Origin of the sequence: Bacillus sp. FSL M8-0350, assembly GCF_038593345.1 — a bacterium.
Lineage (GTDB): Bacteria > Bacillota > Bacilli > Bacillales > Bacillaceae > Bacillus > Bacillus safensis.
Window position 1 is genome coordinate 1,206,371 of the sequence record NZ_CP151985.1, and the last position, 114,926, is coordinate 1,321,296.

124 protein-coding genes, 2 pseudogenes, 6 riboswitches and 1 other annotated feature (2 of these 133 running past the window's edge) are annotated in these 114,926 nt (G+C 41.2%); of the genes and pseudogenes, 92 read left to right on the forward strand and 34 right to left on the reverse strand.

The features are described from left to right. The 3 genes and pseudogenes from NSS80_RS06100 to NSS80_RS06110 form a co-directional block, all read right to left on the reverse strand. Positions 1-595: the 5' portion of an acetyl-CoA carboxylase carboxyltransferase subunit alpha gene (locus tag NSS80_RS06100; protein ID WP_041117195.1), read on the reverse strand. Its footprint begins 350 nt before the window's first position; only the first 595 of its 945 coding nucleotides appear in the window; the start codon lies at positions 593-595; its stop codon lies off the left edge, out of view. A gap of 32 nt (positions 596-627) precedes the next feature. After that, positions 628-1,074, reverse strand: coding sequence for a MarR family transcriptional regulator (locus NSS80_RS06105; RefSeq protein WP_046310603.1), 447 nt, complete (start codon positions 1,072-1,074; stop codon positions 628-630). Between the two features lie 421 nt (positions 1,075-1,495). Beyond that, positions 1,496-1,914: pseudogene (locus tag NSS80_RS06110) on the reverse strand (stress protein). 51 nt (positions 1,915-1,965) lie between these two features. Between NSS80_RS06110 and NSS80_RS06115 the strand changes: the two are divergent. From NSS80_RS06115 to NSS80_RS06150, 8 genes are all read left to right on the forward strand, one after another. After that, positions 1,966-2,796: a sialate O-acetylesterase gene (locus NSS80_RS06115; protein WP_342498445.1), complete on the forward strand. Its 831-nt coding sequence runs from the start codon at positions 1,966-1,968 to the stop codon at positions 2,794-2,796. Between the two features lie 126 nt (positions 2,797-2,922). Beyond that, positions 2,923-3,582 carry a type A chloramphenicol O-acetyltransferase gene (gene catA, locus NSS80_RS06120; RefSeq protein ID WP_328699725.1) on the forward strand — a complete coding sequence of 220 codons (660 nt, stop codon included), beginning with the start codon at positions 2,923-2,925 and terminating at the stop codon, positions 3,580-3,582. Positions 3,583-3,778: 196 nt separating this feature from the next. Continuing rightward, on the forward strand, positions 3,779-4,891 hold the full coding sequence (locus NSS80_RS06125) for a Rap family tetratricopeptide repeat protein (RefSeq protein ID WP_041117201.1): 1,113 nt from the start codon (positions 3,779-3,781) through the stop codon (positions 4,889-4,891). Then, complete coding sequence (locus tag NSS80_RS06130) at positions 4,881-5,051, forward strand: RapH phosphatase inhibitor (RefSeq protein ID WP_101677288.1); 171 nt, start codon at positions 4,881-4,883, stop codon at positions 5,049-5,051. Before NSS80_RS06125 ends, NSS80_RS06130 begins: the two co-directional genes overlap by 11 nt. A gap of 448 nt (positions 5,052-5,499) precedes the next feature. Continuing rightward, the gene (locus NSS80_RS06135; protein WP_342498480.1) at positions 5,500-7,143 is read left to right on the forward strand and encodes a T7SS effector LXG polymorphic toxin; all 1,644 of its coding nucleotides are present in this window, start codon (positions 5,500-5,502) and stop codon (positions 7,141-7,143) included. A 16-nt stretch (positions 7,144-7,159) separates the two neighbouring features. Then, positions 7,160-7,459: a contact-dependent growth inhibition system immunity protein gene (locus tag NSS80_RS06140; RefSeq protein ID WP_034284276.1), complete on the forward strand. Its 300-nt coding sequence runs from the start codon at positions 7,160-7,162 to the stop codon at positions 7,457-7,459. A gap of 342 nt (positions 7,460-7,801) precedes the next feature. Continuing rightward, on the forward strand, positions 7,802-8,632 hold the full coding sequence (locus tag NSS80_RS06145; RefSeq protein ID WP_252050358.1) for an SMI1/KNR4 family protein: 831 nt from the start codon (positions 7,802-7,804) through the stop codon (positions 8,630-8,632). A 426-nt stretch (positions 8,633-9,058) separates the two neighbouring features. After that, positions 9,059-9,955 carry a macrolide 2'-phosphotransferase gene (locus NSS80_RS06150; protein WP_252050359.1) on the forward strand — a complete coding sequence of 299 codons (897 nt, stop codon included), beginning with the start codon at positions 9,059-9,061 and terminating at the stop codon, positions 9,953-9,955. Positions 9,956-9,998: 43 nt separating this feature from the next. On the opposite strand, the gene NSS80_RS06155 is transcribed toward NSS80_RS06150, so the two are convergent. Continuing rightward, a complete protein-coding gene (locus NSS80_RS06155; RefSeq protein ID WP_326483682.1) occupies positions 9,999-10,874 on the reverse strand; it encodes a LysR family transcriptional regulator in 876 nt (291 codons plus the stop codon). Positions 10,875-10,897: 23 nt separating this feature from the next. After that, positions 10,898-11,596, reverse strand: coding sequence for an amino acid racemase (locus NSS80_RS06160; protein WP_224426345.1), 699 nt, complete (start codon positions 11,594-11,596; stop codon positions 10,898-10,900). Between the two features lie 178 nt (positions 11,597-11,774). On the opposite strand from NSS80_RS06160, the gene NSS80_RS06165 reads away from it, so the two are divergent. Further along, on the forward strand, positions 11,775-12,299 hold the full coding sequence (locus tag NSS80_RS06165) for a DinB family protein (protein WP_171464166.1): 525 nt from the start codon (positions 11,775-11,777) through the stop codon (positions 12,297-12,299). A gap of 4 nt (positions 12,300-12,303) precedes the next feature. Here NSS80_RS06165 and NSS80_RS06170 read toward each other — a convergent pair whose 3' ends face one another. Both NSS80_RS06170 and NSS80_RS06175 read right to left on the reverse strand, forming a co-directional pair. Further along, positions 12,304-12,867, reverse strand: a complete 564-nt coding sequence (locus NSS80_RS06170) for a GNAT family protein (protein ID WP_285707952.1) — start codon at positions 12,865-12,867, stop codon at positions 12,304-12,306. 16 nt (positions 12,868-12,883) lie between these two features. Continuing rightward, positions 12,884-13,774 carry a LysR family transcriptional regulator gene (locus NSS80_RS06175; RefSeq protein ID WP_135031994.1) on the reverse strand — a complete coding sequence of 297 codons (891 nt, stop codon included), beginning with the start codon at positions 13,772-13,774 and terminating at the stop codon, positions 12,884-12,886. A gap of 127 nt (positions 13,775-13,901) precedes the next feature. On the opposite strand from NSS80_RS06175, the gene NSS80_RS06180 reads away from it, so the two are divergent. The 6 genes from NSS80_RS06180 (at position 13,902) to NSS80_RS06205 (ending at position 17,906) form a co-directional block, all read left to right on the forward strand. After that, positions 13,902-15,059 (forward strand): MFS transporter, encoded by a 1,158-nt coding sequence (locus tag NSS80_RS06180; protein ID WP_326483680.1) that lies wholly within the window; start codon positions 13,902-13,904, stop codon positions 15,057-15,059. Between the two features lie 41 nt (positions 15,060-15,100). Beyond that, on the forward strand, positions 15,101-15,520 hold the full coding sequence (locus NSS80_RS06185; protein WP_024424975.1) for a GNAT family N-acetyltransferase: 420 nt from the start codon (positions 15,101-15,103) through the stop codon (positions 15,518-15,520). 129 nt (positions 15,521-15,649) lie between these two features. After that, a complete protein-coding gene (locus NSS80_RS06190; protein WP_224426342.1) occupies positions 15,650-16,783 on the forward strand; it encodes a Rap family tetratricopeptide repeat protein in 1,134 nt (377 codons plus the stop codon). After that, a complete protein-coding gene (locus NSS80_RS06195; RefSeq protein ID WP_095408252.1) occupies positions 16,773-16,910 on the forward strand; it encodes an aspartate phosphatase in 138 nt (45 codons plus the stop codon). Before NSS80_RS06190 ends, NSS80_RS06195 begins: the two co-directional genes overlap by 11 nt. Positions 16,911-16,999: 89 nt before the next feature. Next, the gene (locus NSS80_RS06200) at positions 17,000-17,230 is read left to right on the forward strand and encodes a hypothetical protein (RefSeq protein WP_041116340.1); all 231 of its coding nucleotides are present in this window, start codon (positions 17,000-17,002) and stop codon (positions 17,228-17,230) included. Between the two features lie 226 nt (positions 17,231-17,456). Then, a complete protein-coding gene (locus tag NSS80_RS06205; protein ID WP_041116342.1) occupies positions 17,457-17,906 on the forward strand; it encodes a GyrI-like domain-containing protein in 450 nt (149 codons plus the stop codon). A gap of 46 nt (positions 17,907-17,952) precedes the next feature. On the opposite strand, the gene NSS80_RS06210 is transcribed toward NSS80_RS06205, so the two are convergent. Beyond that, positions 17,953-18,309 (reverse strand): hypothetical protein, encoded by a 357-nt coding sequence (locus tag NSS80_RS06210; RefSeq protein ID WP_117603456.1) that lies wholly within the window; start codon positions 18,307-18,309, stop codon positions 17,953-17,955. A 143-nt stretch (positions 18,310-18,452) separates the two neighbouring features. On the opposite strand from NSS80_RS06210, the gene NSS80_RS06215 reads away from it, so the two are divergent. From NSS80_RS06215 to hag (NSS80_RS06240), 6 genes are all read left to right on the forward strand, one after another. After that, a complete protein-coding gene (locus tag NSS80_RS06215) occupies positions 18,453-19,064 on the forward strand; it encodes a hypothetical protein (RefSeq protein WP_041116346.1) in 612 nt (203 codons plus the stop codon). Between the two features lie 172 nt (positions 19,065-19,236). Beyond that, positions 19,237-20,418, forward strand: coding sequence for an alanine racemase (gene alr / locus NSS80_RS06220; RefSeq protein ID WP_041116348.1), 1,182 nt, complete (start codon positions 19,237-19,239; stop codon positions 20,416-20,418). Between the two features lie 118 nt (positions 20,419-20,536). Further along, complete coding sequence (locus tag NSS80_RS06225) at positions 20,537-22,018, forward strand: kelch repeat-containing protein (RefSeq protein WP_024426767.1); 1,482 nt, start codon at positions 20,537-20,539, stop codon at positions 22,016-22,018. A gap of 232 nt (positions 22,019-22,250) precedes the next feature. Further along, a complete protein-coding gene (gene hag / locus NSS80_RS06230; RefSeq protein ID WP_046310661.1) occupies positions 22,251-23,156 on the forward strand; it encodes a flagellin Hag in 906 nt (301 codons plus the stop codon). 264 nt (positions 23,157-23,420) lie between these two features. After that, positions 23,421-24,332 carry a flagellin Hag gene (gene hag, locus NSS80_RS06235; protein ID WP_041116353.1) on the forward strand — a complete coding sequence of 304 codons (912 nt, stop codon included), beginning with the start codon at positions 23,421-23,423 and terminating at the stop codon, positions 24,330-24,332. A 286-nt stretch (positions 24,333-24,618) separates the two neighbouring features. Continuing rightward, complete coding sequence (hag, locus tag NSS80_RS06240) at positions 24,619-25,440, forward strand: flagellin Hag (protein WP_025093449.1); 822 nt, start codon at positions 24,619-24,621, stop codon at positions 25,438-25,440. A 34-nt stretch (positions 25,441-25,474) separates the two neighbouring features. Here the strand turns inward: hag (NSS80_RS06240) and NSS80_RS06245 are convergent, their stop codons facing one another. Then, positions 25,475-26,947 (reverse strand): FAD-dependent monooxygenase, encoded by a 1,473-nt coding sequence (locus NSS80_RS06245; protein WP_052470336.1) that lies wholly within the window; start codon positions 26,945-26,947, stop codon positions 25,475-25,477. A gap of 217 nt (positions 26,948-27,164) precedes the next feature. On the opposite strand from NSS80_RS06245, the gene NSS80_RS06250 reads away from it, so the two are divergent. After that, positions 27,165-27,989 carry a methyl-accepting chemotaxis protein gene (locus NSS80_RS06250; protein ID WP_034281469.1) on the forward strand — a complete coding sequence of 275 codons (825 nt, stop codon included), beginning with the start codon at positions 27,165-27,167 and terminating at the stop codon, positions 27,987-27,989. A 36-nt stretch (positions 27,990-28,025) separates the two neighbouring features. On the opposite strand, the gene NSS80_RS06255 is transcribed toward NSS80_RS06250, so the two are convergent. Continuing rightward, entirely contained in the window at positions 28,026-28,397 is a 372-nt protein-coding gene (locus NSS80_RS06255) for a DUF5412 domain-containing protein (RefSeq protein ID WP_024426772.1), read from the reverse strand. Positions 28,398-28,639: 242 nt separating this feature from the next. Here NSS80_RS06255 and NSS80_RS06260 point away from each other — a divergent pair, with 242 nt between their 5' ends. After that, positions 28,640-29,263, forward strand: a complete 624-nt coding sequence (locus tag NSS80_RS06260; protein ID WP_024424964.1) for a poly-gamma-glutamate hydrolase family protein — start codon at positions 28,640-28,642, stop codon at positions 29,261-29,263. Positions 29,264-29,289: 26 nt separating this feature from the next. Here the strand turns inward: NSS80_RS06260 and NSS80_RS06265 are convergent, their stop codons facing one another. After that, the gene (locus NSS80_RS06265) at positions 29,290-29,838 is read right to left on the reverse strand and encodes an ImmA/IrrE family metallo-endopeptidase (RefSeq protein WP_024424963.1); all 549 of its coding nucleotides are present in this window, start codon (positions 29,836-29,838) and stop codon (positions 29,290-29,292) included. Between the two features lie 310 nt (positions 29,839-30,148). Between NSS80_RS06265 and NSS80_RS06270 the strand changes: the two genes are divergently transcribed. Continuing rightward, positions 30,149-31,048, forward strand: coding sequence for an N-acetylmuramoyl-L-alanine amidase (locus NSS80_RS06270; RefSeq protein WP_041116355.1), 900 nt, complete (start codon positions 30,149-30,151; stop codon positions 31,046-31,048). Here the strand turns inward: NSS80_RS06270 and NSS80_RS06275 are convergent. The 6 genes from NSS80_RS06275 to NSS80_RS06300 form a co-directional block, all read right to left on the reverse strand. Further along, positions 31,037-31,168, reverse strand: a complete 132-nt coding sequence (locus NSS80_RS06275; RefSeq protein ID WP_120207232.1) for a type II toxin-antitoxin system SpoIISB family antitoxin — start codon at positions 31,166-31,168, stop codon at positions 31,037-31,039. The genes NSS80_RS06270 and NSS80_RS06275 overlap by 12 nt on opposite strands. Positions 31,169-31,266: 98 nt before the next feature. Next, positions 31,267-31,443: a type II toxin-antitoxin system SpoIISB family antitoxin gene (locus NSS80_RS06280; RefSeq protein WP_080652934.1), complete on the reverse strand. Its 177-nt coding sequence runs from the start codon at positions 31,441-31,443 to the stop codon at positions 31,267-31,269. Beyond that, positions 31,412-32,182: a type II toxin-antitoxin system SpoIISA family toxin gene (locus NSS80_RS06285; protein ID WP_024424960.1), complete on the reverse strand. Its 771-nt coding sequence runs from the start codon at positions 32,180-32,182 to the stop codon at positions 31,412-31,414. The genes NSS80_RS06280 and NSS80_RS06285 overlap by 32 nt, the downstream gene beginning before the upstream one ends. Positions 32,183-32,327: 145 nt before the next feature. Then, positions 32,328-33,326 carry an inorganic phosphate transporter gene (locus NSS80_RS06290; protein ID WP_017359158.1) on the reverse strand — a complete coding sequence of 333 codons (999 nt, stop codon included), beginning with the start codon at positions 33,324-33,326 and terminating at the stop codon, positions 32,328-32,330. Between the two features lie 15 nt (positions 33,327-33,341). After that, the gene (locus NSS80_RS06295; protein ID WP_024426775.1) at positions 33,342-33,959 is read right to left on the reverse strand and encodes a DUF47 domain-containing protein; all 618 of its coding nucleotides are present in this window, start codon (positions 33,957-33,959) and stop codon (positions 33,342-33,344) included. A 206-nt stretch (positions 33,960-34,165) separates the two neighbouring features. Continuing rightward, positions 34,166-34,624, reverse strand: a complete 459-nt coding sequence (locus tag NSS80_RS06300; protein WP_024424958.1) for an ASCH domain-containing protein — start codon at positions 34,622-34,624, stop codon at positions 34,166-34,168. Between the two features lie 227 nt (positions 34,625-34,851). Between NSS80_RS06300 and ggt the strand changes: the two genes are divergently transcribed. The 18 genes from ggt (at position 34,852) to NSS80_RS06390 (ending at position 52,197) form a co-directional block, all read left to right on the forward strand. Beyond that, positions 34,852-36,603 carry a gamma-glutamyltransferase gene (gene ggt, locus NSS80_RS06305; RefSeq protein ID WP_317222087.1) on the forward strand — a complete coding sequence of 584 codons (1,752 nt, stop codon included), beginning with the start codon at positions 34,852-34,854 and terminating at the stop codon, positions 36,601-36,603. A 261-nt stretch (positions 36,604-36,864) separates the two neighbouring features. After that, complete coding sequence (locus NSS80_RS06310; protein ID WP_317222086.1) at positions 36,865-37,902, forward strand: sulfate ABC transporter substrate-binding protein; 1,038 nt, start codon at positions 36,865-36,867, stop codon at positions 37,900-37,902. 11 nt (positions 37,903-37,913) lie between these two features. Then, positions 37,914-38,759: a sulfate ABC transporter permease subunit CysT gene (gene cysT / locus NSS80_RS06315; protein ID WP_024424955.1), complete on the forward strand. Its 846-nt coding sequence runs from the start codon at positions 37,914-37,916 to the stop codon at positions 38,757-38,759. Between the two features lie 5 nt (positions 38,760-38,764). Beyond that, the gene (cysW, locus tag NSS80_RS06320) at positions 38,765-39,634 is read left to right on the forward strand and encodes a sulfate ABC transporter permease subunit CysW (RefSeq protein WP_317222085.1); all 870 of its coding nucleotides are present in this window, start codon (positions 38,765-38,767) and stop codon (positions 39,632-39,634) included. Between the two features lie 15 nt (positions 39,635-39,649). Beyond that, positions 39,650-40,381: a sulfate ABC transporter ATP-binding protein gene (gene cysA / locus NSS80_RS06325; RefSeq protein ID WP_024424953.1), complete on the forward strand. Its 732-nt coding sequence runs from the start codon at positions 39,650-39,652 to the stop codon at positions 40,379-40,381. Positions 40,382-40,621: 240 nt separating this feature from the next. After that, complete coding sequence (locus NSS80_RS06330; protein WP_024424952.1) at positions 40,622-41,089, forward strand: PTS sugar transporter subunit IIA; 468 nt, start codon at positions 40,622-40,624, stop codon at positions 41,087-41,089. A gap of 53 nt (positions 41,090-41,142) precedes the next feature. Beyond that, the gene (locus tag NSS80_RS06335; RefSeq protein WP_024426780.1) at positions 41,143-42,516 is read left to right on the forward strand and encodes a PTS transporter subunit IIC; all 1,374 of its coding nucleotides are present in this window, start codon (positions 41,143-41,145) and stop codon (positions 42,514-42,516) included. Between the two features lie 19 nt (positions 42,517-42,535). After that, a complete protein-coding gene (locus NSS80_RS06340; protein WP_003212259.1) occupies positions 42,536-42,814 on the forward strand; it encodes a PTS sugar transporter subunit IIB in 279 nt (92 codons plus the stop codon). Between the two features lie 61 nt (positions 42,815-42,875). Next, a complete protein-coding gene (locus tag NSS80_RS06345) occupies positions 42,876-43,322 on the forward strand; it encodes a hypothetical protein (RefSeq protein WP_034623414.1) in 447 nt (148 codons plus the stop codon). Then, complete coding sequence (locus tag NSS80_RS06350; RefSeq protein WP_317222084.1) at positions 43,319-44,350, forward strand: alcohol dehydrogenase catalytic domain-containing protein; 1,032 nt, start codon at positions 43,319-43,321, stop codon at positions 44,348-44,350. Before NSS80_RS06345 ends, NSS80_RS06350 begins: the two co-directional genes overlap by 4 nt. Before the next feature lie 180 nt (positions 44,351-44,530). Next, on the forward strand, positions 44,531-45,514 hold the full coding sequence (pdhA, locus tag NSS80_RS06355; RefSeq protein ID WP_024424949.1) for a pyruvate dehydrogenase (acetyl-transferring) E1 component subunit alpha: 984 nt from the start codon (positions 44,531-44,533) through the stop codon (positions 45,512-45,514). A gap of 31 nt (positions 45,515-45,545) precedes the next feature. Then, complete coding sequence (locus NSS80_RS06360) at positions 45,546-46,526, forward strand: alpha-ketoacid dehydrogenase subunit beta (protein ID WP_034281944.1); 981 nt, start codon at positions 45,546-45,548, stop codon at positions 46,524-46,526. Positions 46,527-46,543: 17 nt separating this feature from the next. Continuing rightward, positions 46,544-47,869, forward strand: a complete 1,326-nt coding sequence (locus tag NSS80_RS06365) for a dihydrolipoamide acetyltransferase family protein (protein ID WP_149125723.1) — start codon at positions 46,544-46,546, stop codon at positions 47,867-47,869. Between the two features lie 12 nt (positions 47,870-47,881). Further along, complete coding sequence (gene lpdA, locus NSS80_RS06370; protein ID WP_041116367.1) at positions 47,882-49,264, forward strand: dihydrolipoyl dehydrogenase; 1,383 nt, start codon at positions 47,882-47,884, stop codon at positions 49,262-49,264. 25 nt (positions 49,265-49,289) lie between these two features. Then, a complete protein-coding gene (locus NSS80_RS06375; RefSeq protein ID WP_241770676.1) occupies positions 49,290-49,991 on the forward strand; it encodes an SDR family NAD(P)-dependent oxidoreductase in 702 nt (233 codons plus the stop codon). Then, positions 49,969-50,754 (forward strand): SDR family oxidoreductase, encoded by a 786-nt coding sequence (locus tag NSS80_RS06380; RefSeq protein ID WP_041116371.1) that lies wholly within the window; start codon positions 49,969-49,971, stop codon positions 50,752-50,754. Before NSS80_RS06375 ends, NSS80_RS06380 begins: the two co-directional genes overlap by 23 nt. 93 nt (positions 50,755-50,847) lie before the next feature. Continuing rightward, positions 50,848-51,804, forward strand: a complete 957-nt coding sequence (locus tag NSS80_RS06385) for a sugar-binding transcriptional regulator (protein WP_024424944.1) — start codon at positions 50,848-50,850, stop codon at positions 51,802-51,804. A 63-nt stretch (positions 51,805-51,867) separates the two neighbouring features. Next, positions 51,868-52,197 (forward strand): bh protein, encoded by a 330-nt coding sequence (locus tag NSS80_RS06390; RefSeq protein ID WP_034281483.1) that lies wholly within the window; start codon positions 51,868-51,870, stop codon positions 52,195-52,197. Between the two features lie 173 nt (positions 52,198-52,370). On the opposite strand, the gene NSS80_RS06395 is transcribed toward NSS80_RS06390, so the two are convergent. Further along, on the reverse strand, positions 52,371-53,693 hold the full coding sequence (locus tag NSS80_RS06395) for an amino acid permease (protein ID WP_034623410.1): 1,323 nt from the start codon (positions 53,691-53,693) through the stop codon (positions 52,371-52,373). A 329-nt stretch (positions 53,694-54,022) separates the two neighbouring features. Between NSS80_RS06395 and NSS80_RS06400 the strand changes: the two genes are divergently transcribed. Beyond that, positions 54,023-54,979 carry a ring-cleaving dioxygenase gene (locus NSS80_RS06400; RefSeq protein WP_317222083.1) on the forward strand — a complete coding sequence of 319 codons (957 nt, stop codon included), beginning with the start codon at positions 54,023-54,025 and terminating at the stop codon, positions 54,977-54,979. A 34-nt stretch (positions 54,980-55,013) separates the two neighbouring features. Here the strand turns inward: NSS80_RS06400 and NSS80_RS06405 are convergent, their stop codons facing one another. Further along, positions 55,014-56,303 (reverse strand): trypsin-like peptidase domain-containing protein, encoded by a 1,290-nt coding sequence (locus NSS80_RS06405; RefSeq protein WP_317222082.1) that lies wholly within the window; start codon positions 56,301-56,303, stop codon positions 55,014-55,016. Positions 56,304-56,471: 168 nt separating this feature from the next. On the opposite strand from NSS80_RS06405, the gene proG reads away from it, so the two are divergent. From proG to NSS80_RS06455, 10 genes are all read left to right on the forward strand, one after another. Continuing rightward, complete coding sequence (proG, locus tag NSS80_RS06410) at positions 56,472-57,296, forward strand: pyrroline-5-carboxylate reductase ProG (protein WP_317222081.1); 825 nt, start codon at positions 56,472-56,474, stop codon at positions 57,294-57,296. Between the two features lie 189 nt (positions 57,297-57,485). Next, positions 57,486-58,310 (forward strand): M55 family metallopeptidase, encoded by an 825-nt coding sequence (locus NSS80_RS06415; RefSeq protein WP_041116382.1) that lies wholly within the window; start codon positions 57,486-57,488, stop codon positions 58,308-58,310. An 18-nt stretch (positions 58,311-58,328) separates the two neighbouring features. Further along, positions 58,329-59,264, forward strand: a complete 936-nt coding sequence (locus NSS80_RS06420; RefSeq protein WP_041116384.1) for an ABC transporter permease — start codon at positions 58,329-58,331, stop codon at positions 59,262-59,264. Further along, positions 59,261-60,223 carry an ABC transporter permease gene (locus tag NSS80_RS06425; protein ID WP_024424622.1) on the forward strand — a complete coding sequence of 321 codons (963 nt, stop codon included), beginning with the start codon at positions 59,261-59,263 and terminating at the stop codon, positions 60,221-60,223. Before NSS80_RS06420 ends, NSS80_RS06425 begins: the two co-directional genes overlap by 4 nt. Positions 60,224-60,230: 7 nt before the next feature. Further along, positions 60,231-61,241, forward strand: a complete 1,011-nt coding sequence (locus tag NSS80_RS06430) for an ABC transporter ATP-binding protein (protein ID WP_041116386.1) — start codon at positions 60,231-60,233, stop codon at positions 61,239-61,241. Then, positions 61,241-62,863 (forward strand): peptide ABC transporter substrate-binding protein, encoded by a 1,623-nt coding sequence (locus NSS80_RS06435; protein WP_041116388.1) that lies wholly within the window; start codon positions 61,241-61,243, stop codon positions 62,861-62,863. Before NSS80_RS06430 ends, NSS80_RS06435 begins: the two co-directional genes overlap by 1 nt. A gap of 315 nt (positions 62,864-63,178) precedes the next feature. Beyond that, the gene (locus tag NSS80_RS06440; protein WP_041116390.1) at positions 63,179-64,120 is read left to right on the forward strand and encodes an LD-carboxypeptidase; all 942 of its coding nucleotides are present in this window, start codon (positions 63,179-63,181) and stop codon (positions 64,118-64,120) included. Beyond that, entirely contained in the window at positions 64,117-65,196 is a 1,080-nt protein-coding gene (locus tag NSS80_RS06445; protein ID WP_041116392.1) for a dipeptide epimerase, read from the forward strand. Before NSS80_RS06440 ends, NSS80_RS06445 begins: the two co-directional genes overlap by 4 nt. Further along, entirely contained in the window at positions 65,196-66,113 is a 918-nt protein-coding gene (locus NSS80_RS06450; RefSeq protein WP_041116395.1) for a C40 family peptidase, read from the forward strand. The genes NSS80_RS06445 and NSS80_RS06450 overlap by 1 nt, the downstream gene beginning before the upstream one ends. After that, a complete protein-coding gene (locus tag NSS80_RS06455) occupies positions 66,103-67,071 on the forward strand; it encodes an oligopeptide/dipeptide ABC transporter ATP-binding protein (RefSeq protein ID WP_041116397.1) in 969 nt (322 codons plus the stop codon). Before NSS80_RS06450 ends, NSS80_RS06455 begins: the two co-directional genes overlap by 11 nt. A gap of 39 nt (positions 67,072-67,110) precedes the next feature. On the opposite strand, the gene NSS80_RS06460 is transcribed toward NSS80_RS06455, so the two are convergent. Beyond that, positions 67,111-67,992, reverse strand: coding sequence for a dimethylarginine dimethylaminohydrolase family protein (locus NSS80_RS06460; protein ID WP_317222080.1), 882 nt, complete (start codon positions 67,990-67,992; stop codon positions 67,111-67,113). A gap of 179 nt (positions 67,993-68,171) precedes the next feature. Between NSS80_RS06460 and NSS80_RS06465 the strand changes: the two genes are divergently transcribed. The 5 genes from NSS80_RS06465 (at position 68,172) to NSS80_RS06485 (ending at position 71,054) form a co-directional block, all read left to right on the forward strand. Continuing rightward, the gene (locus NSS80_RS06465; protein ID WP_008346212.1) at positions 68,172-68,693 is read left to right on the forward strand and encodes an acyl-CoA thioesterase; all 522 of its coding nucleotides are present in this window, start codon (positions 68,172-68,174) and stop codon (positions 68,691-68,693) included. Positions 68,694-68,807: 114 nt separating this feature from the next. Then, positions 68,808-69,134, forward strand: a complete 327-nt coding sequence (locus NSS80_RS06470) for a PadR family transcriptional regulator (RefSeq protein ID WP_041116401.1) — start codon at positions 68,808-68,810, stop codon at positions 69,132-69,134. 4 nt (positions 69,135-69,138) lie between these two features. Next, on the forward strand, positions 69,139-69,897 hold the full coding sequence (locus NSS80_RS06475; protein ID WP_041116403.1) for an NADH dehydrogenase: 759 nt from the start codon (positions 69,139-69,141) through the stop codon (positions 69,895-69,897). A gap of 105 nt (positions 69,898-70,002) precedes the next feature. Next, the gene (locus NSS80_RS06480) at positions 70,003-70,491 is read left to right on the forward strand and encodes a small multi-drug export protein (protein ID WP_317222079.1); all 489 of its coding nucleotides are present in this window, start codon (positions 70,003-70,005) and stop codon (positions 70,489-70,491) included. Positions 70,492-70,508: 17 nt separating this feature from the next. Next, positions 70,509-71,054, forward strand: a complete 546-nt coding sequence (locus NSS80_RS06485; RefSeq protein ID WP_317222078.1) for a GNAT family N-acetyltransferase — start codon at positions 70,509-70,511, stop codon at positions 71,052-71,054. An 18-nt stretch (positions 71,055-71,072) separates the two neighbouring features. On the opposite strand, the gene NSS80_RS06490 is transcribed toward NSS80_RS06485, so the two are convergent. Together NSS80_RS06490 and NSS80_RS06495 are read right to left on the reverse strand one after the other, a co-directional pair. Next, a complete protein-coding gene (locus NSS80_RS06490) occupies positions 71,073-72,116 on the reverse strand; it encodes a trifunctional transcriptional activator/DNA repair protein Ada/methylated-DNA--[protein]-cysteine S-methyltransferase (RefSeq protein ID WP_317222077.1) in 1,044 nt (347 codons plus the stop codon). A gap of 219 nt (positions 72,117-72,335) precedes the next feature. Then, positions 72,336-72,470, reverse strand: coding sequence for a YrzI family small protein (locus NSS80_RS06495; protein WP_073204910.1), 135 nt, complete (start codon positions 72,468-72,470; stop codon positions 72,336-72,338). 222 nt (positions 72,471-72,692) lie between these two features. Continuing rightward, a riboswitch (guanidine-I (ykkC/yxkD leader) is annotated at positions 72,693-72,802 on the forward strand. A 65-nt stretch (positions 72,803-72,867) separates the two neighbouring features. Between NSS80_RS06495 and NSS80_RS06500 the strand changes: the two genes are divergently transcribed. After that, a complete protein-coding gene (locus NSS80_RS06500; protein WP_024426806.1) occupies positions 72,868-73,197 on the forward strand; it encodes a multidrug efflux SMR transporter in 330 nt (109 codons plus the stop codon). Beyond that, entirely contained in the window at positions 73,194-73,508 is a 315-nt protein-coding gene (locus tag NSS80_RS06505; protein ID WP_024424636.1) for a multidrug efflux SMR transporter, read from the forward strand. Before NSS80_RS06500 ends, NSS80_RS06505 begins: the two co-directional genes overlap by 4 nt. A gap of 136 nt (positions 73,509-73,644) precedes the next feature. Here the strand turns inward: NSS80_RS06505 and NSS80_RS06510 are convergent, their stop codons facing one another. Then, positions 73,645-73,830, reverse strand: coding sequence for a hypothetical protein (locus NSS80_RS06510; RefSeq protein WP_024424637.1), 186 nt, complete (start codon positions 73,828-73,830; stop codon positions 73,645-73,647). Between the two features lie 161 nt (positions 73,831-73,991). On the opposite strand from NSS80_RS06510, the gene purU reads away from it, so the two are divergent. The 6 genes from purU to NSS80_RS06540 all read left to right on the forward strand — a co-directional run bounded on the left by purU (position 73,992) and on the right by NSS80_RS06540 (position 79,554). Beyond that, positions 73,992-74,894: a formyltetrahydrofolate deformylase gene (gene purU / locus NSS80_RS06515; RefSeq protein WP_024424638.1), complete on the forward strand. Its 903-nt coding sequence runs from the start codon at positions 73,992-73,994 to the stop codon at positions 74,892-74,894. 43 nt (positions 74,895-74,937) lie between these two features. Further along, positions 74,938-75,156: a binding site (T-box leader), on the forward strand. 55 nt (positions 75,157-75,211) lie between these two features. Further along, a complete protein-coding gene (proB, locus tag NSS80_RS06520) occupies positions 75,212-76,309 on the forward strand; it encodes a glutamate 5-kinase (protein WP_041085058.1) in 1,098 nt (365 codons plus the stop codon). A 12-nt stretch (positions 76,310-76,321) separates the two neighbouring features. Then, positions 76,322-77,569 carry a glutamate-5-semialdehyde dehydrogenase gene (locus NSS80_RS06525; protein ID WP_317222076.1) on the forward strand — a complete coding sequence of 416 codons (1,248 nt, stop codon included), beginning with the start codon at positions 76,322-76,324 and terminating at the stop codon, positions 77,567-77,569. A gap of 124 nt (positions 77,570-77,693) precedes the next feature. Beyond that, the gene (locus NSS80_RS06530) at positions 77,694-78,830 is read left to right on the forward strand and encodes a Rap family tetratricopeptide repeat protein (protein WP_024426809.1); all 1,137 of its coding nucleotides are present in this window, start codon (positions 77,694-77,696) and stop codon (positions 78,828-78,830) included. Next, positions 78,820-78,954, forward strand: a complete 135-nt coding sequence (locus NSS80_RS06535; protein ID WP_024424642.1) for a hypothetical protein — start codon at positions 78,820-78,822, stop codon at positions 78,952-78,954. Before NSS80_RS06530 ends, NSS80_RS06535 begins: the two co-directional genes overlap by 11 nt. Positions 78,955-79,125: 171 nt before the next feature. Beyond that, complete coding sequence (locus NSS80_RS06540) at positions 79,126-79,554, forward strand: organic hydroperoxide resistance protein (RefSeq protein WP_024424643.1); 429 nt, start codon at positions 79,126-79,128, stop codon at positions 79,552-79,554. A 32-nt stretch (positions 79,555-79,586) separates the two neighbouring features. Here the strand turns inward: NSS80_RS06540 and NSS80_RS06545 are convergent, their stop codons facing one another. Further along, positions 79,587-80,033: a MarR family transcriptional regulator gene (locus NSS80_RS06545; protein WP_024424644.1), complete on the reverse strand. Its 447-nt coding sequence runs from the start codon at positions 80,031-80,033 to the stop codon at positions 79,587-79,589. A gap of 161 nt (positions 80,034-80,194) precedes the next feature. Here NSS80_RS06545 and NSS80_RS06550 point away from each other — a divergent pair, with 161 nt between their 5' ends. Next, positions 80,195-80,611: an organic hydroperoxide resistance protein gene (locus NSS80_RS06550; protein ID WP_024424645.1), complete on the forward strand. Its 417-nt coding sequence runs from the start codon at positions 80,195-80,197 to the stop codon at positions 80,609-80,611. Positions 80,612-80,844: 233 nt separating this feature from the next. On the opposite strand, the gene NSS80_RS06555 is transcribed toward NSS80_RS06550, so the two are convergent. The 3 genes from NSS80_RS06555 to NSS80_RS06565 form a co-directional block, all read right to left on the reverse strand. Then, positions 80,845-81,315: a nucleoside deaminase gene (locus NSS80_RS06555; protein ID WP_024424646.1), complete on the reverse strand. Its 471-nt coding sequence runs from the start codon at positions 81,313-81,315 to the stop codon at positions 80,845-80,847. A 139-nt stretch (positions 81,316-81,454) separates the two neighbouring features. After that, positions 81,455-83,743 (reverse strand): 5-methyltetrahydropteroyltriglutamate--homocysteine S-methyltransferase, encoded by a 2,289-nt coding sequence (gene metE / locus NSS80_RS06560; protein WP_103132213.1) that lies wholly within the window; start codon positions 83,741-83,743, stop codon positions 81,455-81,457. A 149-nt stretch (positions 83,744-83,892) separates the two neighbouring features. Continuing rightward, positions 83,893-84,084: riboswitch (cobalamin riboswitch) on the reverse strand. A gap of 113 nt (positions 84,085-84,197) precedes the next feature. After that, positions 84,198-85,157 carry a S8 family peptidase gene (locus NSS80_RS06565; protein WP_024424648.1) on the reverse strand — a complete coding sequence of 320 codons (960 nt, stop codon included), beginning with the start codon at positions 85,155-85,157 and terminating at the stop codon, positions 84,198-84,200. 443 nt (positions 85,158-85,600) lie between these two features. Here NSS80_RS06565 and NSS80_RS06570 point away from each other — a divergent pair, with 443 nt between their 5' ends. From NSS80_RS06570 to NSS80_RS06600, 7 genes are all read left to right on the forward strand, one after another. Further along, positions 85,601-86,287: a response regulator transcription factor gene (locus tag NSS80_RS06570; RefSeq protein WP_034281512.1), complete on the forward strand. Its 687-nt coding sequence runs from the start codon at positions 85,601-85,603 to the stop codon at positions 86,285-86,287. Positions 86,288-86,290: 3 nt separating this feature from the next. Then, positions 86,291-87,640: an ATP-binding protein gene (locus tag NSS80_RS06575; protein ID WP_034281513.1), complete on the forward strand. Its 1,350-nt coding sequence runs from the start codon at positions 86,291-86,293 to the stop codon at positions 87,638-87,640. A 66-nt stretch (positions 87,641-87,706) separates the two neighbouring features. Next, positions 87,707-88,396 (forward strand): PepSY domain-containing protein, encoded by a 690-nt coding sequence (locus NSS80_RS06580; protein ID WP_034281514.1) that lies wholly within the window; start codon positions 87,707-87,709, stop codon positions 88,394-88,396. Positions 88,397-88,489: 93 nt separating this feature from the next. Beyond that, positions 88,490-89,008, forward strand: coding sequence for a PepSY domain-containing protein (locus tag NSS80_RS06585; RefSeq protein ID WP_041116422.1), 519 nt, complete (start codon positions 88,490-88,492; stop codon positions 89,006-89,008). Between the two features lie 281 nt (positions 89,009-89,289). Then, positions 89,290-89,430: a hypothetical protein gene (locus tag NSS80_RS06590; RefSeq protein ID WP_003212346.1), complete on the forward strand. Its 141-nt coding sequence runs from the start codon at positions 89,290-89,292 to the stop codon at positions 89,428-89,430. Between the two features lie 133 nt (positions 89,431-89,563). After that, positions 89,564-89,728: riboswitch (M-box (ykoK) riboswitch) on the forward strand. A 207-nt stretch (positions 89,729-89,935) separates the two neighbouring features. After that, positions 89,936-91,294: a magnesium transporter gene (gene mgtE / locus NSS80_RS06595; RefSeq protein ID WP_024424654.1), complete on the forward strand. Its 1,359-nt coding sequence runs from the start codon at positions 89,936-89,938 to the stop codon at positions 91,292-91,294. Between the two features lie 308 nt (positions 91,295-91,602). Continuing rightward, positions 91,603-92,001 (forward strand): membrane lipoprotein lipid attachment site-containing protein, encoded by a 399-nt coding sequence (locus tag NSS80_RS06600; RefSeq protein WP_034281516.1) that lies wholly within the window; start codon positions 91,603-91,605, stop codon positions 91,999-92,001. A gap of 34 nt (positions 92,002-92,035) precedes the next feature. On the opposite strand, the gene NSS80_RS06605 is transcribed toward NSS80_RS06600, so the two are convergent. Then, positions 92,036-92,365, reverse strand: coding sequence for a MerR family transcriptional regulator (locus tag NSS80_RS06605; RefSeq protein ID WP_024424656.1), 330 nt, complete (start codon positions 92,363-92,365; stop codon positions 92,036-92,038). Between the two features lie 192 nt (positions 92,366-92,557). On the opposite strand from NSS80_RS06605, the gene NSS80_RS06610 reads away from it, so the two are divergent. From NSS80_RS06610 to NSS80_RS06620, 3 genes are all read left to right on the forward strand, one after another. Next, positions 92,558-92,713, forward strand: coding sequence for a hypothetical protein (locus tag NSS80_RS06610; RefSeq protein WP_087975683.1), 156 nt, complete (start codon positions 92,558-92,560; stop codon positions 92,711-92,713). Between the two features lie 37 nt (positions 92,714-92,750). Continuing rightward, entirely contained in the window at positions 92,751-92,915 is a 165-nt protein-coding gene (locus NSS80_RS06615; RefSeq protein ID WP_034281517.1) for a stress protein, read from the forward strand. A 357-nt stretch (positions 92,916-93,272) separates the two neighbouring features. After that, complete coding sequence (locus tag NSS80_RS06620) at positions 93,273-93,737, forward strand: MarR family transcriptional regulator (protein WP_087975546.1); 465 nt, start codon at positions 93,273-93,275, stop codon at positions 93,735-93,737. Between the two features lie 30 nt (positions 93,738-93,767). Here NSS80_RS06620 and NSS80_RS06625 read toward each other — a convergent pair whose 3' ends face one another. After that, complete coding sequence (locus tag NSS80_RS06625; RefSeq protein WP_317222075.1) at positions 93,768-96,188, reverse strand: EAL domain-containing protein; 2,421 nt, start codon at positions 96,186-96,188, stop codon at positions 93,768-93,770. Between the two features lie 246 nt (positions 96,189-96,434). Between NSS80_RS06625 and NSS80_RS06630 the strand changes: the two genes are divergently transcribed. The 4 genes and pseudogenes from NSS80_RS06630 (at position 96,435) to NSS80_RS06645 (ending at position 100,266) form a co-directional block, all read left to right on the forward strand. Beyond that, positions 96,435-97,049 (forward strand): DedA family protein, encoded by a 615-nt coding sequence (locus NSS80_RS06630; RefSeq protein WP_025092317.1) that lies wholly within the window; start codon positions 96,435-96,437, stop codon positions 97,047-97,049. A 77-nt stretch (positions 97,050-97,126) separates the two neighbouring features. Then, positions 97,127-97,233, forward strand: a riboswitch (yybP-ykoY riboswitch). Then, a pseudogene (locus NSS80_RS06635) lies at positions 97,229-98,120 on the forward strand (TerC family protein). It overlaps the preceding riboswitch by 5 nt. 215 nt (positions 98,121-98,335) lie before the next feature. Beyond that, the gene (gene sigI / locus NSS80_RS06640) at positions 98,336-99,091 is read left to right on the forward strand and encodes an RNA polymerase sigma factor SigI (protein WP_003210952.1); all 756 of its coding nucleotides are present in this window, start codon (positions 98,336-98,338) and stop codon (positions 99,089-99,091) included. Continuing rightward, positions 99,088-100,266, forward strand: a complete 1,179-nt coding sequence (locus tag NSS80_RS06645) for an anti-sigma factor domain-containing protein (protein ID WP_317222074.1) — start codon at positions 99,088-99,090, stop codon at positions 100,264-100,266. Before sigI ends, NSS80_RS06645 begins: the two co-directional genes overlap by 4 nt. Positions 100,267-100,302: 36 nt before the next feature. Here the strand turns inward: NSS80_RS06645 and NSS80_RS06650 are convergent, their stop codons facing one another. After that, on the reverse strand, positions 100,303-100,500 hold the full coding sequence (locus tag NSS80_RS06650; RefSeq protein ID WP_034281522.1) for an alpha/beta-type small acid-soluble spore protein: 198 nt from the start codon (positions 100,498-100,500) through the stop codon (positions 100,303-100,305). 123 nt (positions 100,501-100,623) lie between these two features. Next, positions 100,624-101,340 (reverse strand): DUF1836 domain-containing protein, encoded by a 717-nt coding sequence (locus NSS80_RS06655; protein ID WP_025092320.1) that lies wholly within the window; start codon positions 101,338-101,340, stop codon positions 100,624-100,626. Between the two features lie 278 nt (positions 101,341-101,618). On the opposite strand from NSS80_RS06655, the gene htpX reads away from it, so the two are divergent. The 5 genes from htpX (at position 101,619) to NSS80_RS06680 (ending at position 105,159) form a co-directional block, all read left to right on the forward strand. Then, positions 101,619-102,518, forward strand: coding sequence for a protease HtpX (gene htpX, locus NSS80_RS06660; RefSeq protein WP_041116432.1), 900 nt, complete (start codon positions 101,619-101,621; stop codon positions 102,516-102,518). A 144-nt stretch (positions 102,519-102,662) separates the two neighbouring features. Beyond that, positions 102,663-104,009 carry a TrkH family potassium uptake protein gene (locus tag NSS80_RS06665; protein ID WP_317222073.1) on the forward strand — a complete coding sequence of 449 codons (1,347 nt, stop codon included), beginning with the start codon at positions 102,663-102,665 and terminating at the stop codon, positions 104,007-104,009. Between the two features lie 294 nt (positions 104,010-104,303). Then, positions 104,304-104,822 (forward strand): YetF domain-containing protein, encoded by a 519-nt coding sequence (locus NSS80_RS06670; protein WP_024424666.1) that lies wholly within the window; start codon positions 104,304-104,306, stop codon positions 104,820-104,822. Between the two features lie 6 nt (positions 104,823-104,828). Further along, on the forward strand, positions 104,829-104,993 hold the full coding sequence (locus NSS80_RS06675; RefSeq protein ID WP_087975542.1) for a hypothetical protein: 165 nt from the start codon (positions 104,829-104,831) through the stop codon (positions 104,991-104,993). Continuing rightward, complete coding sequence (locus NSS80_RS06680) at positions 104,986-105,159, forward strand: hypothetical protein (RefSeq protein ID WP_170825835.1); 174 nt, start codon at positions 104,986-104,988, stop codon at positions 105,157-105,159. Before NSS80_RS06675 ends, NSS80_RS06680 begins: the two co-directional genes overlap by 8 nt. Positions 105,160-105,186: 27 nt before the next feature. On the opposite strand, the gene NSS80_RS06685 is transcribed toward NSS80_RS06680, so the two are convergent. Then, positions 105,187-106,206: an acyltransferase family protein gene (locus NSS80_RS06685; protein WP_041116436.1), complete on the reverse strand. Its 1,020-nt coding sequence runs from the start codon at positions 106,204-106,206 to the stop codon at positions 105,187-105,189. Positions 106,207-106,499: 293 nt separating this feature from the next. Between NSS80_RS06685 and NSS80_RS06690 the strand changes: the two genes are divergently transcribed. From NSS80_RS06690 to NSS80_RS06700, 3 genes are all read left to right on the forward strand, one after another. Further along, positions 106,500-108,710: a PAS domain-containing sensor histidine kinase gene (locus tag NSS80_RS06690; protein WP_034281528.1), complete on the forward strand. Its 2,211-nt coding sequence runs from the start codon at positions 106,500-106,502 to the stop codon at positions 108,708-108,710. A gap of 1 nt (position 108,711) precedes the next feature. Next, positions 108,712-109,203, forward strand: coding sequence for a methylated-DNA--[protein]-cysteine S-methyltransferase (locus NSS80_RS06695; protein WP_317222072.1), 492 nt, complete (start codon positions 108,712-108,714; stop codon positions 109,201-109,203). Positions 109,204-109,292: 89 nt separating this feature from the next. Then, positions 109,293-109,430, forward strand: a complete 138-nt coding sequence (locus NSS80_RS06700; RefSeq protein WP_162860203.1) for a hypothetical protein — start codon at positions 109,293-109,295, stop codon at positions 109,428-109,430. 24 nt (positions 109,431-109,454) lie between these two features. On the opposite strand, the gene mtnA is transcribed toward NSS80_RS06700, so the two are convergent. After that, positions 109,455-110,516, reverse strand: a complete 1,062-nt coding sequence (gene mtnA, locus NSS80_RS06705) for an S-methyl-5-thioribose-1-phosphate isomerase (protein WP_317222071.1) — start codon at positions 110,514-110,516, stop codon at positions 109,455-109,457. Positions 110,517-110,522: 6 nt separating this feature from the next. Next, the gene (mtnK, locus tag NSS80_RS06710) at positions 110,523-111,716 is read right to left on the reverse strand and encodes an S-methyl-5-thioribose kinase (protein WP_041116443.1); all 1,194 of its coding nucleotides are present in this window, start codon (positions 111,714-111,716) and stop codon (positions 110,523-110,525) included. A gap of 79 nt (positions 111,717-111,795) precedes the next feature. Beyond that, a riboswitch (SAM riboswitch) is annotated at positions 111,796-111,955 on the reverse strand. Positions 111,956-112,118: 163 nt separating this feature from the next. On the opposite strand from mtnK, the gene NSS80_RS06715 reads away from it, so the two are divergent. From NSS80_RS06715 to NSS80_RS06725, 3 genes are all read left to right on the forward strand, one after another. Continuing rightward, entirely contained in the window at positions 112,119-113,309 is a 1,191-nt protein-coding gene (locus NSS80_RS06715; RefSeq protein ID WP_317222070.1) for a pyridoxal phosphate-dependent aminotransferase, read from the forward strand. A 44-nt stretch (positions 113,310-113,353) separates the two neighbouring features. Continuing rightward, positions 113,354-113,455, forward strand: a riboswitch (SAM riboswitch). 72 nt (positions 113,456-113,527) lie between these two features. Continuing rightward, positions 113,528-114,778 carry a 2,3-diketo-5-methylthiopentyl-1-phosphate enolase gene (gene mtnW / locus NSS80_RS06720; protein WP_284383085.1) on the forward strand — a complete coding sequence of 417 codons (1,251 nt, stop codon included), beginning with the start codon at positions 113,528-113,530 and terminating at the stop codon, positions 114,776-114,778. Further along, positions 114,778-114,926, forward strand: partial view of a 2-hydroxy-3-keto-5-methylthiopentenyl-1-phosphate phosphatase gene (locus tag NSS80_RS06725; RefSeq protein WP_317222069.1) — the beginning only. Its footprint extends 547 nt past the window's final position; 149 of the gene's 696 nt are visible here — the first part of the coding sequence; its start codon is at positions 114,778-114,780; the stop codon falls past the right edge of the window. Before mtnW ends, NSS80_RS06725 begins: the two co-directional genes overlap by 1 nt.

Below are 114,926 nucleotides of genomic sequence, written 5' to 3' on the forward strand. Positions count from 1 at the left end.
TTGATGCCTCTCCAATTACAATACAAACAATTGGCACTTTAAGTGTAGTCATTTCCAATAGATTTCGAGCTATCGCTTCAGAAATTCCACGTTCTTCAGACCCTTTCCCTGGATAGGCGCCTATTGTATCAATAAATGTAATAATAGGGCGATTAAATTTATCAGCTTGTTTCATAAGTCTTAGCGCTTTTCTATATCCTTCTGGATGTGACATTCCAAAATTTCTTTCTATATTTTCCTTTGTACTTCTACCTCTTTGATGACCAATAACCGTAACGGGCATTCCTTTAAATTTTGCAATACCACCTATCATTGCTTTATCATCACCATATAATCGATCACCATGAAGTTCGAAAAAGTTTGTAAACAATAAAGGTATATAATCCAATGTCGTGGGCCGGTTACGTAGCCTTGCAATTTGAACTCGTTGAAAAGGTGTAAGATTAGAATAAATTTCATCTTGCATTTTATTTAAACGTTTTTCTAATAAATGAATTTCTGACGATAAATCTACATTATTTTCTTTCATTATTTTCTTTAATTCATCAAATTTCTCTTTTAGTTCAATAATAGGACGTTCAAAATCCAAGCTCATTTTATCCTCCAAAGGTTATGATTTACCTCACTCTAATCAAAAGACTTAGAAATAGAATCAATAAATAATTCAAAACCATCCACAACTATTTTTTGTTCTGATTCTGATAAATTATTGAGGATACGTTGATAAAATGTAAGGGATTGTTCTCTTAAGCGATTAACAGTAATGTGTCCTTTTTCTGTGAGGTGCAGAAAAAGTTCTCTTCTATTTTTTTCATTTACTTCACGATAAACAAGCCCCTTTTTTACTAACTTATCTACTAATCTACTTACAGTTGAAGTCTCTAATCTAAGTTTATTGGATAGTTGCCAAACAGTTAATTTTTCCGCCTCTAGTTCCTCTAACGCCATCATTTGAGAAGTTGGTAGAGGTTTTTCAAATGGTCCATTGGGCAAATTTTGAGATTCAAAAACCCCAGTTATTATAATCATTTTCTTAATATCTGTTCTTAGTTTTAAGGCATCTTCTCTTTTCACAAAGGTCACCCTCCTACTATTAATGTATAATACATCAATTGTATTGTACATGAATATGATTTTTTCACAAGCTTAACGTAAGCCAATATTCAGGAATGCACAGTATTGCAGCTGATCGAAACACAACTTCTCAAAACGTATAGGCAAAATTAAAACAGACCCTGCATGGTCTGTTTTTTTATGGGGGCGGATTGGGGACGAACCCTTTCAGTTTTCTTCAAAAATGCACATTTTTTATCGGAAAGGCTCATCATAGAACCTTATTAAATCAGTCTTTTTCAGGGAAGGTCTGTTTGCTCAGGATAAGGTCATTCACCTTAACTGGGTAGAGGTGACGGTTCGATCCAACAGAATTAGAGACCATCGTAAAGAACCCTTCTCTGTTAAAGATTAAAGAAGCAATAAGTAAAAAAATATGAAACTATTTTATTTCCTCATCCATCACTTTCTTATATTTCTCAAACTCAGAATCCTTCATTTCTCCGTTCATTTGTAACAGGAAATTCCCTTTTGAATATGTGTGAGAGAAGAACATAGATCCAGCATTTCCTAACTCATCATAATAAGATTTGGCCTGGTTAAGGTCAGTTTCATTTCCAAATTTAAAAATCCTTCCACCAGCATTTTCACCTAAAGAAGGAATGAGAATCCTTTTTCCTTCTTCTCTTATATTTCCAAACTCTTTTTGTTCAAGATCAGTTGGTTTTTCTGCTTCAAGCCCAGCACTTTTGAAAGCTTCAATCACGTTGTCTGTGGTGGCTGTTTTTTAGTAGATGCTGCACTGCTACAAGCTGTTAACAATAATAAACATGTAAAAAATAATACAAAATATTTCTTCAACCTTCAGGTGAATACACATTTGATAAAATAATTAGCGAGGGGGAGAAAGATATGAAGTCATTTTTACTAATTGGACAATCAAATATGGCGGGGCGCGGCTTCAAACATGAAGTTCCTCCGATTTATAATGAAAGGATCATGATGCTGCGAAATGGTAGATGGCAAATGATGACTGAACCCATTCATTTTGATAGGCCGGTAGCTGGCGTAGGACTGGGGGCTTCCTTTGCGGCGGCTTGGTGTAAGGATCATGAAGTAGAGAAGATTGGCCTTATTCCTTGTGCAGAGGGTGGCAGTTCCATTGATGAGTGGTCGCCGGATGAAGCATTATTTCGTCATGCAATAAGTGAAGCTAAATTTGCAAAGGAAAGTAGCGAATTGGCAGGGATATTATGGCATCAAGGAGAAAGTGACAGCCAAGATGGGAAATACAAAGAATACTATGAAAAAATACTAAGATTATTTCATGAACTAAGAACTGAATTATCCGTACCTAACATTGAGCTTGTAATAGGAGGTTTGGGTGATTTCTTGGGAAAGGCGGCATTTGGCGCAGGATGTGTGGAATTTTCACTGATTAATGAGGAACTTCAAAAATATGCACATCATCATGAAAATTGTTATTATGTTACTGCGAAAGGTCTTATACCTAACCCAGACGGAATTCACATCAATGCGATGTCCCAGAGAATATTTGGTATAAGATATTATGAAGCATTTCGAAAAAAAGAACATATACATGAGCCAATAACAAATGAACATGAGTTAGTGAATGAATGTCATAATAGAATGAATACCTCAGCAGAGAAAACATATATAGCACTAGAACAGTTCACGTTAGGGAAGATGACTTACAAAGAGTTGCTGCAGGCTTTATCGTAGGTAAAACTCATGGTAGACTTTGAATGGACAGAAACACATATCTCTTGAAAGGATGATTGTGGTGGTGAAAACAGATAAAGTCTCCTCCTGAATACAGTAAATCACACATTCAGGAGGAGATAAAAAATGTTTAAACAAATAGATGAAAATTATCCGAGAAAAGAGCACTTTCATCATTATATGACGTTAACTCGATGCTCATATAGTCTGGTGGTTGATCTAGACATCACGACATTGCATTCAATATTAAAAGAAAAAAAGCTAAAAGTATATCCTGTGCAAATTTATTTGTTAGCAAGGGCTGTGCAAAAAATACCGGAGTTTCGGATGGATCTAGTGAACGATGAACTTGGTCACTGGGACCTTCTCCATCCTAGTTATACGATTCTAAATAAAGAAACAAAGACATTTTCAAGTATTTGGACGCCTTATGACGAAAACTTTGCTCAGTTTTATAAAAGCTGTGTGGCCGACATTGAAACATTTAGCAAAAGCAGCAACCTATTTCCGAAACCTCATATGCCAGAAAACATATTCAATATTTCAAGTCTACCGTGGATTGATTTTACTTCTTTTAACCTTAATGTATCTACAGATGAAACTTATTTACTGCCGATATTTACGTTAGGCAAATTTAATGTGAAAGAAGGAAAAATCATCTTGCCAGTCGCCATTCAAGTACATCATGCTGTTTGTGACGGCTATCACGTCGGTCAATATGTGGAATATTTGAGATGGCTTATAGAACATTGTGAAGAGTGGTTAAATGATTCATTGTATACTTAATTTTCAAAAGGTGTAGTCATTTGATTTTTAGAAAAAAGCAGACTTTTGCAGAGTCTGCTTTTTCTGTTGTGAGAAGAAATATGTAAAATCACGGTTACTCAATTGTTCTTTTTGCGGTTTCTTTTCGGTGCCTTGAAAACTTAAACATGTGATAATAAATGTAATATAAGGGAAATTAGTGGAAGGGGAATAAGGGATGGAGAAAGTTCTTTCTTCACATGTAGGTGTGAAAATAAATGAATGGTATAAAATGATTCGGCAATTCAGTGTTCCAGATGCAGAAATTTTGAAAGCGGAAGTTGAATGGGAAATAGATAGGATGGAAGAAGATCAGGATCTTCTTATCTATTATCAATTAATGTGTTTTCGACATCAACTTATGCTTGATTATATAAAACCTTCATTCGATCAATCAATTTCCGCGCTAGTCGATAAAATAGAGAATTCTAACCATCAACTGTCTGGAATGTTGCAATACTATAATGCCTTTTTTAGAGGCATGCATGAATTCAGTAAGAAAGAGTATGTACAAGCCATTCAATATTATAAGATTGCTGAGAGGCAGCTGGCGCTTGTTGTAGATGAAATTGAACAAGCAGAATTCCATTTTAAAGTTGCTGAAGCATATTACATCATGAAACAAACTCATGTTTCTATGCACCATATTATAAAAGCCCTAGAGATTTATGATCGTTATGATCTTTATAAGGTGAGAAAAATTCAAAGTCTATTTGTGATCGCAGGAAATTATGATGATTTTAAACGATATGAGAAGTCGCTCCCCCACTTACATAAAGCACTAGATCTTGCTGAAGAAATAAATGATCAAAGATTAATCGCTAAAACTTATTTGAATCTTGGAAATACGTATGACAGGCAACAGGATTATATTAAAGCTGCTTCCTTCTATAAAAAAGGGTTGGATAAGATGACTGAAAACAATGAAGATATTAAACCAAGATTATTTTTTAGTTTAAGTTGGACTTTGTTTAAAAGTGATAAAACAAAAGAAGCACTTGAATATATCGCTAAAGGAATAAAAAGTGCAACAGCAGAAAACAATCTGTTTTATAAAACATTGCTCAATTCATTAAAGACAATTTATGTAGATGAAGGTATTGAAAATGTACGAAAAATGTTTAAAGGGTTAGAGGAAAAGAAGTTGTATCCTTATATTGAAGAGTTTGCTTTAAGCCTTGCAAATCTTTATGAAAAAAGGAATGATTCGGAGAGGGTAGCAGATTATTATAGAACTGCCATAGAAGCTCAAACCGAAATCCAAAAAGGGGAGTGTTTATATGAATATTAAAATGAAGATATTGATTAGCGCCACTTTATTGGTAGGTGCTGCTTGCCTAGGTTCTTTTAATTACTCACAAGAATCAACTGATCGAAATACCACTGTATTTCCTCAAAAAACCGATCGAAACACGACGATGATCGATCCAAATTCAACATTTGAAAACTAATAGGCAAAACTAAACAGACCTTGAGGGTCTGTTTTTTTTAAATGGGGACAGATTGGGGACGAACCCTTTCAGTTTTTTATCAGAAATGCACTTGCACATTATAGAACCTTATTAAATCAGTCTTTTTCAGAAAACGTCCGTTTGCTTCGGATGAGGTCATTCACCTTGATAGGGTAGAGGTTGGAATCATCTTTGAAACTCTTGCGTAGCAGGTTTTTTTTGTTTTTCTGTCAACGAATGTTCTGTTTCTTTTTATTGTCGACAAACTTTTATCTACTAAAATTGTTTTGAGTGTTTTTAGGAAGAGATAGATATCACTTATTAAAAAACAAGTAACCATAAACACTAGAAAGTACTCTAGGTCTTGTTTTTGTGTCTTTAATCCTATTTCATGACAAACCCTGTGTTGGTAAAATTGACCTTGTCAATGAATAGGAAGGAGTGAATTCTGCTGGGCAAGATACTTGATGCAAAAGCACTAACAAGTGCCATGGACACAAGGGCAAAACACTATCAGGAACTCCGCGAACAAATGATAGATTTAAAAAAGGCATTACAAGGTGTTGCCAACCTCGGTGATGATTTCACTGGGAAAGGTGCAGATAACATTAAAAGTTTCTATAAAGAGCTCGCTGGAAATGTAGACATGTTTATCAGCTTCATTGATAAGCAAAAAGCCTTTCATGAAGGTGTTTCTGGGACACTGGATGATACGAGCTTTGGCGGCGATACCTTTGTAGAAGAACACTTTTTAGACAACGCAGTACATATGGGCATCAAGAATGCCAAAAGCATTGTGAAGGATCAAAAAAAGGCACTCAAAACGATTTTTCAAGACATTGATGACCTCATTTCCCTAGAGGTATTTGATAGCCAAACCTTTGATGAAAAAATAGAAGATGCGGAAGATGAACGAAAAAAGACGGTCAAAGAACTAAGAGAGCTTGATCAAAATTTAAAAGATGAATATGCTTTGTCAGAGACGGAACAGCAAGCTACAATGGCATTGTACGCTGAAATGATGAATGCGACAAATGACGGAAAAGCGATTTCGCCTATGAATTTTGACAAGAAAGCGTATCAAAATAGCGACATCTACAAGGCAAAGAGCGATATTGAGAAGCAAACTGCTGAATATCTGAAAATCAAAAAAGAACAAGAAGAAGCCCGCAAGATCGCAAAGGAACAAGAAGCCCTCGCCAACCGCCCTTGGTATGAAAAAGCCCTCGATTATGGTGGAAACATCGTGAATGAACTGACTGGCGTGAACGATGCAAAACGTGCCGCAACGGGCGTTGATCCAATCACAGGCGAGGAACTCACCGCAGGCCAGCGTGTCGCGGCAGGAGGCATGGCAGCGGCCGGCTACATCCCTATCGTTGGCTGGGCAGGCCGCATTTTCAAAGGCGGAAAAGCTGTCTATAAAACGACCCAAGCCACATCAGCCGCAGTCAGGGCGGTCGATATTTACAAGACATCACAAAAATCCTTTGACGCCCTAAAGACAACCCAAAAAGGTTTATATGGCCTCACCGCCACCAACGGCTTCAGCGAAGCGATCACAGGCCGAGACATGTTTGGAAACAAGATCTCGAAAGAACAGCAGGAAGCGAGTATGAATGCGGCGCTGGGGATGCTTTTACCGTTTGGTGCAAAAGGGTTTCATGGTAAGATGGGAATCAAGAAAGGTGAGAAAAATCCTTTATCTCCAGGTAATGGGTTAGCTACACATGAATCCAGAGGTGGGCACTTAATAGAGAGACATGTTGGGAAAACAGATGAAGAACTATTAGAAAGGCTGAAAAGTAATCCTAAAATCACGGGTTCTTCTACTTTTAACGATAGAATGACTGCAGAAAGAGTTGCTGATTCAGTTTTGGGTGATCCGAAGAGTGTTGATAAAATACAAAAGTGGTTATCCGACCCCAACAGTAGACCTACATTACCATTAAAATATAAGGGTGATGGAGAGGTAATTGGAAGAAGTGTTTCGAGAAATTCAGAAGTAGTTGAGAATGTTACAAATGCAAAAATTATACTGAAAAAAGATGAGAATGGCGGTTTTATTTTAACAGGATACCCTGTTAAATAGAAAGAAGGATGATAAAATGAATGAGAGTTACAGTTATTTAGAGGAGTTAGAAGATTTTTTAGGTGGGACATTTCATCAGGATATCGATTCACCAGAAGAAGCGTTAGAGGAGTTTATTCATGAAGCTACTAAAGAATGTCTGCTGTCTACTATAAAGGATTGTCAGGATTTTTTGAATGGTACTTTAACAATAGAAGAAAAAGAAAGCTTTATCGAAAATAATGCAGAAATCTATTTTCCGGCGATCTCATTAAATCCTATACAGTGGTTTAATAAAATAGTAGAGGAAATGAAAGAAGCAGTGAAAATGAAGTAACAAAATGATCCTTGATCGGCTAATGCCTTTCAAGGTTTTTTGTGTCAATTGGTCATCAAATCAAGAAAAAGGGGATCTTTTTTCTATGCGGATCATCGTATGATATAGATAAACAAATCGAACGTGAATATTTTGTCCAGAAGGAATAACCTGAGGATGCTGGCATTGAGCACTTTAAGTGCCTGGTACTTGGCCACTCCAGCCAGATCTTTTTTATATCTACTGATAAATTCTTTATTGGATGAAGGAATTGAACGGGTTTGTAATTTGAGGTTTTAAAAAGGTAAATGAGTAGTTGGTCAATGATATACTGATCTCATTAGAAACTAGGAGGTCCCCACTTTGAAACCATTTTGGGAGAAAGAAGAAGAGAGCCCTTTCACGTTAGAAAAGATAGATGAGGAAAAAATTCGTGAAGCAGAGGGAAGACTTGGTGTCGCTTTACCTGATACATATAAAAAGCTCATCTTAGAATGGAATGGTGGCTTTACAGTTCGTAATGCTTTTCCAACGGAACAACTGAATTCATGGGCAGATGATCATGTTCAATTTGACCATCTAAGAGGAATCGCCAAAGATGATGGCATCATGAATAGTTCCCAGTTAAGTGATGAATTGGAGCTGCCGGAGGGACTTGTGATCATCAGCGGAGAGGAAGATACATGGATCGCAATGGATTATCGAAAAACGAAGGAACACCCGCCTATCCACTATTTTGATTTAGAAATGGGAGTCGATTTTAAGCTTGCAGATACTTTCGATGAATTTATTGAGCAGTTATATACAGCTGAAGACGCCATGGTCGAGGTAGTAGAAATTGATGAGGAATGCTCGGATTTGTATATCAGTAAAGAGGAGCTTGAACAAATTTTTGAGAGACAAGACCTTTGTCAGCAAAATTTCTTTAAAATGGCACATTATCCGATGGAAGAAATTAAAGAGATTGAATGGTTTTTCGATCGTATGAAACAATGCATCAAACAGATAAAAGATCAACATGTTTTGTATGAAGCAGCGACAACGATTCACTCCATCCTTCTGTTAAACCCGGATATGCAAAGAAATGACCTTATCAATCAAGAGCTGAAAGAAATAGCGGAGTTTCTAGAAAATAGTGGTGAGCCTGATACCGCTTTTTTGGGAGAGGACATTCACCCAGTGAAAAAACGATAGTGAAAGAAGAAAAGCCCCTGAAAAGGGCTTTTTTTGTAATCTTATTGAAAGTCATATTTAAATGAAGTATAGTAGTTTTAAATTATGAAGAGGAGGATGGTTAAAAATGATGCATGCAGGAAGATTAAGCCAGAAAACTTTGAACAATCAATAATTTCATATGTTCAAAGGCTCTGTTTTCATCAAACAGAGTAAACGGGGGAGTCTGCACATTTTTAATCATTTTCAGCGGTCAAGTATGTAACTTTACTTGAAGACAGACAGATATCATTTCTGTCTTTTTTTGTAATTTTTTATTGATATAAAGAGAGAGATGAGTCTAGCCGTGTTTACTCTAGCCACAGATAGCAGCCTATTTGTGGTTTTTTTGATGATTTTCTTAACGCCTGTTGATCATGAATAAATGAGCAATTGGAGGAAAAGAATATGAATAGACTAGAATTAAAGCAATTAGCCAAACATCACGGATTAGAAATTTTAGAGAATACCATCAAAATAAATGAATCAGGTGTGGATTTTCGTGTCGCACATGTCGAAGATTTACATGGTGATCAATGGATATTAAGAGTGCCTCGCAGACCTGAATCAAAGAAACATACTTTACAAGAAAAAAAGACATTAGATCATATGGGTAAGCAGGTTCACTTTCAGGTCCCTCAGTGGTCTATCTTTACAGAAAGTCTGATTGCTTATAAACAATTAGAGGGGGTACCGGCGGCTAGTATTGATGTGGAGAAGCAATCATATGTGTGGAGTTTTGATCAAACGAAAGTACCGCAAGCTTATTATGAATCATTAGGAAGAGTTCTAGCGAATGTACATTCCTTAGATCAACAGCCTTTTAAAACGATCGGTGTGGAGATGCTCAGTGCTCATGAATTAAGAGGATCAATGAAACAGCGAATGGAACGTGTCAAATCGCAATACACCATTAACAGCGGTTTATGGGAGCGCTGGCAAGAATGGCTAGCTAAAGATTCTTTATGGCCGCCTTTCGTGGGAGTGAAGCATGGAGATTTGCATCCCGGCCACATTCTGATTGATGAAAATCAATGTGTGACGGGTGTGATTGATTGGTCTGAAGTGGGGGTTGGTGATGTATCTGCAGACTTTTTGTCGCATCAACTTCTCTTTGGGAAAGAAGGGTTAACAAAACTTATCCATGCGTATGAAAAAGCAGGCGGGAGAACTTGGCCAGGAATGGATGAACATATAATAGAACTTCTGACGACAAGTGCGATCACTGTGGCCGAGTACGCACAGAGATCAGGATTGAAAGATATGCATGAAACTGCAGCATACATGTTGGCAAACGAAAGCTAATCAATCATAACGAATCCAAAAAAAGCCCTAAAAAGGGCTTTTTTTAATCTAATTCATGAAAAAACTGTTTGAGTTGATCAATGAAAACGGATTTGGATTTTCCTTTTTTATAAATGAACTCGATATTGATGTTGAAATCAATGGATGGGTCTATTGAAATTTGTTTTAATGTTCCTTGTTCTAGCTCATTTCTAACACAATGATGAGGTAGAAATGATAGTCCCATTCCTTGCAGCACTAAATTTTTTGCGGTTTCCATATGATCAACCTCAATGGAAATGTTCGGTGTGATGTTGTTTTTTTGAAATAATCGGTGAAGCATCAACCAATCAAATGACCCGTAGTCAAAGAAAATAAAAGGCTGTTCTTCTAGTTCTTTCATATTGATATTGTCAAGGCTGGCAAGCGGATGATGAGTTGGGACGAACAACCCAATCGGATCGCTGAAAATAGGAATCGATTCAATTTGAGGATGTGTTTCAGTTCTGACAATGCCAAAGTCTACTTGATTGTTAATTACTTTTTGGACAATATCCTTTGAATGCCCTGTTACAATTTTTACTTTCAGGTTTTCGTATTTTTCTTTTAGGGCGGGCAATATGTTAGGCAATAGATTATTGGAAATAGAGGATGCGCATCCAATTGTCAATTCATAAGGGATCATCGTTTGTTTGAGACTATGCTTTGCTTCTTGATAAGAATGGAGAATCTTTTTGGCATGCGGGTAAAACTGTTCACCTTTTTCCGTCAGAGATAGTTTATTTCTCTGTCTATCAAATAATTTCAGGTCTAATTCCTTTTCTAACGATTGAATACGTGCCGAAACAGAAGGCTGGGTTAAATACAGTGCTTCCGCAGCTTTATTGATACTGCCTAGCTGGCATACATAAATAAACGCTTCTATATTCTCAATATTCATGTTATCCCCTTATATGACGTTCTTTAAATGTTGAGCTTTTCAAGCTCATACACTAATTTTACAGCTTCTTTCGCCAAAATGACAGTAGGGTCAATCACTTTCACAGCATTGGTTGACCTTAGAACTAAAGGGATTTCTGTGCAGCCGGCAATGATGGCTTCTGCCCCTTGATTGATTAAAATTTCTGCAGCTAACGCCAATTCACTTTCGCCTTTACTCAATTTCCCAGCTTTCACTGCATATATCCCATTCATGACGTTTTTCTGAAGCTCTTCACTTGGGGTCATGACGTCAATCTTGTGATGAGCACAAGCCTTTTGGTAGAGCTTAGTTTTTAATGTGCCATCAGTACATAGTAAGCCCACAGACGTATAGTGATGTTTGTTCAGGTGCTTTGCGGTTTCTAGTGGCATATTCATAATAGGGATATGAGTGGATTGTTGTACATTTTCTAAAAAGAAGTGAGCGGTATTGCATGCAATCAGAATAAAGTCCGCTCCTGCGCGTTCTAATCTTTTAGCTGATGCAATCATATATTCTGTAGGATCTTCGCCTTTCCCAAATATGGCGTTGGTTCTATCAGGAATTTGCGGATAATTATCAGCAATCACATGGAGATGATCCTGATCTTTTATCGCTGGAGTATGAGAAATGATTTTTTTCATCAGATCAATCGTTGCTAAAGGGCCCATCCCGCCCATAATTCCGATCGTTGTAGACATATACACCACCACATTTCTTTTTTTTCTATTATAAAAAAAGAAAGCATGGTGATCGTTATAGAAAAGTTCTATTTGTATATAGAAGGTTGATCAAAAGCGCCTTTATTTGTCTTGAAGTATAAGTTACAATCTATCCAAAATCCATTAGAATAAAGAAAATGGATAAAGGAGCAACCATATGAATTTCAATTTAAATGAAGCTTTAGATATGTTGAGTCGAACTCCTCACACGTTAGAAAGTCTTTTGTCGGGTTTATCGAAGGATTGGCTTCACAGCCGTGAAGGGGAGGGGACGTGGAATCCGATTGAAGTCATTGAGCATTTGATTGAAGCAGAAAAATTCAATTGGATTCCTCGATTAAATGTGATTCTTGCTGATGGAGAGAATACACCATTTCCTGCGTTTGACCGATACTCTCATTTGAACCAATCTGAAAGACAGATAGAGCAAGCACTATCTGAGTTTCAGCATGTGCGGATGGAGAATGTGGCATACATTCAACGCATGACACAATCAGGCCTTGATTTAGAGAAAAAGGGCGTCCATCCGGAGTTTGGGGTCGTGCAAGTGAGCGAATTACTTTCTGCGTGGGTTGTCCATGACTTCACACATATGTCCCAGATTGTTCGGGTCATGGCGGAACGATATCGAGCCGATGTGGGTCCATGGAGCGCTTATTTAGGAATTTTGAATAAAAAATAATTGTTTAATGGTGCTTAGCGGCCCACTCAGATTGAAGCATGGCATATTGATATTCATCAACCCAATGTCCCTTAGACATATAATTTTGCAGCAAATGTCCTTCGCGTCTCATTTCTAAACGTTCCAGCACTCGAATGGATTTTTCGTTGCGCACATCTGTAAAGGCAATGATTTTATGTTTGTTCAGTGTCATAAAAATATATTCGAAGATTGAACTGAGAGCTTCATGAATATAGCCCATTCCTTGGTATTCAGGTGCGAGGGTAAATCCTATTTCAACGATTCTAGGTTCGCTGTCAAGTGTATGAATGGCGCAATCTCCTATCAGCTGATTGGACTCAGATAAGGCAATAGCGTATTGAAACCACGTCCCCGGTTGATTAGGTTTTTGTGTCATTTGATGTTGAACAAATGATTCAGCATCTTCGTATGTGTAGTTTTCCCAGGATTGAAATTTTGCTATAGAAGGATTTGCTCGATATTGATAAAATGCTTCAATATCCTGTCTGTCAAATTGGCGAATAACAACCCGGTTTGTTCTTGTAAATATGCTGTTTGCATTCTTCATGTGTTTACCTCACTTTTTAGTTTGTTCTTGATTTGAAAAAGTCTATCAGCCATTCAGATAGCTGCTGTTGTGCTTTGCTGACAAATCGATCTGCATAATAAATTAATTCCAAGTGCCGGACAGGTGCTGGCTCAGCAATAGGAATTGAAACAATATTTGGCCACGTCGAATGTTGTTTTAGTAATCCTCTTGGCTGAATGGTTGCGCCGATTCCCGCTTCAACCAGCTGCAATAGCGAAGATGCGGACCCAACCTCCATGGCAGTGTCCAGTTCAACACCCTGTTCTTTACATACGTCATCTACTAAATCCCTTCCTAGATATCCCTTCGGATACATGACCAACGCATGTTGAGTCAGCTCTTCTAAAGTCACTTCACTCTTTTGGGCCAAATCACTTTCTGAATGAACAAATAATTCGTAGGGTTCACTACCAAGTGGAATTTGAACGAGACGCTTATCCGCAGGCCCTCGCAGTCCGATGCCGAGGTCTACTTTATGTGAAAGGACTTCTTCACGAACGAAGATATTTGAATATGCCTTCAGATTGGTTTCGGGATAAAGGGTTTTAAATTCTACAAAAAGTGGAACCAGCTGAAAATCAAGATCGGATGGGAGTACTGCGAGACGAACGGTTCCTCGTTTTTCTGATAATAGTTCTTTCATCGCATTTTTTGCATCTCTCTCAGCTTGAAGCATTTTCATGCCATATTGATAAAGCAGCGAACCAGCTTCGGTGGCCACGACTTTTTTGCCGATTCGATCAAAGAGCGGCATCCCAACTTCTGCTTCAAGCAGTCGAATTTGCTGGCTAAGTGTAGGCTGTGATATGCCTAGCTGCTCAGCAGCTTTTGTAAAATGCAAATGATTGAATACAGCCATAAAATAGGTAATATGCCGGGTATCCATATGTCTTCCTTTCGTAAATGATAGTTTTCTCCTATCATCATAATACGAATTATTGTATTGATCAATGAATGCAGCAGATTTATACTCAAAGTAACCTTAACAAGATGAGAGAGAAAGAAGGGTATTGATGAAAAAAATATATTATTTAGCCGCTTTATTTTTAGCGGCATTAAACTTACGCCCGATCATTACTTCCGTGGCTTCCATGATGAGCATGATCCAATCAGAGCTTGGCGTAAACGCACTGACAGCAAGTCTTTTGACCACTTTGCCTGTTCTTTGTATGGGAATATTTGCTCCTGTTGCGACGATACTCAGCCGGCGGTTTGGTTTAGAGAGAACGCTGTTTTTCTCGATTCTTCTTATCACGATTGCCACCGCACTGCGTGGTACAAGCCAATCGGTTGCTATCCTGCTCATGACTGCGTTTGCAGGAGGTGTTGGGATTAGCTTCGCGGGTCCTTTATTGTCTAGCTTTATTAAAAAATATTTCCCGAGAAATCCTGGTATCGTCAGTGTGTATTCAATTTCAATGACGATAGGTGCAGCGCTCGCTTCCGGCTTCACCATTCCGATTTATCTGCGCAGCCAGCATCATCTTCCATTTGCGTTGTCCTGCTGGGCGATTCTAGGGGTGATTGCCCTTATTCTATGGATAGGTTTAGTTCGCAAAAATGAGCAGAGTGATCATGTAACCTTGCCGTTAAAATTGCCGTTGAGAAACAAAAAGGCCATACAATTCACCTTGTTCTTTGGCTTTATGTCCAGTATGTTTTATTCTTTGACGGCATGGATTTCACCGATTGCTCTTAGTTTCGGAAACAGTCCGCAATATGCTGCCATGCTCTTGACCATATTTACACTCATTCAGATTCCGGTGGCACTACTCGTTCCAGCGGTCGTTACTCGATTAGGAAAACCGAAATTATTTCTCATCTTATGCAGTTTGTCTGAACTCATTGGTCTTATCTTTCTTCTTCTGCCAATGCCGATCTTGCCAGCCGTCATTTTCCTAGGTATGGGTGCAGGTGGATTATTTCCTTTAGCGCTTATGCTTCCGATTATGGAGACGAGCACTCCGGAGGAAGCCGGAACATGGTCCGCGATGTCGCAGATGGGCGGGTACATCGTGGGTGGATTCGGTCCGTTTTTCATTGGCTTGGTTTTCGATCTAAGCGGACATTTTTATGCTTCCATTGTGGCAATGCTTGTCATCGTCTCGTTAATGATTGGCGTTCAGTTATCAATGAAACTTGGTAGAAAAGCAGGAGAAGTGTCGAGTTAAATAATGCTGCTTCACATTTCAATAAAAACGGGGGAATTCTATTGCTCATTCGAGAAGCAAAAACGATCGATTATCCACAATTAAGGCAAATTTATTTAGAATCACGGCGCCAGAGCTTTCACTGGCTCAATCCAGAAGAACTCAATCTGCAAGATTTTGATCAAGATACGCAGGAAGAGCAAATTTTCTTAGCTGAGGAGAACAATAAAATCCTTGGATTCATTTCTCTATATGTACCAGATCGTTTTATTCATCTCTTGTTTGTACATCCTGAAGCTGCTGGTCAAGGGGCTGGCGATCTGCTGCTCAAACAAGCGATAAAAGTTTTGGGAACACCGGTCACCCTCAAATGTGTCTCCGAAAATCACAAAGCTTTATCTTTTTATCAAAAAAGAGGCTGGAAGGCTGTTGTAGAAGAAGGAGAACCTGGGGCGGAATACTGGGTGCTTATTTATGAATAGAAGTCTTTTTATCTTATCATTCACAGGGCCCTTTATAGGGCTTTTTTGCGGTTTCTTTTCGGTGTCGAATGGTTCATAAAATGATAATATATGTCATTATAGGGAAAATAGAGGAAGGGGTAGGGGCTGATGGAGAAAGTGCTTTCTTCTCACGTCGGTTTGAAAATCAATGAATGGTATTATCATATTCAAAGATTTAACGTACCGGACGCCGAAGCATATAAAGAGGAAATCAAATCAATGCTTGATCATATGGAAGAAAATCAAGATTTATTATTGTATTTCTCACTCATGGAGTTCAGACATAAATTAATGCTTGATTACTTGAATCCTTTAGAAAATGGGAAAGAGCGGGCCAACTTCAAGGAGCTCGCAATGAAGATCAAAAGGGACCAAGAGAAATTAACAGGATTACTCGAGTATTACTTCAATTTTTTCTACGGCATGTATGAATTTGAAAACTATGAATACCTAAATGCGATTACCTTCTATAAACGGGCAGAAAAAAAGCTGTCTCTTGTCAGTGACGATATTGAACGGGCCGAGTTCAATTACAAGATGGCTGAAATCTATTACCACATGAAACAAACCCACATGTCTATGCACCATATCGCACAGGCGATACAATGTTATCGAGAAAAAGATACATACACTGTAAGAGAAATACAATGTTCTTTTGTGATCGGATTAAACTATATAGATATGGGCTGCCCCGAAAAAGCAATACCCCATTTTCAACACGCACTAGAAAAAGCCGCCGACAATTCAACAAAACGATTAAAAGGATCAGCACTCTATAATTTAGGGTTGAGTTATTTTCATAATAAAGAAATAGCACAAGCAATTATTCATTTTAATGACTCAATTCGAGCATTTAGAGAACAGGGATACGAACATTTAAATAGAATCTTAGACCCGCTCATTATGTTGTCAAAAGCCTATTTCAAAAAGAAAGAACAGGATTTAGGTATATATGCTTTAAATAACGGAATAGAACTATCTGAAAAGCTGAAAGACCATGTGCTGTTATTGATATTCAAATTTTTAAGGTCACTATACGTTGACAACAACTTTGAACAATTGGAAAAGATAATGGAATTGCTAGAAATAAAGTCAATGTATCCTGATCTTGAAGATTTAGCCAAAGATGCTGCAAAATATTATAATGAGATGGGAGATAAAGACAATGCGATGCTTTTTTACGAGAAAATTCTTTATTTCCAAACTCAAGTGAAACGGGGGGACTGTCAGTATGAAATTTAAAACGTTATCAGTCGTATTCGTGATGATCAGTGTCATCAGTATTGTTGGTTATTTTACATCTGAAGTGACAGCAAGTCATGATGAAGCTAGGAGAGGTCATACTGCAAGTATCGGTTATACTGCTTAAATAAAAAGCCCTTAAAGGGCTTTTTATGGAGCATATGCTATGAATAAAGAATATTTTTTCCATAGAAAAGATATTGAGGAGGAAGTAAAATGACAATGTTAAAATCAACATTATTTCGAAGGATTTTCATTATATCTTTTGCTTTAACCTTTATGATTAGCCTGTTCAATATGGCTGTGTTTCCAGGGACGCCAGCGTCTTATTATGTTGGCCTGGTTTGTAAGATGTTGTTTATCAGTTTGTTAAATGGTTTGTTTTTTGGAACAATCATCTATTTGATTGGCGTCTTTCTCGCTAAATCTTCAAAGGAAAATCAATAACAAGTGAGCGGCTAAAGTCCGTTCTTTTTTATTTGAAAAATTTGATATCTTATGAAAGAGAAAATGAGATTACTTCATGTATGAGCTAGATCGCAAGTCCTGCATATGTATTTTCCATCATACATTACATTATTTTTAATATCCTACTGCATTATATTTTAAAGGATGTTACCGTTGGTTGTAAGGAATGATTGGCCAGTCTTCCAATAAAAATTGGAGGGAAATCATGAATTACAAAATTGAAATGTTAATGAATATGAAAATGGTGTATATGAGAAATATCGGATCATATGGCAGCAAAGAGAACTTTGAGATGATGAAGAGATTTAAGAAATGGATCAAACAACATCATTTAAATGATGAATTAAAGGAATATGGTATATATGGTGTTCCTCAAGATGATCCTGGAAAAATTCCATTAGAAAGATGCAGATACGACCTCATGCTTATGACAAATAGAGATTTTTCAAAAGATCAAATGGTTCAGACTAGTCATTTTGAAGGAGGAAAATATGCTGTGTTTACTGTGACACATACAACTGAAAAAGTGAATTTGTTTTGTAGCCAATTGCCTCAAATGATCCAAAACAATCAATTGAACATGCGGCAGGTACCTATTATAGAGCGATATAGAAAAGAAGAAGGAGTGTGTGAGTTCTTACTACCTATCTTTTAAACACTTTATTGAACTTCAATGAAAACAGACCTCTTATGGTCTGTTTTCATGAATATGATATGTGTAAAAATTCTAGGACTCGCTCCTTTAAATAACGATACTGATCCTCATTCGTATCTTGAAATGCTTCTTCTCGATTAGAAGGTACATCCATATAAACGATTTCATCAGAGAATTGTGAAGAAGTAAAGTCGATTCTTGTTCCATTCACTACGTTGTAAAAGTGCCATCCATTGGGTAATGCAGTTTTGTTTATTTTTCCGCCTAAAAGATCATGTACGACTAAAGAAGTGACGCCACATTGTCCGTTTGCCGGGTTGTCTTTACTCCATTTTGAGCTAGATTGAGAAGACCATGCTTTAAAAAGAGCATCAATGATTTCGTCTGTCGTGTAGAGGTTCATCATAAAAATCCTTTCTATTTAAAAAGTGAAATGAATGTAGTATCTGTTTAGTCTATAGTAGATTTTTTTTCAATCAAAATCCAGATGCTATACTATGGCTAAACCAATATAACAATGAAGATTCATGACAGGAGGAGCTTGGTGTGGTATTCATCATAGGTATTGTAATCGCTTATATTGTTGCTATTTTAGGCTTTACTGTTTTCGTAGATGTAGGGAATGGGTTGGGGACGGCTCTTAGCATCATCGGGGGAATGGTTATTTTATTCATAGCTGGTAGACTACAAAGACAAAAAGAAAAGAATGATCCAAACATATTATTAGATAAAATGATGATGCTTTTTCAAGAAGACGGTTTTCAGGCATCAACATACATCTTTTCACAAAATGTTGATAAAGGCTTTGCGATTGATGATGAGCGAAAAGTAATGCGCTTTATTACACACCAACCTGGCGGCTCATCTCGAAAATTCAGGTTTGAAGTCACTGAGCTTTCCTTGAAAGAGTTGAAACAAGTTGACATGTTAGAAGATGGTGTACCGATTGAACAATCTACTGAGAGTGATAATAATGAAGAGATCTCGACACTTGAATTAAGATTAACTATGAATGATCAGGAATCATCAACGATCACGATCACCTTCCTGCAATTTGATGTGCCAGTTCGTAAGAGCGACGCCGAATATTCGACTGAACGACAAAATCTGGAAGAGATTTATCGTGAAATTGATTCAATGATGAAATCTGCGGATTAATGAAATGACTGTTCATAAAGAAGAAATCACCATTTGAGGTGGTTTCTTTTTTTATGTCCATCAAGACAAAGCTGGTTCAGTCATTGCGGTTGAATGTTTTCCTCAAAAATGAATAAAGATAGACTAGACACGAAAACGAACATTGATATCGAAATGACTGGAGGAAACATACATGCAAAAGCTTTGCAGGGAAGTCTGGATCGAGGTCAATCTTGACGCGATTAAAAGAAATATCGAAGCCATTCAAGCGCATATTCCAAGGAAAAGTAAGATCATGGCTGTCGTGAAGGCGAATGCTTATGGACACGGTTCAGTGGAGGTAGCGCGGCAGGCACTAGAAAGCGGTGCGACAGAGCTTGCGGTTGCCAGCTTGGAAGAAGGCATTGTATTGCGGAGAGCAAAAATTGAAGCACCGATTCTGGTCCTTGGATTTACCCCTCTCGACTGTGTGAAAAGGGCTGCAGCCTGGAGAATTGACCTCTCCGGCCTTCGAGAAGACTGGATTGTTCAAGCAAATGAGATCTTAGCGGAAGAAGAAAGTCAGCATCGCCTAGGGATTCATGTCAATGTCGATACGGGAATGGGGCGATTAGGTGTACGGACAAAGGAAGAGCTGTTAGCAGTGGTGGAGGCGCTTGAAGAGAGTGAAAACCTGAGGTGGGATGGAATATTTACGCATTTCTCGACTGCGGATGAGCCTGACCCTGATTTCACACTGCTGCAGCACAGCATTTTTATTGATTTTCTTCGTTTCTTAAAAAAACAAGGCATTACACTGCCGACAGTACATATGAACAATACAGCGGCTGCCATCGCATTTCCTGAATTTAGCGCAGATATGATTCGGCTCGGCATCGGATTATATGGACTGTACCCCTCGCAATACATTGAGAGTTTAGACGCTGTTAAGCTGGAGCCCGCTCTCAGTTTAAAAGCAAGAATTGCGTTCGTGAAAGAAATGGTCACAAAGCCAAGAACCGTCAGTTATGGAGCAACCTATGTAGCAAAACCTAATGAAGTTATTGCGACCATACCAATTGGTTATGCAGATGGGTACTCACGAGCCTTATCAAATCGAGGATTTATGCTTTTCCGCGGACAACGAATGCCGATTGCTGGCCGCGTCACAATGGATATGACCATGATCAGCTTGGGAGAAATGAAAGCAAAGCAAGGCGAGGAAGTCGTTATTTACGGCCGTCAAAAGGGCGGAGAAATTTCTGTCGATGAAATCGCCGAAATGCTCAATACAATCAACTACGAAGTCATCGCCACCTTAAGCCGCCGCGTCCCAAGATTTTACCGTCGAGGCGGGAAGATTATTAAAATATCGACACCGGTGATGTATGTGTGAGGGTAAATAACAGGTGCAATTTGAGGATATGTGTTCTGGTGTACAATGATAAAAATTAAATTTTATTACAAATATGTCGATAAAAGGAGGGATATTTAAGATATGGAGGAAAGAAACGATGAAAAAAGGTTTATTTTTAGTGCTTTTGACTATTTTTATGATGGTCACAATTCATCCGTTAAAAGCTCATGCAGCTGAGACAAATGGGTGGACGAAGCGGGCGGACTTACCGGAAGAGCGTATCGGAGCAAGTGTAGGAGTAGTTGATGGAAAAATATATGTATTTGGTGGAGCAAGTCAGCAATCAAAATTCAACGATGCAACATATATGTATGATCCTAAAACTGATTTGTGGACAGAAAAAGCAAGTATGCCTAGAGAAAGAACGGGCGCTGCTTACGCGACAGTAGGTAAAAAAATCTATGTTATTGGCGGTCTTACTGATACAACTAAAACAGTTCACAAAACCATCGATGTTTATGATACGGAACTAGATCAATGGACAGAAGAACCAATTAAGATGCCTGAGAAATTTATATATACATCTTATATAACTGGTTCCTTAAGAGCAGTTACAGTTGGAGAAAAAATTTATATAGTAGCATCTTTATCAAGCTCTCAAGTAAATTTTTATTCCTATGATACGGTAAGTGGAGAGTGGGAAAGCTTAGATAATTCTCAATTAGCTCCTCGTCAGGGTAGAAGCATTTCAGAGATAAATGGAAAGTTATATATTGCTGGTGGTGAGGCTAATGTTAGCCGAGCGAAAGATAAAGACATTTTAGAATATGATATGACGTTTGGTAAGTGGCAACGCTTAAAGGATATTCAATTAAATTCTTTTGCATATGAAGCTGCATATGCGACCGCCAATCATAAATTATTTATGATTGGCGGTCAGCAAATTGGAGATAGATCGAGTAAATTATTAAAACAAGTTCAGATATTTGATCCACAAACTAGTCAAGTTCAAGATTCTTTATATGAAATTCCTGAAGGTAGAGTTGGATCTGTAGCAGTTATTGCTGATGATCAATTATATGTTATTGGTGGAAGAGATTATGCTGAATCAATTGGTAGTCATTCTGTCAAAAACAATTTTAAATCTGTTATTTCTATTCCATTAAAAGATCTGCAAAAAGTGTCAAAGGATCAGGATGAAACAAAACCAGGTGATGGAACAAGCGAAGAACCAAAAGATCAGGACGGAACAAAGCCAGATGATGGCACAACCGAAGAACCGAAAGATCAAGACGGAACAAAGCCAGATGATGGCACAACCGAAGAACCGAAAGATCAGGACGGAACAAAACCTGGTGATGGTTCAACTGAAGAACCAAAGGATCAAGACGGAACAAAACCTGGTGAAGAAGCAGCAAAAGGCATACTTTCAATTACGATGATAAACGGGCTGCAAAAGGATTATCTGCTTTCAATGAAAGAAATCAACGATTTTCTTAACTGGTACAAAGAAAGAAGCTTTGGTATTGGTATGAACTTCTATGAAATCAATGATGAACACAATAAAGGTCCTTTCACAAGTAAGAAGGATTATGTCGTATACCAAAATATCTTAATGTTTGATATCAAGCAATACTGAAATTCATAAATGATAAAGCTGCTGATAAGAGATCAGCAGCTTTTATTTTGATAAATTTGTTAAAATTAGGATTAACGTCATGAAAAAATGTGATATCTTTTAAAAAATCTGCTAAACATCCTATAACCACATCCGATAATAGAATTGTCAGGGTTGATAAGCCCTAGAATAAAGGACTTTTTTCAGACAAGGACGTCTGTCAGGTCCCACATACACATGGAGGTAATAGGAAATGAGAATTAACCACAATATCGCAGCACTTAACACATTAAACCGTTTGTCTGCAAACAACGGTGCGAGCCAAAAGAACATGGAGAAACTTTCTTCTGGTCTTAAAATCAACCGTGCAGGAGATGACGCTGCAGGTCTAGCAATCTCTGAAAAAATGCGTGGGCAAATCCGCGGATTAGAAATGGCGTCTAAAAACGCACAAGACGGTATCTCTCTTATCCAAACAGCTGAAGGTGCATTGACTGAAACTCATTCAATCCTTCAACGTGTTCGTGAACTAGTTGTACAAGCTGGAAACACTGGTACACAAGATAAAGGTACTGACCTTCAATCTATCCAAGATGAGATTAAAGCTCTACAAGAAGAAGTAGACGGTATCTCAAACCGTACAGAGTTTAACGGTAAAAAATTGTTAGATGGTACGTTTAAAGATACTGGTGATCCTGCAACTACAAAAAGTTTGACTTTCCAAATTGGTGCTAATGCAACTCAACAAATTGATGTTAATATCGAAGATATGGGTGCGGATGCAATTGGTGCAAAAAATGCTGGAGTAATTGTTGCTGGTCAAAGTGTTAAAGACATTGATGTGACTAAATTTGCAGATGTAGCTGCTGCTGCTGCAGGCGGTTTTGATGAGCAATTAAATATTGTTGATTCTGCAATCAACCAAGTATCTGCTCAACGTGCTAAGCTTGGAGCAGTTCAAAACCGTCTAGAGCACACAATCAACAACCTTGGTGCTTCTGGTGAAAACTTAACAGCTGCTGAGTCTCGTATCCGTGACGTTGACATGGCGAAAGAAATGAGTGAGTTCACGAAGAACAACATTCTTTCTCAAGCTTCTCAAGCAATGCTTGCACAAGCGAACCAACAGCCACAAAACGTACTTCAATTACTACGTTAATAACGGGCCCCTTTATGGGGCTTTTTTGTATTTATTAATTAAAAAATATGGATGATATTTAATTTTTTAATAAAATTTAGGAGTGGGGTATTAAGCGTAATTGTGAATTTAGACAGATAAATTCATAAATTAATCTTGAATCAAGCTAAACATCCTTTAAAATAAACCGATATTTTAATTGTTAGGGTTGTTAAGCCCTAGAATAAAGGACTTTTTTCAGACAAGGACGTCTGTCAGGTCCCATATACATGGAGGTAATAGGAAATGAGAATTAACCACAATATCGCAGCACTTAACACATTAAACCGTTTATCTGCAAACAACGGTGCGAGCCAAAAGAACATGGAGAAACTTTCTTCTGGTCTTAAAATCAACCGTGCAGGAGATGACGCAGCAGGTCTTGCAATCTCTGAAAAAATGCGTGGGCAAATCCGCGGATTAGAAATGGCTTCTAAAAACGCACAAGACGGTATCTCTCTTATCCAAACAGCTGAAGGTGCTTTAACTGAAACTCATTCAATCCTTCAACGTGTACGTGAACTAGTCGTACAAGCTGGAAATACTGGTACACAGCAAGGTGAGGATTTAACTGCAATTAAAGACGAAATGGATGCTTTAATTGAAGAGATTGATGGTATTTCTGATCGTACAGAATTCAATGGTAAAAAACTTTTAAATGGTGATTTTAAAGCTTCTACCCCACCAGTAAATACTGACCCATCTTTAGTTTTCCAAATCGGAGCTAATGCAACTCAACAAATCAAAGTGAACATCCAAGATATGGGTGCAGATGCTTTAGGTGTCGATAATGGAACTGGTGGTATCGTTGCAAACCAATCCATTAAAGATTTAGATGTAACAGCCTTTGCAACTAATGCAGCAGATGCTACAGATGTTGGTTTTGACACACAACTAAAAATTGTTGATTCAGCTATCAACCAAGTTTCATCTCAGCGTGCTAAACTTGGTGCAGTTCAAAACCGTCTAGAGCACACAATCAACAACCTTGGTGCTTCTTCTGAAAACTTAACAGCTGCTGAGTCTCGTATCCGTGACGTTGACATGGCGAAAGAAATGAGTGAGTTCACGAAGAACAACATTCTTTCTCAAGCGTCTCAAGCAATGCTTGCACAAGCGAACCAACAGCCACAAAACGTACTTCAATTACTACGTTAATGACAGGCCCCTTTATGGGGCTTTTTTTTATGTTTTTTTCTTCGCGTTTTCTCCAGTCTTATGATTCTTAAACCCCTGTTATAAATCATGAAAAATGACCTTTAAATTTGGAATACTCTAGCGAAACGACCATAGTGAATGAGACTTTATCCTTATTTATTCCTTTTTTGTTAAACATATTCCATAAATGTTCGATAAATGGATTGTAAGGCTTACAAAAAAATTCTAATTTAGAACTTTTGGATAAGGACGTCCAATTGGTTCAAACACATGGAGGTCATTTAACATGAGAATTAACCACAATATCGCAGCACTTAACACACTGAACCGTTTGTCTGCCAACAATGGTGCAGGGCAAAAGAACATGGAGAAGCTTTCTTCTGGACTTCGTATCAACCGTGCAGGAGATGACGCAGCAGGTCTTGCGATCTCTGAAAAAATGCGTGGACAAATCCGCGGATTAGAAATGGCGTCTAAAAACGCACAAGATGGCATTTCGCTTATTCAAACAGCTGAAGGTGCATTAACTGAAACACATGCGATTCTTCAACGTATGCGTGAATTAACAGTTCAAGCAGGTAACGTTGGGACTCAACAAACAGAAGATTTAACAGCTATTCAAGAAGAACTTACTGCTTTGGTTGATGAAATTGATGGTATTTCTCAGCGTACAGCATTTAACGGAAAGAATCTGTTGGATGGTAGCGTTGAAGAAGGATTCCAATTTCAAATTGGCGCAAACATTGAGCAAAATATCAACGTACAGATTGGCAAAATGGATGCAGAAACTTTAACTGTAAAAGATATTGTAGTTAATGAAGAAGGCTTTAACTTTGACACCGAAGTAGCAAAAATCGACGCAGCAATCGGCGCTGTTTCTAAACAGCGTTCAGCTCTTGGTGCAGTCCAAAACCGTCTAGAGCACACAATCAACAACCTTGGTGCTTCTGCTGAAAACTTAACAGCAGCTGAGTCTCGTATTCGTGACGTTGACATGGCAAAAGAAATGAGTGAGTTCACAAAGAACAACATTCTTTCTCAAGCATCTCAAGCAATGTTAGCGCAAGCAAACCAGCAGCCACAAAACGTACTTCAATTATTACGTTAATGAAAAAGCCCCTTTGAGAGGGGCTTTTTTTATTTCATTCAAATGACAGAAAGTGCTCTAGACGAAAGTCAGGAACCGCTTCATGGAAAAAAGCTAGGTTGCCTTCATCGTTCTTTTGATCCCATTGCTTCCACCATTCAGCGGTTTCTCCAGAGGTGTCAGCTTGAATCATGTTGTGCAGCTGTTCTAAGTTGATGATTTCTCTTGGTTCTAATAAAAAAGAATGCATCCGGTGATACGACTCAAGACATTCAGGCTGTTTTGTCACAATGGCGAATTGTACGTAGCGATTTAAAAATTCCTGTACGAACGTCAAGTGGGGGATGGTTGCTTCTCCTTTTAACTCGACACCGTCCCACGCCATATCAGCAATCGCACAAAGCCACCAGCCAAGTTCACTCGCTTGCTGCATTTGTTGTAATGTGTCCTTTTCAAAAGACAGCCGCTCATTTTTTTGTGCTAGTTTGAGCATACGGTCAAGTGTTTGTGCTTCGAGGGCTGCCTTTGTCATGCCCTGTCCATGAATGGGATCTAACGTACACAAGGCATCGCCCATCACCAATAATCCACTTGGCCAATCCTGCATGTGTTCATAGTGATGTCTCACGCAGGAAGGAACTCTAAATCCTTTTGGTTTTGTAAAGGGCGTTAAATGGGTGATGGCTTCTGCTATCGCGGGGTGGGTCAGTGCAGCGGTTTCTGAATCAAATTGATCAGCATCCGTTGTTGGATAATGTGAACCGCCAGCTGCAGAAAGAAGAACAGCCACTAAATCATGATCTACCCGTTCAAACAGTCCTGTTGGAATTTGCTTGTCTGGCTGGCCAACTACGACCATTGATTGCAGGGGTGGGGCCCCTGATGGTATGTGATAATATCTTGTGCTGTAGCCTAGAAACACATGTAACTCATCAGTCTTTGGTAAGGTCCATCCAGCGTCTTTCAGCCATTTTGGCAATTTGGACATTCTTCCAGACGTATCGATCACTAAGTCTGCTTTCATTTCATGAATGCTTCCAGGTTTTACTTGCCGGTTCTTCACGATGAGCCCCATGACCTGATTTGTTCCCTCTTTAAAATGAAGAGAGATGGCTTCATGTTTTTCTAAAAACTGCACACGTTCCTCTTTTACTATTCTTTGCATCAGCACCCACTCTAGCATTGCACGTCTTGTGACGGCGGTTTCTTCTGTATCAGTGAGCGTTAACTCGCCATCTTTTGTGATAAATCGAGAGGTTTGATGCATGGTATTAAATCCGTCCATTGCCAGTAACTCTTTTGTATAACCAGGGAATAGACGTTCAACGATTTGCTTGCCAAGTGGCAGCATTCTATGTGGATGAAAGGCTTGAGGAGTGCCAAGACGATTCTCAGGAGAGTCCGGCAGTTCATCCTTTTCAATCATCAATACTTGATGATAAAACGTTGATAAAACTTTTGCAGCGAGCATCCCGGTGATACCTCCGCCAATGACGATTGCCCGCTCATATTTCATGGGTTGTGTCACAACATGCGCCTCCAATGAATATACAAAATGGTTACATGACCATTTCATCATATGTCGATTCATTAATTATAGCAAATTTACGTTTGAATATAGAAAGGAAAAGTACTTCTTTTTACTCGTAAATATGAAGAATTTCTTCTAATCATTATCATTATTTTAAAAAGTAACTGTTAATTTAAGAAGAACGACCGATAAACTATATAAGGGGGTAGAGAAATTGGATATACTACAGAGTATTGTGACAGCAGCACCTTATATGATGCAGATTTTAAAAAACGAAGTGACGATGGGTGTCATTGATCGAGAGAAATTCTTGCTGTATTTGCCATCGAAAGATGTTGATTTTCAAATTCGAGCAGGAGAACTCATTAAGCCAGATGATTTAAATATGAAAAAAGCGCTCAGAGGTGAGACATCAAGTATGTTTGTGCCTGAATCGGTTTACGGAATACCGTTAAATGCAATGGGTCTGCCAATTTTTGATGAAAATCAACAAGTTATCGGCGCACTCGCTTTAGGTTTTCCACTTAAAAATCAATTAGAGCTTGAAGCATATATGGAGTCATTAAATGACATCATTCAAAGTATTCAAGAAAAGGTGCATGTGGTGGCGGCACATTCAGAAGAGCTTTCTGCGACAAGTGAGGAAATGACCTTACAAACGCAGCAAACACTTGAAAGCTCGAAAAAAACATCTGATATTACAAAAATGATTAAGGGCATTTCGAAACAAACAAGTTTGCTGGGATTGAATGCGTCAATCGAAGCAGCCAGGGCAGGAAAAGAGGGGGCTGGATTTAGTGTTGTAGCCAGTGAGGTTCAAAAGCTTTCAAGTGAAACTTCACGTGCAACAGAAAATATTGAAAGTTCACTGCAAGGGATTTCCTCTAATATACATACATTACTTGAGAGTATGGACCATATGAAAGGTTCATCATCAGAGCAGGCTTTACTTGTGACAGAGTTTAGTGAAATTGTGGAACGGCTGACGAGCGTAAGTAAAGAAATGAAAGAATTCATGCAGCATGTGATGTCAACGTAAAAAACGAATCCAAGAGGGATTCGTTTTTTTGATACGCTATTTTCTTTTGTTCCGGTCAAAGCGATAATCGTATGTTTCTCCCTTTACCACATTTAAAAATTCATGCCCAATTTGAACAAGCTGTCCATTTTTCCATTTGATGAGAGGGTCTTTATCAGGGTATTTCCAGTAAATCGTTTTCTTTCGGTGGGTGAGTTTGTTTTCAATTTCTGCTCTAACTGCGTTCTCCTTTAGTTTCCCTCCGCTATGTCGATAGGTGTTGATGATATATGTTCCGTCAGGTGATGTCATCGAGCGGATAAAGGTTCCGTGAGATACGCCTTGAAGAGAAAAGCATTTCCAGTAAATGATGCCAGCGAAGCTGAGGATTAAGATGACAAAGGTGATGGTGGTTTTCTTTTTTAACATGAATTCCTCCAGATGTAGATCACAATATTTCTAATTTATGAGAGAGAATGCAAAAAGATTCATATAGTCCAAAAGTTCTATTCATTTCAATTATCGGTCATTTTTTCTCAAAATTCAACAGATAGCCGAAAAGATAAGGAAAATTTAAGGATGTATTAAGTCGATAGGTCATGTGAAATCCCTTTACAAAAGAATTTAAGATCAGTAGACTTATGCTCATATAGAGAAATGGGGAAGATGGAATGACGCAAATCATTGATACATATCAAAGTTATGAAGAGCTTTCCGCTCATGAAAGAGAGGGAATCGACTATCAAATTCTTCACGAGCGGAAAGGAGACCAGCTTTTGGTTTTGTCCCCTCATGCTGGGGGAATTGAATCTGGCGTGAGTGAGCTCATTCATGAGATCGCAAGTGATGATTCTATGTATTTATTTGAAGGCCTTAAAGTGAAAGGCAATCATGTGCTTCACATTACAAGCACACGTTTCAATGAGCCGGTCTGCCTTTCTCTAGTGCATGCCCATCATTACACGTTTGCGCTCCATGGCTACGGGGAAACAGAGGTGCTTCAAACATTAGTGGGCGGGACAGACAGAGAAAAAGCGGCAGAAACAGTGAAACGTTTAACGCTTAATGGATTCCCTGCAGTGCTGCTATCTGAATCTGATCGTTATTCTGGAACTCATCCTCACAATATTAATAATCAATGTCTGACCGGAAAAAGTGTACAACTTGAAATCAGTCAGGCGCAAAGAAGAGCATTCTTTCAAGACTTCAGACGGCGCTATCGCCGTGAAACGCAAAATGAGCAATTTTATCGGTACACAAATGTACTCAAGCAAGTATTAAATCTTTATGGATAAACCCTGTCGCCCTATGCAGAAGAGGCTTACGTTTGATAAACAGCTTCTTTTTCCGCGACCTTCTCGGCTTTCATTAGATAAGATGTAAACTCCTGTTGGAAGCGAATACCTGCTTTCCGCTGTTCGAACAAGGCGAGCCGCTTTTCAGCGAAAGCCCAGGTGACGTGAAATGTTTGCGCAATGTGCAAAATGGCTTGCTGCCGAAGGTTTGGAAGCTTCATTTGCATCAGCATAAAGGTCGGCACACAAAAGTGATACATGAATTGTTTAGCCTGAAACTCTTGCAGTTCTCGAAAGAGTTTGTGCATCTTGAAATGATTGCCTGCATGCTTCAGCACATGACAAAGCTCGTGGGCAAAATCCTGCCATTGTTCCTCTGACGATAGAGATCTGTTTAATATAATACTGTAAAGACCTTGATGTTTGATCATCATGCTGCCAGTATCCTCATAGTGGACCCATACATGAAATTCAGAAGCGATCCTTTGCATGTCTCTATAAGCAGGACCGCTTATTTGTAATTTGGCATATAACCGCTTAATCTCTTCTTCTAAATGGGTTAAAAAACCAGTCATTTAAAAACCTCCATGCAAACGTATGTTCTATTTTTGGCGTAAAAGAAAAGTCCATATAGGACTAAATAGCTAATGAAGCTATTACTTACTTTTAATATCGGCTTATTTTTAACAATTTTAACATAAAATCAAGGAAAAATGGAATTAATTCCTGTTTTTTTCTTCATTTTTGCGTTTTCCATTACTAAAAAGAGTGGTTTGAATTCAAATTTTACCATAGTCTTATCACTAAAACAAACCCAAGTTGTCTTACGAACGCCACCAATTGATGAGAAAGATCAATTCAATTTAGCAAAAGGGAGTGCAGAACATGGTGGAAATTTATCAAGATTTTATTCCAGTTGGAAACGGGAACCGCCCAGGATACGCCATGACACCGATGTATGTGACGGTTCATAACACAGCAAACACGTCAAAAGGGGCGGATGCGAAAAGTCATGCGGCATATGTGAAACGCCCAACGACAGCGGAAAGCTGGCACTTTACAGTGGATGATCATGAAATCTTTCAGCATCTGCCGTTAAATGAAAATGGCTGGCATGCAGGGGACGGACATGGAAATGGGAACAGAAAGTCGATCGGCATTGAAATTTGTGAAAATGAAGATGGAAATTTCCAGCAAGCGGTCAAACATGCGCAATGGCTCATCCAAAAGCTGCTGAAAGAGCATAATATTCCACTAGCGAATGTGGTCACACATCAGCACTGGTCTGGAAAAACATGTCCGCGTCTGCTTCTCGCTACATGGGATGAATTTAAAAAAGGAATTGAAACGGCAGGAGATCCTGAGACGGTCATCACGTATGTCGTCAAAAGCGGGGATACGTTAACGAGTATTGCCAAAGCTCATGACGTCACAGTTCAAGATCTTCAGAAGTGGAATAACATTAGCGACCCGAATAAGATTCAAATTGGACAGGTTCTCAAAATTTATCGAAATGATGGAAAAATGATGTATGAGCTGCCAGATGGGATTTTAAAGGTGACTTCGCCTCTAACGAAGGGAGAGCACGTACGCCTCGTCCAAAAAGCGCTTGCTGCTGTTTATTTTTATCCTGATAAATCGGCTGCAGATAAAGGCATCGATGGTGTTTACGGAGAAAAAACGGCGAATGCCGTAGCGCGCTTTCAGCTGGTGAACGGTTTGACAAGTGATGGAATATACGGTCCTAAAACGAAGGAGAAGCTGCTTAAACTGTTAAATCAGTGAGTGTTTCTGTTTGTATGATTGGATGGCTGTTTCACTCTTTTCAATTAAACGCTTAGTATATGGGGACGGCTGATATTCGGCAAACTGAACATATCTCAGTTGTTTGATTTTCTTTTTCATTTTGGCACCTCAATCGTTGCAGCGTATAGTGTATTGTATGCAAGTCTATGTGAAAATGGAAGCAGGACGCGGATTTCGTTCCGCGTCCTTTAGTGTAATCAAGCCTTTTTATTTTTATACTCATCCAGAAGCTGTTCATTCTTTTTAAAAATTCGCTCAGTATGGGGGCTTACCTTATAATCGGCCATACTGATATGGCGTTTTTTCTTTAAAATCTTAAAAGGGTTTTTCTTAGGATTGTTGTTATCCCCTTGAAGTGCGTGGTCCATCTTCATCACCTTCCTCTTCGTCAGGCAAGATTAGGTCATAAATTGTTGTAAGTGATGTCATTAATAAATAGTCGAACTCCGTGACAATCTCATCGGAGGTGAGCTTAATGACAAAATGAGCATCTGCTACAGAAAATGGGATGAGCACCAAATGACCGAAATCATCGTAATATACTTCCTGCCTGTCAAGCTTCGCCTGAATAAGAGCCCGCTGGTCAAGTGTCCGAAGCAGGTCGTCTTTTTGTTCCTGCATATCGTATGGACAAAGCACCGCTTGAATATTCATCTTGTCGGCAAAAGAATAAATAAGCCGCTCAATTCCCTCTATATATGCCTCTACACTTCCATAATATACATGGATCGGTTCATTTTTCAATAGGTATTGGTACGTTTTTAGTTTATTGAGGTAAGAATGAAGCAGATCGTTATTTTGTTCAAGGAGTTGATGGGTGTCGGTTTCCAGCTCATGATTTCCGAGTTTTTTAATATAGGAGCTAAGAAAGATGAAAGCATCAGTTAATGCGAAAAATACGGCAATGATCAAGTAGTGCATCCAATCGGTGAAGATCGAAGAAGGGTCATTTGTCCAGTACACAACAGCACCCGCTACATAAATCCAATACCACGTTTTACGAATGGCAAACATCTTTTCTTTTACTTTTTGTTCAAAGCGCCAAACCGCAAATACATACACAGCAAGAGCACCTAGCAATAACCATACAGTCAATTGAAAAAATAATAGCATGTTCTTCTCTCCCATAGACAGATGAATACTTGTTTATTTCTATGGATATGATTGGAAACCCTGCTTCATGAAAAAATGTCCTGCAGGAAAAGGGTTTTAAGTGTGCGGGCAAATAAAAAAAGACCTGTTAGACAGGTCTTTGAAATTAGAGAATCGCATTTAACACAAAGTATATAAGAGCTCCTAGAGTTCCTGAAATCGGTAATGTAATCACCCAAGTGACAAGCATACGTTTTGCCGTACCCCAGTTAACCCCTTTGACTCTGTGTGCAGAACCTACACCTAGAATAGAAGACGAGATAACGTGAGTCGTACTAACAGGTAAGTGAATAAACGTCGCACCGAAGATAATAGCTGCACCCGTTAAGTCGGCAGATACTCCGTTTACTGGACGAATTTTCATAATTTTACCGCCGACTGTTTTGATAATCTTCCAGCCGCCGATAGAAGTACCGAGTCCCATTGCGAGCGCACAAGAGAATTGTACCCAGAAAGGAATGTCGTCTGTTGTATGCAAATTACCTGCAATTAAAGCCATCGTAATAATTCCCATCGCTTTTTGCGCATCGTTTGTCCCATGGGTATACGATTGCAGTGCAGCCGTTAAAATTTGAACACGTCGGAATTGTTTATTTGTTTTTGCGAGATTGTTGTTTCTAAATATAATTTTGATAATGGTATACACGATATATCCCAATACGAAAGCTAGGATAGGTGAAAGCAAAAGTGCTTGAATGATTTTAATGAATCCCGAATAGTTTAAAGCGCCAAAACCGGCAGAAGCAATAACCGCACCTGCAATTGATCCGATTAATGCATGTGAAGAACTACTCGGAATCCCGTAATACCAAGTAAGCAAGTTCCATGTGATGGCGGCAATTAAAGCAGCCAAGATCACAACAGAGCCGTTTTGAAGCGTAAATGGATCTGCGATATCTTTTGTAATGGATTTTGCCACACCTGTAAATGTCATTGCTCCTAAGAAGTTCATGAACGCTGCCATGATGATCGCATGTCTAGGCTTTAATGCCTTCGTTGAAACTGAAGTCGCAATGGCATTTGCTGTATCGTGGAACCCGTTAATGAAATCAAAAGCAAGTGCACAAATGACAATAAGTATGGTAAGGATGAGTAATGTGTCCATGTTTAACTAACCCCGTTACGCATTCTTCATAATGATTGTTTCTAGATTGTTGGCAACACTTTGACAGGAATCAGCGATTTCTTCAAGTGTTTCGTAAATTTCTTTGTATTGAATCACTTTAATTGGATCTGTTTCTTTTCCAAACAAGTTCTTTAATGATTTACGATGAAGATTGTCACAATTATGTTCAATCTCTTTGATCTTGATTGCGTGCGGATGAATATCTTTCAAGCGATTTTCAGCTAGTAGATCAATTGTGATTAAAATTTCTTTTGCACACTCTCTGATGTAGTGGCTGAATTTGTCGATATGTTCGTCAGAGCTTGTAATTGAGTAAATTTCTAATGTTGCGGAAAAATGCTCAATTCCATCTAAAACATCATCGAGGCTATTCGTCAATTGAAGAATGTCTTCACGTTCAATCGGTGTAATAAAGGCTTTGTTCAGCTCTTTAATCATGGTATGAACATGATTATCACCTTTTGTCTCATATTCCTTCAATGTGTCAGAAAATTCTTTCAGAGTGGTTTGATTTGTTACTTTATAGCTAACAAAATACTCAGCAGTTTCATCTAAATTTTTAGCAATTTCCGTTAACAAGACGGAAAACTTGTCTTTTTTCCTTTTTAACATGTAAAAACCCTCCATTGTATAAATGAGACAATGCACACATCAAATAATTATATATTCTTTTGTCGAAAAAAAACAGGTGTAGTCGAAAATTTCTTCACTTTTTCTATTTGATCTTATTCTGACCTAAAGATGTGATCTCAACACACCTTTTTCTAAAAGGGGAAAAGCAACGAAAAAAGCGGGCCATATTTGGCGCCGCTTAAAGGCTAAGAAGCTGAATGAATCAGCTTAAACCGTTCACAAACAAGAAGCATATCTTCTTTGAATTCTAAACCGTATGATTGGAGTGCTTCTGTGAAAAATTCTTTATGTTCTCTGTACCAATAGTCATAAGATAAGTCGCCTTCACCCTCTGCTTGTGCAAATGATACGGGGACTTCATTCATTGGCATGACATCAACATGTGTAATTTCAATGATGGCTTTTGGTTCTTCTTGGCTGTCCAAAATGACCGCATATTGTCCGGGTTGTGGAAGTGGCTCCTGTTCCTTTTCATAAAAAAGGTGTCCAGAACAAGTGGCTGTTTTTTTTCCTTGCTTTACAAGATCAAGCAAATGATCAGGATCTGAGCCGAATGCCCACGCCGAAACAAACGCGTCAGCAGGTGCTTTTTCTGATTTCTCTTTCCAATAGTCTTCCCAAAATAATCTGCATTTGTTGTTCAATGTTTTTCCCCCTCTTTGTTGTGTTTATTATACCTTGAAGCTGAATCGTTGGAAATGGTGTGTCTTTATTCCTAATGAGTGAGTGCGTCATATGTTTTGAAAAACAATGTTTGATTTGGGAAATGTAGGATGATAGGATGAAAATTTTTGAAATTTTAGAATAATCTATTGTATTCTGGTCAAGAAGTCGGTAAGGTCAAAGTAAGAATATGGAAGGGGTGTTGTTCATGAAACGCATTTCTCTAACTGTTTTGTCCATATGTCTGTTTGTTTTCTCGTTTTTTCTGCCTGTCAGCCAAGTCAATGCGAACGAATCTCATGGGAGTAAAGTAGCTGTTGGTAAAGATGGCATGGTGGCTACTGCTCACCCGCTGGCATCAGAAGTAGGTGCTGATGTATTGAAGAAAGGTGGAAACGCAGTGGATGCTGCTGTTGCCATCCAGTACGCACTGAATGTGACAGAGCCAATGATGTCTGGAATTGGCGGCGGTGGTTTTATGATGGTTTATGATGGAAAGACAAAAGAAACATCCATCATCAATAGTAGAGAACGAGCACCACAGGGCGCAACACCTGACATGTTTTTAACGGATGAGGGAAAAGTCATCCCATTTGCTGAGCGATCCACACACGGTAATGCGGTTGGTGTTCCAGGGACAGTAAAAGGTCTCGAAGCAGCATTAGATAAGTGGGGAACCCGTTCGATGAAGGAATTGATTGAGCCTTCCATTCAGCTTGCAGAGGATGGATTTGAAATCGATTCTGTTCTGGCAAAAGCCATTGAAGATCATCAAGAAAAGCTGAAAAAAACGGCCGCAGCGCCAATCTTTCTTCCAGATGATCAGCCGCTCAAAGAAGGCGATCTGCTTGTACAGCCAGGTCTTGCGAAAACATTTAAGCTCATTGCGAAAAAAGGAAGCAAAGCATTTTATGAAGGAAAAGTAGCAAAAGCACTTGCAAAGACAGTCCAAGATTTTGGCGGAACGATGACAACTGATGACCTTGGTCGTTATGAGGTCAAGACTGACAAGCCTATCTGGGGGGACTATAAAGGATACCAGCTTGCAAGTATGCCTCCACCAAGCTCAGGCGGTGTGTTTATGCTGCAAATACTCAAAATACTAGATCACTTCAATCTATCACAATATGACCCCAAATCATTCGAAAAATATCAGCTGCTAGCTGAAACAATGCATCTCTCCTATGCTGACCGTGCTGCATATGCAGGCGACCCCGAATTCGTAGATGTTCCACTAAAAGGACTACTAGACGATGATTACATTTCAAAAAGAGCTTCTCTCATTCAATTAGATCAAATGAACAAAAACCCGAAAGAAGGAGATCCATGGGCGTATGAGGAGGAAAAAAATCCATCCCCAATTATCCCGCAGCCAGAAGATAAAACCATTGGCGAGACCACTCATTTTACTGTTGCCGATCAGTGGGGAAATGTCGTGTCATTCACAACAACCATTGAACAGTTATTTGGTACAGGGATCCTTGTTCCGGAATATGGCTTTTTCTTAAACAATGAACTAACAGATTTTGACGCAAGACCAGGCGGAGCAAATGAAGTCCAGCCGAATAAGCGTCCATTATCCAGTATGACCCCGACCATCATATTTAAAGATAACGAGCCGGTCATGACTGTGGGCTCACCTGGTGGATCGACTATTATTGCTTCTGTTTCACAAACCATATTAAACTTGCTTGAATACGACATGGATCTGCAAGATGCGGTGGAAGAGCCGCGGATTTATACAAACAGTACAACTTCTTACCGTTACGAAGTAGGTGTTCCCCTTGATGTAAGAACGAAGCTAAATGATATGGGTCATCGTTTTGGCAGTTCACCTATTGATATAGGAAATGTGCAAGCCTTACTCATTGATCGGAAAGCAGGGACATTTACAGGAGTAGCTGACTCCTCGAGAAATGGAACCGCTGTTGGTGTCAATTTAAAGCTTTCTGCCGATTAAAAACCATTTCCCGGGAAAAGAAGCGCCTCTTCAAGATGGCGTTTCTTTTTTTGTTTAAATGAAAAAACAGAGTTGACACCTGTGAATAGTTTGAATAATATATAGACTAACATCAATCATACATAGCTGATCGGACAACCGAAGGCTCTTGGCAATTTGAAGTACAGGACTGTGATGTATTTCAGGTGGCTAAGGGTCTTTTTTGCGTATGAAACGGCAAGGTTGGTGTCACTATTTTTGATAACGGGGGAGCGGGATAACATGAAAAAGTGGAAATGGGTCTGGGTCGTGACCATTATATTCGTCTTGGCTGTGACGAGTACTGCATGCTCAAACGCAAACGAAGCCTCGAGCCAAAAGGGAAAGGTTGAGCTGTTAAATGTTTCGTATGATCCTACACGTGAATTGTATCAGGAATACAATCAAGCCTTTCAGACGTATTGGAAAGACAAAACAGGTGAGGATGTCACGATTAAGCAGTCTCATGGTGGGTCAGGAAAGCAGGGAAGATCGATTATTGATGGACTCGAGGCAGATGTGGCAACATTGGCTTTAGGGTATGACATTGATGCGATTGCAGATCGCGGACTGCTTTCAAAAGATTGGCAAAAAGAATTTCCAAATCAGTCAACACCGTATACATCGACCATTGTGTTTCTTGTGAAGAAAGGGAATCCCAAAAATATTAAAGATTGGGACGACTTGATTCGGCCAGGTGTGTCCATCATTACGCCAAATCCGAAAACGTCCGGCGGTGCGAGATGGAATTACTTAGCTGCATGGGCCTACGCCGATAAAACATTTCATGGGAATGAAGAAAAAACAAAGGATTTTGTCAAAAAGCTATATGAACATGTCGAAGTCCTTGATTCAGGTGCACGCGGAGCCACAACGACCTTTGTTGAACGCGGACTTGGGGATGTGTTAATTGCATGGGAGAATGAAGCCTATTTAACGCAGCACGAACTAGGCAAAGACAAATTTGAAATTGTCACCCCATCAATTAGTATTCTAGCGGAGCCGCCTGTTGCGGTTGTTGATCAAAATGTGAAACGTAAAGGAACAGAGCAAGTGGCGAAGGCTTATTTAGATTATTTATATTCTAAAAAGGGGCAGGAAATTGCGGCGAAAAACTATTATCGCCCTAGAAATCAAGAAGTCTTAAACAAATATAAAGACCAGTTTAAAAAGATTGATATGGTGACGATTGATCAAGCGTTTGGCGGGTGGAGAAAGGCGCAGAAAAGATTTTTTGATGATGGCGGATTATTTGATCAAATATACAGCGGACAAAAATAGGGGGCGATGTGATGAAGAAAGCACATGCAGCCGCCAATAAAAGAAAACGTATATTGCCTGGATTTGGGCTGAGCCTTGGGGTGACGCTCGTTTATGTGAGTGCGATTGTCGTCATTCCTTTATCCATGGTATTTATTTGGACGGCTTCATTAGGAGCAGAGGGGATTTGGAAGGTGTTTACCGATGCAAGAGTATTGAAGTCTCTTCAGCTGACCGTGACGACTTCCTTTGCAGCTGCTCTCATCAATGCAGGGTTTGGTGTACTGATTGCCTGGGTTCTCGCCAGGTACACATTCCATGGAAAGAAAATCTTAGATGCTCTTATTGATTTGCCTTTTGCTCTCCCAACAGCTGTTGCGGGTATTGCCCTGACCACCCTCTATTCTCCTAATGGATGGATTGGTCAATTTCTGCATATAAAGGTGGCGTACACACCGATTGGGATTATTTTGGCACTGATTTTTATTGGCATTCCATTCGTTATCCGAACCGTTCAGCCTGTGATAGAAGGGCTTCAGCAGGAAGTCGAAGAGGCTGCGGCGATTCTTGGTGCGACAAGGAGACAGACCTTTTTTCACGTACTGCTGCCGGCCCTGTTTCCTGCGGTGATGACTGGATTTTCACTTGCGTTTGCAAGAGCGCTAGGTGAATATGGCTCTGTTGTGTTTATTGCTGGAAATATTCCGTTTAAAACAGAAATTACACCGCTGATGATCATGTCCAAGCTTGAACAGTATGATTATCATGGTGCAGCAGCGATTGCATGCTTGATGCTGCTTCTTTCGTTTTTCATCCTGTTATTGATTCACGGCATTCAGTGGTATGTTGAGCGGAAAAAACAAGTATACGTGAGGTGAAACCATTGGAGAGAGAGCTTAGTCATCAGCACCATGTTCAGTATAAAAGTCCTGTAACCGAATCTAAAGCAGTGAAAATCCTATTGATTACGGTCGTGTATGCTTTTTTGATTTTATTTTTACTCATACCGCTGATCGCCGTTTTTTCAAAGGCATTTGAGAAAGGATGGAGTTCATACCTTCTGGCCATCTCACATCCAGATACACTCGCGGCGATCAAATTGACTGTTTTCATTGTCGTCGTCACCTTGCCGCTTCAAATGATCTTTGGGGTGAGTGCTGCATGGCTTATCACAAAATTTAATTTCCGCGGAAAACGTTTGTTAACGACTGTGATTGATCTCCCGTTTGCCGTTTCGCCTGTGATTGCTGGACTTGTATTTGTGCTTTTATTTGGTTCAAACGGGCTTTTAGGACCTTGGCTTATGGCGAATGGATGGAAAGTCATTTATTCTGTACCAGGCATGATCCTAGCCACCATATTCGTTACATTTCCGTTTATTGCCAGAGAATTAATCCCGTTTATGCAGCATGAAGGCATTCATGAGGAGGAAGCATCGCTCACACTTGGTGCAAACGGATGGAAGACTTTTTTCTTTGTGACACTGCCGAATATCAAATGGGCTCTTTTTTACGGTGTCATTTTAGCCGGGGCAAGAGCGATTGGTGAATTTGGTGCCGTGTCGGTTGTATCAGGTCATATTCGAGGCATGACCAATACGATGCCGCTTCATATCGAAATTTTATACAATGAGTACCAATTTCAAGCCGCTTTTGCTGTGGCGTCTCTCATGGCGTTTGTGGCAGTCATTACTTTAATCATTAAGCAAATCATTCAGCAGAGGGAACACCGGCTCGGCAAGCGCTCAACATAAATGGAGGGATCGGCCTTGGGGATTACAGCAAAACAAATATCAAAACAATTTGGTCAGACAAAGGTTTTGCAAAACGTGGATTTATCAATAAGAAATGGTGAATTGATCTCTTTACTAGGACCATCTGGCTCTGGGAAAACGACTTTATTAAGAATCATTGCAGGTCTTGATTATGCCAATAACGGACAGATTTTATTTGGAGATCAGGATTACACACACATTCCAGTACGAAAACGGCAGATCGGTTTTGTATTTCAGCAATATGCGCTTTTTCGAAATATGACGGTTTTTGATAATGTGGCATATGGGCTGAAAATGAAACCTAGAGGAGAAAGACTGCCTAAAAAAGACATCAAAGAGCGGGTACATGAGCTTTTAGAGGTTGTTCAGCTTACGCAGTTTGAGCAGCGGTATCCAGATCAGCTGTCAGGCGGGCAAAAGCAGCGTGTGGCACTGGCGCGCGCACTTGCCGTTCAGCCGAAGGCACTCCTCTTAGATGAACCCTTTGGTGCACTTGATACAAAGGTGAGGAAAGAATTAAGGCATTGGCTGAAAAAAGTTCATCGTGACTTTCAAATGACCACCATTTTTGTGACACATGATCAAGAAGAAGCATTCGATATTGCTGATCGTGTTGTGGTGATGAATGAAGGAAGAATCGAAAAAATTGGCACAAAGGAAGAAATGGCAGTGCAGACAGACAATCTATTTGTATCTGAATTTTTAGATATAGGAAGCCACATTTAACAAGCAGTATAGAAGATTAGAAGGAAGAGACGCGGTGATGACTGCGTCTTTTTTTTATTTAAATTTCCCTAGGGACATTGACTTATAATTTTGAATATTATAATATCTTTACAAAGGTAACAGCATTGAACATTTTTCAGAACTCATAATTGTAAGCGCTTTATAAAAGGTTCTATTCTAAAAATGTTCTTTCTTTTGTTACATGTGTTCATATTTATACCAAATGAAAGGGGTGGTTGTTTGAACAGCTTGTTTGAGTTAGATGAACAACTGATTAAGCTGCAGTTCGAAGCATCTTCGAGAGAGGAGGTGACCACATATTTAGCAGGGCGGTTAGAAGCTGGAGGGTACATTAAATCGAGCTTTTTACCAGCAGTGCTTGAAAGAGAAAAAACATATCCTACAGGCCTTCCACTGGCAGCCTTTGGGGTAGCGATTCCGCATACAGATCCTGAGCATGTGAACAAACCAGCGATTAGTGTAGCTACTTTAAAGGAACCTGTCATTTTTCATAAGATGGGAAGCCCTGATGAAACAGTGCAAGCCAAAATTGTGTTTGTCCTAGCAATCTCTGAGCCTAGCAAACAGCTTGTGATGCTGGAGAAGCTGATGACACTTTTTAGAAAAGAAGAGGTGATGACAAAGCTTTCACACATGACATCTTATGAAGAAGCAGTTGACGTGCTTCAGCAAGAATTAAACCAATAGCCATTCACGAAAATATGTAAGCGCTTTATCTGAAAAATTCAGGAGGTGGATGTATGATCAAGCAAGCCGTCGATTTTATATTAGACCTTGGACCAACTATTATGCTCCCGATTATTATGACGCTTTTCGGTATGATTTTAAGGCAGGGCTTTAAGAAATCCTTCAGGGCCGGTATTACGATCGGAATTGGATTTGTCGGTGTCAATCTTGTCATTAATTTGCTCGTGAGCGGACTTGGGCCAGCAGCAAAAGCCATGGTTAATTCCCTTGGGCTAAAGCTCGATATTTTGGATGTTGGATGGCCGATTGGAGCTGCCATATCCTTTGGTACACCCGTTGCCCCGCTCATGATTCCTCTTGTGCTTTTATTAAATGTCATCTTATTGTCCGTAAACTTTACGAAAACGCTGAATGTGGATATTTGGAACTTCTGGCATTTGATTTTCGCAGCCTCTGTTACTTACTACGCTTATCATAATATGTTCTTGGCTCTTGCTGTTGGCTTGATCGTCTCTGCGATCACGCTAAAATTAGCCGATTGGACGGCGCCGACAATCGAACACCATTTCGGATTAAAAGGCGTATCGATGGCTCATGCTGAAACGGTCAACTTTGCCCCGCTCATGTATGCGTCAAACCGCATCATTGATAAGATCCCTGGTTTAAACAAAATTCATGCTGATCCAGAAACATTGAAGAAACGCTTTGGCATTTTTGGTGAACCGCTTGTGATGGGTCTCATACTTGGTATCATTATTGGTCTTCTCGGCGGCTATGATGCAAAAGGTGTGATGACGCTCGGTATTCAAATGGCAGCAGTTCTTGTCTTAATGCCAAGAATGGTTGCGCTATTAATGGAAGGGCTCATTCCAATCTCTGAGGGCGCTCGTTCTTATATTCAAAAGCGTTTCCCAGGGAAAAATGTCTATATTGGTTTAGATACAGCGATTGTGATTGGTCATCCAGCAAATATGGCGGTAGCCCTTTTAATGGTGCCGATTACGATTTTGCTCGCAGTTGTCCTGCCTTACAATGGCATGCTCCCGTTTGCTGACTTATCGGTTCTGCCATTTACAGTTGTCTGGGCAGTAGCAGCCGCTCGTGGAAATATTATTCGCGGTCTTATTAACAGTATTTTTACATTAATGATTGTCTTCTTTATCGCAACGAACCTTGCACCGCTTGCGACAACAATGGGGAAAGCAGTCGGCTTTGATTTCCCAGAAGGGGCAAACATGATTTCAGGTATTGACCTTGGTTCTCACGTTATTCCTTGGATCATGGTGAGACTTCTTGATCCGAGCAACCCTTACTTTATTGCAGCGATTATCTGTGCTTTGGCTTATGCGCTTCTATGGTACTGGGTGCGAAATGATATTAAAAAGCAGTATGCAAAAGAAATGGGCTTAGATCAAAAAGAACAATAAATGAGCTGGAGGGATTCTAATGGCGAAGAAAATATTAGTATCATGCGGAACGGCAGTTGCAACATCAACGGTTGTGGCTAAAAAGGTAGAAGAAACGTTAAAGGAAAAAGGATATGATGTCGTCGTAGAACAGTGTAAGGCATCTGAAGTCCCGCAAAAAGCGGAGGGTGCAGATTTAATTGTGACAACAACACCTGTGAGTGATACAAAAGGGACACCTGTGATTCAAACATTATCCTTTTTAACTGGATTTGGTATTGAAGATGATATCGAGAAAATCATCGATCATATCAAGTAGAGAGTTATTGCATGGAGGAGCTTTTGTGGCTCCTTCTAGTGATCTGAAAGGAGGAAGTCTCATGCAGCATCATGCTTATAGCCGAACGTCTGCAATGTTGTCTATTTTTCTCCCGGCTGTGCTCATCTGTCTGTTTTTTCTCTGGTCTCTTTATACATTATGGTCAGCAGGACCTGACCCGTTAGCTGTGTTAGGCGTTTATACGCTGCCTATTCTCATACTTTCTAGTATCACGGGACTGAACCAGCCGACAAACGTCATCATTAGTGAAGATCAACTGAAGATAGGCGCTTTTGGCAGATGGCACACATATGCAGTTTCTGATATTAAAGGAAAGCTTTTTTTAAAGCCTTATCCTCATATCGGGAAAGTCTATGTCAGGGTGGGGCCAGCTCGTATATTTGGAGGGCGCTACTGGATATCCAGCGAGATGAGTGAGTACAAGCAGCTTGTTCAAACACTACAGGATTTTGCGAAGGGTGATGAAAAGGAGGATGCTGCTACATGAAATCAGCTGTCTTTTATTCTTCAGAGGACATTCGGTATGAGGAGCGGAGCCGGCCAGTCATCGGTGATGATGAAGTTTTGTTAAAGCTGCGAGCCTGCGGCTTATGCGGAACGGATATTTACAAAGCAACGCATGAGACAGTACCTCCTGGGACGGTGTTAGGGCATGAAATCGCTGGTGATATTGTCGAGACCGGCAAGGGTGTGACAAATGTCCAGACGGGAGACAGGGTTTATGTGGCGCATCATGTGCCTTGTTTCACCTGTGACTTTTGTCAAAAGGGGTTTTATACGATGTGTCCGCAGTTTACAGCCACAAATGTAGAGCCGGGCGGGTTTTCAGAATATATCCGTGTACCTGCTTTGCATGTCAAGCACACGATGGGCAAGCTTCCAAAAGACGTATCGTATGAGCAAGGGGCGATGGTAGAACCGGTTGCCTGCTGTCTGCATGGGTTTGAACGAGCTCCTGTTCATCCAGGAGATTCCGTATTGATCCTTGGAGCGGGGCAAATTGGCTGTATTCAATTGCAGCTCGCCAAATATTATTTGGCTGGGAAAGTGATGATAACAGATGTGAATGAGAACAGGCTGCTGCAAGCGAGGAGTTTAGGTGCAGATATCGCTTTCCATCCAGCAGCTGAGCCGGTTGAAAACCGGGTGATGAAGGAAACAGATGGAAAGGGAGCAGACCTCGTCATTATTTCTGTTGGGAGCAGCGCGCTTTTAAAAGAGGCGTTTCAGGCTGTAGCGCGAGGCGGGACGATTTTGGTGTTTGCTCATTTTCCAAAGGGCGATGTGCCCATTCCTGCTGAACGATTTTTCAATGATGAAGTGAAGGTAGTAGGAGCCTATTCCTCGCATCCATATCACTATCGTGAAGCCCTTGAGCTTCTGAAAGCAAAAGTGGTCAACACTGAAAAGATGGTGACGCATCGTTATCCGTTAAGCCAGCTGCTTCAGGCGATAGAATGTGCGAGGCATTCTGAGGGTGAGAGCGTCAAAATCATGATGTATCCAGATGAATGAGTGTATGAGATTAAAAGAGAAAGAGAAGTTCTTTGGAAAAGGGCTTTGCCTTTCTCTTTTTTTCTGACAAAAGATGAAAACGCTTAAAAATGAGAGAGAAATGCTTGACTTCGATGACACTTAAACGTATGATAATTACAAATGTAACACATAAGAACAAATGTAAAGGGGAGAGAAGAAATGCAAAAACAAATCACTTTGCCTGAACAGATTAGTCATGAGAAATTAGCAGATTTATATAAACAAATGTGGTTAGTGAGATATTTTGATGAAAAGGTCGATCAATTTTTTGCAAAAGGACTTATCCATGGCACCACTCATTTATGTGTTGGACAGGAAGCGTCAGCTGTTGGATCGATTGCCGTATTAGAAGATAAAGATAAGATTGTCAGCACACACAGGGGACACGGTCACTGTATTGCAAAAGGGGCCGAGGTTAATAAAATGATGGCTGAATTGTTTGGACGTGAAACCGGCTATTGTAAAGGAAAAGGCGGCTCCATGCATATCGCGGACTTAGAAAAAGGAAATCTTGGGGCAAATGGAATCGTTGGCGGCGGTATCCCGCTGGCAACAGGTGCAGCGCTCACATCTAAAATGAAACAGGAAGGCTTTGTTGTTCTTTGTTTCTTCGGAGATGGTGCCACAAATGAAGGCAGCTTCCATGAAGCTTTAAACCTTGCGTCCATTTGGGATTTACCGGTTGTGTTTATTTGTGAAAACAACCAGTACGGCATGTCTGGCCCTGTGAAAGAAATGATCAACATTGAAGACATTTCAACAAGAGCAGAAAGCTACGGAATGCCAGGTAAAACGGTTGATGGAAATGACATGGTCGAAATTATGAACACAGTAGATGAAGCAGTCAGCCGTGCGAGAGCGGGAGAAGGCCCATCACTCATTGAAATGAAAACATACCGCTGGAAGGGTCACTCTAAGAGTGATGCGAAAAAATACCGTACACGTGAAGAAGAGACAGAGTGGAGACAAAAAGACGGAATCAAACGCTTTAAGTCTCTCTTGATTGAACTGAATGTTTTGACAGAAGAGCAGGCAGCAAGCTTACAGGAAGAAGCGAAGCAGGAAATTGAAGCGTCTGTAGAATTCGCCAAAAACAGTAAAGAACCGTCAATTGACACACTATTAGAGGATGTATACGCCTAATTAGGAGGGAAATCACGTGACAAAAACAACAGTGAGAGAGATTTCATATTTAGAAGCCGTTCGAGAGGCTATGAGTCAGGAAATGAGAGAAAACCAAGATGTCTTCATTTTAGGTGAAGATATCGGCGTATATGGAGGTGCTTTTGGGGTCACGCGCGGCATGATTGAAGAATTCGGTCCAGAGCGCGTTCGCAATACACCTATCTCAGAGGCTGCCATCGCAGGTGGGGCAGTCGGAGCGGCTTTAACTGGTATGCGTCCGATTTTAGAACTTCAATTCTCTGACTTTATTACAATCGCAATGGATCAGCTTGTGAACCAAGCGGCTAAAACACGATACATGTTTGGCGGAAAAGGAAAGGTGCCGCTCGTCGTGAGAACACCAGCAGGATCAGGAACGGGTGCAGCGGCGCAGCACTCACAAAGCTTAGAAGCGTGGATGGCCCATATTCCAGGACTCAAAGTGGTTCAGCCTTCAACAGCCTATGACGCAAAAGGACTTTTAAAAGCGGCGATGGATGATGACAACCCTGTCATTTTCTACGAGCACAAGCTTCTATATAAAACAATCGGTGAAGTGCCTGAAGAGCAATATTCAATTCCTCTAGGGAAAGCAGATGTGAAAAGAAGCGGGAAAGACGTCACGATTGTAGCAACAGCGATTATGGTACACAAAGCGTTAGAAGCGGCAAAGGAACTAGAAGCAGAGGGAATCGATGTTGAAATCATTGACCCAAGAACACTTGTCCCATTAGATGAAGAAACGATTATCGAATCTGTGAAGAAAACAGGTAAATGTATCGTGGTTCATGAAGCGGTAAAACGAGGCGGCTATGGCGGAGAGATTGCAAGTATGATAGCGGAAAGTGAAGCCTTTGACTACTTAGATGCTCCAATTAAACGACTTGGCGGTCTTGCGGTCCCAATACCATACAACCCGACGCTGGAAAAAGCGGTTATTCCACAAGTGCCAGATATTATTGAAGCAGCAAAAGAGCTTGTGCGCTCTTAAGTAAAGGGGAGAAGATCATGCCAAAAGAGATATTTATGCCGAAGCTGAGCAGTACGATGGAAGTCGGCACCTTGCTTCAATGGTTTAAAGAAGAAGGAGATTCGGTTGAAATCGGTGAGCCTCTTTTTGAAATTATGACAGACAAGATCAATATTGAGGTGGAAGCCTATGACGATGGTATTTTTCTAAAGAAATATTATGAAGCCGATGATCAAATTCCAGTTAATGCTGTCATTGGATACATCGGAGAGGCAAATGAACAGGTGCCAAGCGAACCGCCAGCACAATCAGATGAAGAATCACCAGACAGCAGCGAATCGTCTTCATCAGAAGCGGCTTCATCCAGTTCTACTGAAGCCCCAAAAACACCTAATGAAAAAGTACGTGCCACACCTGCGGCGAGAAAAACGGCAAAGGATCATCATGTAGCGATTCATGAGGTATCTGGCACAGGACCTAAAGGCAGAGTTCAAAAGCGTGACGTCGAGGCGGCCGTCCACTCTAGTGAGAAAGATCAGCGCGTGTCACCGCTTGCAGAAAAAGTGGCTGCTCGTGAAGGAATCAATTTAGCGAATGTTGCTGGATCTGGTGCACACGGAAAAATTATGAAGAGTGATGTAACGGCAGCAGCTGCACAAACAGCAGAGTCTTCTCAAGCGAAAACACAAAAACTAGCTGGCATGAGAAAAGTGATCGCTGATAGGATGTCACAAAGTGCCTTTACAGCACCGCACGTGACATTAACAAGTGAAATCGATATGACAAAAGCGAAAGAAGTACGCAAACAGCTATTGCCAGCGATTGAAAAAGAGACAGGCTACAGACTGTCGTTCACAGAAATTATCATTCATGCGGTCAGCAACGTACTCACACGCCACCCGCATATCAATATGACGTTTGAACAAAATGAGCTCCATTTCCATGATGATGTGCACATTGGTCTCGCTGTCGCTGTAAAAGATGGCTTAATGGTTCCAGTCATTTCTCATGCAAACCAAAAAGGATTAAAACAGCTGACAAAAGAGGCGAAAGAAATCGGCCGAAACGCACGTGACCAAAAACTGCTGCCAGACCAGCTGAAAGGGTCCACTTTTACCATTAGTAACTTAGGGATGTATGCCATTGATACCTTTACCCCGATTATTAATCAGCCGGAAGTGGCGATCTTAGGGGTTGGGCGCATTCAAGAAAAACCTGTTGTAGTAGATGGAGAAATTCAGGTGCGGCCGATGATGGGTGTTAGTTTATCGTTTGATCACCGAGTGGTAGATGGCGCACCAGCGGCTGCCTTTTTAACAGACCTTAAAAAAGTGCTTGAACAACCATTTGAATTGCTAATGTAGGAGATGAATCGGATGACGAAAACGTATGATCTGACAGTCATTGGCGGAGGGCCTGGCGGGTATACTGCCGCCCTTCAAGCAGCTGAGCGTGGACGGAAGGTCGCATTGATTGAAGAGGATTTTCTAGGCGGTACTTGTTTAAATCGGGGCTGTATTCCTTCCAAGACACTGCTCAAACATGCAGAAGTCATTGAATCAATTGAGAAGGCGAAAAGCTGGGGAATTGAAACAGGTGATTTGGTCCTTTCCTTCGATAAAATGAGAAAGCGCAAAGATGACGTCATTGAAAAGCTCAGAGGTGGAATTGCCTTTTTATTAAAGCAAGGAAAGATTGATGTATATAAAGGCAGAGGTACAGCTGTTACAAAGCACCGGATTGAGATTGAAAAGCAAGATGGTTCAGAATCGATTGAAACGAAAGAGCTCATCATTGCCACTGGATCTTCACCTGCCATTCCGCCAATACCGGGCCTTAAAGACATTCAATTTGACACAAGTGATACGATCTTTGACATCCCAGATATTCCGGCTTCTGTCGTCATCATTGGCGGCGGTGTCATTGGACTTGAGCTGGCTTGTATCTTCCAGAGTCTTCAATCAAAAGTCACGATTATTGAAGCGGCTCCGTCTATTATTCCACAAGAGGATGAGGAAGCATCTAAGCTGCTAGAAAGAGAATTAAAGAAAAAAGGCATCCATATCGCGAAAAAAACCACTGTGACAGAGGTGACGGAAAGCGAAGGAGTCAAAGCGGTTCATGCATCAGACGATAAAGGAGAGACGCATATCTTTACGGCTGAAAGACTGCTTGTTTGTGTAGGAAGAAGACCTAGCGTTTCTGCTGTCAGCCAGCTTGACCTTCAGCTGGATGGTCCTTTTATCAAGGTGAACGACAAGATGCAGACAAGCGTGGAAGGTGTCTATGCAGTTGGGGATGTCGCTGGCGGCTATCAGCTTGCTCACGCAGCGATGGCGGAGGCCGCTGTTGCGGTCAGTAATATTTGCGGTGTGTCTGAAAAAATGAATGCTGATATCATGCCTAGATGTATTTATACATTACCAGAGGTAGCGAGTGTTGGTCTGACTGAGAAAGAGGCAAAAGCCAAAGGACTTAACGTGCGGGCAGAACGATTTGATTTAGCGGCAAGCGGTAAAGCACTAGCGGCAGGTGATCAAACAGGCTTTATTAAATTGGTATACGATACAGCCTATGGTGAAGTGATTGGCGCGACGATGGTTGGCCCGCACGTCACAGAGATGATTTCAGAAGCTTCCTCCTTTATGTATTTAGAAGGAACAGCAGAAGAGATGGCGAAAATGATTCATCCGCATCCGACCATCTCAGAAGGTTTTTATGAAGCAGCACTTGATATCGTGAGTAAGCTGAGAAAATAATGGCCAAACAAGGGATAGGGAGGAGATGCATGTGCACGTCCAGCTTCATCAGAAAGCGGCACTTGTGACAGGTAGCACAGATGGATTTGGAGAAGCCATCTGCCTGGCTTTAGCCCGGGCAGGTGCACATGTTTTTTTACACACGTTTCATGATGAATCAAAGGCTAAAACCATTCGTGAAGACATTCAAAAAATGGGCGGTCAAGCGAGTATCATTCAGAACCCGCTGGAAACACCGCGTGATGCCGCGCGAATGCTGAGGCAAGTGATTGATACATGCGGTAAACTGGATATTTTGGTCAATCAAGCAGAGCAAGGAGCGGACGCGAAGTTTGATGACGTGGGCCCTGATGAGTGGGTGGATGAAGTGGAATCGGCTGTGAATACCGTCTTTCTTTCCAGTCAGGCTGCTGTATGGCATATGGTTGATCAGAGACAAGGCTGCATCATTAATATATCGTCATCAGGCAGTATTACAGGTGATGGCGGGATCTCGCATGCTACTTCGAATTCTATGCTGAATGCCATGACAAAAGGGTTAGCGAGAGAATTTAAAGACAAAGGCATCCGGGTGCTTGCGCTGCTGCCGCCTCCTCTCCATTTGGTTCCTGATACAGAGCAAATCAAGGAGACTGTGGCCCATATGACGGTGTTTCTCAGTACATCCTATGGTGCATTTACAGATGGCGTGGCGATTATGCTTGATGGGGGTGAGAGTGCTGGCTAATGTTCAAAAACCAGTTCTCATCGTTGGCGGAGCCCAAGGGATCGGAAAAGAAATAGCTGAACGATTTTTAAAAGAAGGGCACCAAGTCGCCGTGTCAGATATAGACGAAAAGGGACTTTCGCTCTTAAAGACACAGTATCCTCAGCTGCTGATATTTCAAGCTGACGTTTCATCGTGGGAAAGTGTTCAGCAAATGATATCAGCAGCTGAAAGGGAGCTGGGCGGTATTGCTCACCTTGTGTATTCAGCAGGAATGACTAAATCACTGCCTTTTTTAGAAGTCGATTTTTCACTTTGGAAAAAGACACTGGCTGTGAACTTATATGGTCTTTACTATTGCATCAAAGCGTTGGCACCCTATATGTGTGAGCGGCAGGAAGGCAGTGTTGTCATTATTGGATCGGGATCTGCAATCACCGGCTCAGGCGGCGGTATTCAATATTATGCATCAAAAGCAGGTGCTTTTGGATTGATGCGTTCGCTCGTAAAGGAACTAGGCTCGCATCAAATACGCATCAATGTGATTGCCCCCCGCGTCATTGAATCTCAAATGCTTGATACGCTCTATCCTACTGTAGAGGAGAAACGGCAGCTGCAATCACTCATTCCCATCGGAAGATTAGGAAAGCCTGAGGATATCGCAGGGCTCACTTTATTTCTCACACGTCGCGAGGGGAGCTATTTGCACGGACAAATGATCCTGTTAGACGGAGGGAGAACGTATCAGCCCAAATATACTGAGGGGAAAAGAGCGGAGAGTTAATCGCTCTTTTTGTCATTTTCATAACAATTGTTCCAATTGAAAACGAATGTTTGGTATACTGGTAATCATAGTATATTAAAAGGATGATGTCACATGCTGAATTGGGAAGAAAGACGACAGCTCGTCAAAGTTGCTCATCTTTATTATACAGACGGGTGGACGCAGCAGGAAATTGCAAAAAAGCTCAATGTCTCAAGACCAGTCATTTCAAAGCTCTTACAAAAAGCAAAAGATGTGGGAATTGTGGAAGTGTACATTAAAGACGAAAGCATTCATACGGTGGAACTTGAAAAGCAGCTAGAAACAACCTTTCAATTAACAGATGCGGTCGTTGTTCCAAGTGTCGGGACAATGTCTGAGATGGTGAAGCGGGCAGTCGGTCAAGCAGGCGCCTATTATTTGTCTAAAAACATGAAAAATGCGGAGAAAATCGGCATTTCATGGGGCACGACGCTTGCTGAGCTTGTCAAAGAATATCCTTTTGAACGAAGAAATGATGTGAAGGTCATTCCTTTAGAAGGCGGAATGGGCAGGCAGGCGGTCGACATTCATGCCAATCAGCTGGCATATGAGCTGGCAAAGAAAATGAACGGCACGTGTTCCTATTTATATGCCCCTGCGATTTTAGAAACAGAAGAATTAAAAGAACGGCTTATGGCGATGCAGGACATAGAAGCTGTGCTTGAAGAAGGCAGAAATGTGGATATTGCCCTCATCGGTATTGGCAACCCGCATAAAGGGTCAACTTTAAAAACAGTCGGTTATTTAAAAGAAGAGGACTTATCTGGTTTAAGGCAATCAGGGGCTGTCGGTGATATTGGCTTTCGTTTCTTTGATGGAGAAGGAAAACCTGTTCAAGATGAACTGAATCAAAAGGTCATTGGCTTATCGCTGGAACAATTAAAGAGCGTCAAAACGGTCATCGCTGTTGTAGAAGGAACCCATAAAGCTGAGAGCATTTTAGGGGCTTTAAATGGCGGCTTCATCCAAGTACTGGTGACAGACGAACTAACGGCGGCAGCTATTTTAAAGGAAGCATCCGTTCAATAAAAGACTGGCAGCGTTCGAATAGTATAACAAGAGCAACATCAAACGAGAAAGGAGCTGTGTATCTTGAAGCAAACCGAAATGGAAGCAAACCTACACTGTACTCGGTGCCAAGAAGAGACCCTCCACAGCATCGTTTATGTGAATGATCAGATGAAAAGCGTTGAGTGTACAGAGTGTCATCAAAAGATCAGTGTGCAAGTCGACATCATGAAGGAATTTTACAAGGAAGTATACGAGAAAATAGCAACAAAGCCAAAGCGGATCACGCAGGAATATAAGTCGAACCTGAATGGATTTATCTCAAGACTCCCAATCCGCGTGCTTAGTAAGCCATACCGGCTCATGAGATATTTAAACGAATCATACAAAGTGATCAAACAATATAAAAAATGAAGCAGAGACCATTTAGCGCTCTGCTTCAGCGTGTAGGCAAACCCTCGCATTTTTTGTCAGTCCTCTGTTCCTGTGCTCACGAATGTCACATTCTCTCCGCTCCGGTACTCGTCTTTCCTAGACTGCAAAGGTTTTCTATTACGCTGAGAAGAAGGAAAAAAGCAGAGCACTGATTAGTGCTCTGCTTTTTGTGCTTTTTTCATATAATAATAAATAGGCAGTCCGGCCATCCCGATCAGCATGGAGATCAGGCAGCTTTTCCAATCGGTGATCATGGTGCTGATTAAAACGAATAATGAACCGATAATCGCAATGATCGGTGTCAGCGGGTAAAGTGGTACACTGTACGCACGCTTCATTCCGCTGTTTTGTTTTCTCAGCTTAAAGACGGCGAAAAAGGCCATGACATAAAAGATGTAGATCATGAAAATCGACACCTCAGACAGCTTCTCTGGATTACTGACGATCATAAACACAATGGCGATCAAAATTTGCACAAATACAGCGATCCAAGGTGTTTTAAACGTTGGGTGAATCCGCGAAATCGCGTTGGCGAAAGGAATCTGCTTTCGCTCTGCCATCGCAAAAATCACACGTGGGAATGAAAGAACCTTTCCGTTCAAACAGCCAAAGATACTGATGATGATCCCAATACTAATGATTTTCCCGCCAATTGGTCCAAAGAGCATGGTAGCAGCAGTGCTTGTCGCATTTTCACCTAACTGGACAATTTGATCAGCTGGCAGTACGTGCAAAAGTGCGACATTAATAAAGAGATAACAAGCCGTCACGATTAAAATTCCGCCTGCCATCGCGCGAGGAAGCAGTTTCTCAGGGTTTTTCATTTCACCACCAAGCGCAGCAAGTAAAATCCAGCCATCATAGGCAAACAGCGTAGCCAAAATCGCTGCACCGAAGTTCATTTGAGCGATACTATCGTTGACGGCCATGAAGATGTTTTCGTTACCTTTCCATATGCCAAACACAATAATCGCAGCAATTGGGACAAGCTTTCCGATAGTGGTCAGCCCCTGAACAAATCCGCCGTATTTTGTTCCCATGATGTTAATAATACATAAAAATAAAACGGTGATAATGCCGATCGTTGTAGACCATAAAGTCGAAAGAGAAAATAAATTGGCTAATAATGAACCAAAATAAAGACCAAGTGCACCAATGATGGCAGGTCCGTAAATAATAATCTGCACCCAGCCGCATAAGTAGCCCCAAAATTCACCATACACTTCTTCAAGATAGGCGTACAAACCGCCGGTTCTCGGGATTTGTGTACCAATTTCAGCGACAGTCAGTCCGCCTGCAAGGGTTAAGATCCCACCTAACAGCCAAGCGAATAATGCGATGTCTGAGCTTCCTGAATAGGAAAGGACGTTGCCTGGCTTCATAAAGACGCCTGACCCGATAATGGTCCCGATGACAAGAGATAGGGCGAAAAATAAGCCGATGTCTTGTTTTAACGCTGGTTGTTCTTTGTTCATTACACACGACCTCCTGCATCACTTTCGTACGTTACTGTGACATGTATTTTGTTCATTGTAATACGATTTTAGGAAAACAAGAATTAAAAAAATTTTCTGATTTTCGTATTTGTATTTAAAAGTGTTCGTTTATTGGAGATATTAGGGTAAATGTTGTGTTAAAAACGAACAATGGAAGTTTATTTTTGATTTAATGTTAATTTAATGACCGGAAACCGAACATCCAGTAAACGTGCAGCCAAATGGTTGACTTTTCTTGAAAAATGAACTATTTTATTCATAAGGATATTATCTTGAATTCGAGATATTTTAAAATAGGAGTGAAAATAATGAAAATCAATGGGATTCACCACGTATCTGCGTTAACAGCTAATGCTCAGAAAAATGTTGATTTCTACCGCCAAATCCTTGGCTTGAAACTTGTAAAGAAAACAGTCAATCAGGATGACCCGTCTATGTACCACTTGTTTTATGGAGATGAGGTCGCTTCACCAGGAACAGAGCTAACATTCTTTGAAATTCCAATGCTTGCCCGCCGTTTGGAAGGGACAAATGCGATCACAAGCACAGGTCTTCTCGTTTCTTCTGAAGAGGCACTCACGTTTTGGGAAAAGCGGTTTGAAGATAAAGGCGTGCAGCAAGAAACAGCTTCCTTGAGAGGCGGAAGACCTGCTTTGCGTTTTAAAGACCCAGAAGGGCAGCAGCTGTTTTTAACAGTAGAACCGAATACGCAAGAGGTAGGCTCACCGCCAGTGCATGACGATATTCCGGCAGAGTTTGCGATTAGGGGTTTAGGTCCAGTTGAATTAACTGTTGCAGAAGCTGATAAGACGATCCGTGTTTTAACAGACATCCTTGGATTCACTGAAAGAGCACGTGAACAATCAAATGATGGTGAGATCGTGACCATTTTTGAATCAGGAAATGGCGGTGCTGGAACAGAAATTCATGTGATTGAAAAAACAGAAGGGCCTTCTGAACGTTCCGGCAGAGGCAGTGTGCATCACGTCGCATTTCGCGTGAAGGATGCAGAAGAGCTTGAAAAATGGTATGAAAAAATATCAAAAGCAGGCTTTACGAACTCTGGTGTTGTAGAACGCTTTTACTTTAAAGCTCTTTACTTTAGAGAGCCAAATGGTATTTTATTTGAAATTTCAACAGATGGTCCTGGGTTTACAGTCGATGAAGGGGTGGATGTACTTGGCGATCAATTAGCCCTTCCGCCGTTCCTAGAGCATAAACGAGCAGAAATTGAACAAAGATTAACGCCAATTCAGTCGTCATAAAAAAAAGCAGCTCATCAACTGAGCTGCTTTTTCATTAGGAACTGACCTGCTTAGATTCAGATTGTGTTAATGTGACCTGCTTTGTTTCTTGTTTTCCGTTTCGAATGAGGGTGATGCTCACGGTGTCTCCTACTTTTGCATTCGTGTATAGCTCATGACGTAATTCGCTGCCAGTTTTGATTTGTTTCCCATTGATGCCGGTAATGACATCCTCTGACTTTAAGCCAGCTTTGGCGGCAGGTGAACCTGCGGCGATATCTTTGACATACACGCCTTGATTGAGCTGACTGCTTTTAAGTCCGAGAGTTTCTTTTTGATACACATCTGGAACTTGTTCGAGATCCAGCATGCTGATGCCGATATATGGACGTTCAATTTTTCCTTTTGTGAGAAGCTGATCAGCGATTGGTTTGACATCATTGATTGGCAGTGCGAACCCAATGCCTTCAACACCTGTTTCAGAGATTTTCATACTCGTGATCCCCACAACCTTTCCGTCTGTCGTCAGAAGCGGACCGCCGCTGTTACCAGGATTAATAGCTGCATCTGTTTGAATGACATTAATGCTGCTTTCGCCTGCTGATGTGTTCATAGAGACTGTTCGGTCGACGCCGCTGACAATTCCTTGTGTCACCGTTCTTGAAAGATCTTCACCAAGCGGGTTTCCGATCGCAATGACGGTTTCCCCAGCACGCAGTGAGGAGGAATTGCCTAATGCCGCAACCTTTGTCACATGACTGCTGCTAATTTCCACAACGGCTAAGTCAGTGAGTGGATCAGCTCCAACGAGTTTTCCTTCAATGGTTTTGCCATCGTGTAAGGATACGGTTAGTTTATTTGCGCCTTCAATGACGTGGTTGTTTGTTAAGACATAGGCTTTATTGCCTGATTTTTTGAAAATGACTCCTGAGCCTGTACCGGTTTCTTCCTCTTGACTGCTTTTGTTTTGCTGTGATTCATCGAAAGGCGTACTGAAATCGCCAAAGCTCGTGTCTGTTTGAGTTTGCGCTTGGTAGTTTGTAATGCCGACAATAGCTGGTGATACATTTTCGACCATGCTGGAGATGCTGCTTGATGAATTTGATGTTTGGACGGCTGTTGTTTTTGACGAATTCGTGTGATTTGTCGATACTGCTTCAGTTTTCGCTGCCGAATCATTTGCGGTGCTGTCTGATGAATGCTGAGCATATGGCGTAAGAACGTAGACACCTAACGCTAATGTACCGCCTACAACCCCGCTGACAAATGGCTTAAACCAGCCGTTTGGTTTTTTCTGTTTTTGAGGTTGTTCAATTATTTGTTTGTCATCTTTGTGCTGTGTCATTTCAATCACTCTCTTTCAATGATTTTTTCATGTATGTGTTTGGGTGTTTTACCGTATGTGGTGGGGACTGACTTTATCGTATGAAAAAAGTGTGGGATAAAAATGAAAACATTGTGGGAAATTGTTAAAATAAGTAGTGAATCTAAGCAAGATAGAGGAGATTAAACTGTGGAGACAATTGGAATCATTGGATATGGAAGTATGGCTGATATGATGGTGCAAAAGTGGCTGGAAAATGGGGTGCTGAATGCTCATCAAATCATGATCCATACAAGAAGTGAAACGGAGCGCCTTCATCAGCTCAAAGAAAAGCACCAAGAAATCAACATTTGTTCATTAGACGAACTTTCTGCGTCATGTGATATATTGTTTGTCTGCGTGCCGCCGCTTGCTGTACTAAATGTTCTGGATCAGCTGCCTTCTAAAGGGAGAGCGGTACATATTGTGTCAGTAGCAGCAGCTGTGACATTAGAAAAGTTACAGGCGCATACAGCGCAGCCAGTATCCAGATACATCCCAACGCTCACGTCAGCTGTTGGGACAGGCGTATCTCTTGTTGCGCATGGTGCAGCCGCAGGACGTGAGGACAAGGAGCGTTTGCACCGGCTGCTTTCAGCTTTTAGCATCGTCAGGGAAGTAGAGGAAGACCGGTTTGATGCGGCGAGCAATTTGACAAGCTCATCTCCTGGTTTTATCGCTGCTCTTTTTGAAGAAATGGCAAAAGCGGCTGTGAGAAATAGTGATCTTTCCTTAGAGGAAGCGAATGAATTTTTAACGTATGCCCTTTTAGGAACTGGCCAGGTCCTCGTAGAACGAGGCCTAACCTTTGCTGAAACTGTCGACAGAGTGGCGACAAAAGGGGGAATTACAGGAGAAGGTGCAGAGGTCATTCAACAGCAGGCACCTCAAATGTTTGATGATTTATTTACACAAACCATGAAGAAATATGAACAGCTGAAATCGCAGATCAACGAAGCGGATAAACACCACTAAAGACATAGTTAGTGGTGTTTTATTTGTTAAAAAAATCCTTTCTGATAAAGCTTTTTGACCTGTATTATCTAAGTCTAAATTCCTTATTTTCAGACATTGTATTGAAAAATCAATCAAGTTCTCATATAATTTTTTAGAAAATTTAGAAAAATATACACAAATTTTATGTTTAATTAAAGGGGGATGGGAATGAAGCTCTATGTATCTGTCGATATGGAGGGGATTACTGGTCTAGCTGATCATACATTTGTTGATTCGCGCCAGCATAACTATGAGCGGGGCAGACGCATTATGACAGGTGAAGTGAATGCTTGTGTAGAAGCGCTTCTTCAGCATGGTGCCACCGACATTTTGGTGAATGACAGTCATTCTAAAATGAATAATCTTTTGATCGAAGAACTGCATGAAGAGGCAGTTCTCATATCAGGTGACGTAAAGCCTTATTCAATGGTGCAAGGATTGGATCAAACCTATGATGCAGCTGTTTTCTTAGGTTATCATGCAAGGGCATCAATGAAAGGTGTAATGTCACACAGTATGATTTTTGGGGTCAGACATTTTTACATAAATGATCATCCAATTGGTGAAATGGGCTTTAATGCGTATGTTGCAGGCTACTATGGTGTGCCGGTGATTCTTGTTTGCGGGGATGATCAAGCAGCACTTGAGGCAGAAAAGCTGATGCCTGGTGTGAAAACAGTGGCAGTGAAAGAGACCATCTCAAGATCTGCTGTGAAATGCTTACCTCCAGCCAAAGTCAATCAACAAATCTCGCAGCAAGTGGAAGCCGCGATGAAACAGATTGATCAAATGAAGCCGCTGACGCCTCCTGATCAGCCGCTGCTTAAGATTGAGTTTGCCAATTATGGACAAGCTGAATGGGCGAATTTAATGCCCGGTACTGCCATCATAGAAGGAACAACGACGGTGACGTACCAGGCAGACAATATATTAGAAGCCTATCAAGCAATGCTTGTCATGACAGAGCTTGCCGCACGTACAACATTTTGTTAAGCGAGGGGGAGACAGCAGATGGCCAGCTTTTTGCTCAAGCGTTTTATTGCGATGATCGCTACGATCTTAACGATTACGACTTTAACGTTTATTTTAATGAAGGTCATCCCAGGATCGCCTTTCAATGAAGAACGAAATACAAACGAAACCGTCCAGCGAAACCTCGAAAGCTACTATCACTTAGACGAACCACTCTATGTTCAATATGTCATTTATTTAAAATCCATTGTTACCTTTGATTTTGGTCCTTCCATTAAAAAGCCTTCTGAAAGTGTCAATGATCTATTGGCGAGAGGCTTCCCAGTCTCATTAGAACTTGGTCTTATCTCAATATTGATTGCTGTCATCTCTGGCATCCTGCTAGGGGTTATGGCTGCCCTCCGGCATAATGGTTTGATTGATTACATCGCCATGACGATTGCTGTATTCGGTATATCCATTCCAAACTTTATCTTTGCTACCTTATTAATTCAGCAGCTTGCTGTCAATTTGAAGCTCTTTCCTACAGCGATGTGGACAAGTCCAATGCATATGGTGCTGCCTACAATCGCCCTTGCTGTTGGCCCAATGGCCATTATCGCCAGGTTAACGAGGTCGAGCATGATTGAAGTGCTGTCGCAAGACTATATCCGTACGGCCAAAGCAAAAGGACTTTCTCCCTTTAAAATTGTATTTAAACATGCGCTTCGGAATGCACTTTTACCCGTTGTAACCATTCTTGGAACACTTGTCGCAAGTATTTTAACAGGAAGTTTTGTCATTGAAAAAATATTTGCCATTCCTGGAATGGGAAAATACTTTGTCGAGAGCATAAACAACCGTGATTATCCTGTCATCATGGGAACCACTGTTTTTTACAGCATTATTTTAATCACACTTCTCTTCATTGTCGATGTGGCGTATCGTCTCCTTGATCCAAGGATTCAGCTGCATCAGAAAGGAGGAAAGGCATGAGTATACACCTTCAGCATGATCCACCGAACAGGCATCCTGAAGTGCCGGACGAATGGTTTTCTCCACGAGAGCAAAAGAAAACAGAAGCCCATGCCATTAAAAGACCCTCTCTTTCCTACTGGGCTGATACATGGAGGCGGCTGAAGCAAAATAAGCTTGCAATGTTTAGTCTATCGGTTCTGATTTTTCTTTTTGTCATGGCAGTCTTAGGTCCATTGCTTGCACCAAATAGTGTGACAGAGCAGCGTCTTTCGATGCAAAATCTGCCGCCCTCGGCTGCTCACTGGTTTGGAACAGATGAGCTTGGACGAGATGTGTTCACACGCACTTGGTACGGAGCACGCATTTCGTTATTTGTGGGTGTCATGGCAGCCTTGATTGATTTTGCCATCGGTGTGATTTATGGGGGCATAGCCGGTTATAAAGGCGGACGCTATGACCATGTCATGATGCGGATTGTCGAGGTGCTCTACGGACTTCCTTATTTACTTGTCGTCATTTTATTGATGGTGCTCATGGGACCAGGGCTTGTCACCATTATTGTAGCGCTCACTGTCACCGGATGGATTGGAATGGCAAGAATTGTGAGAGGTCAGGTTCTTCAGCTGAAAAGCCAGGAATATGTCCTTGCCTCAAAGACCTTTGGTGCCAAAAGCCTGCGGATCATTCGCCGCAACCTGCTGCCGAATACGATGGGGCCGATTATCGTCCAAATGACCCTGACTGTGCCGACTGCGATATTTGCTGAAGCGTTCCTAAGCTTTCTCGGTTTAGGTATTCAAGCACCGTTTGCAAGCTGGGGCGTGATGGCCAATGATGCTTTGCCGACTGTGCTGTCAGACAATGGACATTGGTGGCGTTTATTTTTTCCGGCATTTTTTATTTCACTCACGATGTTTTGCTTTAACAATTTAGGTGATGGCTTGCAAGATGCGCTTGATCCAAAGATGAAGAGGTGATGGCGCTTTGAAAAAAGTTCTACAAATCATCGATCTGCACGTCAGCTTTCGGACATACGGCGGTTCAGTTCAAGCAGTACGCGGAGTGAATGTCGATGTATATGAAAAAGAAACCTTAGCCATTGTGGGAGAATCAGGCTGCGGGAAAAGTGTGACATCACAAAGCATTATGAGGCTTCTGCCTGCATACAGCGCGCATGTCGATCAGGGAGAAATCTGGTTTCAAGACCGCAACTTGCTGTCATTATCTGAAAAAGAAATGCGCGCCATACGAGGTGTCGATATTTCGATGATCTTCCAAGATCCGATGACGGCACTGAACCCTACCTTGACAATAGGGGATCAGCTGATGGAGGCGGCGAAGGAGCATCAAAAGCTGACGAAAAAAGAAGTGAAAGAAGCTGCCATACAGATGCTTGATTTGGTTGGTATTCCGCAGCCGAAGGAGAGATTAAAGCAATACCCGCACCAATTCAGCGGGGGAATGAGGCAGCGGCTCATGATTGCCATGGCACTGATTTGTGAGCCAAAGGTGCTGATCGCAGATGAACCGACGACCGCGCTGGATGTGACCATACAGGCACAAATTTTAGAACTGTTTAAAGAGATTCAGAGGAAAACAGGGGTTACCATTATCTTAATCACACACGACTTAGGAGTCGTAGCCCAAGTTGCCGACCGGGTAGCAGTCATGTACGGAGGGAAAATGGTTGAAACCGGAACAAGGCATGATATTTTTTACAGTCCTCAGCATCCTTATACAAAAGGACTCCTGCAATCCGTTCCAAGACTTGATATGAAAGATGAACTGATTCCGATTGAAGGAAGCCCGCCTGATTTATTTGCACCGCCAAAGGGCTGTCCGTATACCGATCGCTGCCCGGCTGCCATGAAAGTGTGCGATCATATCATGCCGCACGAAACGCAGCGGTCACCTACTCATACAGTGCATTGCTGGCTCCAGGATGAGCGAGCGAACCAAGCGATGTTATCTTCAACACAAAGGGGGAGTTTTTGATGAGGAAAAAAGGGTGGATCATCAGTATTTGTTTGTTTATCATCATGTTGCTCGCTGGATGTACAGCCAATGAGCAAGCAGGTAAAGGATCATCAAGCAACAAGGATGAAAAGAAAGTATTAACCTTAAATAACGAAAACGAACCGACGTCATTTGACCCGCCGATTGGTTTTAATAATGTATCGTGGCAAGGTCTGAATAACTTAATGGAGGGATTAACAAGACTGAATGAAAAGCACGAACCATCTCCTGCAATGGCGGAAAAATGGGAAATTTCAGAGGATGGAAAAACGTACACATTTCATTTAAGAGACGGCATCAAGTGGTCGAACGGTGATCCAGTGAAAGCGAGTGACTTTGAATATGCGTGGAAGCGTCTGCTTGATCCGAAAACAGGCTCTTCTGCATCGTTCTTAGCTTACATGATTGAAGGCGGAGAGGCATTTAACAGCGGAAAAGGAAAGAAAGAGGATGTAAAAGTCAGTGCTGAAAATGACAAAACGCTAAAGGTCACACTGGCATACCCGCAGAAATCGTTCTTAAATATGACCGCAAACCCTGCCTTTTTCCCTGTCAATGAGAAGGTAGCAGAGAAGGATCCAAACTGGGCAAAGGATGCCAAAACCTTTGTTGGGAATGGACCGTTTCAGCTGACAGAATGGAAGCATGATGAGAGCTTCACTATGGAAAAAAGTGAGACGTATTGGGACAAAAAATCAGTCAAGCTGGATCAGGTAAAGTGGCTGATGATCAGCGATCGAAACACTGATTATCAAATGTATCAATCGGGAGATTTAGATACTGCCTTCGTCCCAGCAGAACAAAGTGAAAATTTGCTGAAAAATAAAGATGTACAAATTGAAGATCAGGCTGGACTGTTCTTTTATCGTCTGAATGTGAACATGGAACCTTTTCAAAATAAGAACATTCGCAAAGCCTTTCAAATGGCGATCAATCCGCAAGATATCGTGGATTATGTCACGAAAAATAAAGAGAAGCCAGCCCGCGCCTTCGTTTCACCGGGGATTTTAGATTCAAAGGGTGAGGATTTCAGAGAAGCTGGCGGTGATCTTGTCAAACAAGATACGAGTGAAGCTGCAAAACTATTAGAAAAAGGGCTGAAAGAAGAGAACTATTCAAAGCTGCCGCCCGTCACATTGACATATAGTACAAAGCCTGAGAATAAGAAAAAAGCTGAAGCCATCCAGCAGCAATTAAAAGAAGCGCTGGGTGTGGACGTGAAGCTTGCAAACATGGAAGCCAATGTATTTGCAGAAGATCAAAAGGCACTGAAATTCCAATTCTCGCAAAGTTCATTTTTAGCAGACTATGCAGATCCGATTAATTTCCTAGAGAGCTTTCAAACAGGGAATGCGATGAACCGGACTGGATGGTCAAACGACACCTATGATCAGCTGATGAAAAAGGCGAGAAAGGAAGCAGATGAACAAAAAAGAAACAGCATCCTTCATGAGGCAGAGGCACTTCTCATTGAAGAAGCACCGATCATTCCAATTCATTTTTATAACCAAGTTCATTTGCAAAAAGAGGGCGTGAAGGGAATTGTCCGCCACCCTGTTGGGTATATCGATTTGAAATGGGCACAAGTAGATGGAGAGTAATTGAAGGGAATGAGGGACACGGACGTTTTGAACAAAAGCGTCTCAGCACGCGGACAAACCCTCGCATTCTTTGTCAGTCCTGCGCTTCGGTGCTCATGAATGTCAAATTCGCTCCGCTCCGATGCTCGCCCTTCCTAGGGCTGCAAAGGTTTTCAGGTCACGCTGAATAGAAGTCAAAGGGCTAAAATAAAGATCATTTTAGCCCTTTGTCAACAATATGGGACGCTTTGAACAAAGCGTCTGTTCCTTTATTTGTTCATGTTATGGAGAAAATGCCCATAGATTGTAAGAAATAAAGAGAAAGAGGGGATTGGCATGAACCAGCTGCCAGCGGCGCTTCAAACAGGGGATACGGTGGGGATTATCGCACCAGCAAGTCCGCCTGATGAATTGAAATTAGCAAAAGGGATTGCCTTTTTAGAGAGCCTTGGGCTAAAGGTGAAAAAAGGGAAGTATCTCGATTCCCGGTACGGGTATTTAGCAGGGCGTGATCATGAAAGAGTGGAAGATCTTCATGGCATGTTTCAAGATCCAGAAGTCAAAGCAGTTATTTGTGCCTGCGGAGGGTACGGAACTGGAAGACTTGCGGAAGTCATTGATTATGACCTCATTCGCCGGAATCCAAAAATCTTTTGGGGTTATAGTGACATTACGTTTTTACATACGGCCATCCAGCAGCAGACCGGTCTTGTGACCTTTCATGGTCCAATGCTTTCCTCTGATGTGGGGCTTGAAGAGGTCCATCCGTATACGAAGGATACCTTTTTGCAGCTGTTCACGCCGAAGGCCTTTACGTATACGCATCACTTGTCACCTCTTCATACCTTCTACCCCGGCACCGTTTCAGGTGACATCATAGGAGGGAACCTTGCTCTCATCGTGACAACACTTGGTACACCTTTTGAAATTGATACGAAGGGAAAGCTGTTGTTCATTGAAGATATTGACGAAGAGCCTTATAAAATCGATCGTATGATGCAGCACCTCACCTCTGCTGGAAAATTGGATGATGCGGCTGGATTCATCATTGGAGATTTTCATCAATGTGAACCAAAAAAGAAAGACCAGTCCTTAACCTTGGAACAGCTGTGGGAAACCTATATTGTGCCGCAAAAGAAACCCGCACTTGGCGGCTTTCGGATCGGTCATTCATCACCGAACTTTGCCTTTCCGATGGGCGTGCAGGCTGCACTAGATGCCGCAGGGAAAAAACTGCATATTTCTCCAGGCGTTGCAGCGAAAGAGGCGATCAAATGAAAATTGTCGATGTTCGTACATGCAGAACGAGTGTACCGCTAAAAAAGCCTTTCAAAACCGCTTTAAGAACGGTGTATGACGCAGCATCTCTGATCGTTATCATCACATATGATCAAGGTGATGTCAGCTACGGAGAGGCAGTTCCCACATCGGTGATTACAGGAGAAACGCTGGAAAGCATCGACTATGCCATCTGTGAAGTGATCAGACCCATTTTGCTCGGGGCTTCCTTGGCAGAGTATGAACAAATCTTTTCTGCTATGAACCGCGTGCTCGCAAGCAACACAAGCGCAAAAGCTGCAATCGATATGGCCATTTATGATGGCTTAGCAAAACAGGCAGGACTTCCGCTTTATCAATACCTTGGCGGATATCGTCATCAGCTCGAAACCGACTATACGGTCAGTGTAAACCGGCCGCTTGAGATGGCAGAAGATGCGAAGCAATACGCAGCTGAAGGTTTTCAGACGTTAAAGATCAAAGTAGGAAAAGATGATATACACACGGACATTCAGCGGATCAAACGGATTCGAGAAAAAGTCGGACCGGATATTCAGATCAGGCTCGACGCCAATCAGGGCTGGACATGGAAGGAAGCGATCACAGCTATTCGAAAAATGGAAGCGCTGAATATTGAATTAGTAGAACAGCCAGTGCCGAAAGAAGATATCAAAGGCCTGCGCCGTGTGACGGAAGCAACTGAAACATTGATCATGGCAGACGAAAGCATTTTCAGTTTTCATGATGCAATCAAGGTGCTTGAAATGAGAAGCTGTGATCTGATCAATTTAAAATTAATGAAATCAGGCGGCATAAAAGAAGCATTAAAAATCAATGCCCTTGCCGAAGCATACGGTGTTCAGTGCATGGTTGGCAGTATGATTGAGTCAAAGCTTGGCATTACAGCAGCGGCACATTTCGCCGCAAGCCAGCCGAATATCACCCGCTGCGATTTTGATGCCCCGCTTATGCTGAAAGAGGACATGATAGACGGAGGAATCGTGTACAAAGGAAAAGATATATTTTTACCGCTGCATCATGGGTTAGGCATTCAAGGGGTGAAAGGAGTCTCATGATGATATACGAATCAAAGGTTCCAGTCGCTAACGTTTGGACAGCGCCGCAGTCTCCCCGAGAAATCGATCGAAAGGTGCTTCAGGACTCCATCAACATCAAAGAATGGATTGACCAGCAAACATATGAAGAAAAGCTGGCTTTATGTGAAGAAAATTTGATTCAATCTCAAGTACTGCTCGGCGGACGAGTGATTGGATTAGAAGAGACAGCTGGCTGGATGAAAGTCGTCATACCACAGCAGGCCAGCCGGAAACATCCGCAAGGCTATCCAGGCTATATACCTGCTGAGCAATTAAAACAAGTAACAGAGGGAAGTGCGTCAGCTGCATCTCTTATCGTTTGTCAGAAAAAAGCCATGTTATATCAAAACGGGGAACCAGATATGGAGATTAGTTTTTTAACAGAGCTGGCAGCAGCCGAAGAAACAGATGATCAATTTCATGTTGTCACCCCAGTAGGAATAAGAGAAATCAACAAAGCGGATGTACGCCCAGGCTCACATGCTTTCTCTATGACCGGCAAAGATGTCGTAGACGCAGGAAAACAATTTATAGGCCTTTCGTATTTATGGGGAGGCATGAGCAGCTTTGGCTATGATTGTTCAGGCTTTGCTTACAGCATGTACAAAGCGTGCGGATATCTTTTGCCGAGAGATGCAAGTGACCAAGCAGTTCAAGGAACGCCGGTTACATCAAGCCATTTAGAACAAGGCGACTTGCTGTTTTTTGCAAATGAAAACGGAAAGGGAGCGGTCCGTCATGTAGGGATCTACGCTGGGGACGGGATGATGCTTCATTCGCCTAAAACCGGCAGACAAATAGAGCTTCTCTCCCTTTCTGGCACTTCATATGAAAAGGAATGGGCAGGTGCAAGGCGGTATTTACCAAGCGAGAGGAGGAGCGATCATGACAGTTGAACCACTCTTACAAGTAAACAACCTTAAAAAACATTTTCATCTATCGAAAGGGAGAACCTTAAAAGCGCTGGATGGTGTCTCTTTTCAGCTGAAACAAGGTGAAACCTTTGGTCTCGTTGGTGAGTCTGGCTGCGGCAAATCCACACTTGGAAAAGTGCTCATGCGTCTTTATGAACCTACAGATGGTGAAGCCTTATATGAAGGGAAAAGTCTTCACCACCTTTCTAAAAAAGAATCATTTGATTTCAACCGGCAAATGCAAATGGTCTTTCAAGATCCGTATTCCTCGTTAAATCCAAGACTGTCAGTAAAAGATATTATGCTGGAGCCAATGGAGATTCATCAGCTTTATGGCAGTCAAAAGAAAAGGATTGCCCGCGTGAAAGAACTGCTTGAAGCGGTAGGATTAAGCTATGATTTTGCCACCCGTTATCCGCACGAATTTAGCGGGGGACAGAGGCAGAGAATCGGCATTGCAAGAGCACTTGCCTTAGCGCCAAAATTTATTGTGGCAGATGAGCCGATTTCTGCACTAGACGTCTCCGTCCAAGCGCAGGTCGTGAACCTGCTGAAAAAACTGCAAAAAGAGGAAGGATTAACTTTTCTTTTTATTGCACATGACTTGTCCATGGTGAAATATATTAGTGACCGGATCGGTGTCATGTATTTAGGTCATCTCGTCGAATTGACGACGAGTGATGCATTATATCAAACACCGCTTCACCCATATACACAAGCCTTGCTGTCTGCCATCCCCATTCCAGATCCTGACGTAGAGGACAAGCGCAAAAGGTTTATTTTAAAAGGAGAAATTCCAAGTCCAGTGAACCCGCCAAGCGGCTGTGTATTTCGAACACGATGTCCTGCCGCGATGGATGTGTGTGCTGAAAAAAAGCCGACATTACAAGCGGTGGAAGAAGGACATGAAGTCGCCTGTCATTTATACAATAGAAAATAGGACAAGCCCGATAAAAAGCCAGCAAGTAGACAAACTGTTCTACATGCTGGCATTTTTAGTGGATGAACGCCGAATAGGCAATGTACAGCATCTGAAAGAGCCGCCGGATTTAATAATTTCCGAAAAGTCCACTTTAATAACGGTGTACCCGTGAGCGGTTAATAAAGCATTTGTTTCTTGGTTGCTGGGCAAGCTGATCACTTTTTTCTGCCCGATGGATAAAACATTTGGTCCAAGTGTGAATTGCTCTTGTTCGCTGATTTCAATCAAATCATAATACGTTTTGAGCAGCTGGAGATCCTTTTGCTTGAACGCGTCAGGATAAATGATTATCTCGTCATGAGACAGAATATTCATCACACAATCAAGATGCAAAATGTGAGGAGGAAGGTGAATCGGAATGATGTCATGATCCGGCAGTTCCTTTTTTAGCTGGTAGATAGCGGCTGAACTAGTTCTTTTGCTCGTGCCAACAAACACACGCTTCTGATCCACAAGCACATCGCCGCCTTCAATCGTTCCGTCTGTCAAGGTAACAGCTGACCACCCTTTTGCCTGTGCCCATTCTTTTAGATATTGTTCTTCCCCTTGCCGAACCGGAGCGGCCATCTTTGAAACAAACAGTGTATGTCCAATCGTAAACCCAATATCCCGCGTGAAGACTTGCTCAGGGAAGCGGTCATTCGCAGGGAGTAGGATGGGCCGAACTTGATGATCTTTAAGCGTTTGGATCAATTGCTTATGCTGAGCGACTGCTTTCATTTGAGAAATATTTTCTTTCGCAAAATGTTTCTGGGTTTCGTTAATAATTTGTTTGATTTCCATATAAATAGGACTGCATAAAAGAACTTTTTTTAAATCGTCGTATTCACTCATGCATTGCGGCATTTTGTATAATTGCTCTGCTCTCATAGAATCCATCAAATGGCCTCCTTGTTCATTCATAGTTCTATTATTCCTTCTTCTAGCCATGGTTGAAACATTTCCGAAAGAAAATCTCTCACATAAGACTAAAGCAAAAAGTTTAGACAAACCTAAAAGAATAGTGTTTAATAAAAGTCGTTCCGCATCCACGAAAACAGCAAGAAGGAGCTATGATGATGAGTGAAGAAAATTTCAAATACTGCAAGGAATCGAAAGTTGTTAAAACCAGCAGGGTATTCCCTCTCGATACGAATAACCACCAAACGTTATTTGGCGGGAAATTAATGAGTTATATAGATGACATTGCCTCCATCTCGGCTGCAAGACACAGCCGCAGTGAAACGGTCACAGCTTCAATGGATTCTGTTGACTTTTTAGAGCCGATTGGACAAAAGGAGTCAGTATGCTTGGAATCCTATGTCACATGGGTGGGCACGTCTTCTATGGAAGTGTTCGTCAAAGTCATTAAAGAAAACTTGATGTCTGGAGAGCGCAGACTCGCAGCGACTTCATTTCTGACATTTGTCTCATTAGATGAAAACGGAAAGCCTAAACGAGTCCCGCAGGTGATGCCGGAAACAGAGGAAGAAATCATGCTTCATCAAACAGCGAAGCAGCGGGCAGAGGAAAGAAAAAGCCGCCGAAAGCATAGTAAGGCGCTTGCTGACGCACTTGGGACAGATAAGCCTTGGGCGTAAAAATCACCCTTTAAGCGGTGATTTTTTTCTGTGCCAGTATCTTGCATGGCAAGATAGTGTATGATAAGATAAAGCTATCTTGTGATGCAAGGTACTGGAATCGGAGGAACAATCATGACAACATCCACACAAATGCTAAAAGGAATTTTAGAAGGCTGTCTGCTGTCGATTATTTCTGAGGGCGAAATTTATGGGTATGAAATGACGAAGAAGCTCGCGCATTATGGGTTTGATCAAATTAGTGAAGGCAGTATCTATCCGATTTTGCTGCGTATGCAAAAGGAACAGCTGGTGACAACCGTAACAAAAGCGTCAGCGAGCGGTCCGAAAAGGAAATACTATACGCTCACACAAGCGGGAGAACAAGCGCTCACAGGGTTTATTGACCGCTGGAATGAGCTTTCAAAAAATGTAAATCGCTTATTACAAAAAGGGAAGTGAGATTATGGTATCAAAAAAAACAAGACACATTCTACTAGAGCTGCAACTTTATCTCATATCAAAGGGAAAAAATCAGGATGAAATCGATGAGCTGATGGACGAACTGACAGCACATGCGGTTGAGGCTGAAAAAGACGGCAAAACAGGTGAGGATGTGTTCGGAGGAGATCCGCGGAGCTATGCTGATGAACTGGCAAAAGAGCTGTCAGGAAACCATAAAGACTGGGTGCCATTCGTCAGTGCTTTCTTAATTGGATCGCTTTTTTATATGATCTTATCAGATGCAATCAGCCAAAACTTATCCTATTCTTGGTTTGCTTTAATTGGATATCCGCTCGTTTTAGTGGCCAATGTCATCATGATCATTGTGATGTTTAGAGCGTCTGCCTTTCAAACAAGCAGCCGGGTATTTCTTTACTTTTGGATGTTAGGAATCTTTCAGCTGACAGCGATGGTGACAATCAAACTATTGGATCAAAAGGTCGGCACACCACTACTTGTCCTTACTTCTGGCCAGAGGTGGGGCGTCATTCTGCTCATGCTGCTATGCATCGTTGTATTCAATGCAATCTTAAAGGCGAATGTCGTTTCATTGATTCCGATTATCTTTTTCGGACCGCAGCTTATCTTCGAATGGATTGGCTGGACGTCACCAAGTGTGATTTTGCTGCAAAGTCTGCTATCTATTGTGATTTTAATAGGGCTTATGCTCATTGTCCTGCGCCGGGCAAATAAGAAAAATGAAAATACGAATGTAAACTGAGCACATCTCATACGATGTGTTTTTCTTTTTCTAAAAAAATGTAGAAATGGAATTGTCTTTTTCATTACAATGGGGAGAGGACAAAAATGAAAAGGGGTTCTGTTTTTGGATATTGTATGGGGATATATACTCGTTTTTGTATTGGCTGCCTTGCCTTTTTTTGAAGTGATTGGTGTCGTTCCATTCGCAATCTTAAGTGGGCTGCATCCTGTGACAACGGCTGTGATTGGATTCATCGGCAACTTTTTGACAGTCTTGCTTCTCATTGTGTTCGTGGACCGGTTTAAAGCATGGTGGTTAAAAAGAAAAGAGGAAAAAGGTGATGAAAAAGGAGAGAAAAAGCAGCTGCGCGCGAGAAAAATTTGGGAACGATACGGTCTGCCTGGGTTAGCGCTCATAGGACCTTTTATCATCGGCAGTCATTTAGCAGCCTTGATGTGCATGAGCTTTGGAACGAAAAGAAAGCAAGTCGCGGTGTGGATGACTGTCAGTTTAATGATGTGGACAGCGCTGGCTGCAAGTTTAACCGGTGCGGGCTTCCATTACTTTGCCCCAGATTCAAATGGATTGTTCGGAGATATTTTTAGCAAGTAAAAAAGGGGGGATCATCAATGACACATCAAATAAGGACAGTGCTTGAAACAGAGCGCCTTAAACTGAGAACGATGAATGAACATGATGCGTCATTTTTATATGACGAGCTGTTCCAAGATGAAGAAGTGATGAAGTATTATCCTTCTTTGAAGGATGAACAGCAGACAAAAGAGTGGATTGCATGGAATCAAAAAAATGACCGCATGTACCACACCTCGCTATGGATCATTGAAAATAAAGAAACAAATGAACGACTTGGACAAAGCGGAATTGTTCTGCAAAACATCGAAGGACAAACGGAGCTTGAGATCGGCTATATGCTAAAGAAAGCGGCGTGGGGGAATGGCTATGCTGCTGAAGCCGCAAAAGGCTGTCTTACCTATGGATTTGAAGAAATGAAGGTCAGACGGATGGTCAGTTTAATTCGTCCTGAGAATGAAGCGTCAGTGAAGGTCGCTTTAAAAATGGGCATGAAAAAAGAAAAAACCATTTCAAAATGGGACCAAATCATAGATGTATACAGCATCACACGTAATGGCGAAAACGGCTCGCTTACCGAATAAGCAGAGCCGTTTTTCCTTTTATTCACGCTGTTCTAACTGAAGCAAATATTTCTTCCGTTCAATCCCCCCGCCGTAGCCTCCAAGCTCACCACTTGTTTGAATCACGCGGTGGCAGGGAATGATAATCGCCAATTGATTGGCACCATTTGCATTACCAACGGCACGAACCAAATGCGGATCGCCAAGTTTCGTGGCTAGATCTCGATAGGATCTCGTTTCTCCTGCTGGAATGCGTGAGAGCTGGTCCCATACCTTCATTTGAAAAGGGGTGCCATGTAAGGAAAGTGGTACAGTAAATTTGGTCAGCTTTTTCTCAAAATATAGGGCCAATTCCTTTGCTAATTGCTGATGAACGTTTGTTTCTCCAACTAAAATGCGGGCATGATGCTTCTTTCTTAATGTTTCAATTTCTTTTTCGAGCCCCCGCCTGTCCATAAATTCCAGTAAATACACATGTGTGGCATCTGTCACGCTGATCATCCGCCCGATCGGTGTGGAAATAAAATTAGCATAGAGAATGTGAATCTGCGCTTTTTTAGGGGGATTTCCCATGATTTTCGTAAATGCATCATTGAAGGCGCTTGAAGATTCATAGCCGAAAGTGACCTGCTGATCGATTACTTTTTTTCCGTTCAAAATTTCTTTAAAGGCAAGTCCCATTCGGCGAGATCTTGCATATTGTACAAAGGTCATGCCGTAAATGTCTTTAAATTTTCTTCGAGCTGTGGCAGAGTGAATCCCTAATTGGCGGAAGTCCTCTTCCTTCCAGCGTTTCTCAGGATTTTTTTCTACTGCTGAAACGAGTGTTTTGACTTCTTCAGGAATGCTGTTCGGGTATGTTAATGGTGTGCAGCGCTTGCAAGGGCGATACCCTGCCAGCAGTGCTTCCTCCGCTGTAAAGAAAAACTCACAGTTTTCAAATTTTGGCTTTCTGGCCGTACATGTGGCATGACAGAAGATGCCAGTTGTCTTAATACAGGCAAAGAATGTGCCGTCATATTGCGGATTCTTGTCAACAAGTGCTTGATAAAATTCATGTTTTTGTTCATCGGTCATCATCATATGAATCCACCTCTTAATTTTCTATAAAATGTTTTTCAGCATTATTTGGAGTACAACGGATGATCTGTAAATGCATCATCCTAAAGTTGAACGTTCATCACATCAATCTGATTTTATTATATCAGCGGTGTGATCGTTGCCGTACCCGGAATAGATCCTTCTCCCTCGTATAACAATCAAGCATCATTCTCCTTCTTTTCTCATTTTTCACTTCCTGTTTTAGTTCATATATTTTAGCTGCTTCTGTTTCATTTCTTCATAAAATGCTTCAACTTCTTGTTCGTAAAGTACGGTCTCCATGTCCTTGTATTTACGCTTAATCGTCAATGTCATAAAAAATAAATGAATTGTCATATACGCTCGTTTCCTTTCAGTTCGCAGCATGTGAAACAGCCCGCAGATCTTCTTTATCAGTTGACCTGTTTCTAACCCTTAGTATACGGAGGTCCCATAAAATTTCTTTCGAAAAATGAACAAGTATATTTACGTGTGGCAAGCAAAGCGGTAGACCGGTATTTCGGGGTGTGATACAATTTTGACACACAGAATCTGCTTTAAGTCAGATCTGTTTATTAAGAATTGGTTTTCTAGGGTTCCGTGCGGGTGGCGCAGTCTGGACCGAGAGAAAACACATAAGGTCTACAAAATAGACCGTATGTACACGGAGGGATAAAAGCCCGGGAGATTTGATCAAACGATCGATTTCCGGGCTTTTTTTGTTGGTTGGAATCGTTCAGAAAGGAAGGATTAGATGAAATGGGGAAATGTCTTTATTGCGGCGATCTTTGAAGTCGGCTGGGTGATGGGGTTGAAATATGCTGACTCTTTATTGGAGTGGGCCGCAACCATCGTTTGTATTGTCGTCAGCTTTTATTTACTCCTGAAAGCCACGACTGTACTGCCAGTTGGCACACTTTATGCCGTTTTCACCGGACTTGGGACAGCAGGTACTGTCATAGTAGGTATGGTACTGGGAGAGCCAGTACAGCTGGTGAAATTACTTTTAATCATGGTGCTTTTAAGTGGTGTATTAGGGCTTAAACTAACCACAGGTGAAAAGAAAGGAGAGACTGAATCATGAGCTGGCTTTTACTCATTGGTGCAGGCATTTTAGAAATGCTTTGTGTCACCATGATGAATCAATTCCAGAAAGACCGGCATGTCAAATGGATTTTATTCATTGCAGCTGGATTTTCGCTGTCCTTTCTCATGCTCTCTCTTGCGATGAATACAATTCCGATGGGAACGGCATACGCCATTTGGACTGGCATTGGAGCTGCTGGAGGAGCCATTGTCGGCATGCTGTTTTACGGTGAGTCGAAGGACGCAAAACGTATATTCTTTATCGCACTGATTTTATCTGCGGCGGTCGGGTTAAAAATCATTGAATAAGAAAAGGCTGTCATCTGTCTGCCAGCCTCAGCATGTAGACAAACCCACACATTCTTTGTCAGGCCTGCAATGGTTTTCTATCACGCTGAAAAAGAAGAAAAAGGGCTAAAATAAAAATCATTTTAGCCCTTTTTTGTTACATCGAATGATGATTGGAATCGTTTTCATTTTTGCGGTAAAGCTGACTCACTAGAAGAAAACAGACACCAAATGTGAGCAAAGGAATGAGTCTCTCACCGGCCATAAAAAGATAAATACCTGTGATCAGACATACGATGCCGAGCCAAAAGCTCACTTTACCAAACAAAGTCATGCTTTTCATCTCCATCACTCCTTTTGTGATAAAAGGTCTACTCACATTATATCACGCTAGGTGCAGAATTGAATGAATATTCAATAAAAAATGGACTCTTCATTGCTTTTTCTCTTTCCAGTCCAGTATAATATTTCATTAGAATGAAAACGCAAATGAGGTCATGATACATGAGAACATTGATTACAGAGAAACTTGAATTACACAGACAAAAGCACGAGCAAAAAGGCAGATTACTTGTCAGCTGCCCAGATCAGCCTGGTATTGTATCAGCTGTTTCTTCCTTTTTATTTGAGCACGGAGCGAACATCATTGAATCCAGCCAATACACAACCGATCATGAAAGCGGCCGGTTCTTTTTAAGAATTGAATTTGATTGGAAAGACATCTCGGCGAATATGGATCAATTGAAAAATAGCTTTGAGCCAATCGCAGCATCATTTCAAATGACGTGGAGCATGTCGCGTGCAAGTGAGCTGAAAAAGCTGGCAATCTTTGTCTCAAAAGAGCTTCATTGTCTGCATGAGCTTCTGTGGGAATGGCAAAGCGGAAATTTAATGGCTGAAATCGCAGTTGTGATCAGCAATCATGAAACGGCAAAAGATACAGTAGAATCGCTTGGAATCCCATTCCATTTTGTAAAGGCGAACAAAGACATTCGCAAAGAAGCTGAAAAAGAGCAGCTCGCCTTATTAGAAGAGTACGACATTGATGTGGTTGTGCTTGCTAGATACATGCAAATTTTAACGCCTGGATTCATTGAAGAGCATCCGAACAAAATCATTAATATTCATCATTCCTTCCTGCCAGCGTTTATTGGTGCAAACCCATACAAGCGGGCATATGAGCGGGGGGTCAAATTAATTGGTGCGACTTCTCATTATGTCACCAATGATTTAGACGAAGGCCCGATCATTGAACAGGATATTGAGCGGGTCGATCACCGGGATGATGCGGAAGCCCTAAAAAATATTGGCCGGACAATTGAGCGCAGTGTGCTTGCACGTGCTGTCAAATGGCACCTTGAAGATCGCATTATTGTTCATGAGAATAAAACGATTGTCTTTAATTGACCGCTTGACTTTTCTTTAGCAATTGGTGATAATATAAAAAAATTAACGAGCGTTGAAAAGGAATAGTAAGCAGGAACTGATGCGTAAAGAGAGCAAATGATGTGCTGAAACATTTGCCGCAGACAGCTGCTGAACCTGCCCTTTGAGCCTTAGAGGAAAAATCTAAGCGCGTGCCTGGCGTTACAGGAGTTGAGTGGAATAAGCAGATTGCATGCTTATTCAATGAAGGTGGTACCACGGAAAATCCCTTTTCGTCCTTTACATAAGGAGAAATAGGGATTTTTTTGTGCCTAAAGGTATAGCGGAGGGAATCAAGGATGAAAAAGCAAAGGATCGTCATAAAAATTGGCAGCAGTTCATTAACAGAGCAAAAAGGAGCCATTGATGAACAAAAGATGCAGGATCATGTAAGAGCCATAGCAAAGCTCAAAGAAGCAGGTCATGAAATCATTTTAATTTCGTCAGGAGCCGTTGCAGCAGGATTTGGCAGCTTAGGCTATCCATCAAGACCTGTGACCTTAAAGGGGAAACAGGCAGCTGCCGCCGTTGGTCAGGGCTTGTTAATGCAGAAATATACAGAGCTTTTTTCACAGTTTCACATGACACCTGCTCAAATGCTTTTAACACGTAATGACTTTTCAGATCGAACAAGATATCGAAATGCTTACGCAACGATGATGGAGCTGCTGGAAAGAAAGATTTTGCCGATCATAAATGAAAATGATTCAGTCTCCATCGAGGAGCTTACCTTTGGGGATAATGACATGCTGTCAGCTCTTGTCAGTGGATTAATCCATGCAGACCAATTGATTATATTAACAGACATCAATGGCATTTATGATGCAAATCCAAATGAGCATCCTGAGGCGAAGCGGTTTGATGTCCTGACCCACATTTCAGAAGAATTGTTTTCATATGCAAAGAGCACCGGTTCAAAGGTTGGAACAGGCGGAATGAAATCGAAGCTCTCAGCTGCACAAACGGCACTTTCACTTGGCGTGAAAGTCTTCATTGGCACTGGCACTGGGGAAGACAAGCTGCTTCGCATACTTGCGGGTCAAGGCGACGGAACGTATATCGGTGAACAGGATTTATCAGCTGTGAACAACCGCCGTCAATGGATTCAATTCCACTCACCGGTCTCTGGAAAGATCATGATTGATGCAGGAGCAGAAGCGGCGATTTTGCATAATGGCAGAAGCCTTCTTCCGGCAGGAGTCATTGATGTCGCTGGTGACTTTTCTAAAGGAGAAGTCGTAGAAGTCGTCGGTCCAAACGGATTAGTTGGTAAGGGACAAACCTTGTACGCCTCCGATGAGCTTCTCGGCATTAAAGGAATGCGAAGTGACGAGCTTTCAAAAGAGAAGCCTGAGGTCATACACCGAGATCACTGGGTACAGCATGTACAAAACTGAGGAGGGAATACGATGAATGAAGTTCTTGAAAAAGCAAAAAAAGCAAGTGCAGCCAAAGATCAGCTGCTTCTAAAAACGACGGAACAAAAAAATGCTGCCCTGCACGCCATCGCGAGTGCACTAAAAGCATCTTCAGCTTATTTAATAGAGGAGAACCTAAAGGATGTTCAGGCTGCTGAGGAAAAGCAGTTCACTCCATCTGTCATTGACCGGATCACACTCACGGAAGAGAGAATTGAAGCCATTGCAGACGCGACCCTTCAACTCATTCAGCTAAAAGACCCAATTGGTGAAACGTTAGAAACCATTCAAAAAGAAAACGGCCTGCTCATCGAAAAGGTCCGTGTACCGCTTGGAACGGTTGGAATGATTTATGAAGCAAGACCAAACGTGACAGTCGATGCTGCGACCCTTTGCTTGAAAACTGGAAATGCTGTGATTCTGCGCGGAAGCTCATCTGCTATTCATAGTAATAAAGCAATTGTAAAGGTGATTCATGAAGCGCTTCATACGACGGATATTCCAGTAGACAGTGTGCAATTGATTGAAGATACTGGCCGTGAAACGGCGAAAACGCTGTTCACCTTAAATGAATACCTGGATGTCCTCATTCCGCGCGGCGGGAAGAATTTAATTGATCTTGTCGTGAGAGAGTCAACTGTGCCGGTGCTTGAGACAGGTGCAGGAAATTGTCATATCTATATTGATGAAACAGCAAAAAACGAAATGGCTGAGCGGATTGTGCTGAATGCCAAAACCCAGAGACCCTCTGTTTGTAATGCGATCGAGAGCATTGTCATTCATGAAACATGGGCAAAAACATACGGTGCTTCGTTATTTGAAGCCCTTCAATCAAATGGGGTAGAAATACGCGGTGATGAAGCCGTTTGCGCGCTTGCTCCTAGTGCTACATTAGCGACAGCAGAGGACTATGCAACGGAGTTTTTAGCACCGATCGTCAGTATTAAAATTGTAGAAAACATAGAACAAGCGATTCAGCATATTCAAACATATAGCTCTAAGCACTCTGAAGCGATCATTACGGAAAACGATGAGCATGCAGCCCTTTTCTTAACAGCTGTCGATGCTGCCGCTGTTTATCATAATGCCTCTACTCGTTTCACAGATGGCTTTGAGTTTGGCTATGGAGCGGAAATAGGAATTAGTACACAAAAACTTCATGCAAGAGGGCCAATGGGTCTGCCAGCCTTAACGTCTGAAAAATTTGTCATTCGTGGTCAAGGACAAATAAGAGAATAACGAATTTAAAAGAGAGTCTTGTGACAACAGGCTCTCTTTTTCCTTTCATTTTTGTATTTCTCCGGTCAAGTATGATAAAATATGGTAATGTTTTATATTTTGAGAAGATTGGAGAAGGCAACGTATGGCGAAAATCATTCCCTCTTCGGATATTGGAGTGAAAATCAACAAGTGGTATGAATTAATCCGCAGATTTGATTCCGAACAAGCAGAACAGTTAAAGCAGGAAATTCGCACCTCTCTTGATTCAATGGAAGAAGATCAGAATTTGCTTCTCTATTTTTCTTTAATGGAATTTAGGCATGAGGTCATGCTCGATTATTTAAAGCCATTAAAGGAAGGAAAGCTTCGCGCCAACTTTTCCGAGCTTTCGAAAGAAATAGATGAGCATCAAACGCATGTTACAGGCATGCTTGAATACTACTATCATTTTTTTAGAGGCATGTATGAATTCGGGCGGAGGGAGTATATTGCTGCCATATCGTCTTATCAAAAGGCAGAGCACAAGCTTTCTTTTGTATCAGATGATATTGAACGTGCGGAATTTCATTTTAAAATGTCAGAAATATATTATCACATGAAGCAAACACATATCTCGATGCACCATGCTAAACTAGCGCTGGATGTTTATGTTCAGCATGAACTGTATGCGCTTCGCACGATTCAGTGTGAATTTATTGTGGCCGGTAACTACGATGATATGAGAAGGCATGAAAAAGCATTACCACATCTCGAAAGAGCACTTGCGAGATCAAGAGAGTTTCAGAATGTGCGTTTTATTGCCTCCTCTTTGTTTAATATGGGCAACAGTTATTACCGAATGGGAGACTTGGGCCGCGCACTCGAATTAATGAAAGAATCCATCTCGTTATTTGATCAAAATCAATCCGATCATCTTCGTCGATCTATAGACCCTCTTTATACAGCCGCTCAGATATTATACAAACAAGGAAAACACGAAGAAGCATTACACTACAGAGAAGAATGTATGAAGAGAGCAGAAGCTCTTCAAGATGACATTCATATTCAGAAAACCATATTTCTAGAAGCATTGTATTTAAGACAAGATGCTGAGCATATTAAACGAATTTTCCATTTTTTAGAGTCTGCCTATGCATATCCAGATATAGAGGAGCTGGCATTAGATACCGCAAAGTATTATAATGAAATGGGGGATTATGAAAAATCTTCCATGTTCTATGGGGAAGCGGAACATGCTCGAATCTATATTCAGAGAGGGGATTGTTTATATGAATTTTAAAAAATGGGCAGTCGTCTGTACAAGCATCACCATTATGGCATTGTGGCTGGCAGCAGCAAATGCCGACCCAGATAACAGAAACCATACGCTAGAACAACCGAATCCGCAGCATGACACGATCTAAAAGCCCTTTTTAAAGGGCTTTTTTTTACTGCCTAACAATTTCCGGACATACTCATAAAAAGGGTTCAGGCAGGAAAACTTAAAAAAGAGTATTTATTGATTGACTCTGTAATTTAAATTGTGTACAATTCAATTGTAGAAAACATTATTGAAGAGAAAGAGGGTTATATTCATGTCAGACGTTTTATTTACAGCAACGGTATCAGCTGTCGGAGGAAGAGAAGGTAAGGTTGTTTCAACAGATGGTGTACTTGAACATGATGTAGCAATGCCTGGAACACCAAGAGCAAAAAAACTTGAAAAAGCAACAAATCCAGAGCAATTATTCGCAGCAGGCTACTCTGCATGTTTTGATTCAGCCCTTCAAATGGTAGCAAGACAAGAGCGTATTCGCTTTGAAAGTGAAGTTACAGCACATGTCAGCTTATTAAAAGACAGTTCAGATGGTGGCTTCAAACTAGGCGTTCAATTAGAGGTAAAAGGAACTGGAATTGAGCAGTCAGCATTAGAAGAACTTGTTCATAAAGCACACGGCGTTTGCCCATATTCAAAAGCAACTCAAGGAAACATCGAAGTAGAACTAGTAGCTGTCGCACAATAATAGACATTATAAAAGGCTGAGGGAATATTCCCTCAGCCTTTTGATTGTGTTAAATTTTGCAAAAGCTCATGTAAAGAGGCACGCAGTGTTTTTAGCTCTTCTTCCGATCTGCCTGTCCCAGTCAGCATGTGAGACGGAATCGCAGTGGCCTTTTCTTTTAGCTGCTCTCCATATTCCGTTAAACGAATTTGTACAGACCGCTCATCCTCTTTCGAACGTTCTCGGATAATGAGTCCATTTTGCTCCATTCGTTTCAGCATGGGCGTGAGTGTACCGGAGTCTAAATAGAGAAGCTCTCCCATCGTTTTCACATTTAATGTTCCATGCTCCCACAATAAAAGCAGTGCCAAATATTGCGGATACGTAATGTTTAATTCTTCTAACAACGGTTTATACTGCTTCGTCATCTCTCGTGAACTTGCATATAACAAGAAACAAAGCTGATTTTCCAGCTTCATATGTTCAAATTCATTTGTCATGTCAGTCACCAACTATTTTTTGTCATACTTATCATTGTATAAGATTTTCTTCCTTTTTAAAATAAATACAGACGAAAAATGAAAAATTCTTCAATGTGCGATAAATGTTTGAGAAATGAATAGAACGTGAAAAGGATGAATAGATGAAGGAGGAGATGAAGATGAAACCATTATTCACAGCAAAAGTAAAGGCGCAGCATGGAAGAGCTGGACATGTTCGTTCAGAGGATGGTGTGCTCGACCATAACATTGTCATGCCTAACGCAAAGAAAGATGGAGAGACTGGTACAAACCCAGAGCAATTATTTGCAGCAGGCTATGCAGCTTGTTTCGGAGGAGCACTTGAGCACGTAGCGAAGAAGCAAGGGATAGAAATAGAATCGGAAGTAGAAGGACATGTCAGTCTTTTAAAAGATGAAAGCGACGGCGGCTTTAAGCTTGGCGTAAAGCTGATTGTGTCTGCGAAAGGTCATGATCATGACAAAGTGAAAGAGCTTGTCCATGCTGCCCATGAATTCTGTCCATATTCAAAAGCAACAAGAGGGAACATTGAAGTAGAGCTTGAAGTGGCGGAGTAATAGTAGAAGACACCTGCTTACCCGCAGGTGTCCAGCGTGTAGACTAACCCTCGCATTCGGTGTCAGGTCTGCGCTCCGGTGCTCACGAATGTCAAATTCGCTCCGCTGCTCGTCCTTCCTAGGGCTGCAAAGGTTTTCTATCACGATGAAAAGAAGACAAAGGGCTAAAATAAAGATCATTTTAGCCCTTTGTCAACAATCCGCAACACCTGCTTACGAGCAGGTGTCTTTTTTTAATATTCTTTCTTTTTATCGTATGCTTCCCATGCTTCAAATGGTGCAAGGGTTTTTTGAGGTGTCAGCTTGTAAAATGGTATATTTCTTGATTCGTATTCTTTGTTGATTTCTTCATAAATAAATGAGTCATCAAAACCAGAATCCGCTGCATCCTGATGTCCAGCAGCAAAATACACAGCTTTTGGTCTAGCCCAGTAAATAGCGCCAAGGCACATCGGACAAGGCTCGCAGCTTGTGTATAGAATGCAATCTTCTAATTGGTATGTATGTAGAGTTTGGCACGCTTTGCGAATGGCTGTGACTTCTGCATGTGCGGTTGGATCGTTACTCGTTGTCACGTTGTTGCTGCCCTCTGCAATAATCTGACCATCCTTGACAATGACTGCTCCAAAAGGGCCGCCAGTACCACTATTGACTCCTTCTACTGCAAGATCAATTGCGCGTTGTAAAAAATCTTCGTGATTCATTGTCTTCCTCCCTTTGTTCGACTGACTTCTCTAGTATAAACGAATCATGCTAGAAAAGAAATCATCATAGCAGGAGATCGAACAGGCCAATTTGCGCATAAAAAACCCCTGCCGAGTTCAGCAGGGAAGAGACATTCAATTAAGCGTGCTGCGCCAGCTTTTTACGAGCGACTTCAGCAGCTGTGACCATGTTTTTCAAAGCAGCAATGGTTTCAGGCTCTTGTCTAGTTTTTAGACCGCAATCCGGATTCACCCAGAAGCGATCTGTTGGACAAACGTTCAGCGCATCATCAATAATTTCGCTCATTTCTTCAACAGATGGAACGCGCGGGCTATGGATGTCATAAACACCTAGTCCAAGTCCTTTCAAATACGGATGTTTTTCTAAGTAATCGAGGAATCCGCCATGACTGCGTGAATGTTCAATTGTAATCACGTCAGCATCCAAGTCTTCGATTGTATCGACAATATCCTCGAAGTTACTGTAGCACATATGTGTATGAATTTGTGTTTCATTTTGAACGGATGATGTGGATAAACGGAATGACTCTGCTGCCCAGTTTAAATATTCTGCCCAATCACTTTCTTTGAGCGGAAGTCCTTCTCTTAGCGCAGGCTCATCCACTTGGATCACTTGAATACCAGCTGCTTCTAAAGCTTCTACCTCTTTACGCAAAGCGAAAGCGATTTGGAAAGCAATGTCTTTGCGAGAGATATCCGTTCTTGGGAAAGACCAGTTTAAGATGGTAACAGGTCCTGTCAGCATGCCCTTGACTTTTTTCTTTGTTAAACTTTGTGCGTAAACTGTCTCTTTCACTGTCATTGGCTCTGTAAACTCTACATCTCCATAAATGATTGGCGGCTTCACGCAGCGTGATCCATAGGATTGAACCCAAGCAAATTTTGTAAAGGCAAATCCGGCTAGCTTCTCACCGAAGTATTCAACCATGTCTGTACGTTCAAATTCCCCATGTACGAGCACATCCAGACCAATTTCTTCTTGAATATCAATCCATCGTTTTGTTTCTTTCTTAATAAACTCATCGTACTCTGCATCTGTCCACTCATTTTTGCGCCATTTTTGACGAGCACTGCGCACTTCGGCAGACTGCGGGAAACTGCCAATTGTTGTTGTTGGAAGAAGCGGGAGCTCAAGAGATTCGTTTTGGATACGAAGGCGTTCTTCAAAGGCAGCTGGACGTTTAAAATCTTTCGATGAAAGATTGTTGCGTTCCGCTGTTAGATCCGCATTTGTTCCTTTTGCGAACTCTTTTAAGGTAAGAAGTGCTTGTGCTGCTTCGTTAATATCAGCATCAATGGCAGCTGCTCCTTTTGTTAAACCTTCTTTTAGCAGTGTCAATTCAGCCAGCTTTTCAGTGGCATAAGACAGTCCGTTTAATAGTTTTTCTTCAAGCTGTTCGCTTGGGTGTTTGGCAACTGGCACATGCAGCAAGCTGCTTGATGGCTGTAGCCACACTTCTTTCGGCTGAACGTCAGCAATGACTTCAGAAATAAAGGATAATCTTTCGCCAAGATCTGATCTCCAAATATTTCTTCCATCAATGACGCCTGCTGCTAAAATTTTATCTTTCGGGAAGCCGTGCTTTTTCACTTGATCAAGGTTGCGCCCTTGATCATGGACAAAATCAAGACCGATTGCTTCAACAGGATAGGTGACAAGCTCTTCATACGCATCTACTGAATCAAAGTATGTTTGAAGAAGAATGTTCAACCCAGGTACGGCTTCTTTGATCGTTTGATAGATTTCTTTTACGGCTTTTACGTCTTCACTGGAAGCTGTGACAAGTGCAGGTTCATCAATTTGAACCCATTTGACGCCTGCTTCTTTAAGTTCTTTTAAAAGCTGAGTATAAAGCGGCACTAGACGCTGCTGGATTTCTTTCACTTCATTTGCTTCATAACCTTTAGAAAGTGAGACAAATGTATATAGACCAAGTACAACCGGTTTTGTTTCAACACCAAACGCCTTTTTCACCTTTTCGTAAGCTTCAAGCGGCTTGTTGTGTGTGAGTTTAAATTCTGTGCTTTTTTCGTATTCTGGAACGATGTAGTGATAGTTTGTATTAAACCATTTTGTCATTTCACTTGAGACGGCATCTTTTGTTCCTCTTGCCATCGCGAAGTATGTATCTAGCGGGTCTTTTAAGCTGCGGAAGCGCTCTGGAATCCAATTGAACATAACAGCGGTATCCAGCACGTGATCATAGAAGGTAAAGTCTCCAGAAGGAACAACATCAATTTGTTGATCGATTTGTGTTTTAATGGCAGTTAAAAATTGTTCATCCAGTGTGCTTAAGAGGGTTTCGCGGTCTGTTTGACCTTTCCAGTAAGACTCAAGTGCTTTTTTCCATTCTCTGTTTAAACCAATGCGCGGAAAGCCTAGATTACTTGTTTTAACAATTGTCAATTCCAATTCCTCCTCTAAATATAAAAAGACATTTACGCTCATGATCATGATTGATGAGGTAAATGTCTGGTTTAAAAGACAAAATGTGTGTGCGAAATAAGGCGTGAGTATCACTGACGCTTTTCCGACATCTCCTATCAACCGTAGGGGGTTTGATGTGATAGAGCGGCTGGTATCCTGGCTGGTGAATCTGCAAGCTTTTCATCCTTCCCATCCTAATGACAGTGGATTCCTGAGAAAAGCTCTCCTCACTCACAGTGGCGGGACCGCGCCGGATTTTCACCGGTCTTCCCAATTAAAATTCGACGTGTAATCGAATTACCGACTCTCAAACTATGAATTTATTGTGTTCGATTATATAACGTTCACTTCATTTCGTCAAAGTAAATTTTGAATAATTTTAATTAAAAAAATCCTGAGAAAATTCTATCTTTTCTCAGGACCTCTATTTAAGCTATAGAGATAAAAGATCTGCTTCTAATGTTTTTTCTAAAAGGACATCAGGCGCAGTTAAATATAAAAATCCATTCCCTACAAGGGCTTTCGACTGTTTTAATGGAAGGGTTCTTCTGACAAGCTGAGCATAAACCTCAGGCTCTGTCAGCTTGCGCTGGAACGCTTCTTCTTCGGCATTTTTAATAATGGCTAGTGCACCGCTTACGTGAGGGGCAGCCATTGAAGTCCCTGTGAGCCTGCCATATTTATGGTTAGGGAGAGTGGATAAAATGTCTTCTCCTGGAGCGACGAGGTCGATTTCTTTATTGGCGTTAGAAAATTCAGAGGATTCTCTAGCAAGGGAAACAGAACCGACGGCAATGACTTCATTGTATGCTGCTGGGTAGGAGAACTCTTCCGTACGCTCGTCCCCGTCCCCTTCATTTCCTGCTGCGCACACAACAAGCACACCGCTTTTTACCGCATTTTGAATGGCTTCCTGCAGGGCAGGCTCATTGCTTGGACCACCGAGAGACATAGAGATAATATCCACCTTCTGCTCTGCGGCATAGTTGATGCCATCAATGATCCACTCATATTTTCCGCTGCCATTTTCACCGCCAAGAACTTTCACGATGAGCAGCTTGGCTTCAGGGGCAACCCCTAAAATTCCGCCATTTTGATCGGTTGCGGCAATCGTTCCTGCTACATGGGTACCATGCCCATTATAGTCTTTTACATTTTCAGCATCTCCATCGTCATCATCGGTAAAGTTCTTCCCACCGATAATCTGATCTTTTAAGTCGGGATGCTCTGTGTCACAGCCTGTATCAAGGACAGCAATGGTTATGCCTTTTCCTTTGAAGCCACTTGACCAAAGTTCGGGTGCTTTAATCTCCTGAATACTTTCCGGCGTCTCTTTCGCTTCCATCACATTGGCTTTTACTTCATACGGAATTAAGCGAATTTCACCTTTCATAAGAAAGCCCTCCTTATTTTGTTTTCAAAGTAGATTCAGGCTGCATAATGTTATTGTATAAAAGAAACTTTTGATCGGAAAGGGTCAATTGTAATAATTTTTCAAATAATCAATCTATTATCAAAAGTGCAGTTCTCCTCACATATTGACGAAAGAGCTCACCTTTTGAAGAAAACTCTTGATATCATATGAAAAAGAAGGAAATGCTGCATAGTGAGGTTGCACCTGTACAGATGAAAATGGGTGAATAGAACTAAAAGAGGCAGACTAAAAAATAATGAGATGAAGTAACAAATTGAGAAGAAGGATCAAGTTAAATGTTTTTTCTCAAAAATAATTCCCTCCATAAAAAAATAGATGTGAAGATTGTGACTGTTCCAAATGAGAAAGGCAACATATAATAATGGAAAGACAAGCTTGCCTTTTAGATAGGAGAGATAGAGATGAACAAAGGGAAGATACTCGTAGTCGAAGATGAAAAGAAAATCGCTAGGGTGCTGTCACTTGAACTTGAATATGAAGGATATGAGGTGACAGTCAAAGAGACAGGAATGGACGGCCTTCAGGCTCTTGAAGAAGACAGCTTCGATTTGGTGCTGCTTGACGTCATGCTTCCAGAGTTAAGCGGTCTTGAAGTGCTGAGAAGGGTTCGAAAGACAAATACAGCGACACCTATTATTTTGATTACAGCAAGGGGGAGTGTCCCTGATAAGGTAAGCGGGCTCGATCTTGGGGCGAATGATTATATAACAAAACCTTTTGATATAGAAGAATTATTAGCACGAATTCGCGCGCAGCTAAGACTGAATATACATGCACAAGAAGAAAAGGAGACAGAGCTGAGCATAGCAGATTTAACGGTCAACGAGAAAACAAGAGAAATCCAAAGGGCTGGGCAAATGCTTGAACTCACACCGAGAGAATATGACCTGCTTGTCCACTTACTGAACCATCAGCAGCAAGTGCTCACAAGAGATCAGCTTTTAACAGCGGTTTGGGGTTTTGATTATTTTGGTGATACAAATGTGGTAGATGTCTATATCCGTTATTTAAGGAAAAAAATCGATTACCCATTCGAAAAACAGCTGATTCACACAGTGAGAGGTGTGGGTTATGTGATGAAAGGATAAAGAATGAGATTAAAAAATAAGATTCAGCTTTATACGTCGTTGTCTTTGTTTTTAATGGTGCTCTTGTTTCATACAGCCATTTATTTTATTTTTTCGATGACCTTGACGCAAAAAGATATGTCCCGCTTGTCTGAGGTGGCTGAAAATATTGCCATTGCTTTAAAAAAATCAGAGGAAGAGGGTCTTCCGTCCTCGGAGCTGCTGAAGGCGTACCTGCCTCAAAATGGTATGATCCGAGTCGTGACAGAAACGGGAGAGTCAAAACTGACTGTCACAAAGGAATCAACGTTTAGCTCACTGCCTTTTACATACGAATCTGGCCAGACAGCAGAAATCAAAGAATACAATAAGCATATGATTGCGTTCGCTGCTATTCCGGTCATTTGGACAAATGGTGAGATTATGTCGCTTCAAGTATATGAAGAAATCGAAAATACGGAAGAGAACTTAGCGTTATTAAAAATGATTTTAATCGCTACCGGCGTTTTGTTTATTGTGCTTTCCTATTTTGCAGGCCACGTTTTAACAAAGCAAATTGTCCGGCCGATTAGCAGAATGACGAATACCATGAAGGCAAGTATGAAAGAGAAGGCGTTTAAACGAATTGAATTAACAGGCGATTCAAAGGATGAACTATATCAAATGGGACAAACCTTTAATGAAATGTCCGAGATTCTCGAGAAGCATTATGAAAAAGAACAGCAATTTTTGCATGATGCCTCCCATGAATTGAAGACACCGATTACCGTCATTATGAGCTACAGCAATTTACTCAAACGCTGGGGGCAAACACGTCCAGAGGTTGTAGAAGAATCCTCCCAAGCGATTCATGATGAAGCGAAAAAAATGAAAAGACTGACAGATCAATTATTGACATTGGCGAAAAACGGCCAGCCGTTATACTTGGATATGAAGCCGGTTGATCTTGGTCATTTGTGCAAGCAGCTTTGTCATACACTTGAAGTGGCTACCAATCGAACGATTCAATCTCATGTGCAGACAGATCAGCCGCTGATCGCAGAAGGAGACGAAGAGAAAATCAAACAGCTTTTGACCATCTTAATTGATAATGCGGTCAAATATAGCAGAGAGCCAGTTGATGTGACCTGCGGATGGGCAGAAGACAAGCCATTTATTTCAGTGATTGATCAAGGAATTGGCATAAAAGAAGAGGATCTGCCGAAAATCTTTGACCGCTTTTTCCGTGTGGATGAAGCGAGAAACAGTGAGACGGGCGGAACCGGACTCGGTCTTTCAATTGCGAAGCAAATTGCAGAAGAACATGAGGCCGAGCTGAAGGTAGACAGCCGTATCGGCGAAGGGACAGCCATGACCATTCTTTTTCAGAAATAAATGGGTCTTTTCTCATCAATTTCTCATTTCCTCCTTATAAAATAGGAAATAGGAAGGAGGCGCTGCATGTCTAGAAAAACGAAAATGGTGCTTGCGCTCGCAGGATGTCTTGTGATTCTTGCGGCCTTTGCAATGCTCATGATCCAAACCATTGATCAAAAAATATTAAGTGAAGCAGAAATGAAAAAAATGATCGCAAAAGACTACAATGGAAACATTACACATATTGATTTAATCAATCATAAACAGGACTATACAATGACGCTGGAAAATGCAAACGGCATCTATCAAATCATTGCATCTTCTGCAAGCGGTCAAATGAAAGAAATTAGACAGTTAAAAAGCTATCAAAAGCCAAATGAAAAAAATGCTGAGCTCCAGGCAGAAGAGGCGGCTGTTAAAAAGGTGAGCGGAACTGTCATTCAAAAAAAAGAGACGTCAGATCGTTTCATTTTTACCATCCAATCAAAAAAAGAATTATATCAAGTCGAGGTCGACAAACAGTCATTTAAGGTGCTTGAAGCAGAAAAGAAAAAACCAACCTCTAAAGAAAAGAAGCTTACGAAAATCACTGTCGAGGAAGCCATCCAAATTGCCGTCAAAGAAGTTGGCGGAACAGTGGATGATGCTGATCTTGAAACATTCAGCGGTATGCTCGTATTTGAGGTGGAGCTGGATTTGCCTGACGGCAGAGAGGCGGAGGTGCTTGTGAACGCCTATACAGGGGATATTGAGGGCATTACGTACGAAAACTAATCCTTTTCTCATGATATTCTCATGTTTCTTTCCTTCCTTTATCATCTTGTTTTCTTAAGATAGAGAAGAAATCAAACAGAGGAGGAATTGAACATGATGAAAAAAGTACTAGTAGCTACAGCATTAACGGGAACTCTTGTCGCAGGTGGTTTCACACTTCAAGCGCAAAATACAAATCAAACAGCAAACGCCGAGCAAGTCGTGCAAAAGAAATCGTCATTTGTTTCAAAGAAACAAGCTGAAAAAGCAGCCTTAAAAGTGGTGAAAGGCTATGTGGATGATGTGGATCTTGAGCGTAAAAAAGGAAAATGGGTGTATGAGGTCGAGATCAAAAAAGGCGGCTTTGAATATAAAGTATATGTCGATGCAAAAACTGGAAAAGCGATGAATGATCCAGTCAAAGAAAAGAAACAGAACGTGAAGATCACGGAAAAACAGGCTGAAAAAATGGCTCTTGCAAAAGTAAAAGGCACAATCACTGATTCTGATCTAGATAAAGAAAATGGTGTGTACATTTACGAAATTGAAATCACAACACCAAGCGGCGAGGAAGTTGATTTTGAGATTTCCGCTAAAACAGGCAAAATCCTGAAGCAAGAATGGGATGATTAAGCTATGACCAAACCTTACACTTTCATGTGTAAGGTTTTCATCGTGTAGACAAACCCTCGCATTCGGTGTCAGGTCTGCGCTCCGATGCTCACGAATGTCGAATTCGCTCCGCTCCGGTGCTCGCCCTTCCTAGACTGCAAAGGTTTTCTATCACGCTGAATAGAAGACAAAGGGCTAAAATAAAGATCATTTTAGCCCTTTGTCAACAATCTGCAAACCTTACACTTTCATGTGTAAGGTTTTTTCATTGGGACAAACTACGGGAAAGGAGGCGAGAGAATATGAAGAAAAAAGAAGAAGAGCAAACAATGGATCACGCGGAATACGTTCCGCATCCTGATGGAGAAGGATATGCTTTGTTTTTGCATGATTCCTTTCATCTCCTCTCCCAAGAGGATATGAATCAGCCGGAAGAGGAATAAAAAGACATGAAAAGGGCGATGGCTGAGCTGTCTATCGCTCTTTTTTTGAAAAGTAAGCGAATACATAAGGATACTTGGCATCTTGCTTATTGACATCATTCCGCTTTTTCTGTAATCTCAGTGTGTTAACAATATGAGACTTCGTTAGGTGAGGCTCCTGTATGGAGATACGCTGCTGCCCAAAAATGTCCAAAGACGCCAATGGGTCAACAGAAATCATCGACATAAGGTGATTTTTAATGCAGCTGGATTTTATCCTATGCCATACAGTGCTAAAGCTCTACGATTGAAGGAGCAAGTGTTTATTTTGTCATGCTTACAAAGCGCCTTCATTCGGTTGAAGGTGCTTTTTTATGAGAAAAGGAGGTGTGGGGATGGATCATCCCGATTCGAGACACATAGAGAGTATGTCAAAAGATCAGATTGACGCATCAGACAGAGGAGATCCTGACCCCGCACATTCTAAGGGATTCGGGTATCTCCTGACTTTGGGGAGGTAACAGCGATGATACAGAACATTACGTACGATGAACTCATTTTAAGAATCATTATTTTATTAAGAGATGGCAAACGCAAAGAATTTAAAAACATTATGGAAGAACTTCAGCCATATGATATGGCCTATTTATTTAAAGAACTTCCAGAAAAACACCGCGGCCGTTTCCTCAGCTTTTTAACAATCGATGATGTGACGGAAATGATGGGTGAGCTTGAGCGCGAATACCAAGAAATTGTGCTTGAAAAAGTAGGAAAAGACAAAGCCACCTTCGTCACAAACAAAATGGATAACGATGACCTAGCCAACTTGTTTGATGAAATGGATGATGAGCTGAAAGATCAGCTTTTATCAAACATGGAGGCAGAGGAATCAAAGGCCGTCCAGCTTCTCATGAATTATCCTGCTGAGACAGCAGGCCGGATCATGACCAACCGGTACGTATGGATTCCTCAGCACTATACGGTTCAGGACGCAGTTGTAAAGCTGAAAAGCTTTGCTGAAATTGCAGAATCGATCAACTATTTATATGTCATTAATGATCAAAAGCAGCTTGTAGGGGTTCTGTCGTACCGGGATCTCATTTTAGGTGAACCAGATGAAAAAGTGCAGGATCTTATGTTTACAAGAGTCATTGCCGTTGGAGCTTTTCAGGATCAGGAGGAAATCGCAAAGCTGATTGAACGGTATGATTTTCTTGCCATTCCTGTTGTAGAAGAGAACAATGTCCTGGTCGGAATCGTCACAGTCGATGATATCATTGATGTCGTCATTCAAGAGGCAGGAGAAGACTATGAGAAGTTCGCTGCCTCTGGTAAAGATATTACGTTCGACACGCCCGCTTTTGTTGCAGCATACCGGCGTCTCCCGTGGCTCATTTTGCTCTTATTCATTGGGCTGATTTCAGGCAGTATTTTAAATTACTTTGAAGATACCCTTCAGCAAGTCGTCGCCTTAGCCTTCTTCATGCCGATGATTGCCGGAATGACAGGGAATACAGGCACACAGTCGCTTGCGGTCGTCATTAGAGGACTTTCAAAAGAAGAATTAACGAAAAAAACCATTATGCGCCTGATTTTTAGAGAACTCCGAACAAGTATTTACATTGGGATTGTCTGTTCCATCATTATTACAGTCGTCGCAATGGTGTGGCAGGGAAATATGATTTTAGGATTTGTTGTTGGTTCGTCACTGCTTGCCACACTGATTATTGGAACGATGGCAGGTACGATCGTGCCTATTATTTTACACAGATTAAACGTGGACCCTGCGATTGCATCTGGGCCGCTGATTACAACATTGAACGATATTTTATCACTGCTCATCTATTTTGGTATTGCGACAGCTTTCCTTCATACACTCATGTAGCAAAAAGACTGTAAAACATGACGTTTTACAGTCTCAGCGCGCCGACAAACCCTTGCATTCGTTTTCAGTTCTTGCGTGCCGGTGCTCACGAATGTTCAATTCGCTCCGCTCCGGTACTCGTCCTTCCTAGACTTCAAAGGTTTTCAGATCGCGCTGAAAGGTAGACAAAGGACTAAAATAAACATCATTTTAGCCCCTTGTCCACAATCTAAGACTGTAAAACATGACGTTTTACAGTCTTTTTTTGTATAAAGATTGCATATAGCGCTTCCATCCTTTACATTTTAAGGAGAAGGTGGGAGAGAAACATGAAGAAATTCTTATTCGTTTTGATATGTATGTTTTTGCTGAGTGCATGTCAAAGGGAGGACGAGGGGAAAGACCGAAGGCTAGTGGCTGCAGAGCATATGCTTGAAGCCATCACCGAAGGAAATAAAAGAAAAATGGAAGACATCTACGTCGAAGGCGCAGTCCCGAGCCCAGACGACATTCTGAAGCTGAAAAAAGAATGGGGCATAGACACGCTTTCTTATGAGGATTTTCAATTGGAAGAAGCCAGCATTCATGTGTTCCACGCGAATTATGAAGATGCAAAAACCGGGAAGAAAAAGGCACTTGCCCTGCGGGTGAAAGAAGATCCTGAAAGAGGCGGCGTGCTGATTGACTTTGTAGGGGTTGTTGAAGGTACTGAAGCTTCCTCTAAATAAAAAGAATCGTTCAAAAGAGCGATTCTTTTTTTGTTTAACGATTTTTATACCGAAAGTGTGCGTTAATCTGGCCTTCCAGCATTTTTTTCTTAAATTGTCCGCTTTTTAGCGCTTGTTCTTTTTTCTTCATGTCTTTTAAAATTTCAGCTGTCTGCACACCGTCTTCCCGTTTATTGGCGATGTCCATCAAACGTTCAACATCTGCAAAAGAATATTTCCGTGTGCCTCTTGTTGAGCGCTGGGGGTAAATGAGTTTACGTTCCTCATAATATCGGATTTGCCTGACGGAAAGCCCTGTTAGCTCACTGACAATCCCGATTGAAATGACTTTTTTATCTTTATAAGATACATCTTCCTGCGTCATATACTCACCCCTGCAAGTCTTTTCTTCATATTATATAGAACGAGAAGGAAAAAAACCTATCGTTTGTTAGAAAATATAACACAAAAACGAAAAAAATGAAAAAACCATGGAAGGAAAGATAACAGGGAGTGTGCAATACATCTTACGGCGGCATATAATCATGGTGAGTTGACATAGGAGGAGGAGCATATGATGGAGCAAGCACAGATCATTCGTATGGCAAAAGAAATCATCGCATTAGATGTGAAGAGGGATGAATTGCTTGAGCAATTCATGCAGGCTGCAGGTCAGAATGCACATGCGCTTCTAAGAGCCATGCAAAATGATTTGTATAAGAAGTCTTCATAAGCACCCGATCCAAATCACTTGATAGGAGGGATAATCGGTGCGGCGTATATTAAAAGAAGCTTTAGCAAAGGAAAGACATTATTATACGAAGCAGCTATGTTCATTAGGAGTTTACAGCCCTGATGCGGCCAAGGACATGACAATTAGTGACTTAAAAAAAGAGTATCATTTCTTTTTCAACAAAACAGAGCGCTATTTGTAAAAATCCCTTGAAATGTGCGTATGTCACATAAAGGGTTCTTTTTTTGTGTTTAATATTATAGCAATATTGAATTTTGTAGAAATTTGGCGAATGAAGTGTAAGAAACCATAGATTCTTTACAGATTTTGTTAAAGTGTGTCGCATCTTGATGGTTTGCTGAAAAAGCTTTTTTTCGAGATGATTGTGAAAAATAAGAAGGATTTTAAAAGTTTATATCGAAACCTTATACATAACACGAATGGAGTCACTTATGTGGTTGAAAGGGTTTTCAAAAACGTACTTCTATTTTTTACGAAAGGCTCCAACTGCACCGCAAGACAGCCTTGAAGTTAAAAAAATATTATAAGAGGTAGATATGTGATGAGACTATCGTTTAATGAAGAAGAAGTAGAACGCTCAATGACGCTTTACAAGGTTTTTGCAAGAGCATTTAAAAGCGTTTCAGAACACAGTATTAGAGACAGCAAAGAGCATGGATTCAATCCAACTGAATTTGCCGTTCTTGAATTACTGTACACAAGAGGTGCTCAAAAGCTTCAGCAAATCGGCTCAAGACTCCTGCTTGTCAGCGGGAATGTGACGTACGTAATTGACAAATTAGAACGAAATGGTTTCATTGAAAGAGAACAGGACCCCAAGGATAAACGGTCTGTTTATGCCCATTTAACGGAAAAAGGGCGAAGCTATCTTGACAAGATTTATCCGATCCACTCTCTTCGGATTGCGCGTGCATTCTCTGGTCTGACGCGTGAAGAGCAAGAGCAATTGATTAGTCTATTGAAAAAAGCAGGTATTCACAGTCAGCATTTATTATTTAGATAAAACGAAAAGGTGCCAATGATGGCACCTTTTTTATGTGTCAAGCAGCGCCGGATAGGCGATGAATTTTTCAATATCGCTTGCTGGCAGCGGCTTGGCATAATAAAACCCTTGCAGGTCGTCACAGCCCTGGGCAGATAATAGCTGAGCCTGTGCAAATGTTTCAACACCTTCTGCTATCACTTCGAGAGATAATTGATGTCCCATCGCTATAATAGCCCCTGTAATCTGTTCAGACTTTGAATCACTTAAAATATCCTCTATAAAGGATTTATCAATTTTCAGTCGATGAATCGGTAAATCCTTTAAATAGCTTAATGAGCTGTGGCCTGTACCGAAATCATCAATACTAATGCGGACGCCAAGCTGTTTCAACGACGTTAACACCTGTTTTGATTGCTTGATATTGTCCATTGTCATACTTTCTGTGACTTCAAGCTCCAAGAGTGACGGTTTCAGATCGTATTTTTTCAGTGTCAGCTTGATCAAATCAATTAAGTCTTCAGAATTGAATTGTTTCGCAGATAAATTGACAGCCACAGGGATCTTTAGCCCATCGTTATACCACCTTTTTGCCTGCTTGCCAGCCGTATCAATGACCCATCTGCCAATATCGATGATCAGTCCTGATTCCTCTGCCAGCTCAATAAAAGCTTCAGGTGACTTTAAGGAACCATCTGGTGCCTTCATTCTTAAAAGGGCTTCAACCCCAGTCATTTTTCTTGTTTTGGCACTGACTTGCGGCTGGTAGTGAAGGACAAATTGTTCTCTTTGAATGGCATCCCTCAGCTCCAGCTCCCGGTTTAACCTGTCCTCACTCAATCTTTCCATGGATTCGGTAAAGAATTCATAACGGCTTTGCTTATGTTTTTTGGATAAATACATGGCCATATCGGCTTTTCTCATCAGTTCCATCCCGTTTTTTCCATTTTGCGGAGAGATAGCGATTCCAATGCTGATCGATGTAATGAGCTGATGGTTCTGGATGAAAAAAGGACGTTCAAATTGATGGATGATATTTTTAGAAAATTGTTCGATTTTATGTGTATCATGATCCATGTGGGGAAAGATCATTAAAAATTCATCACCGCCAAGTCTTGCGATAAAGCCATTGTCCGGTAAACATTGCGTTAGTCTGTTTGCGGCAGCTTTCAGCAGTAAGTCTCCTATGTTATGACCAAGTGCATCATTAATAATTTTAAAACGATTTAAGTCCAGAAACAGAACCGCTGTTGATGTTTTTGACTTTTCTTGAGCGGAGAGAACATCATTTAAATGATTGATGCCGTGGCGGCGGTTAGGAAGCTCTGTTAGTGCATCATAATGTGCCATCACATGAATTTCTTTTTCTGCAATCCGCTGCTGTGTTAAATCTTTTAAAACAAGATAAATGCTGTCGAGTGAATTGTTCACATGAACAGGTATGTAAGTGACATGATAATAATAAAAACGATCTGCTGCTTTCAGTTCTGCTTCGCGTGTGATGGCCTTTTTTGACTGAGAAATAAATTCTTCCCACAACTCAGTCGGCATCACATATTGGCTGACATCATCACCAATCTTAGAATTGCACAACTCTAAGATTTGTTTACCAGAGTCATTTGCAGAAAGAACCTTTCGATCGACAGATAACACGATAATGCCGTCTATATTATGTTTGATGAGCGATTGAAACCGCTGTTCATTTTCTTTCAGCTGATCTGACTGCGTCATGATCCGGTGATCAATATAGGCACCAAAGATCATCAGCGTTTGAACAATAAGTGTCATCAATCCGATGAAAATCGACAGACTGAATGGCGACATTTCAAGATAGCCGCCTGCAGCGGCCTGTCCATTTGAATGATAAAACATGGTAGAGGCAGCCATACCAGTATAATGCATGCCTGCTATAGCACCGCCCATCAACATTGAACCAAGGCTCTTTAAAAGATAATTCTTCCGTTTACTTTTCATGTGCTCAACACGAAAGAAGAGTTTCAATGAGAAGTAGGAGGTAATGGCAGCAATGAAAAACGAAAGAAAAAAGAGGACTGGATCATAGCTGATTGAGACATTGGCCATTGATTCCATTCCAAGATAATGCATGCTGCAAATAGCTGAACCCATGGTGATTGAACTAATGAGCAGCCGTCTTCTAGAGAGCTGCTTTTGAATGCATATTGAAAAAGCGATCAAGGATCCGATAAATGAGGCCAAAATCGATAAAATCAGTAAGGATGTATCATATGTGATACCAACACGCATTTGAAATGCCATCATGCCAATAAAATGCATCGACCATATCCCCATTCCCATGATCATTGCACCAATGAGCAGCCATACCTTTTTCTTTGCACCGCTTGACTGTGCTACCCTGCTGGCTATATGAAGAGCTGAGTAGGAGGCGACAGCGGCGACAGCGATTGACAGAAAGACAAGCCATCCATTGTAGCTTCCTGTTAAATGGGTCATGTAAGAAAACCTCCTGTATCTTAAAACAGACATATACTTAATATATCGGATCGAATGGCTTCTGTGTTCACCTTTCCTTCACTTAAATACAACAATCAACGTTTTTTTCACCCTTCTTTTATAGTAAAATCAAATTTAATGTAAAAAAACGACGAAAAGCGAATCGTTTCTTCGGTTTTATTCGTTTAATATATGGTGTGATTCTAAAAGAGATAGAATCAGTCAAATGATTATGTTTGAAAGGGATTGATAAACATCGAAGATTTTATTATTTCTTTAGCTGATGCCTTTAAGAACTTGTCATACTTTGGCATCTTCCTCGCATTATGCATTGAATTTGTACCTGCTGAAGTGGTTTTGCCTCTTGCGGGTTACTGGGTCTCAGAAGGGGACATGGCTTTTATCGGTGTTGTGGCGGCCGGCTCCATTGGCGGCGTGGCTGGTCCTTTGACCTTGTACTGGTTAGGACGTTACGGCGGCAGACCCTTTTTAAATAAATATGGAAAGTACTTTTTTATAAAACCTGAGTCGCTTGATAAATCGGATGCTTTCTTTGAAAAGCATGGCGGATTCGTCGCATTCAGCGGCCGGTTCATACCAGGAGTCAGAACGCTGATCTCCATCCCGTGCGGTATTGCCAAGATGAATGTGTGGGTCTTTTGCTTGTATACGTTTTTGGCAATTACACCAATTACGTTTGTGTATGTGTATCTTGGGTTTATGCTTGGGGAGAATTGGAAAGAGGTTGGCGCCATGATAGATCCTTATCTTTTACCAATTGGGATCGGTGTTGTGTTATTGTTTGTTGTCTACCTATTGATAAAACGAAGAAAAAGAAAAACAGAAACGCCAACTGCCTAATCAATGGATTGAACAGAAAGTCAGCTGTTGACAATCCAGTGTCTATTGATTATGATATAAGTAATCTAAATATTCTAAATCCCGCCAAAGGGGAGTAGCGTCCGGTTTTTACCGGAAACAAAGTCGTCATTACATGGACTGATGTTCATCGGCTTTGTTGGCATGATTCTACATATCACATGTCTAGCAAGACCTTTGCCATTACAGGCAAAGGTCTTTTTTGCATTCATAAGCCTTTGTCTGTTGTGGGACAATAGATAAAAACAAGGAGGAATGATGATGGATGCAGCCATTATTTTAGAGTACGGGTGGGTTCTGCTCGTACTGATTGGATTAGAAGGGATTTTAGCAGCTGATAACGCGCTGGTCATGGCCGTGATGGTCAAACACCTTCCTGAAAAACAAAGAAAAAAGGCACTGTTTTACGGACTTGCAGGAGCATTTATTATGCGATTTGGTTCTCTGTTTCTTATTTCGTTTTTAGTGGATGTGTGGCAAGTTCAAGCCATTGGTGCCATTTATCTTCTTTATATTTCCATTCACCATATTTTAAAATCGCACGTATTTAAGAAAAAGGAAACAGATACAAACATGAAACAAAGCGGCTTCTGGGCAACAGTCGTGAAAGTAGAGCTTGCCGACATTGCTTTTGCTGTAGATTCCATTTTAGCGGCAGTCGCTTTAGCTGTGACACTGCCAAAAACAAGTCTTCCGCAAATCGGTGGACTCGATGGCGGTCAATTTATTGTTATTCTATTAGGCGGTATCATTGGTCTTGTTATTATGCGATTTGCAGCAACGGTCTTTGTGAAACTGCTCAAAACAAGACCGAGCCTAGAAACAGCAGCATTTGTCATTGTCGGATGGGTGGGTGTGAAGCTCACGCTTTATACACTGTCACATCCAGCCATCGGGGTCGTATCGTCTCATTTTATCCATTCAGCATTATGGAAAGTCATTTTCTGGACAGTGCTTCTCGCAATTGCAGCATTTGGCTGGTTTTTATCAAGTCCATCAAGAAAAGGCGGGCAGGAAAACGAGGAGAAACAAGAGGCACGCTTGGGAGAGTAGGTTTTTTGAAAGAAATATCATTTCATTTTCATAACACGTATATTACAAATAAGGGGGAGATACCCCCTTATTTCTTTGCTTTTAGACGAAACATTGTAAAGTAGATGGTGACATACATGTCATAATTGAGTAACAGGAAATGAATTCCTCATTTCTTCCTTTGCGCTTCCCTCATAAATTAGCTATCATAAATGAGTAATATAGGGAGAACTGAGGTGAAACCATTGCTTAGCCTTTTGTTTAAAAAAGGAAAGAAAAAGCAAACATTAGAGCAGTCGGCTATCAGTATTCAACAAGGTGATATCGAACTGCAAAATGCATTAATAGAGCAATACAAACCATTTGTCGCTAAGACGGTTTCATCCGTTTGTAAACGATATATAGATGAAAAAGATGATGAATTCAGCATAGGCTTAATAGCCTTTAATGAAGCGATAGAAAAATACTCTGCCGAAAAAGGAAACTCACTGCTTGCTTTCGCAGAATTAATTATTAAAAGAAAAGTGATTGACTATATTCGAAAAGAAGCAAGAAATGCGCCAACGGTTCAAATGGACCTGCAAGAAAGTGAGAATGGCGAATACTCTCAAAGCATGATTGAAGCAGAGCTCTCTGCAAATGAATATAGGCGTTTAATTGAACAAGAACATAGAAGAGAAGAGATTGAACATTTTAAAGAACGATTGAAAGTTTACGGTCTCACGTTTCAAGAGCTGCTTGAGCATTCACCAAAGCATGCAGATGCCAGGCAAAATGCCATTAAAGTAGCCCATACACTCGTTGAACACGATGAGCTGAGAACCATTTTATTTCAGAAAAAACAATTGCCTGTCAAACAGCTGGAAAAGCTAGTGGAAGTCAGCCGCAAAACGATTGAGAGAAATAGAAAATATATCATTGCGATGGCGATCATTATGACAGGTGACTATGTGTATTTGAAAGATTACCTTAAAGGGGTGCTTAATTCATGAGAAGAGGCATTATAGTAGAGAAAAACAAAAAATATGTCACGCTGCTGACCCCTGATGGACAATTTCTGCGGACAAAATATGAAGAGCAAAACTATGAAATCGGCCAAGAAGTGACATTTCCGAATGAATCACGTCTCGAAAGAAAAAGAGCCGGTTTTTTTGACCTGCTTCGTTTACGTCCGTTAAATGCAGGAATCCTATCAATAGCAGCGATTATTGTCGTAATTTTTACTATGATGCCATCTTTCTCAAGTCAAAAAGCATATGCGTATATGACAATTGACATTAATCCAAGCTTTGAGCTGAAGCTTGATCACAATTATCAAGTGATCGGTGTCACACCGCTGAATCAAGATGCAAAGCAAGTACTGGCGAGTATGAAGGATTTAGAAAAAAACGACATGACCAAAGTCGTGCAGGAAATTATAGATGACTGTGACAAAAAAGGATATGTGAACAATTCTAAAAGTATTTATATTTCAACCGTTTATGAAAACAAGCAGGACAATACATATAAAACAAACGTAAAAAGCAAAATTAACACCATTTCTGGTGAATATCAAAAACGCAATTATAAGCTGGAAACTGTGGAAAGTGACCTGGAAACAAGAGAAAAAGCTCAAAAGGCAGGCATTTCAACAGGAACATATATTAGAAATCAAGAAATGCAAAATAAAGAACATGAAGACATCAAAAAGGATGAAGACGCAGCAGAGAACGATGCTGTGAAGGAAGAAGATCCTAAGAAACATGAAGAAGAACAAGCAGATAAAGACAATCAAGAAGACGTAAAGACAGACGATAGCGAAGAGATGCAGCCAGATCAAGAGGCTCCTGAAGCTGAGCACAAAGAGCAGAAGGAGGCAGAGAGGGAAGAGCAAGGATCTGTTCAAAAGCCTCAAAAACCTGATAATGAAAGCAAAGACAACAACATAAAGGAAGAAAAGGATCATTCTTTCGATAAAGAGCAAAAAAAAAATCACTCAACTGATCCTGATGAAAGAAGACACTGGAACGGTACATCACGTGGTGATGCAGAAAAACACGCAAAAAAAAACGGCAGGGATCAGAACAATCCATCCGCTGAACAAAAAAGAGAACATGTGAAGCAAAAAGGGAAAGGTGCACCGTTTCCTTATCGCGAGAACCGGCATGAGCACACATATCAACAATAAAAAAACGCCAGAATAGCTCCGGCGTATTTCACCATGTCATGATTTAGATTGATTACCCATTTGTGATTGAGCCTGTTGAACGAGTCTTTTTGTGATTTCACCGCCAACAGAACCGTTTGCACGTGAAACTGTATCTGAACCGAGAGTGACGCCAAATTCTTGAGCGATCTCGTATTTAAATTGATCTAAAGCTTGTTCTACTCCAGGAACAAGAAGTTGATTTCGATTTGCCATGTTCGTATTCCTCCTTTCACCTCATGTTTGTTGCGCCTTCTTATTTTGAAAAAAAAGCCGTACAATTATGCTGGCAATTGCTGTACAAAAAACCGAGATGATGAAGGTCACCTCGGTTCTTATTTAACCCTTATTCAGCTGCAGCGTATTATACATCATTTCTTGAGCTGTACTTTGCAAATGAGAAGTAAATACAGAGAAGACGGTAGAACTGATAATCCCTTTAATCAAATTCCATTGGCTCTTCGTCAATTCTGTAAACTCGTCATGGAGCTTGTCTGTCTGCTCCTCGGTTATTTCTCGTAAATTTGTTTCCTTTAATGGAAATTGTGTATGGTGATAAATAAAATCAAGGACGTGCGCATATGCTTCATAAAAACGGATTGGACTAATAATATCATCTGTTCGATCTGTGATGGTGTTAAATAAGGCAGATAAGATCATACGTATGGTATCGAAGTCAAAAACTGATTTTAAATCCCTGACAATTAATAAAATAACGACCTGATCAATAGAGTACTTTTTGCCAAGCTCTGGATGGCCAATCATATCTTTAATATCACGTTTGATCCAATTTTGGATCGCCGTCGATTTAAGAGAAGTCAGCTCACACAAGTTGCCAAGCTCAACAATTTCATTTGTAGAAAGACCATGCTCTGATTTTTGCTTCCGCCGTTCAAGCTTCTCAAAAAAAGACGGGATCTTTAATTCATCATAGTCATGATCCTTGCCATTTTTTACAGATAGTTTCAAAAGCTGAAGCGGAGTCAGATCTCCCTCTCCTTTTAGAGAATACAGAAGTCTTGTCATGTCAATTCTCGTTAATTTAAAAGTAACCATGTTCCACCTCATTTGTACGTCAAAACGTGATTATTGATCTAATTCAACATCATAGTCTCTTTTTGATGAAAATGCAAAATAAACTCAAAATCAGACCTGTGCGTCACAATTTGTTCACTTTTCTGCTGGGGCAAATGTCGTAAATATTGATGTGACGGGGCTTTAGCCGTTATGATAAACAAAGAAAGTGATTCCTTTTTCCTTGCAATTTGAGACGTTTATTTTTATAATTTTATTAATAAGTTCATTTGAACTTAATATGACAGCGGAGGTTATGTATGGGTAAGAGAATATTTCTGTTTATATTAACGAACATTCTTGTTATCACTACGATTGGTATTGTACTGTCGGTTATTAGTGCAGCAACTGGTGTTGGTTCTTATATAGGAGCAGACGGAAGACTTAATATCCTTTATCTTCTTGTATTCAGTGCAGTTGTTGGTTTTGTTGGCTCGTTTATGTCACTTGCAATGTCTCGCTGGATGGCAAAAATGATGATGGGTGTGCGCGTGTTAAATCCAGAAAAGGATTCTTTAACATATGATGAGCAGCAGCTAGTTGACCGCGTGCACAGACTTTCAAGAGCAGCAGGCCTCTCTAAAATGCCTGAGGTTGGTATTTATCAATCATCTGAAGTAAATGCTTTTGCAACAGGTCCTTCTAAGAGAAGATCACTTGTTGCGGTATCAACTGGATTGCTTCAGGAAATGGATGATGCAGCAGTTGAAGGTGTAATCGCCCACGAAGTCGCTCACGTTGCAAATGGTGACATGGTGACCATGACACTGCTTCAAGGAATCGTCAACACGTTTGTTGTGTTCCTTTCAAGAATTGCGGCATGGATCGCTAGCCGTTTCGTTTCACGAGAAGAGCTTGTGCCGATTGTTCATTTTATCGCTGTGATTGTTTTCCAAATCATTTTCTCTATCCTAGGAAGCCTTGTCGTGTTTGCATATTCTAGACACCGTGAATTCCATGCAGACCGCGGCGGAGCCGACCTTGCAGGTAAAGATAAAATGATTCATGCGCTTCGTTCACTTGAGGCGTACACGTCAAGAATCAAAGATGATGATCAAACAGCAGTCGCTACACTTAAAATCAGTGGTAAACGAAAAGCTTCTCTTTTCTCAACACACCCTGATTTAAACGAAAGAATCAGAAGACTAGAAGCAAAATAAGAAAGAGGAAAAAGACATTCTTTAACAGGATGTCTTTTCTTTTTGATGAAAAAGAAAATAAAGCATAAAATAGCTTTAAAATCATGTCTCTTTTCATTAAAATGATAAAGGTATTCGAAAAGATAGATAAAAGAAGGAATGACAATGAATCCTATAAAAAAGCTAATTGACCGGCTGTCAGCTTTTCAGTTGATTGCCCTTTATTATTTTCTTGCTGTGACCGTGTCGTTTATTCTTCTCAGCCTGCCAGTGGCTCATCAAAAGGGAGTCAAATGGACATTCATTGATGCCTTGTTTACAGCGGTGAGTGCTGTAAGTGTTACAGGACTGACTGTTGTCGACACCTCACAAACATTTAGTGTGGCAGGGATGTGGATCCTTGCATTTGTTCTGCAAATCGGAGGCATCGGCATTATGACGCTCGGTACCTTCGTATGGCTAGTTATGCGAAAAAGAATTGGAATTAAAGAAAGAAAGCTTATCATGGCAGATCAAAACCAAAGCAATTTATCTGGAATTGTGAAACTAATGAAGCAGGTCTTATATTTAATTTTGCTGATTGAGTTTGTCGGCGGGCTGATTTTAAGCATGTATTTTCTCAAGTATTACGATGTGCAAGGCGCTTTCTTACATGGCTTCTTCTCAAGTATTAGTGCGACAACCAATGGGGGCTTCGATATTACAGGGAGTTCTCTTATTCCTTACAAAGATGATTATTTCGTCCAGTTTATTACGATGCTGCTGATCATCTTTGGAGCGATTGGTTTTCCTGTGCTCGTGGAAGTGAAGGATTATTTGTTCAATCAGGACCGAAAGCACGCATCATTCTCATTGTTTACAAAAATCACAACGCTCACGTTCGGCGGCCTTGTCGTTGTTGGAGCGATTGGAATATATGCACTTGAAGCCGGGTTTAGCTTTGTAGGGAAAAGCTGGCACGAAATCTTGTTCTATTCTTTGTTTCAATCGACTGCAACAAGAAGCGGGGGGCTGACAACGTTAGATATTACGCAGCTGACGGAACCGACGCTTTTATTTTTATGTATGCTCATGTTTATCGGGGCTTCCCCAAGCTCTGTGGGGGGCGGCATTCGGACAACTACGTTTGCTCTTAATTTACTCGCCTTGTTTCATTTTGCTAGAGGTAATAAGTCCATTAAAATCTTCAAGAGAGAGCTTCATCAAGCGGATATTAATAAATCCCTTATGGTAACCATGATGGCCTTTATTTTGGTCTTTGGCGCTACGTTCCTGTTATCCTTAACAGAGCATAATACACTTCTTGAAAATTTATTTGAAGTCTGCTCTGCTTTCGGAACAACGGGGCTGTCGCTTGGGATCACCTCAGATCTCACTGTGTTTGGTAAATGTATCATCATGGTGGTCATGTTTATTGGCCGGATCGGTATTCCAAGCTTTTTATATTTAATAGGCCGAAGAGAAAGCGAAGCAAATTATCATTATCCGAAAGAGCGCGTCATTATTGGCTAAACAGCATTCAATTTGAATGCTGTCAGCGTGTAAACAAACCCTCGCATTCGCCCGCAGTTCTGCGCTCCGGTACTCACGAATGTCAAATTCGCTCCGTTCCGGTGCTCGTCCTTCCTAGACTTCAAAGGTTTTTTATCACGCTGAAATGAAAACAAAGGGCCAAAATGATCTTCATTTTGGCCCTTTGTCAACATCTTACAGCATTCAATTCGAATGCTGTTTTTTTATTTCCATTATCTAACTGGCTAAATCACATGGGATGTTCGCAATCTATAGGTAAGAGGTGAACGAGACGTGCTGGATGTGTTATGGAAAGCAATTGTCATGCTGCTAGTTGGTACCTTGCTGCTGAGAATAGCAGGGCCTAAATCGATTAGTCAATTAACTGTACAACAAACAGTCATCATGATTTCAATCGGATCGATTATTATCCAACCCTTTATTGAGCATAATTTACTTGAAACCATTTATGCAGCTACCATCTTTATTGTGGCACTTGTCATTATGGAGAAGCTGTCGATTCAATCGGATTTTTTTGAAAAATTGCTTTCAGGCAAATCGGTCGTGATTTTACAAGATGGCGAAATGCTTGATCATAAGCTGAAGAAAACAAGGCTCACAAGGGATCAATTTAAAATGCGTTTAAAGCAGCAAGGCATCACTGACATCAGCTGTCTCAAAAAAGCCACGCTAGAAGCCAATGGACAAATTGGCTATGAGTTAAAACCTGAGGAAAAGCCAGTGACGGTCAAGCAAATGAAAGAACTCCTTGACCAATTAAGAGAAGAACTAAACCTGTCAAAAAAGGACTGAATTCAGATGAAAAGAAAAGCAGCGAAAAATGAAGCATTAACAAATAATATGACGCCGACAGAAAGTATGGCACATGATCAAGGACAAACTCAATTTGACGAACAATCAAGAGATCGTCAGGCAAACCGAAATTCTCATAAAGGGAAACAAGGGGGAGCATCTCGTGACTAAGAAGCATATGAAGAGCAAAGAGATGAAGGACCATAAAAAGCCAATGGACCCAGATATTTTAGAAGAGGAATTTGGCAGTGAGCTTGGAGATATTAACAGCAGCAAATGGATTGATACATTGGTGAAGCCAAAGAAAGATGATGCATGTCAGCAGAATAAGAAATAGAAAAAACGATCCATGAAGGATCGTTTTTTATTTGATATAACTGCCTTGCCTGCCGGTGATCGTTCGCATGAGATTGGTCATTTTGAGCTCGATCACTGGCTGTGCAACGGTTTTGACAAAAGTGCTAGACAGGGTAAAGGTTAACAGAATGGTCAGCAGCAATAAAATGAGTACACTTGCTGCATTTAGCGCCCAGTCATCAAACCAAGTGGTTCTTAGCAGCTTGATCACAAAGCCGTGTAATAAATAAACATATAACGTTCTTGTTCCCCATTTTGTAAAGAAGAAACGGCGTGTTGGAACTAATGCAAAGAAGCTGAAAGTAGCGCCAAATGCAAGCAAATACCATGCCATTCGTTTCATCGCCGCAATCATTCCTTCATCCCCAAGAGAAGCATACGACTTTGAGCCAAATAAGAAGGAATAATCAAATTCATAGAAGTAGCAAAACAGGAACACAGCCATTAATACAAAAAGTGCTGCCAGCTTTCCTTTGCTTGTACGGATGAATTCAAAATGCTGCTTTTTTAAATAGAATCCAGCTAAAAACATAGGCAAAAAGACAAACGTACGTGATAAGCTGAGTGTATCGCTGATGCTGTCCACATAACCGACGAGTAAAGCAATCGATAAACTGACGATCATCGCCCAGTGAAACGGCAGTTTTGAAAAAGGAATGAGCAGCAAATTCCAAAAGAATAAACTAATTAAAAACCATAAGGACCATTGTGGATCAATTGGATTTAAATTGGCCATGCTTTGATCCTGCAAGAGATAATAGTAAACCGAATAGATCACCTGAAAGATTAAATATGGGATGATCAGCTTAACGGCGACTTTTTTCATAAAGCCCGGTTTTCTAAACCCTTTTGCAAAAAAGCCAGAAACTAAAATAAAGGCGGGCATGTGAAAGGTATAAATAAACTTGTATAAATAGAGCATCCAGTCATTATCATGAATGAATGATCGTAACAAATGACCAAAAACAACTAGAAAAATCAGAAGGAATTTCGCATTATCAAAATAACTATCTCGTGAAGATGCCATAACATCACCTTTCCTGCTCGATTTCAAACATAAATGTTCTAAGTGCACTGTTCCCTTATTTGCCTCATTCTAAAATACATTTTCGCTCAATTCGCTATTTGAAGTGAAATTGTAGAATGGTTGTAAAAGAAGCGTAAGAAAAGTGAACCGTTATACAATCCTGTCATCCAAATGAAATAAATGAGACAGTCTTCGTGTAAAAAGTTATCTTTTTTTATGAGTCGAATGAAGGAACAATGAAAATATTGTAGAAATATTGTAGAGGAATGAGGCTGGAAAAGGAGTGTAAGAGAATGACTGAAACGCTCGATGGCAATAGGTTAACCCCTGCGGGAGATATCAGAAAATTAGAAAAAGAGAACGAATATTTGCGAACTGAGTTAATGCAGCAAAAAATGCTATTAAATAAGACGCTAGATGCCATTTTTATATTTGATCAGCACCTCAACATCATCCAAGCCAACGAAGCAACATGCAGGCTTGTCCAGACACCGAAAGAAGACCTCCTCAATAAATCCGTTCTAGATTTCCTATACGGCATCCCGAAAGATAAAATTGAATGCTCACTCGATCTATTTTTTCGAAAAGGTACGTTAAAAAGAGAGATCTCCATTCAGCTGGAAAATGGTGAGACAAAATACATTGAATTTGTCGCAGAGCACGATACCATGAGTCAGCAATATATTGTGGTCATGCGAGATATTTCTTCAAAGAAAATATTAGAACGAGAACGCTCCATGAATGAGCAGCTGTTCAAAGATTTGTTTGACCGAGCCATTGACGGGATGGTCATTTTTGATCAGGATGGCTGCATGATTGATGCGAATCATTCTTTTTGTCAGAGCTTTGAGCTGCAAAAGACTGATTTAACTGATCGCTATTTACATGAATTTGTCGAAGAAGAAAATCTTCCCGCCTTGCAGCATCTTTTAACGTCACTTAAAGAAACAGGGAAAGCAAAAGGGGAGCTTCCTGTTACCCTTCAATCTGGCCAGCAAAAATTATTTGAACTCACCATTACATCAAATGTGATGAGTGGTTTTTATATGTCCATCATGCGGGATATTACAGAAAAAAGACTGATGGAAGAGAAGCTGTTAAAAAGTGAAGAACGCTTTAGAGAAATTTTTGAAAATGCAATGGATGCCATCATCATATGGGCGGACGATGGAGAGATTGTGAAAGCCAATGAATCAGCCTGCCGAATTTTTGAATTACCGATGCACTCGCTGATTGGCAAAAAACTCACCGACTTTCTTGTCAAATCTGATAAGAGATATAGACCAACAAGAAGACGCTATATCCGGAATGATGAAATAAGGGAAGAGCTGTTGTTCAAAATGGCTAATGGACAGTATAAAGAGCTTGAGTTTACTTCAAAGCATGCGGTATTAGAAGGACAGCACTTAACCATTTTACGTAATGTAAGTGATCGAAAAAGAATGGAGCAGGAGCTGCGCGAAAGTGAGCTCAAATTCCGTAAAGTCTTTAATGGCTCAATGGACGGCATTGTTCTTTTTGATAATCAATACCGAATCATTGAAGTCAATCCATCTGCCAGCGAGCTGCTTCAATTGAAGGACGATCATTTAACAGAAATGAATCTTTTCCACATCCTTGCCCCTTATCAAATAGAAAATTTGGCTCAGCCCGCCGAGGCGATGTCATTAGATGAAATGGATAATGAGGTTCCGTTTGTACTGAACCATCCAGATCAGCGTATCCTGGAATTCTCTTTTAAACGCAACATTATCCATAATATGAATTTGGCGATCTTTAGAGATGTGACAGAGCGGAAGGAATTAGAAGAGCGGGTGAGAAAATCAGATACCCTTCATGTGGTCGGAGAGCTTGCCGCTGGAATTGCTCATGAAATTAGAAACCCGATGACAGCATTAAAAGGCTTCATTCAGCTGTTAAAAGGAAATATAGAAGGGGAATATTCGCTCTATTTTAATGTCATCACATCAGAGCTGAAAAGGATTGAATCCATCATCACCGAATTTTTGATTTTAGCGAAACCGCAAGCCATTGTATATGAAGAAAAAAATGTGGTGCAAATTGTGAAAGACACGATGGATCTTCTGCACGCACAGGCGAATCTTGGCAATGTTCAAATGCATCTCAATGTGCTGGATGAGATTCCGCTCATTTATTGTGAACAAAACCAATTAAAGCAGGTCTTTATTAACATTTTAAAAAATGCAATTGAAGTCATGCCGCGCAAAGGAAATGTCTATGTGAGCATTCAGCGGAAGGGCGAGGAGCATATTGTCATTTCACTGCGTGATGAAGGCTGCGGAATGGCAGAGGATAAGCTAAAGCGTCTAGGCGAGCCTTTTTATACAACGAAAGAAAGAGGAACTGGACTTGGCTTAATGGTTAGTTATAAAATTATTGAAGAGCATCAAGGAACCATTGAGGTAGAAAGTGAGGAAGGCGTAGGAACCGTCTTCCATCTCACGCTGCCACTTAGGCAGCAGAAACAAGAAGGAGAGCAGTAACGTGTATTATACCGTCTATCACGCACCCATCGGGGAATTATACATACTAGAAAAGGACGGTGTCATCATCGAGGTGATGTTTGATGATGAACCGTTTTTAGCAAAAAAGCAGGCAGCGAATCTAAAGCAAGCAGATACGCCTGTCTTACAAGAAGCGAAAAAGCAGCTAGATGAATATTTCAAAGGTGAGCGGCAAGTATTCGATCTCCCGCTCAAGCAAACTGGTTCTCCGTTCCAAGAGCAGGTGTGGGGAGCATTGTCGGCCATACCATATGGTGAATCAAAAAGCTATGCAGACATTGCAGAAGCGATTGGCAATCCAAAGGCTGTAAGAGCCATCGGACAAGCTAACAGACGAAATGCATTACCTATTTTTATCCCGTGTCACAGGGTGATTGGAAAAGACCGGACTCTGACGGGCTATGCAGGATCGAAAACAGACATGAAAGCGGTCCTGCTTGAATTAGAAGGCATCCCATTTGTTCAAAAATAAATCGATTGACCTGTTCCAAATATTTGTCAAGCGACATATCCTTTTATTAAGCTAAAAAAGTTGGTTGAGGGAAAAAGGAGGGCGCTGGCATGTTTTGGGGCAAAAAAGGCAAAATGTATGCCGTGACGTCACTATGTGTCAAAATGAACGTTTTGACAGAAGAACAAAAAAAAGAAATCTTAACAAAAACGAATCAAGAAACAAAAAAGCGCGGTGCTCTTAAATGACAAGAACACGGCGCTTTTTTGCGATCATTGAGAGATGCTTTCGGCGAAAAGAGCATCAATCTCTTCTGCATAGTTCGATGTGATAATTCCCTTTTCTGTAATGATGCCTGAAATAAGATGATGAGGAGTGACATCAAAGGCGGGATTGAATACCTGAACATCAGGCGGTGCAATGGGGACGCCGTTTAATTCCTTTACTTCCAGCGGGTCGCGCTCTTCAATTGGAATATCTGACCCGTCGCGGGTGGATACATCAAAGGTTGAAAGCGGTGCTGCTACAAAAAACGGAATGTTAAAATGCTTGGCTAGAACGGCAAGACCTAACGTTCCAATCTTATTCGCTGTATCTCCATTACGGGCGATACGGTCAGCTCCAACAATGACAGCAGAAATTTGCTTTTCCTTCATCGCATGGGCTGCCATGTTATCTGTAATGAGCGTCACATCCACGCCGCCTTGCATGAGCTCCCATGTTGTCAGACGAGCGCCTTGAAGAACAGGGCGTGTTTCACATGCATAAATGTGAAGATCAAGATTTTTCTTTTTGGCTAAATAAAAGGGAGCAAGGGCTGTTCCATACCGGCTCGTTGCGATGGAGCCTGCATTACAAATGGTCATGATACGGTCACCTGATTTAAAGAGCTGAAGTGCATTTTGACCGATTTGTCTGCATGTTTCTTCATCTTCTATTTGAATTTGAATGGCTTCATGCACAAGGTCTGTTTTGGCTGCATTCACTGATGCTGCACGCTGAATGCGCTGCAGCAGCCGGTCTAATGCCCAGGCGAGGTTCACAGCGGTTGGACGAGCACTGTTTAAATATTCTTTGATTCGAATGACTTCTTTTTTAAAAACATCCAATTCTTCTGTTTCAATTGCTTGTGCACTAAGCGCCAGCCCAAAAGCTGCTGTAATGCCAATCGCAGGCGCTCCGCGTACTTTTAATGACACAATCGCATCATACACATCTTCTTTCGTATATAAATGCTCAAATACGGTTTCGGTTGGTAATTTTTGCTGATTTAAAATGTGAATACGGTTTTCTTCCCATTCGACAGAACGGGGGACTTCAAATTCTTTTGACAAAACCCGTCACTCCTTTACAGATGGCTGGAATAATGCGACGAGGTCAGACGCTGTTTCCACTGCATGATATTGTTTGATAAATGTTTTTCCAAGTGTCAGTGCTGCTTTTTTCTGCTGAATCCGTCTAGTTGGTGATGGAATTGCATCAAGGTCAGCGGCATGAGCAAGACCAATTGTTCGGCGGACAAGCTCACAGCCGGCAAAGCCTGTTGCTTCTTTTAAAATCCGGTCAAAGGTTGTTTCTAAAAAGCTGTCCGATACACTAAACGCTTCAATGCTGTCCTCTTTCCAAGCTTTTGTGAACACTTCTTTGAATGTTGCCCATACATTGACGACATGGTTAAAAAGGTGCTGCTGCTCGTGTTCATTCTCGCGAGATAAAGCATTCAGGAACAGATTGGCGATAAAGTGGCCGATATCGAATCCGAAGGGACCGTAAAACGCGAATTCTGGATCAATGATTTTCGTTTCAGTTTCATTTGCAAAAATACTGCCTGTATGAAGATCTCCATGAACCAATGTTTCAGCTGATGTCAGGAAGATACGCTTTAATTCTGCTGCCCTAGCTTGCACTTCAAGATCTGCCCAAAGCGCTTCTGCTGATTCTCTTAATTCTTCTTCGAAGTCATTTGTTTCACTATCGAAGAAAGGGTCTGTGAAGACGAGTTTTTCTGTAATATCACACAGGTCAGGGTTCGTAAATTGCTTCACAAATTGTTTTTTGATTTTAGGATTTGTAGCAAAGTCAGATGTGTAAAAAAGTGTTTTTCCTAAAAATTCTCCAACATGATCAGATAAATGCGGATATTGTTTTCCGGCAATTAGCCCTTTTCTGACGATTTCTAAGTGGGAGAGATCCTCCATGGCTGTCACTGCAAGAGCTGTATCTGAATAATAGACTGCTGGTACAAGGTGAGGCGCATATTCTGACTGCTTGATCAGGGCGGCACTTTCAATTCTTGCCCGGTCTAATGTAAGCGGCCAGCTCTCCCCTACCACCTTTGCATAAGGCAGCGCCTGCTTGATGATCAATCCTTTTTCTTGTTTGTGATCATAAATATGAAAGACGTAATTTAAATTCCCGTCACCGATTTCAGTACATGTCAAATGACTGCTTTCTTGGATCAAGCCAAGTCTAATTGCGAGTGCAACTGCCGAGCTTTCTGTTAGTTCTTCATATGATGCCGTAAGTGTAACCAATTGCTTCCCCTCCAAATCATATAAAAAAGCCTCTTTCTCCTGAGAGAAAGAGGCTTGATGGTGTGTATGCCCAAAGCCTCTCTTATCTCTCAGCACATACGTCTGATGGAATTAGCACCGTGCCCTATAAGACAATTGTCTTGGCGCGTTACTTGCTGCGCCCCACTTCACAGTGGTATTAACGGTCGGTTGCTGTTGGGGTCAAAAGGCCAAATCCCTCGCCCAACTCTCGATAAGAGAAATCAATATGTAATTGTTTCGTGTCTGATTGCATTTCTTAATTCAAGATATTATCAGAGCTGCGCTTTACATGTCAATCTTTTTTCAAAATTGCTTTACAATTCATAAAACAATCCATTACAGTGATTGTATTGTCACGTAACTTGAATAGAAGGTGAAGAAATGGAATTCCAGCAATCAGATGTGTTGAAACAATTACCGAAACAATTTTTTGCGTCCCTTGTCCAAAAGGTGCAGAAAAAAGTGCAGGAAGGGGCAGATATCATTAATTTGGGGCAGGGTAATCCTGATCAGCCAACTCCTCCGCACATTGTAAAAGCCATGCAGGAAGCGGTAGCAAAACCTGAAAATCATCAATACTCCTCATTCCGTGGAACAGCGAAATTAAAAAAGGCTGCTGCCGCTTTTTATGAAAGAGAATATGGGGTCGCACTTGATCCAAAAACGGAAATTGCGATTTTATTTGGCGGGAAAGCAGGGCTTGTTGAGCTGCCGCAATGTCTGCTGAATCCGGGTGATACGCTTCTTGTCCCTGATCCTGGTTATCCTGATTATTGGTCAGGCGCTGTGCTTGCTGGAGCGCATATGGTAACCATGCCACTTCTTGAAAAAAATGATTTTTTACCTGACTACGATTTGCTGCCTGAAGATGATAAGAAAAAGGCAAAATTAATGTATTTAAATTACCCCAACAATCCGACAGGGGCTACGGCAAGCCGTGCATTTTTTGAAGAAACCGTTACGTTTGCGAAAGATCACGAGCTATGTGTAGTCCATGATTTTGCATATGGCGGCATTGGATTTGATGGAGAAAAGCCGCTCAGCTTTCTGCAAGTAGAGGGAGCGAAAGAGACGGGAATAGAAATTTACACATTATCTAAAACGTACAATATGGCAGGGTGGAGAGTAGGATTTGCAGCCGGAAATTCATCTGTTATTGAAGCAATTGAGCTTTATCAGGATCATCTGTTTGTCTCGCTGTTTAAAGCCACTCAAGATGCAGCAGCGGAAGCGCTATTAAGCGATCAAACGTGCGTGCAGGTGCAAAATGATCGATATGAGAAAAGGCGGAATGTGTGGATGGCTGCCTGCAAAGAAATTGGCTGGGAAGTCAGTGCACCAAAGGGTTCATTTTTTGCTTGGTTAAAGGTGCCGGAAGGATATACATCTGAAGCCTTTTCTGACTTATTATTAGAGAAGGCACATGTTGTTGTTGCGCCAGGCAATGGCTTTGGTGCTCACGGTGAAGGGTACGTGAGAGTAGGGCTTCTAACAAGTGAGGAGCGGTTACAAGAAGCCGCTCAGCGCATCGCTGCTTTGAAGCTGTTTGAAAAAAAGCCATTGACAACATAAAAAAATGGTGCGATAATTCAGGCAATATTTAAGAAAATTGAATATTCTTATCAAGAGTAGGCAGAGGGACTAGCCCAATGAAGCCCGGCAACCGACTTCCATGAAGCACGGTGCTAATTCTTGCAGCAAGCGCTGAGAGATAAGATTCGGATGAATGACACGAAACAACCTCTTTAAGGCGCTCATGAAGCACTTGAAGAGGTTTTTTTATTGAACATATGCATGACGCAATCGAAAGGGGATTCCTAGTGAGTGAATTACTGGCAACATACGTATTAACACATCGAGAGGATGAACAAATAAATCGAAAAGCGGAGCAGATCGCGCTTGGTTTAACAGTTGGATCATGGACGGATTTGCCGCAGCTCAAAAAGGAGCAGCTTCAAAAGCATAAAGGCCGAGTTGAAAAAGTATTAGAAAAGGCTGTTCCAGCCGAAAATGGCCTTTATCAATCAGAGGTGACCATTGCTTATCCTGAGGCAAACTTTTCAGCTGATTTACCAGCTGTTTTTACGACGATTTTTGGAAAGCTTTCACTAGACGGAAAAGTGAAGCTAGTCGATATCCAATTTTCTGAAGAATTTAAAAAAAGCCTGCCAGGACCTGTATTTGGAATTGATGGCATACGAAAAAAGGTAAATGTGTTTGACCGTCCATTATTGATGAGTATTTTTAAAGGCGTCATCGGCCGTGATATGCAGGATTTAAAAGAGCAGCTCCGTTTACAGGCATTGGGCGGGGTTGACTTCATCAAAGACGATGAAATTTTATTCGAAAGTCCATTAGCTCCTTTTGAAGAGCGAATCAAAGAAGGAAAAGCGATTTTAAAAGAAACCTATGAAGAAACAGGACACCGCACACTGTATGCTGTCAATTTAACGGGCAGAACCTTTGACCTGAAGGATCGAGCGAGAAAGGCCGCTGAACTTGGGGCAGATGCGCTCTTATTCAATGTCTTTGCATACGGCCTTGATGTCATGCAAAGCCTAGCTGAGGACCCAGACATTCCACTGCCGATTATGGCGCATCCCGCTGTGAGTGGTGCTTTGACATCCTCTCCTGAATATGGATTCTCGCATTCTCTTCTTTTAGGCAAATTAAATCGATATGCTGGCGCTGATTTGAGCCTCTTTCCCTCACCTTATGGATCGGTTGCACTTCCGAAAAAAGATGCCTTTGGAATCTATGAAGCTTGCGTGAAAGAGGATACGGTTCAAAAAACATTCCCTGTCCCGTCAGCAGGCATTCATCCAGGAATGGTTCCAGTATTGATCAAAGATTTTGGAATTGATCATGTGATAAATGCAGGTGGAGGCATTCACGGACATCCGCGGGGAGCCATTGGCGGAGGGAAGGCATTTCGTTCGATCATTGATGCAGTGATTCACGAAGAGTCCATCCGAGATAAGGCGGCTTCCTGCCAAGACTTAAAAGCGGCACTTGATCTTTGGGGAAGGGTAGCAGAATAATGAAAAAACCAATTGTATGCTGTGATTTTGATGGAACAATTACAAAAAATGATAATATCATCCGCATCATGAAACAGTTTGCACCAAGTGAATGGACGAAGCTGAAGGATGGTGTCCTGTCAAAGGAAATCACCATTCAAGAAGGCGT

Bases quoted from the DNA above. Each gene is read 5' to 3' on its own strand.
- NSS80_RS06115 (WP_342498445.1), top strand. From the start codon at position 1,966: ATGAAGTCATTTTTACTAATTGGACAATCAAATATGGCGGGGCGCGGC.
- catA (WP_328699725.1), top strand. From the start codon at position 2,923: ATGTTTAAACAAATAGATGAAAATTATCCGAGAAAAGAGCACTTTCAT.
- NSS80_RS06125 (WP_041117201.1), top strand. From the start codon at position 3,779: ATGGAGAAAGTTCTTTCTTCACATGTAGGTGTGAAAATAAATGAATGG.
- NSS80_RS06130 (WP_101677288.1), top strand. From the start codon at position 4,881: ATGAATATTAAAATGAAGATATTGATTAGCGCCACTTTATTGGTAGGT.
- NSS80_RS06140 (WP_034284276.1), top strand. From the start codon at position 7,160: ATGAATGAGAGTTACAGTTATTTAGAGGAGTTAGAAGATTTTTTAGGT.
- NSS80_RS06150 (WP_252050359.1), top strand. From the start codon at position 9,059: ATGAATAGACTAGAATTAAAGCAATTAGCCAAACATCACGGATTAGAA.
- NSS80_RS06155 (WP_326483682.1), bottom strand. From the start codon at position 10,874: ATGAATATTGAGAATATAGAAGCGTTTATTTATGTATGCCAGCTAGGC.
- NSS80_RS06160 (WP_224426345.1), bottom strand. From the start codon at position 11,596: ATGTCTACAACGATCGGAATTATGGGCGGGATGGGCCCTTTAGCAACG.
- NSS80_RS06165 (WP_171464166.1), top strand. From the start codon at position 11,775: ATGAATTTCAATTTAAATGAAGCTTTAGATATGTTGAGTCGAACTCCT.
- NSS80_RS06170 (WP_285707952.1), bottom strand. From the start codon at position 12,867: ATGAAGAATGCAAACAGCATATTTACAAGAACAAACCGGGTTGTTATT.
- NSS80_RS06175 (WP_135031994.1), bottom strand. From the start codon at position 13,774: ATGGATACCCGGCATATTACCTATTTTATGGCTGTATTCAATCATTTG.
- NSS80_RS06180 (WP_326483680.1), top strand. From the start codon at position 13,902: ATGAAAAAAATATATTATTTAGCCGCTTTATTTTTAGCGGCATTAAAC.
- NSS80_RS06190 (WP_224426342.1), top strand. From the start codon at position 15,650: ATGGAGAAAGTGCTTTCTTCTCACGTCGGTTTGAAAATCAATGAATGG.
- NSS80_RS06195 (WP_095408252.1), top strand. From the start codon at position 16,773: ATGAAATTTAAAACGTTATCAGTCGTATTCGTGATGATCAGTGTCATC.
- NSS80_RS06200 (WP_041116340.1), top strand. From the start codon at position 17,000: ATGACAATGTTAAAATCAACATTATTTCGAAGGATTTTCATTATATCT.
- NSS80_RS06205 (WP_041116342.1), top strand. From the start codon at position 17,457: ATGAATTACAAAATTGAAATGTTAATGAATATGAAAATGGTGTATATG.
- NSS80_RS06210 (WP_117603456.1), bottom strand. From the start codon at position 18,309: ATGAACCTCTACACGACAGACGAAATCATTGATGCTCTTTTTAAAGCA.
- alr (WP_041116348.1), top strand. From the start codon at position 19,237: ATGCAAAAGCTTTGCAGGGAAGTCTGGATCGAGGTCAATCTTGACGCG.
- NSS80_RS06225 (WP_024426767.1), top strand. From the start codon at position 20,537: ATGAAAAAAGGTTTATTTTTAGTGCTTTTGACTATTTTTATGATGGTC.
- hag (WP_046310661.1), top strand. From the start codon at position 22,251: ATGAGAATTAACCACAATATCGCAGCACTTAACACATTAAACCGTTTG.
- hag (WP_041116353.1), top strand. From the start codon at position 23,421: ATGAGAATTAACCACAATATCGCAGCACTTAACACATTAAACCGTTTA.
- hag (WP_025093449.1), top strand. From the start codon at position 24,619: ATGAGAATTAACCACAATATCGCAGCACTTAACACACTGAACCGTTTG.
- NSS80_RS06255 (WP_024426772.1), bottom strand. From the start codon at position 28,397: ATGTTAAAAAAGAAAACCACCATCACCTTTGTCATCTTAATCCTCAGC.
- NSS80_RS06260 (WP_024424964.1), top strand. From the start codon at position 28,640: ATGACGCAAATCATTGATACATATCAAAGTTATGAAGAGCTTTCCGCT.
- NSS80_RS06265 (WP_024424963.1), bottom strand. From the start codon at position 29,838: ATGACTGGTTTTTTAACCCATTTAGAAGAAGAGATTAAGCGGTTATAT.
- NSS80_RS06270 (WP_041116355.1), top strand. From the start codon at position 30,149: ATGGTGGAAATTTATCAAGATTTTATTCCAGTTGGAAACGGGAACCGC.
- NSS80_RS06275 (WP_120207232.1), bottom strand. From the start codon at position 31,168: ATGAAAAAGAAAATCAAACAACTGAGATATGTTCAGTTTGCCGAATAT.
- NSS80_RS06280 (WP_080652934.1), bottom strand. From the start codon at position 31,443: ATGAAGATGGACCACGCACTTCAAGGGGATAACAACAATCCTAAGAAA.
- NSS80_RS06285 (WP_024424960.1), bottom strand. From the start codon at position 32,182: ATGCTATTATTTTTTCAATTGACTGTATGGTTATTGCTAGGTGCTCTT.
- NSS80_RS06290 (WP_017359158.1), bottom strand. From the start codon at position 33,326: ATGGACACATTACTCATCCTTACCATACTTATTGTCATTTGTGCACTT.
- NSS80_RS06295 (WP_024426775.1), bottom strand. From the start codon at position 33,959: ATGTTAAAAAGGAAAAAAGACAAGTTTTCCGTCTTGTTAACGGAAATT.
- ggt (WP_317222087.1), top strand. From the start codon at position 34,852: ATGAAACGCATTTCTCTAACTGTTTTGTCCATATGTCTGTTTGTTTTC.
- NSS80_RS06310 (WP_317222086.1), top strand. From the start codon at position 36,865: ATGAAAAAGTGGAAATGGGTCTGGGTCGTGACCATTATATTCGTCTTG.
- cysT (WP_024424955.1), top strand. From the start codon at position 37,914: ATGAAGAAAGCACATGCAGCCGCCAATAAAAGAAAACGTATATTGCCT.
- NSS80_RS06335 (WP_024426780.1), top strand. From the start codon at position 41,143: ATGATCAAGCAAGCCGTCGATTTTATATTAGACCTTGGACCAACTATT.
- NSS80_RS06340 (WP_003212259.1), top strand. From the start codon at position 42,536: ATGGCGAAGAAAATATTAGTATCATGCGGAACGGCAGTTGCAACATCA.
- NSS80_RS06345 (WP_034623414.1), top strand. From the start codon at position 42,876: ATGCAGCATCATGCTTATAGCCGAACGTCTGCAATGTTGTCTATTTTT.
- NSS80_RS06350 (WP_317222084.1), top strand. From the start codon at position 43,319: ATGAAATCAGCTGTCTTTTATTCTTCAGAGGACATTCGGTATGAGGAG.
- pdhA (WP_024424949.1), top strand. From the start codon at position 44,531: ATGCAAAAACAAATCACTTTGCCTGAACAGATTAGTCATGAGAAATTA.
- NSS80_RS06365 (WP_149125723.1), top strand. From the start codon at position 46,544: ATGCCAAAAGAGATATTTATGCCGAAGCTGAGCAGTACGATGGAAGTC.
- lpdA (WP_041116367.1), top strand. From the start codon at position 47,882: ATGACGAAAACGTATGATCTGACAGTCATTGGCGGAGGGCCTGGCGGG.
- NSS80_RS06375 (WP_241770676.1), top strand. From the start codon at position 49,290: ATGCATGTGCACGTCCAGCTTCATCAGAAAGCGGCACTTGTGACAGGT.
- NSS80_RS06380 (WP_041116371.1), top strand. From the start codon at position 49,969: ATGGGGGTGAGAGTGCTGGCTAATGTTCAAAAACCAGTTCTCATCGTT.
- NSS80_RS06385 (WP_024424944.1), top strand. From the start codon at position 50,848: ATGCTGAATTGGGAAGAAAGACGACAGCTCGTCAAAGTTGCTCATCTT.
- NSS80_RS06395 (WP_034623410.1), bottom strand. From the start codon at position 53,693: ATGAACAAAGAACAACCAGCGTTAAAACAAGACATCGGCTTATTTTTC.
- NSS80_RS06400 (WP_317222083.1), top strand. From the start codon at position 54,023: ATGAAAATCAATGGGATTCACCACGTATCTGCGTTAACAGCTAATGCT.
- NSS80_RS06405 (WP_317222082.1), bottom strand. From the start codon at position 56,303: ATGACACAGCACAAAGATGACAAACAAATAATTGAACAACCTCAAAAA.
- NSS80_RS06415 (WP_041116382.1), top strand. From the start codon at position 57,486: ATGAAGCTCTATGTATCTGTCGATATGGAGGGGATTACTGGTCTAGCT.
- NSS80_RS06420 (WP_041116384.1), top strand. From the start codon at position 58,329: ATGGCCAGCTTTTTGCTCAAGCGTTTTATTGCGATGATCGCTACGATC.
- NSS80_RS06425 (WP_024424622.1), top strand. From the start codon at position 59,261: ATGAGTATACACCTTCAGCATGATCCACCGAACAGGCATCCTGAAGTG.
- NSS80_RS06435 (WP_041116388.1), top strand. From the start codon at position 61,241: ATGAGGAAAAAAGGGTGGATCATCAGTATTTGTTTGTTTATCATCATG.
- NSS80_RS06440 (WP_041116390.1), top strand. From the start codon at position 63,179: ATGAACCAGCTGCCAGCGGCGCTTCAAACAGGGGATACGGTGGGGATT.
- NSS80_RS06445 (WP_041116392.1), top strand. From the start codon at position 64,117: ATGAAAATTGTCGATGTTCGTACATGCAGAACGAGTGTACCGCTAAAA.
- NSS80_RS06450 (WP_041116395.1), top strand. From the start codon at position 65,196: ATGATATACGAATCAAAGGTTCCAGTCGCTAACGTTTGGACAGCGCCG.
- NSS80_RS06455 (WP_041116397.1), top strand. From the start codon at position 66,103: ATGACAGTTGAACCACTCTTACAAGTAAACAACCTTAAAAAACATTTT.
- NSS80_RS06460 (WP_317222080.1), bottom strand. From the start codon at position 67,992: ATGGATTCTATGAGAGCAGAGCAATTATACAAAATGCCGCAATGCATG.
- NSS80_RS06465 (WP_008346212.1), top strand. From the start codon at position 68,172: ATGAGTGAAGAAAATTTCAAATACTGCAAGGAATCGAAAGTTGTTAAA.
- NSS80_RS06470 (WP_041116401.1), top strand. From the start codon at position 68,808: ATGACAACATCCACACAAATGCTAAAAGGAATTTTAGAAGGCTGTCTG.
- NSS80_RS06475 (WP_041116403.1), top strand. From the start codon at position 69,139: ATGGTATCAAAAAAAACAAGACACATTCTACTAGAGCTGCAACTTTAT.
- NSS80_RS06485 (WP_317222078.1), top strand. From the start codon at position 70,509: ATGACACATCAAATAAGGACAGTGCTTGAAACAGAGCGCCTTAAACTG.
- NSS80_RS06490 (WP_317222077.1), bottom strand. From the start codon at position 72,116: ATGATGATGACCGATGAACAAAAACATGAATTTTATCAAGCACTTGTT.
- NSS80_RS06495 (WP_073204910.1), bottom strand. From the start codon at position 72,470: ATGACAATTCATTTATTTTTTATGACATTGACGATTAAGCGTAAATAC.
- NSS80_RS06500 (WP_024426806.1), top strand. From the start codon at position 72,868: ATGAAATGGGGAAATGTCTTTATTGCGGCGATCTTTGAAGTCGGCTGG.
- NSS80_RS06505 (WP_024424636.1), top strand. From the start codon at position 73,194: ATGAGCTGGCTTTTACTCATTGGTGCAGGCATTTTAGAAATGCTTTGT.
- NSS80_RS06510 (WP_024424637.1), bottom strand. From the start codon at position 73,830: ATGAAAAGCATGACTTTGTTTGGTAAAGTGAGCTTTTGGCTCGGCATC.
- purU (WP_024424638.1), top strand. From the start codon at position 73,992: ATGAGAACATTGATTACAGAGAAACTTGAATTACACAGACAAAAGCAC.
- proB (WP_041085058.1), top strand. From the start codon at position 75,212: ATGAAAAAGCAAAGGATCGTCATAAAAATTGGCAGCAGTTCATTAACA.
- NSS80_RS06525 (WP_317222076.1), top strand. From the start codon at position 76,322: ATGAATGAAGTTCTTGAAAAAGCAAAAAAAGCAAGTGCAGCCAAAGAT.
- NSS80_RS06530 (WP_024426809.1), top strand. From the start codon at position 77,694: ATGGCGAAAATCATTCCCTCTTCGGATATTGGAGTGAAAATCAACAAG.
- NSS80_RS06535 (WP_024424642.1), top strand. From the start codon at position 78,820: ATGAATTTTAAAAAATGGGCAGTCGTCTGTACAAGCATCACCATTATG.
- NSS80_RS06540 (WP_024424643.1), top strand. From the start codon at position 79,126: ATGTCAGACGTTTTATTTACAGCAACGGTATCAGCTGTCGGAGGAAGA.
- NSS80_RS06545 (WP_024424644.1), bottom strand. From the start codon at position 80,033: ATGACAAATGAATTTGAACATATGAAGCTGGAAAATCAGCTTTGTTTC.
- NSS80_RS06550 (WP_024424645.1), top strand. From the start codon at position 80,195: ATGAAACCATTATTCACAGCAAAAGTAAAGGCGCAGCATGGAAGAGCT.
- NSS80_RS06555 (WP_024424646.1), bottom strand. From the start codon at position 81,315: ATGAATCACGAAGATTTTTTACAACGCGCAATTGATCTTGCAGTAGAA.
- NSS80_RS06565 (WP_024424648.1), bottom strand. From the start codon at position 85,157: ATGAAAGGTGAAATTCGCTTAATTCCGTATGAAGTAAAAGCCAATGTG.
- NSS80_RS06570 (WP_034281512.1), top strand. From the start codon at position 85,601: ATGAACAAAGGGAAGATACTCGTAGTCGAAGATGAAAAGAAAATCGCT.
- NSS80_RS06575 (WP_034281513.1), top strand. From the start codon at position 86,291: ATGAGATTAAAAAATAAGATTCAGCTTTATACGTCGTTGTCTTTGTTT.
- NSS80_RS06580 (WP_034281514.1), top strand. From the start codon at position 87,707: ATGTCTAGAAAAACGAAAATGGTGCTTGCGCTCGCAGGATGTCTTGTG.
- NSS80_RS06585 (WP_041116422.1), top strand. From the start codon at position 88,490: ATGATGAAAAAAGTACTAGTAGCTACAGCATTAACGGGAACTCTTGTC.
- NSS80_RS06590 (WP_003212346.1), top strand. From the start codon at position 89,290: ATGAAGAAAAAAGAAGAAGAGCAAACAATGGATCACGCGGAATACGTT.
- mgtE (WP_024424654.1), top strand. From the start codon at position 89,936: ATGATACAGAACATTACGTACGATGAACTCATTTTAAGAATCATTATT.
- NSS80_RS06600 (WP_034281516.1), top strand. From the start codon at position 91,603: ATGAAGAAATTCTTATTCGTTTTGATATGTATGTTTTTGCTGAGTGCA.
- NSS80_RS06605 (WP_024424656.1), bottom strand. From the start codon at position 92,365: ATGACGCAGGAAGATGTATCTTATAAAGATAAAAAAGTCATTTCAATC.
- NSS80_RS06610 (WP_087975683.1), top strand. From the start codon at position 92,558: ATGGAGCAAGCACAGATCATTCGTATGGCAAAAGAAATCATCGCATTA.
- NSS80_RS06625 (WP_317222075.1), bottom strand. From the start codon at position 96,188: ATGACCCATTTAACAGGAAGCTACAATGGATGGCTTGTCTTTCTGTCA.
- NSS80_RS06645 (WP_317222074.1), top strand. From the start codon at position 99,088: ATGAGAAGAGGCATTATAGTAGAGAAAAACAAAAAATATGTCACGCTG.
- NSS80_RS06650 (WP_034281522.1), bottom strand. From the start codon at position 100,500: ATGGCAAATCGAAATCAACTTCTTGTTCCTGGAGTAGAACAAGCTTTA.
- NSS80_RS06655 (WP_025092320.1), bottom strand. From the start codon at position 101,340: ATGGTTACTTTTAAATTAACGAGAATTGACATGACAAGACTTCTGTAT.
- htpX (WP_041116432.1), top strand. From the start codon at position 101,619: ATGGGTAAGAGAATATTTCTGTTTATATTAACGAACATTCTTGTTATC.
- NSS80_RS06665 (WP_317222073.1), top strand. From the start codon at position 102,663: ATGAATCCTATAAAAAAGCTAATTGACCGGCTGTCAGCTTTTCAGTTG.
- NSS80_RS06675 (WP_087975542.1), top strand. From the start codon at position 104,829: ATGAAAAGAAAAGCAGCGAAAAATGAAGCATTAACAAATAATATGACG.
- NSS80_RS06685 (WP_041116436.1), bottom strand. From the start codon at position 106,206: ATGGCATCTTCACGAGATAGTTATTTTGATAATGCGAAATTCCTTCTG.
- NSS80_RS06690 (WP_034281528.1), top strand. From the start codon at position 106,500: ATGACTGAAACGCTCGATGGCAATAGGTTAACCCCTGCGGGAGATATC.
- NSS80_RS06700 (WP_162860203.1), top strand. From the start codon at position 109,293: ATGTTTTGGGGCAAAAAAGGCAAAATGTATGCCGTGACGTCACTATGT.
- NSS80_RS06715 (WP_317222070.1), top strand. From the start codon at position 112,119: ATGGAATTCCAGCAATCAGATGTGTTGAAACAATTACCGAAACAATTT.
- mtnW (WP_284383085.1), top strand. From the start codon at position 113,528: ATGCATGACGCAATCGAAAGGGGATTCCTAGTGAGTGAATTACTGGCA.